Raw genomic sequence first — 87,902 nt, 5'->3', positions numbered from 1 at the left:
CGCCATGGCGATAATCCTTACGTTATGCCTTCATCATTGATGAAGGCATCAGTTAACAATTTTTAAACCGTAGCCTTATTTGCCACGAGCTTCAATAACGGCCTGAGCGACGTTGTTCGGCGCATCATCGTACTTCAGGAACTCCATGGAGTAAGAAGCACGGCCTTTTGTCAGTGAACGCAGCTGAGTTGCATAACCGAACATTTCGGAAAGCGGGACTTCAGCGTGAATCTGAACGCCGGTAGCGTTAGATTCCTGACCTTTAAGCATACCACGACGGCGGCTCAGGTCACCGATAACGTCACCGGTGTTCTCTTCTGGCGTTTCTACTTCAACCTTCATGATTGGCTCAAGCAGAACCGGGGTTGCTTTCTTAAAGCCGTCTTTAAACGCAAGAGAAGCAGCCAGTTTAAACGCCAGCTCTGAGGAGTCAACGTCATGGTAAGAACCGAAGTGCAGACGCACGCCCAGATCAACTACCGGGTAACCCGCCAGTGGACCAGACTTCAGCTGCTCCTGGATACCTTTATCAACGGCAGGGATGTATTCGCCAGGAATCACACCACCTTTAATGTCGTTAACAAATTCGTAGCCTTTCGGGTTTGAACCCGGCTCCAGTGGGTACATGTCGATAACAACATGACCATACTGACCACGACCACCAGACTGCTTGGCGTGTTTACCTTCAATACCGGTAACTTTAGAGCGGATCGCTTCGCGATACGCAACCTGAGGTTTACCGATGTTCGCTTCAACGTTGAATTCACGCTTCATGCGGTCAACGATGATGTCGAGGTGCAGCTCACCCATACCAGCGATGATGGTCTGGTTAGACTCTTCATCAGTCCATACGCGGAATGATGGGTCTTCTTTCGCCAGACGACCCAGAGCCAGACCCATTTTTTCCTGGTCAGCTTTGGTTTTCGGCTCAACGGCGATAGAGATTACCGGCTCCGGGAACTCCATGCGCTCAAGGATGATGACGTTATCCGGGTCACACAGGGTGTCACCGGTGGTCACATCTTTCAGGCCGATCGCAGCAGCGATGTCGCCCGCACGAACTTCTTTGATCTCTTCACGCTTGTTAGCGTGCATCTGAACGATACGGCCCAGACGCTCACGGTTTGACTTGACCGGGTTGAACACGGTATCACCGGTGTTAACCACGCCAGAGTAAACGCGGAAGAAGGTCAGGTTACCAACAAACGGGTCGGTTGCGATTTTGAACGCCAGCGCAGCAAACGGCTCGTTGTCGTCAGAGTGACGCTCAGCCGGTGTGTCTTTACCGTCGTCCAGCATACCGTTGATCGCGGTAACGTCAGTCGGTGCTGGCAGGTATTCAACTACCGCATCCAGCATCGCCTGAACACCTTTGTTCTTAAATGCAGAACCACAGGTTACCAGGATGATTTCGTTGTTCAGAACGCGCTTACGCAGAGACGTTTTGATCTCTTCTTCAGTCAGCTCTTCGCCGCCGAAGAATTTCTCCATCAGCTCGTCAGAACCTTCAGCTGCAGATTCAACCAGCTTCGCACGCCATTCATCAGCCAGATCCTGCATATCAGCCGGGATATCTTCGTAAACGAAGGTAACGCCCTGATCTTCATCGTTCCAGTTGATGGCTTTCATTTTCACCAGGTCAACAACACCGGTGAATTTCTCTTCTGCGCCGATTGCCAGCTGAAGTGGAACCGGGTTTGCACCCAGACGCACTTTCATCTGATCAACAACTTTCAGGAAGTTAGCACCCATGCGGTCCATTTTGTTAACGAACGCGATGCGTGGAACTTTATATTTGTTAGCCTGACGCCATACGGTTTCAGACTGTGGCTGAACACCACCAACCGCACAGTAAACCATAACTGCGCCATCAAGCACACGCATAGAGCGCTCTACTTCGATGGTGAAGTCAACGTGTCCCGGGGTGTCGATGATGTTGACGTGGTGTGGCTCAAACTGCTTAGCCATACCAGACCAGTAACAGGTGGTCGCAGCGGAAGTGATGGTAATACCACGTTCCTGTTCCTGCTCCATCCAGTCCATGGTTGCGGCGCCGTCATGTACTTCACCGATTTTATGGTTTACACCGGTGTAGAACAGAACACGTTCGGTAGTGGTAGTTTTACCGGCGTCGATGTGAGCACTGATACCGATGTTACGATAGCGCTCAATGGGTGTTTTACGAGCCATTTGATTCCTCTGATTCTGAGACGTTCATAGTTAAAAAAGCCCAGCAGGTAAGCCACTGGGACGCCCGCTGGGTTAATAACGACTACCTTGCTGTTACCAGCGGTAGTGTGCGAACGCCTTGTTGGCTTCAGCCATACGGTGAACGTCTTCACGTTTCTTAACTGCAGTACCTTTGTTCTCTGCAGCGTCAGAAAGTTCGTTCGCCAGGCGAAGAGCCATTGATTTATCACCGCGTTTACGAGCAGCTTCAACGATCCAACGCATTGCCAGAGCATTACGACGAACCGGACGGACTTCAACTGGAACCTGGTAAGTTGAACCACCAACGCGACGTGACTTCACTTCGACAGTCGGACGTACGTTTTCGAGTGCAACTTCGAAAGCTTCCAGACCGTCTTTACCAGCACGTTGAGCCAGGGTATCAAGTGCGGTATAGACGATTGATTCAGCAGTAGATTTTTTACCATCTACCATCAGGATATTTACAAATTTAGCCAGCAGCTCTGATCCGAACTTAGGATCCGGCAGAATTTTACGCTGACCAATGACGCGACGACGTGGCATGGAAATACTCCGTTGTTAATTCAGGATTGTCCAAAACTCTACGAGTTTATTTTGACATTAAAGTTAAAACGTTTGGCCTTACTTAACGGAGAACCATTAAGCCTTTGGCTTCTTCACGCCATACTTGGAGCGAGCCTGCTTACGGTCTTTAACACCTGAGCAGTCCAGCGCGCCACGAACGGTGTGGTAACGCACACCTGGCAGGTCTTTAACACGACCGCCACGGATCAGGATCACGGAGTGTTCCTGCAGGTTATGACCTTCACCACCGATGTAGGAGGTAACTTCAAAACCGTTAGTCAAACGCACACGGCAAACTTTACGCAGTGCTGAGTTTGGTTTTTTCGGGGTAGTGGTGTAGACACGAGTACAAACACCACGTTTTTGCGGGCAAGCTTCCAGCGCTGGCACGTTGCTTTTAGCAACCTGACGAACGCGTGGTTTGCGAACCAGCTGGTTAACTGTTGCCATTAAATAGCTCCTGGATTTAGCTTTTGCTTCGTAAACACGTAATAAATCACCTCGCATTTCTACGAGGAGGCAGAATTTTAGGGCTGTGCCTATAGGGTGTCAAGAAATAACCAGGTTTTCGCGTTTACCAGGCCACTTGCTGTTGATGCTTTATCGTCAGCGCAACGAATCCAGTATAGTCCAGACGGGCAACACTGGTTGAAATTTGAGCAGACAATCCGCGTGCGACAACATCCTCTTCCAGCACCCATAGCGTAGCCGGTGCCGCGCTGAGCCGGGCCAGCATTGTGCTGCCCTGCAGCGCGCCGGTGACCCCATCCTGCAGCAGCAGCAGGTCATCCTCCGGGCGCAGCAGCAGCAGCAGCGTTTCGATATCGCACTGCCAGGGGGAGTTCATCAGCGTATAAAGCATGGCAGTTTCTCAAAAACAGATAATGCGATCGAAGGAGGCAAGCGTCTGGCGTAATACGTCACTCTCCAGCACCTGGGCTGTTAACACGCGCTCTGCGCTCAGGCTCACTCCGCGCGCCAGTAGCGAATGCTGACAGATATAGCACTGCTCAATATCATAAAGCGCCAGCACACCAAAGGTGGCGATATAGTCGCGCGCCAGTATAGTTTTCGGCTGCTGCTGCTCAGTCAGCTGCAGCACACCGTCACCGATAAAAAAGAGGCCAACATCTTCGCTCAGGGCGCCGGTAGCCAGAACGGCATCCAGCCCTTCCCTGCCGGCACTGCTGCCGTGTGGCGCGCGGGTAAAGAGGAACGCAACGCGGTTCATCAGAATTGCACCAGACGATCGCAGCTGAGCGCCGCTTCAGCCAGTGCACCCAGACCGCTGAGTTCAAAACCCGGCTGCAGATTGCTGCCCGCCAGCTGCAAACGCGCGGCCTCCTGCCGATCGGTAATGCCACGCCGCAGCGCGGCAGCCACGCAGACATTAAGCGCGACACCGCAGGCGTCGTGCAGCTGCTGCCAGCCGCGCACAATGTCAGCTTCGTCACTGGCAGGTGCGCTCAGCTCACTGGCGTTCAGCACACCTTCACGGTAAAAAAATATGCTCTCCAGCACGTGGCCTGCAGCAATCAGCGCGCGGGCAAACAGCAGCGCACTGGTCGCGTTCTGGGTGCCGTAAGCCGGCCCGGTCACCAGCAGGGTATAGCGCATCAGCGATCCTGCCCCTGAAAATCGCCGTTCTTAAACTGACGTATGTAGAGATAGACCGTATGCCTCGAGATATTCAGACGGGCGGCAACCTGATTGATGGCATCCTTGATGTCAAAAATGCCTTTCTCATACAGATTAAGCACGATCTGCCGGTTCTTGGCGTTGTTAGAGACGTTGCGATCCGCGCTGACCTCTTCAATGGTGAACTCCAGCGTCTGCATCACCAGATCTTCTACCGAACTGGCAAAGTTTACGCTTGAGTCGACCTGCTGCATCTCTGGCGGCATAAAAGTCGACATGATTTGCGAGAACGGTACATCCAGATTCATATTGATGCAGAGCAAACCAATGACGCGCTGCTGGCGATTACGAATAGCAATGGTGACCGATTTCATCAGAACACCGCTTTTGGCGCGTGTAAAATAGGCGCGGGAGACATTGCTGTCAGCGCCATGCATATCATGCAGCATGCGCAGCGCCAGATCGGTAATCGGCGATCCGACTTTGCGCCCCGTATGTTCGCCGTTAGCGATACGCACAGCTGAACATTTCAGATCTTCCAGCGAGTGCAGCACGATTTCGCAGTGCGAGCCAATCAGCATCGCCAGACCGTCGACCACTGCCTCGTAAGATTTGAGAATATCGTAATCTGCTTGCTCAAAAGGGCGCTGCTCCAGTAAATCGAAGTCAGTCAGTTCACCGGGATTAAATGGATTAGACATCGAAGACATTACCCTACATGGCTGGAGCCTGTCGCGACAGCATTGGGGCAGACTCATCTTATGATCATTATGCAGGCGTTAGTCTGGCAAATGTCGTCCGCTTTAGCCAGAGCTTTGCACATATGCAGCAGGAATTGAACGTGCGGGGGAATGCAGAGGGAACTGCCGCCCGAAGGCGGCAGAACAGAGCGATTACTGTGCTTTTTTCTCAGCAGCGGCCGGCGCCTGTGCTTTTTCATCCGCTTTTGGTGCTGCTTTGATATCCAGCAGTTCAACATCAAACACCAGCGTGGAGTTAGCCGGAATACCCGGTACGCCATTTTTGCCGTAGGCGAGGTTCGGCGGGATCACCAGTTTGATCTTGCCACCTTTTTTCACGTGCTTCAGGCCTTCAGTCCAGCCCGGAATGACGCCATCCAGACGGAAAGAGAGCGGTTCGCCACGGGTGTAAGAGTTATCAAACTCGGTGCCGTCGATCAGCGTACCTTTGTAATTGACCACAACAGTGTCGCTATCTTTAGGTGCGGCACCGCTGCCCTCTTTCTCAACCTGATAGAGCAGACCAGATTCGGTCTTCTTCACGCCCTTCTCTTTCGCGAATTTTTCAGCAAAAGCGCTGCCTTTGTCAGCATTCTCTTTTGCATCTTTTTCCAGCTTCGCCTGAGCAGCACCCTTCACGCGACCTTCAAAGGCCTGCAGAGTCTGTTCGATCTCCTGGTCAGAGAGTTTGCTTTTACCGCCAAACGCGTCCTGAACACCAGCAATCAGCTGATCTTTGTCCAGTTTGATGCCCAGTTTCTCCTGTTCCTTCAGAGAGTTGTCCATGTAGCGACCCAGCGAAGCACCCAGTGCATAGGCAGATTGCTGATCTTCGTTTTTGAAAGCAGCATTTTTGTGCCTGTGGCGCAGCCTGCGCCGCGTCAGCCGGAGCTGCAGCGGTTTCTGCTGCCATCGCCAGCGGTGCATTAAGTGCGACAGCCATAGTGGTAGCTAACAATGTGACTTTAAACAGTGATTTCATCCTTTCTCCAAAACCGAAGCTTCAAACCTCGGGAATCATTGCGGACAGTGGTCCACACTATAACTTTACGCGGCAGTAACGAACACTCCCGCAGTGTAATTACCCGGTTAACCTCCGACCTTTTTTGCTTCAGGAAGTTTCATCTGAGATGTAGGCGCTGCGGGTAAATTCAATGGCAGGAGATAAACGCCGGGTAAATATCAGGTGATTCTGACCGTAAAGGCCGTAGAATCACGCCGGTTCATATCAATGCGCAGTACGATGACAGGAGGAGTAACGATGCAACAGACAGACTGGGATCGGCGCCTTGAAGCGCTGGAGAGCAAGCTGGCTTTTCAGGAAGACACCATTGAGCAGCTTAATCAGACGGTGGTCGAACATGAACTGGAGATGAGCAGGCTGCGGGAACATGTCCGCTTGCTGGTCGACAAAGTTAAAGCGGCAGCGCCCTCGATGGTTGCTTCGCCGTCGGAAGAGACACCTCCGCCGCATTATTAATACCTGCCGGCAGCAGAAAACAGAAAGGCCACCCGCAGGTGGCCTTTTTGTACCGGCAACGCTTAGTGGTTGCAGCCGCAACCGCCGCCGTGACCATGGTCGTGGTCGTGGTCGTGGCCGTGATCGTGATCGTGATGATGACCATCTGCGCCATGCACGTGACCGTGCGCCAGCTCTTCTTCCGTGGCTTCGCGGATAGCAACCACTTCCACGTTGAAGTTCAGGTTCTGACCAGCCAGCATATGGTTACCATCAACCACAACGTGCTCATCTTCTACTTCAGTGATTTCAACCGGCACCGGGCCCTGGTCGGTTTCTGCCAGGAAGCGCATGCCAACCTGCAGCTCATCCACACCCATGAAGACATCTTTAGGTACGCGCTGTACCAGATTGTCATCATACTGGCCATAAGCGTCGTTTGCCGGGATATGCACGTCAAACTTGTCGCCGACCGCGTGATTTTCCAGCGCTTTTTCCAGACCAGAAATCAGGGAACCATGACCGTGCAGATAGTCTAACGGTGCACTTACCGGTGACTCGTCAACCAACACGCCATCTTCGGTACGAACCTGATACGCCAGGCTCACCACCAGGTCTTTTGCTACTTTCATGATATCTCCTAACCGTTGAGAACTAAGGATCCCGTCTCATTGGTCTATTTTTGCGTGCAATAACCAACCAGAAAGGTTTAAAGCTGAACAGATTTTATCCTGCAGAATATGCAGACCATTCAGCATTAGTGGCGCCGATTGTAACGGAATTCAACACCACTGTAAGTCTAAGCGTAAAAAAAGCTGTGCCGGCACGTTACTCGGGATGAAAAATGCCGATCACCTGCTCATTACTGCGGATCTGATCGCGCGCCTGCTTATCGGCCTCGCGCATCTGATGTCCGCATTTTACGCATTCCACCACATCGACACTGTTTTCGCGCCACATGGCCAGGGTGTCTTTTTCCTGACAGTGCGGACAGACCGCACCGGCGATAAAACGTTTACGCATTTTTTCCTGCCCGCCTGTTGTTCACGGAAACCTTAAGTGTATACCCTGCACACCGCAAATTGCAGCGATGGCCCTGAATAGCCCAGGCTGCCGGCTTACTCATCATCCCAGCCATTTATCTGCCGCTTTTCATGCTGCATCTCGCGCTGGAAGATATCCTCCAGTTCGCGTCGCGCTTCACGCACGCGGGAGACCTGCACGCTGTCATCATGGCCTGGCATCAGCTCACGCAGCATGCGCATATCCAGCCGGCGGAAATGCTGCTGCGCACGCTGCGCCTGATGAGGATGCATGCCAAGAGAGATCAGCGCCTTGCGACCAAGCTCCAGCGCACTGGAGAACGTTTCACGGGAGAATAGCGTGACGCCTGCCTGCAGCAGTTCGTGCGCCTCGACGCGCCCGCGCGCGCGCGCCAGAATCTCCAGCTGCGGAAAATGGTGCTGGCAGAGGTGCACAATGGTCATGGCATCTTCGGGATCGCTGCAGGTAATAACAATAGATTGCGCATTCTCTGCGCCTGCGGCCCGCAACAGCTCCAGCTCGGTGGCGTCACCGTAGTAAACTTTATAGCCATACTTGCGCATCAGGCTGACCGCAGAGATATCCCGCTCCAGCACCGTGATGCGCTTGTTGTTAGCCATCAGCAGACGCCCTACCACCTGCCCAAAGCGGCCAAAACCCACCACAATAACCTGCGGCTGATCGTCCTCAACAAAGGGCTTCTCATCACTGTCGTCTTTGTCATTAAAGCGACGAGCCAGAATCTTATCCACGCCCTGCATCAGCAGCGGGGTTGTCATCATCGAGAGGGTCACCGTGACCAGCAGCAGCGGCAGCTGATCGCCGCTGAACAGATGGGCGGATGACGCGGCGGAGAACAGGACAAACGCAAATTCGCCGCCCTGGCTGAGCACACCGGCAAACTGCAGACGCTCTGAACTGCGCAGGCCGTAAATGCGCGCCAGCACGTAGAGCACCAGAGCTTTTATCGCCACCAGCGCCAGTACGCCGATCAAAATAGCCACGATATGCGTATAGAGCACGCCAAGGTTTAGCGCCATACCAACAGAGATAAAGAACAGGCCCAGCAGCAACCCTTTGAACGGCTCGATAGCCACTTCAAGTTCGTGCCGGTACTCGCTCTCCGCCAGCAGGATCCCGGCGATAAAGGTGCCCAGCGCCATCGACAGGCCCAGCGCATCCATAAATAGCGCCGAGCCCAGTACCAGCAGCAGCGAGGCGGCGGTAAACACTTCTCTGACGCCGGAAGCGGCAATAAAGCGCAAAATAGGGCGCAGTAAATAACGGCCGCCCACCAGCATGCCGGCGAAGGCCAGCACTTTCATCGCAACTTTAAGCCAGTCAACGTGCCCGCTGTCGCCGCCGGAGAGTAACGGCACCAGCGCCAGCGCCGGGATCACCGCCAGATCCTGAAACAGCAGCACCGAAAAGCCCAGCTGTCCTGATTCGCTGCGGTTCATTCCTTTATCGCGCATCAGCTGCAGCGCCATAGCCGTAGAGGACATAGCCAGACCGATACCGCCTATCACGGCCGCCTGCCAGCTGAAGTCACTTAGCCAGAGCAGCACACCGAGGATCGCCGCAGAAAATATCACCTGCGCCGCGCCGACGCCGAAAATTGAGCGTCGCAGTGACCAGAGTTTGGCTGGATTCAGCTCCAGGCCAATGATAAACATCAGAAACACGACGCCCAGCTCGGAGAAGTGCAGGATCTCATCCACATCGCTGATAAAGCCCAGCCCCCACGGGCCGATCGCAATACCTGCGAGCAGATAACCCAGCACGGCACCAATTCCCAGCCGGGCAGCAACAGGCACCACCAGCACCGCCGCCACCAGATAGATGACGCCCGCTGTCAGTAACGTTTCACCTTGCATTACACTCCTCCCTGCGGTAGTGGTGACGCGAGCCAGTCGCCGTAGGCGCGGGCAAAATGACGCAGCGTTTCAGGCGTCTGCCGCCGCGCCCAGTGAATCACCATCGGTGTCATCCAGTGCATACGGCACATCTGCGCCGTCAGCTCAAATGGCCGCATAATATCGCTCATCGGATAGCGGTTCAGGCCGTCGTGATGGTAGGCCGCTTCAGGCTCACCGGTAGTCACTACGCTGCGCCAGTATTTCCCCTCCAGCGCGTTCCCATCCACGCCGCTGGCAAAACCACGCGACAGTACGCGATCCAGCCACTCTTTCAGCAGGGCAGGACAGCTGTAGGTATAGAGCGGATGCTGAAACACAACGATCTCATGGTCGCGCAGCAGCTGCTGTTCATAGTGAATATCTATAAAAAAATCCGGATAGTGCGCATATAAATCGTGCACGGTGACGTGTTCAAGTTCCCTGGCCGACTGCAGCAAAACCCGATTGGCGATCGAATCCTGTGACTCCGGATGGGCGTAAAGCAGCAAAACTTTTGGTGGCTGCGACATCCTTCCCCTCCAAAGCGTCGTCACCGCAGCGGAATTCCGCTACCATGCTCAACGCAACTAAACATTATCGAATTATGTTGCCGATAAATTACCATATTCTGACGACACGGCGCCTATGATTGTCTTTTCCGCACTACAGATACGACGCGGCACCACTGTGCTGCTGGACAACGCAACCGCAACCATTAACCCCGGCCAGAAAGTGGGCCTGGTGGGTAAAAACGGCTGCGGCAAATCCACCCTGCTGTCGCTGCTTAAAGGTGAAATCAGCAGCGATGCCGGCAGCGTCACCTTCCCCGGCAGCTGGGCGCTGGCGTGGGTCAACCAGGAGACGCCAGCGCTGAGTAAAGCCGCGCTGGAATATGTTATCGACGGCGACCGCGAATATCGTCAGCTTGAATCTGAATTAGCGGATGCCAACGCGCGCGATGATGGCAACGCGATTGCGCTGCTGCACGGCAAGCTGGATGCGATTCAGGCGTGGAGTATACACGCGCGCGCGGCCAGTCTGCTGCACGGTCTGGGCTTTAGTCAGGAGCAGCTGATGCGGCCGGTCAGCGACTTCTCCGGCGGCTGGCGCATGCGTCTCAACCTGGCGCAGGCGCTGGTGTGCCGCTCCGATTTACTGCTGCTGGATGAGCCGACTAACCACCTCGATCTTGACGCCGTGATCTGGCTGGAGCGCTGGCTGAAAAGCTATGAGGGCACGCTGATTCTGATCTCACACGACCGCGACTTTCTCGATCCGGTCGTGGATAAAATTATTCATATTGAGCAGCAGATGCTGATTGAATATACCGGCAACTACAGCTCTTTCGAGCGACAGCGCGTCGCTAAACTGGCGCAGCAGCAGGCGCTCTATCAAAGCCAGCAGGAAAAAGTCGCGCACCTGCAGAAGTATATCGATCGCTTCCGTGCCCAGGCGACCAAAGCCAAACAGGCGCAGAGCCGCATCAAAATGCTGGAGCGCATGGAGCTGATTGCGCCAGCGCACGTGGATAACCCGTTCAGCTTCAGCTTCCGCGCGCCGGAAAGCCTGCCCAATCCGCTGCTGAAAATGGAGAAGGTCACGGCGGGTTATGGCGATCGCATTATTCTTGACGCGATCAAGCTCAATCTGGTGCCGGGCTCGCGTATTGGTCTGCTGGGCCGAAACGGTGCGGGTAAATCTACGCTGATCAAGCTGCTGGCGGGAGAGATCGATCCGCTGGAGGGCAAAGTGGGTCTGGCGAAAGGCATTAAGCTCGGCTACTTCGCGCAGCACCAGCTTGAGTATCTGCGCGCCGAGGAGTCACCGCTGCAGCATCTGGCGCGTATCGCGCCAGCCGTACTGGAGCAGCAGCTGCGCGATTACCTGGGCGGTTTTGGCTTTCAGGGCGATAAAGTCAGCGAAGCCACCGCGCGTTTTTCCGGCGGCGAAAAAGCGCGCCTGGTGCTGGCGCTCATCGTCTGGCAGCGTCCTAACCTGCTGCTGCTGGATGAGCCAACTAACCATCTCGATCTCGACATGCGTCAGGCGCTGACCGAAGCGCTTATCGACTTTGAAGGCGCGCTGGTGGTGGTGTCGCATGACCGGCATCTGCTGCGCTCCACCACTGACGATCTCTATCTGGTCCACGACCGCAAAGTGGACGTGTTTGCCGGCGATCTGGATGATTATCAGCAGTGGCTGAGCGACCTGCAAAAGCAGCAGGCGCAGCAGGATGCCGCACCAAAGCAGGATAATGCCAATAGCGCTCAGTCGCGCAAAGATCAGAAGCGTCGTGATGCTGAGCTGCGCGCGCAGACGCAGCCGCTGCGCAAAGAGATTGAGAAGCTGGAGAAGCAGATGGCTAAGTGGCAGAGTCAGCTGAGCGAGGCTGAAGCCCTGCTGGCCGACAGCGCGATTTACGATCAAAGCCGCAAAGCCGATTTAACCGCCGCCCTGCAGCGCCAGGCGGAGAGCAAATCGGCGCTGGAAGACGTCGAAATGGCGTGGCTGGATGCGCAGGAGCAGCTGGAGCAGATGCTGGCGAATTAGCGGCCAGCATCTATGCCGACCCTGCAGCTTTTCTCTCTTCTGCAGGGGCGGCATTTATGCCGACCTGGCTCACCACCGCAACGCGTTAAAACGGTATATCCCCTAACACCGTCGCACGATGCATAATCCTGCGCGCCGGATAGTAATCGGCATTGGCGTAATGCTGCGTCACGCGGTTATCCCAGATAGCGATATCGTTCTCCTGCCAGCGCCAGCGCACCTGAAACTCCGGCTTCGTGGCGTGCGCAAACAGATAATTCAGCAGCGCGTCGCTCTCTTTTTCACTGACGCCCAGCAGACGCGTGGTAAACCCCTCGTTCACAAACAGCGCCTTACGCCCGCTGACCGGATGGGTGCGGATCGCCGGATGCCGGACCGGGGGATGCTTAGCCACCGCCTGCTGCCAGCGCTGATGCTCCTCCGGCGTGCGGCGATATTTATACTCCTGAAACGACTTCTTAAAATCGTGCTCCGCCTGTAACCCGCTCAGCAGCTGCTTAACCGGCTCAGAAAGGGTTTCATAAGCGGCAATTCCGCTGCTCCAGAGCGTATCGCCCCCGCTTTCCGGCAGCAGTTTCGCGGCCAGCAGAGCAATGGCCGGCGGCGTTTCAATAAAGGTGACATCGGTATGCCAGTTGTCGTTATCCGGCGGATTATCCTGATGGGTATCCAGCTCGATGATCTCTTCCACGCCAGCCGCATGCGGATAGACCGGATGAATATGCAGATCGCCAAAACGCACCGCCAGCGCCCGCTGCTGCTGCGGCGTAATCACCTGGTTGCGTAAAAACAGCACCTGATGACGCAGCAGGCCGTGATAGAGCTGTTCAAACTGCGCATCGCTCAGCGGACGGCTGAGATCGACATCGCTGACCTGCGCGCCGATCCAGGGGCCCAGCGCAGTAAAAGTAAGACGTTCGTTCATTGCTGCTCTCCATACCAGGGCGTCAGGCGGCGTTGCAGCGCGCGCAGACTCACTTCTAAACTAAATGCGATAACGGCAATGACGCCGATACCCGCCAGAACCACATCCGTAGCAAGAAACTCTCCTGCCGACTGCACCATAAACCCCAGGCCCCGCGTGGCAGCGATAAGCTCTGCAGCCACCAGCGTTGACCAGCCGACGCCCAGCCCGATACGCAGACCGGTCAGGATCTCCGGCAGCGCGCCCGGCAGGATCACAAAGCGCAGCAATTGCCAGCGGGATGCGCCAAGCGCCTGTGCCGCGCGCACGCGGACCTGCCGGCAGTTTTTCACGCCAGCCAGCGTGGCCAGCGTCACCGGCGCAAAAATCGCCAGATAGATAAGTAAAATCTTTGAGGTTTCACCAATACCAAACCAGATCACCATCAGCGGCAGGTAGGCCAGCGGCGGCACCGGCCGGTAAAGCTCAATCAGCGGATCGAGCAGCCCGCGCAGCGCCGGGCTCAGTCCCATCGCAATGCCGGTCGGGATACCAATCAGCGCGGCAAAAAACAGCGCCACCAGCATGCGCGTCAGGCTTGCGGCCAGATGCTGCCACAGCGTGGCGTCCATAAAGCCCTGCGCACTGGCAATCAGCAGCAGTTTCTGCAGCACCTGCTGCGGCGCGGGCAGAAACAGCGGCGCAATCAGCCCCAGCGCCGTCACGCCCCACCACACCAGCAGTAGCAGCGTGATGCTCAGCAGGCTAAGCGACAGCTGGCGTGACAGCGGCCAGCGCAGGCCGCGGGTGCGCGCTGTACCGCGTTTCTCATCAATAACTGCACTCATACAAACGCCTCCCGCCGGGCAAACACCTGATTCAGCACATATTCACGACGTTCGATAAACGCCGGATCGGATTTGATGCTGCGGCACGGTTCGCCATCCGCGAAGCGCTGACCAAAATTGAGCTTTAGCCGCTCTACTATGCGTCCCGGTCCGGGCGACAGCAGCACCAGTTCGCTGGCCAGAAACACCGCTTCTTCAATGTCATGGGTAATCAGCAGGATCTGCTTGCCGGTGTCGCGCCACAGCGTCAGCAACAGGGTTTGCATCTGCTCGCGGGTAAATGCATCCAGCGCGCCAAAGGGCTCATCTAACAGCAGCAGCTGCGGATCGGCCGCCAGCGCACGCGCAATCCCTACGCGCTGACGTTGTCCCCCGGAGAGCTGCCAGATAAAACGCTTTTCTGCCCCCTCCAGCCCGACGTTGCGAATCAGCCGGCGGGCAACGGCGTGACGCTCCGCTTTTGCCATACCGGCCAGCTGCAGGCCAAATGCCACGTTATCGATCACGTTGCGCCACGGCAGCAGCCCTTCATGCTGAAACACCACGCCGCGGCTGGCGTCTGGCCCGGTCACCGCTTTGCCATCCAGCGTAATGCTGCCCGACTCCAGCGGCAGAAAACCGGCAATCAGGTTCAGCAGCGTGGTTTTGCCACAGCCGGATGGACCCAGCACCACCAGCAATTCACGGCTATCCAGCTGCAGGTTGATATCCTGCAGCGCGGGCTGACCGGCGTAACGTGCGTTGAGATGCGTGATGCTGAGCATACGGCCTCCGTTATTTCGCTAAAGGTGCAACAAAGCGGGTGGTCACAAAGCTGCTGTAGTCGCTGGCCGCTTCCGGCACCCGCCCCTGCTCTTTCAGGAAGTGCGCGGTATCAACAATGGCTTTATTCACCGGCTTGCCGAGTTGCTCAACCTGCTGTTGCGCCGTCAGATAGGTATTGCCTTTAACCAGACCCGGCACATCCCCTTCCGGTACGCCGCTCAGGCGCGACAGCTTGCTCAGGTTATCCGGCTGCTTCAGCCACTGTTCGGGCTGGGCGAGATAGGCCTGCTGTGCATCAATGGCGCTGCGGGCAAACGCAGTAACCACCTCCGGATGCTGCTGCGCAAAATCTTTACGCACCACCCAGACATCGAGCGTTGGTGAGCCCCACTGTCCCACCTGCGAGGAGTCGGTCAGCACGTGGCCCTCTTTTTCCAGCTCATTAACGGCCGGGGCCCAGACGTACGCGCCGTCAATATCGCCACGCTGCCAGGCGGCAACAATCGCAGGCGGTTGCAGGTTCACTAACTGCACCTGTGAGGGCTTAATGCCCCAGTGCTTCAGCGCCGCCAGCAGGCTGTAATGCGTGGTGGAGATGAAAGGTACGGCAATACGTTTGCCGATGAGCTGTTTCGGATCGCTGATCCCTTTTTTCACGACCAGCGCCTCGGAGTTACCCAGCTGTGATGCAAGCAGAAACGCTTCAATCGGCAGCTGCTGTGTGGCAGCGACCGCCAGCGGACTGGAGCCAATATTGCCAATCTGCACATCGCCGGACGCCAGCGCACGCAGCACGCTGGCGCCGCTGTCAAATTTGCGCCAGTCCACGGTTGCTCCGCTCTCACGGGCAAAGGTGTTATCCGCCTGAGCGACTTTGGCAGGCTCTGCGGAGGTCTGGTACGCCACGGTGACGTTGACTGCCTGTGCCTGAAACGCTATCAGTCCCAGTACTGCTGCCAGCGAGATTATTGTTTTTTGCATTGCCATCATCCTGTTCCCCGAAGTGAAGTTATGACGGCAGTGTCGCCAGCGGTGAAAGTTTCATAAAGGAATTAAAAATTATCCCTCATGCCAATCAGTTCTTAGATCAACATCAGGCAAGGCTATGCAAAAAAAGCAAATAGGCCGGACAGAAACGGTGACAAATTTGTCAGGCGCTCACATCGCTACTGTGTTATTGATCTCTACCTGATTTCATCACCTGAATAGCGGTTGTTATCTCCATGTCCATCGAAAAAGTCGCGCACCTGGCGGGCGTATCAAAAGCTACCGTTTCCCGGGTTCTGAACCAGCATCCCGGCGTGCGTCCCGATACGCGCAGTAAAGTGCTGGCAGCGATCAGCGCGTGCGACTACCAGCCTAATTTGCTGGCGCGCCAGCTGCGCACGGCGCAAAGCAACATGCTGCTGGTGCTGATTTCAGATATTACCAACCCCTTCTGTTCGCGCGTGGTGCAGGGGATTGAAGCGGAGGCGGAGGCGCAGGGCTATCACATTTTGCTCTGCAACAGTGCCTCTCAGCTGCGGCGTGAAACCGCCTATCTGGCGCTGCTGGCTGGCAAGGTCGTCGATGGCGTGATCACAATGGATGCCGCCGCCTGTCTGCAGGGGCTGAAAGATTTGATTGGTGATGCGCCGTGGGTGCAGTGTGCTGAATACGATCCCTCTATTAATGCATCCAGCGTGACTATTGATAACCGGCAGGCGGCCTTTGAGACGGTCCGCTACCTGGCCGGAAAGGGCCGAAAACAGATTGCGCTGGTCAACTGCGACATGCGCTATCTCTATTCGCATCAGCGTGAGAGCGGCTACCGCGAGGCGCTGAAGGCGCTGAATATGACGTGGGATCGCGTGGCGTATGCGGAGAATATCTCCTGCGAAGCGGGCAGCGCCGCGCTGCATGCGCTGCTGGCACAGCCCTCTCCGCCCGATGCCATTTTTACCGTGTCAGATGTGCTGGCCGTTGGCGTTATCCACGCCGCGCTGGAAGCGGGACTGCGCGTCCCGGAAGATCTGGCCGTGGTGGGTTTTGACGGTATTCCGTTTACCAGCAGCCTGAATCCGCCGCTGACCACCATTGCGCAGCCGATGAATCAGATGGGCGCCCGCAGCGTACAGCTGCTGCTGAACCGCATTCGCCAGCCGCATGCTGCCATTGTGCATGAAGTCCTGCCCTGGCAGCGTCTGGAGCGCGCATCCAGCTAATCTAGCGCCAGATCAGCAGCACACAGGCAGCGGTCAGTGCGCCCATCGCGAGGTTGAACAGCTTCCAGGCACGCGGGCTATGCAGCAGGCGGCCAATCAGTGAACCAAATCCCATCCAGATCAGGCCGGATACCAGATTCACCAGCGCCATGCCCATGCTGATCGCAACCACAGAGTGCTGATAGGCAGCTCCTGCCAGGCTGAAACTCGCTATCGCCCCCAGCGCCATCAGCCAGGCTTTGGGATTGATCAGTTGCAGCAGTCCGCCCTGCCAGAACGGCATCTGCTTTACCGAACGGTCTTCGGTTTCCAGCGTCTCATAGGCGGCCGTCGCGATTTTCCACGCCAGCCAGAGCAGATAGAGACTGCCGGCAATCTTCAGCACCAGATGCAGCGACGGATAGAGCAGGATCAGTCCGCCAATGCCAAATGCCACCATCAGCAACATCACCTGCATACCCAGCATGATACCAATAAGCAGCGGTAGCGTGCGCAGAAAGCCAAAATTAGCACCTGAGGCCGTAAGTAACATATTATTGGGCCCCGGCGTGATGGCCGCGACCCAGAGAAAACCTAACATCGACAAAAAAAGACTGAGTTCCATGAGTATCCGGATGCTCCTCATCCTTAAAAGCAGACAACCCATCGAAGCTATCAGCGAGTTATGCATCAGACAAGCACTATCCCTGGTTATTTAGATTGCCCCACCGGCAATCCCTTTATTCCGCTGCGCGGCTTCGGCAATGCGCATTTGCAGACCCTGCTGCCGCGCCTGCTACGGCGTCGCGTCACGCTTAAACCACACTGGCAGCGGCTGGAGCTGCCGGATGGCGACTTTGTCGATCTCGCCTGGAGCGAAGATCCGGCCGGCGCGCGACACAAACCGCGCATGGTGATGTTCCACGGGCTCGAAGGCCATTTTCGCAGCCCTTATGCACACGGCCTGATGCAGGCGTGCAAAGCGCGCGGCTGGCTTGGCGTGGTGATGCACTTTCGCGGCTGCAGCGGCGAACCTAACCGGCTGCAGCGCATCTATCACTCCGGTGAAACAGAAGACGCAACCTATTTCCTGCACTGGCTGCGGCGTGAATGGGGCAGCGTGCCGACGGCTGCAGTAGGAGTGTCGCTGGGCGGTAACATGCTCGCCTGTTTACTGGGGCTGCAGGGCAATGAGGCACCGCTGGAGGCGGCCGTGGCGATATCAGCGCCGCTGGCGCTCGCCCCCTGCAGTGAAAAGCTCGATATCGGCTTCTCCCGCTTCTACCAGCACTATCTGCTGACGCAGCTGAAAAAGAATGCGCTGCGCAAACTGCGCGCCTGGCCCGGCACGCTGCCGGTTGATGTACTGCAGCTGCGCGCGTTTCGCCGCCTGCGCGAATTTGACGATGCGATCACCGCCCGGGCGCACGGCTTTCTTGACGCCAGCGATTATTATCAGCGCGCCAGCGCCCTGCCGCTGTTAACCGGCGTGCGCAAGCCGATGCTGATCATCCACGCCAAAGACGATCCCTTTATGACAGATGCGGTGATCCCGCAGCCGCAGCAATTGTCTGCCACAATTGAGTATCAGCTGACGCAGCAGGGTGGACACGTTGGCTTTGTCGGCGGCAGCCTGCTTAAACCGCATATGTGGCTGGAGCAGCGCGTGCCGGAGTGGCTCTCAACTTATCTGGATGGGCAATTGTGATTATTCCGTGGCAGGAACTGGATGTAACAACGCTGGAAAACCTGATTGAAAGTTTTGTTCTGCGCGAAGGCACTGACTACGGTGAGCAGGAGCGTAGCCTGGCGCAGAAGGTAGCCGACGTGCGCCGCCAGCTGCAGCAGGGCGAGGTGGTGCTGGTCTGGTCTGAGCTGCATGAAACGGTCAATATTATGCCGCGACGCGAGTTTCGCGGCTGATGCACTGCCGGATAATTCATGGTAACAATGCTCATCGCCCGACCTCACAGGGAGCACACGTATGTCAGCCAGACACCCCGTTATCGCCGTTACCGGCTCCAGCGGCGCCGGTACCACGACAACCAGCCTTGCGTTCCGTAAAATTTTTCAGCAGCTGGGGCTGCATGCAGCCGAAGTAGAAGGCGACAGTTTTCATCGCTATACCCGGCCGGAAATGGATATGGCGATCCGCAAAGCACGCGATCTGGGCCGTCACATCAGCTATTTTGGTCCGGACGCCAATGACTTTGGCCTGCTGGAGCAGACGTTCCGGCGCTATGGCGAAAGCGGCATCGGAGAGTCGCGCAAATATCTGCACACCTATGATGAGGCCGTGCCGTGGAATCAGGTGCCGGGCACCTTTACTCCCTGGCAGCCGCTGCCGGAGAATACCGATGTGCTGTTTTACGAGGGTCTGCACGGCGGAGTGGTGACGCAGCAGCATAACGTGGCGGAGCATGTTGATCTGCTGGTGGGCGTGGTGCCGATCGTCAATCTTGAGTGGATACAGAAACTGGTACGCGATACCAGCGAACGGGGCCATTCGCGCGAAGCGGTGATGGACTCCGTGGTACGGTCGATGGAAGATTATATCAACTACATCACGCCGCAGTTTTCGCGCACGCACCTTAACTTTCAGCGTGTACCGACAGTTGATACCTCTAACCCGTTCGCGGCGCGCGAGATCCCCTCACTGGATGAGAGTTTTGTGGTGATCCATTTTCGCGGCCTGGAGGGGATCGCTTTCCCCTATCTGCTGGCGATGATTCAGGGATCGTTTATTTCGCATATGAATACGCTGGTGGTACCGGGCGGCAAAATGGGACTGGCGATGGAGCTGATCATGATGCCACTGGTGCAGCGGCTGATTGAAGGAAAACGGATAGAGTAGAGGCCATGTCTGCCACATGACGTGGCATCGGTCGCCATAAATGGCGACCCTGCAAAGCCTGTTTCACGGGTAGCGAGGTATGCGCACCGGCAGCTGTTACAGCTCAACTACCTCATGGCTGTGGGTGATCTCCACCCCTTTGCCGAGCATGATCGCCACCGAGCAATATTTTTCTGCCGACAGGTCAACCGCCCGCGCCACCGCTTTCTCGCTCAGCGCTTTGCCGCTGACGATAAAGTGCAGGTTAATCTGTGTAAAAATACGTGGCGCTTCTTCGCGCCGCTCTGAAGTCAGTTTGACCTCACAGTCAGCCACGTCATTACGCCCTTTTTGCAGAATCGAGACCACATCAATCGCGCTGCAGCCGCCGGCGGCCATCAGTACCATCTCCATCGGGCTTGGCGCTTTATCGCCTGAATTCCCGTCCATTAATAACTGATGTCCTGATGAGGATTCTCCGAGAAAGGTCAGCCCTTCCACCCATTTCACACGTGCCTGCATTATTCTTTCTCCTGAAGCGGCGTTTTGCGCCAGAGTACGCGTTCATCCGGCAAACAGCAATCGCCCGCCTGCTGAAGCGAGACAACACAAGACAGCCTGCAAAAGCTGTGCTACAAACAGAGCTGAAAATTTCTTCGTCGTGGCTGATGAGGACGGGCAGAATCAAAAGCAGAGCTTACACATCCGCCCGGATAATTTTTATTAACAGGACGCGCTGGACGATTTCATCGCCTGACAGGGAATGAATGCCCCTGTGTTTTGGGCACGATTACAATAGAGGATAATAGCGAATGGTTCTCGGCAAACCGCAAACAGACCCTACACTCGAATGGTTCCTGTCCCATTGCCATATTCACAAATATCCATCCAAAAGCACGCTGATCCATCAGGGTGAAAAAGCAGAAACGCTCTACTACATCGTTAAAGGTTCCGTTGCGGTACTGATTAAAGATGAAGAAGGCAAAGAGATGATCCTCTCCTATCTGAATCAGGGAGATTTCATCGGCGAACTCGGCCTGTTTGAAGAGGGCCAGGAGCGCAGTGCCTGGGTGCGTGCGAAAACAGCCTGCGAAGTTGCTGAAATTTCCTACAAAAAATTTCGTCAGCTGATTCAGGTTAACCCGGATATTTTGATGCGCCTGTCGGCGCAGATGGCACGTCGCCTGCAGGTGACATCAGAAAAGGTGGGTAACCTGGCTTTCCTGGATGTTACCGGCCGTATTGCGCAGACGCTGCTTAATCTGGCTAAACAGCCGGATGCCATGACCCACCCCGACGGTATGCAGATTAAAATTACCCGTCAGGAGATTGGTCAGATCGTGGGTTGCTCACGGGAAACCGTTGGTCGCATCCTGAAAATGCTGGAAGATCAGAACCTGATCTCCGCACACGGTAAAACCATCGTCGTTTACGGCACCCGCTAAGCTGTTTCACCCCCCACGGCGTGATGACACCATCACGCCGTTTCTGTTTGCGATAAGCTGATGTGGCGCCGAATCATCTATCATCCCGAAGTCAATTACGCTCTGCGTCAGACGCTGGTGCTGTGCCTGCCTGTCGCGCTGGGATGGCTGTGTGGCGATCTGCAAAAAGGCCTGCTGTTCTCGCTGGTACCCGCCTGCTGCAATATTGCCGGCCTTGATACGCCGCATAAACGCTTTTTCAAACGCCTGATCGTGGGCGGTACGCTTTTCGCCACCGGCAGTTTTCTGATCCAGTACCTCACCAACGCCGCGGTTCCGCTGCCGCTTATTATGCTGGTGCTGCCGCTGCTGATTGGCGTGACGGGCGAAATCAGTCCGCTGCACGGGCGTCTGCTGCCCGGCACGCTGATTGCAGCGATCTTTACGCTGAGCCTGGTGGGGCGTATGCCGATCTGGGTGCCGCCGCTGCTCTATATTGGCGGCACGTTCTGGTATGGCCTGTTTAACTGGTTCTGGTACTGGCTGTGGAAAGAGCAGCCGATGCGTGAAACGCTGAGCCTGCTCTATCGTGAGCTGGCTGACTACTGCGATGCCAAATATACCCTGCTGACACAGCTGACCGATCCGGAAAAAGCGCTGCCGCCGCTGCTGGCGCGCCAGCAGAAAGCGGTTGACCTGATCACCACCTGCTATCAGCAGATGCATATGCTTTCTGCCAGCCGCGATAACAGCCATAAGCGGCTGACGCGCGCTTTTCAGGTGGCGCTGGATCTGCAGGAGCATATCGCTGTCAGCCTGCACCAGCCGGAGAAAGTGCAAAAGCTGGTAGAACAGAGTCATGCGGAAGCGGTTATCCGCTGGAATGCAAAAACCATTTCGGCACAGCTCAGGCTGCTGGCCGATGCCATTCTCTATCACCAGCTGCCCGCCCGCTTTCAGATGGAAAAGCCGCTCGGCGCGCTGGAAAAAATTGCGCGGCAGCATCCGGATAATCCGGTTGGCCACTTCTGCCTTTATCATTTCAGCCGCATCGCCCGCGTGCTGCGCACCCAGAAACCGCTCTATACGCGCGATCTGATGGCCGATCGCCAGCGGCGCCTGCCGCTGCTGCCCGCCCTGCGCAGCTATCTATCGTTCAGGTCCGGCGCGCTGCGCAGCGCGGCCCGCTTTGCCGTTATGCTGATGTTTGGCAGCTCTGTTGCGCTGTTTTTTAATATTCCCAAGCCCTACTGGATCCTGATGACCATTATGTTTGTCAGCCAGAATGGCTACAGCGCCACGCGCGTGCGCATTCAGCACCGGGCGCTCGGCACCTTTGCCGGGCTGCTGATTGCCGCCGCATCGCTGCGTTTCGCCGTACCGGAATCGATCGCGCTGCTGTTTATGCTGGCAATCACGCTGGCCAGTTATCTGGTGACGCGCAAATATTATGGCTGGTCGATGATTGGCTTCACCGTGACGGCGGTCTACTCGCTGCAGCTGCTGTCGCTGAATGGTGCTCAGTTCCTGCTGCCGCGGATGATGGATACGCTGATGGGCTGTCTGATCGCCTTCGCCGGTATGATCTGGCTATGGCCGCAGTGGCAGAGTGGTCTGCTGCGCCAGAATGCGCACGATGCGCTGGAAGCGTATCAGGAGGCGCTGCGCATGCTGCTGGGGCCGGATCACGCGCCGGAAAAACTGGCTTACCAGCGGGTAAAGGTTAACCAGGCGCATAACGCGCTGTTTAATGCGCTGAATCAGGCGACCGGCGAGCCTGGTTTTAACGCGCAGTATCTGAAGGATATGCGGCTGTGGGTCACGCACAGTCAGTTTATCGTAGAGCATATTAACGCCATGACTATTCTGGCGCGTGAGCACACCATGCTGACCCCGGCTCTGGCAGAGCGCTATCTGCAGTCGTGCGAAATTGCCCTGCAGCGCTGTCAGCAGCGGCTGACCTACGACGGACCGGGCAGTGAGAGCAACGTTATGGAGGCGCCGGAAAACCTGCATGAGGGGCCGGTGACGATTGTCGAGCAGCATGTTAAACGCATTTTGCAGCATCTCAGCGTCATGCACACCATCTCCTCTCTGGCATGGAGCCAGCGACCGCATCATGGCCGCTGGCTGCGGGCTATTCGTCCGAAAGGATAGTCAGGCTGCAATAACCCTGCGCAGCGCGGCGGCAAAGCGCGTCATTCCGGCGTCGATCTCCTCCGGAGTGATAACCAGCGACGGCACAAAGCGGATCACATCGCTGCCGGCGGTCAGGATCATCACGCCTTCTGCCGCTGCTGCATTGAGAATATCGCGGGCTTTACTGGCATGTTCCGGTTTCAGTACCGCGCCCATCAGCAGACCCTTTCCGCGAATTTCGCTAAAGATATCCAGCTCACTATCCAGCGCCCTCAGCGCGTCGGTAAACTGCCGCCGCCGCGCCTCCACCCCAGCCAGCACCGCCGGCGTGTTGATGATATCCAGCGCGGTTTCTGCAATCGCGCAGGCGAGCGGATTGCCGCCGTAGGTGGTGCCATGTACGCCGGGCGCCATGACGGAAGCGATCTCATGCGTGGTCAGCATCGCGCTCACCGGGAAGCCGCCGCCCAGCGCTTTCGCCGTCGTAAGAATGTCAGGCTGAATACCGTAGTGTTCATAGCTGAACAGCTTGCCGCTGCGCCCCATGCCGCTCTGTACTTCATCCAGCACCAGCAGCGCGTTATGCTCATCGCACAGCGCACGCAGTCCCTGCATAAATTCCGGCGTTGCCGGCATCACGCCGCCCTCACCCTGAATCGGTTCAACAACGATCGCGCAGGTATGATCATCAATCACGGCTTTTACCGCCGCCAGATCGTTAAACGGAACGTGGACGATATCGGCCGGTTTGGGGCCGAAGCCGTCAGAGTATTTAGGCTGTCCGCCAACGGAGACGGTAAACAGCGTGCGGCCGTGGAAAGCGTTGTGAAACGCGATGATCTTACTTTTGAACGGCGAGTGCTTTTTACAGGCGTAGTAGCGCGCCAGCTTGAACGCCGCTTCGTTAGCTTCCGCACCGGAATTGCCAAAAAATACGCGGTCGGCGAAGGTAGCAGCAATCAGCTTCGTCGCCAGACGCAGCGCCGGCTCGTTGGTAAAAACATTACTGGTGTGCCACAGCGTTTCGCCCTGGCGCTTCAGCGTCTCAACCAGCGCCGGATGGCAGTGACCCAGCGCGGTGACCGCTATACCGCCGGAGAAGTCGATATACTCTTTACCCTGCTGATCCCAGACGCGGCTGCCTTTGCCCTTTACGGGCACAAACTGCGCAGGTGCATAAACAGGCAAAATGACGTTATCAAACGTCTCCCGGGTTACCGCTATGTTTTCCGCTGCCATTGCTAACCTCATCCGGCTATTGAGTGATCTTAAATGAAATTATAATCACGGAATATGCATAAAAAATCACGGAATGGCAAACGGAAGTTAGCGTTCAAGGAAATTTTTCAGCAGCTGATGGCCCTGCTCGCTGAGCACGCTTTCGGGGTGAAACTGCACGCCTTCCAGCGGTAGCGTGCGGTGACGAAAGCCCATGATTTCATCGGGCTGATTATCACGCAGGCTCCAGGCGGTGATCTCAAACGCGTCAGGCAGCGATCCATCCGCCACAATCAGTGAGTGATAGCGCGTTACGGTGAGTGGATTAGCGAGGTTGCGAAACACGCCTTCGCCAGTGTGGCGTACCGGCGAGGTTTTCCCGTGCATGACCTGACGCGCACGTACCACCTTTCCGCCAAAGGCTGAGCGATGGCCTGATGTCCGAGGCACACCCCCAGCACCGGCAGCCGCCCGGCAAAATAGCGAATGGCATCCAGAGAAATACCCGCCTGGTCGGGCGTGCAGGGCCCGGGGGAGATAACCAGATGGCTTAGCGGCAATGCCGCCATCTCAGCCAGCGAGATAGCGTCATTACGCACCACGCGCACCTGCGCGCCCAGCTCGCAAAAATACTGGTAAAGGTTCCAGGTAAAAGAGTCGTAGTTATCAAGCAGCAGCAGCATCATGACCTCAGGTCGATCAAACCGCCGCTATTCTACGCACTTTATCGCGCCGGGCTTACCACTTTTGTCAGCTGCGCGGTCAGCGCGGCGAGATCGCCCGCGACCGCTTCGCGAATTGCCTTCTGCCACGGCTCCGGCTCCAGCCGATCCCACTCCAGCAGATAGCCGGCGTGCAGCGCCAGCTGCTCAAAAAAGATGCGCTGAGCGCGTCCGTTGCCCGCCCGGAACGGATGCAGTACATAGAGTTCACAGTAGTAATGTGCCAGACGGGCCACAAAGGCGTCTGTATCAAGTTCGGTCAGCCCCTGCTCCTCCTCCAGCGCGCTCATCAGCGCATTGCCCTCTTTCTCAATGTATTCGCAGTGGCAGTAAGGGGTCTCGTCGCGCCAGATATCGATGGTGCGGAGTTCGCCCGCCCAGCTGTAGAGATCCTGAAACAGCGTGCGATGAATATGGCGTAAACGCGGCAGACCCGGTGTACGCGGACCTGGATCCAGCGTCGCCAGCCGCGCGGCACTGAACGCCAGCTCCGCCTTGCGCAGCTGCGCGGCATCATGAATTTCCAGCCGGTTTTTCAGCACATCATCGTTGTGCCACAGGTAGGGATCGCGTACCGCCAGTGAATTATCCGCCATACTGCCTCCTCAGCGAAGCAAGCCGATCTTCCGCCTGCTCAGCGGTGACCGCAGGCTCAGTCAGGGTATAACCAGACAGCCTGCAGCTGGCCTGATAGCTGGCAGCACGACGCTGCAGCCACAAAGTGGCTTTCTGTTTTTCAGTGAGTTTTTGCGGCATAGCGCCTCCGGCTGACAAGATTTGCCCTAAGTATAAGAGCAAATTCTGGCTTTGCCGGAGCGCGGTCAGCGACGTCACGCTACAGGTGACGCGGAAACAGATTAAGGCAGGATTTTCGCGGAGGTAATAACAACCGGTTTTGCCGGGACATTCTGGTACGGGCCCACATCTTTAGTCGGGACCTGGGCGATTTTGTCGATCACATCCATCCCTTTCACAACTTTACCAAATACCGCATAACCGAAGTCGCGCTGTCCGTGATCCAGGAAAGCGTTATCTGCCACATTCAGGAAGAACTGGCTGGTTGCGCTGTCTTTCTCAGCGGTACGCGCCATAGAGATGGTACCGCGCAGATTACGCAGTCCGTTGTCAGCTTCGTTTTTGACTGGCGCGCTGGTCTGCTTCTGCTGCATATCCGTGGTAAAACCGCCGCCCTGGATCATAAAACCCGGGATCACGCGATGAAAAATGGTGTTGTTGTAGAAGCCGTTATTAACGTAATCCACAAAGTTTTTTACTGAAACCGGCGCTTTCTGGTTATCCAGTTCAAGTTCAATGTTGCCCGCCGACGTGGTGAGCAGGACATGCGTATCCCCTTTTGCAGCCAGTGCAGAAGCAGATACGGAAGAGAGTGCTAACAGGGCGATCGCCGCTGTCAAAGTACGTTTAAGCATGAAAGAGTCCTTACCCTGGAGATCGGCTTAAAAAACAGAATTGATTGTAAAGAGCATGTAATACAAGAGCCAGCGTTTTACCTATATTTACCGGAATGTTGCAAACGTCATACTTTTGCCGCCGCGCAATCATTTGCGTGACTGAAATCACACATATCATGAAATTTGCGTAGCTTATTTCACTGCTTGTTTATTAAGATCACAGTTCCATTTACAATTCATGACACTTTTGCCTCATCGTCCCCCCACAGGTTATGAACATGACAAACCGTAATCGCATCGGCCTTACCTGGATCAGCTTTTTCTCTTATGCGCTCACTGGCGCACTGGTGATTGTGACCGGTATGGTGCTGGATAATATCGCGCAATATTTCCAGCTACCCATCTCAGAGATGAGTAACACTTTTACTTTCCTTAACGCCGGCATTCTGGTTGCCGTTTTCCTGAACGCCTGGCTGATGGTGATTGTGCCGCTGAAACGCCAGCTGATTTTCGGCTTTGTGCTGATGATTCTGGCGGTAGCGGGCCTGATGACCAGCCATAACCTGCAGGTCTTTTCACTCTGCATGTTTATTCTGGGCGTGGTCAGCGGCATTACCATGTCAATTGGTACCTTCCTGATCACCCATATCTATGACGGTCGCCAGCGCGGTTCACGCCTGCTGTTTACTGATTCATTTTTCAGCATGGCCGGCACGATTTTCCCGATTATTGCTGGCGTACTGCTGGCGCGTGCGCTGCCGTGGTACTGGGTATATGCCTGCATCGGTGTTATCTACCTGGCTATTTTTGTTCTGACGCTGATGGTGGAGTTTCCGGTTCTCAAAAGTGAAGCGGCCGTTCAGGGTGGGGAAAAAGAGAAATGGGGCGTGGGGGTGCTGTTCCTCTCCATCGCTGCGCTCTGTTATATCCTGGGTCAGCTGGGCTTTATCTCCTGGGTGCCGGAGTATGCAACCAAATCGATGGGCATGGATATCGCCTCTGCCGGGCAGCTGGTCGGCAACTTCTGGACCGCTTACATGGTCGGTATGTGGGCGTTTAGCTTCCTGCTGCGCTTCTTTGACCTGCAGCGCATCCTGATGGTGCTGGCTGCGCTGGCCACCGGCCTGATGTACTGGTTTGTCTCCTCTCAGGAGGCGGGCATGCTGCACTGGATCATTATCGCGCTGGGCTTCTTCTCCAGCGCGATTTATACCACCATCATTACGCTGGGCTCGCTGCAGACCAAAGCGGCCTCGCCTAAGCTGGTTAACTTTATCCTGACCTGCGGCACCGTGGGCACCATGCTGACCTTTGTGGTTACCGGACCGATAGTGGCTAAAGGTGGCGCGCATGCGGCACTCTCTACTGCCAACGGCCTTTATGCCGTGGTGTTTGTCATGTGCGTGCTGCTCGGCTTTGTCACAAAGCACCGTCAGCACGGTCATGTGACCCACTGATGATACCGGCACTGCCGCCTCGCGCGGCAGATGCGACCCAATAAAAAGGCGAGCCGGAAGCTCGCCTTTTTTTACGTCATCCGCGCCGGTTTACGGCTGTGCGACGAACCCGACGGCGTCGTACACTTTCTTCAGCGTTTCCTGCGCGTGTGCGCGCGCTTTAGCTGCGCCGTCACGCATTACCTGGTTGAGCAGCGCTTCATCATTGCGGAAGTGGTGATAGCGCGCCTGCAGCTCGGTCAGCATGCCGGATACCGCCTCGGCAACGTCGCCCTTGAGGTGCCCGTACATTTTGCCCTCAAACTGCTGTTCAAGCTCCGGAATCGATTTGCCGGTAACGCCTGAGAGAATATCCAGCAGGTTGGAGACGCCCGCCTTCTCTTTGACATCATAGCGCACCACCGGCGGCTCTTCGGAGTCAGTAACCGCACGCTTGATCTTCTTCACGACCGATTTGGTATCTTCCAGCAGGCCGATAACGTTGTTGCGGTTGTCATCCGACTTGGACATCTTTTTCGTCGGCTCCAGCAGCGACATTACGCGCGCGCCCGATTTCGGAATAAACGGCTCCGGAACCTTAAACACGTCACCATAAAGCGCGTTGAAACGGGCAGCGATATCGCGGCTCAGCTCCAGATGCTGCTTCTGATCTTCGCCTACCGGAACCTGATTGGTCTGATACAGCAGAATATCAGCCGCCATCAGCACCGGGTAGTCAAACAGACCGGCGTTGATATTCTCTTCATAGCGGGCAGATTTATCCTTGAATTGTGTCATACGGCTCAGCTCGCCAAAGTAGGCGTAGCAGTTCAGGATCCAGCTCAGCTGCGTATGCTCCGGCACGTGCGACTGAACAAAAATAGTGCTTTTTTCCGGGTCAATGCCGCAGGCCAGATAGAGCGCCAGCGTATCCAGCGTCGCTTTACGCAGCGTGGCCGGGTCCTGACGCACGGTGATCGCGTGCAGATCGACGATGCAGTAAATGCAGTGATAGTCATCCTGCATCTGCACCCACTGACGCAGCGCACCCATATAGTTGCCAATGGTCAGTTCACCTGAAGGCTGGGCGCCGCTGAAAACGATGGGTTTGCTCATGTTATATCCTGATAATCACAGCCCGAGTGCGGGCAGAAGTTCGCCAAAAGTGTCGAGAGTCAAATCGGGCCGGCTGGTGGTAATAGACTCACCGTAGTTGTAGCCAAACGTCATACCGACATTCGGTACACCGGCAGCCTGTGCCGCGAGGATATCATTGCGTGAGTCCCCGACAAACAGCAATTGTTCCGGCAGTACGCCGAAATGGCCCAGCACCAGGAAGATGCCGGCCGGATGCGGTTTTTTCACCGCTACGTCATCACCGCCGATAATCAGTGAAAAAGAGTCGCTGATGCCGAGAGAGGCCAGCAGCGGAGCGACAAACGGCGTTGGTTTATTGGTAACGATAGCGAGAGGTAATCCCTGGTCGCGCAGCGCGAGCAGCGTCTCTTTTACCTGCGGAAACAGCGTGCTGCCTGACTCAACCGTGTCAGCGTAGTGCCGGTCAAAACAGGCGCGTGCGTCACGCTGCTCTTCCGCATGCGGCTCGCGGCCCAGCGCCCAGGTCAGGGCGCGCGCCATCATAATATCGGCACCGTTACCTATCCAGGTTGATGCACGCTCAATGCCCGGCGCCGGCAGCTGCAGATCGCCCAGCGCCCGATCGATCGCCTGTGACAGGCCCGGTGCGCTATGCACCAGCGTTCCGTCAAGGTCAAAGGCCAGCGCGCGGATATCAGTGAAATGAGCCATTAACTTTCTCCAGTTCCGTGCGCATTTCATCGATAACTTTTTTGTAATCGGGATGACCGAAGATGGCCGAACCGGCGACAAACATATCTGCGCCAGCGGCAGCAATCTGTCCGATATTGTCGATTTTTACTCCGCCATCCACTTCGAGCCGGATGTCATAGCCGCTCTGATCGATCAGCCGGCGCGCCTCGCGCAGTTTATCCAGCGTGCCCGGTATGAATGACTGGCCGCCAAAGCCAGGATTGACCGACATTAGCAGAATGATATCCAGCTTATCCATCACGTAATCAAGGTAGCTCAGCGGCGTTGCCGGATTAAATACCAGGCCCGCCTTACAGCCATGCTCTTTGATGAGCTGCAGCGTACGATCAACGTGGTCACTGGCTTCCGGGTGGAATGTGATATAGCTGGCACCCGCTTTCGCAAACTCCGGGATAAGCGCATCCACTGGCTTGACCATCAGGTGCACATCAATCGGTGCCGTAATGCCGTAGTCACGCAGCGCTTTCAGCACCATAGGTCCCATCGTCAGATTGGGCACATAGTGATTATCCATCACATCGAAATGCACGACATCGCCGCCTGCCGCCAGTGCTTTGGCGGTATCTTCACCCAGACGGGCAAAGTCAGCGGCAAGAATTGAAGGGGCCAGTAAAAATTGTTTCATCCGATTCTCCCAATGTTGTGCGCCAGTCTCAGCTGACGTAATGCGTTGGTCGCGGACGAAACAGGCTAGCGGAAAAGCGCCAGCAGTTCGTCCACCTGCGTACGACCACTTATGCTTCGGCTGATAGAACGCCGGGCTTTTACTACATGTAAATCCGCGTTCTGATACCACTCCCGGGTCAGCAGCGTATCGTGATTGGAAATCAGGACCGGTATCTGGCTCTTAGCCAGCTTCCTGGCCAGCTCCGCGAGATGCTGCTGCTCGCGCAGGCTGAAACTGTTGGTGTGATAGGCCGTGAAGTTGGCCGTTGCCGACAGCGGCGCATAGGGCGGATCGCAATAGACCACCGAGCCTGCAGCAGCGCTGTTCAGGGTAACATCGTACGATTCGCAGACAAAGGTCGCTTTCTGCGCGCGCTCTGCAAACCAGAGTAGTTCAGCTTCCGGAAAGTAGGGTTTGCGGTAGCGGCCAAAAGGCACGTTAAATTCACCGCGCAGGTTGTAGCGACACAGGCCGTTATAGCCGTGACGATTCAGATAGAGGAACAGCACGGCGCGCTGGTAGGGATCGCGGCTGGCGTTAAATGCCAGCCGCTGCGCATAATAGTGCTCAGCGCTGTTTCCTTCCGGCGTAAACAGCTGACGCGCATCCGCAATAAATGTCTGCGTACGCGTTTTGACAATGTTGTAGAGGTTAATGAGATCGCCGTTGATGTCCGCCAGATGGTAGCGGTCATAATCGGTATTGAGAAATACGGAACCGGCGCCCACAAAAGGCTCAACTAAGCAGTCGCCTTGTGGCAGGTGACGACGAATATCGTCAAGCAGTGGGTATTTCCCACCGGCCCATTTCAGGAAAGCGCGATTTTTTTTCATGCTGTCGTGGTTATTACATCTTCATTGTAGCTGTGGTGAAACCGACAGCAGATCTGCGCTTAAACGGGGCCGCAGCAGCGGGCCCCACATCAATTTACTGACTCTCTTTCTTAACCTGGCTCAGCGGTTTTACCCACGGATTAACCGCACGTACTTCTGCAGGCAGCGCAGCCGCAGCCCGTTTCGCTTCGGCAGGCGTCGCGTAAGCGCCACTGACCAGCACGTACCAGGGCTGACCGTTACGTGTGGTTTTATACACGTGATAGCCGCTCAGATTCTGTTTTTTTGCCCACGCCGTCAGGCTCTCCTGCTTCGACGCTCCGCTCAGCTGCAGCGTATAGTTACCCCCTGAAGGCAGAGACTTGCTGGCGCTGCTGGCAGGCGGGTTGTGCGCTGCCGTGGTGTGGGTCTGGCTCTCGCGGGTCGCAGACGGTTTTGCCGCAGCCGCTGGTTTATGGCTGGTACCGGATGCGGTGGAACGTGAACTGCTGCTGGCGCGCGGCGCGTTATCCGCCCGCACAGCAGGCGGCGTAACCGCTTTTCCTGCTGTGCTGCCGGCATTGCCGCTTACGGTAGCGGGCGCGGTGGGCAGAGAAGAGCCGCCCTGCGCACCCTGGGCGGCAGCATCTACCGAGCCCTGCTGATTACTCAGCGCGCTGTTGAGATCGCCCGGCAGCGTGACGCGCTGCTGGTTCGCAGGCGCCTCTGTTACCTGCGCCTGCGTTGGCGTGGATGACACGGAAGGCATTGAGATCGCCTGCCCTTCACCGCCCGCTGCCGGCTGCGTCGTATTCTGTGGCGCGCTGCCTTCAGTCGTTGGGGCCGCTGCCTGCTGGCCGCTCATGGAGGTGGAGTCAGAGAGATCGATATGTTTTTCACTGCCGCCAGATGTCGACCCACTGCCGCTGCTGCGGTTAGCCGCGGGTTTATCATCCGGCCCGGTCAGCGCTGAACCGATGCCCAGCACCAGAACCAGTAACACCAGAATGCCAATTCCCATCATCATATGCTGACGGGAGACCGGCGTTTTGGCTTTTGGCGCAGAAGACGCTTTACGGGATCGCGCGGGACGGCGATCGCTGGCATCAGGTTTTAACTCATCTTCCGGTTTGAACTCATCCATCTCGCCTCCTCCGTAAAACGGTACGTGTCCGACGCACCGTATCACAACGTTCTTCTTCAGCCTGAACTTACCTGCCGCAGCGTTATATGACGGTCTGCTGTCAGAACGCTACATTCGCGCTCAGTTACTGCGACAATCGTTAATTGCAGCCAGCACCATATCATGTGCAACACCGGCACGCACTTCAGAGCGACCAATAGCGAGAGGCAGCACCAGACGCAGCTCGCCCCCGATCACTTTTTTGTCGCGCATCATATGCGGCAGATACGCTTCAGCTGTCATCTTAGCGGGACCGGTTACCGGCAAACCAGCACGCTGCAGCAGCGCAATCACGCGTTCGCTCTCTGCTGCGGTAAATTGCCCCAGCCGTTGCGCCGTACGCGCGGCCATCACCATACCGGCGGCCACGGCTTCGCCATGCAGCCAGTTGCCATAGCCCATATGCGCTTCAATCGCATGACCAAACGTATGGCCCAGGTTGAGCAGCGCACGCTGGCCGTTTTCACGCTCGTCGGCAGCCACCACTTCCGCTTTCAGCTCGCAGCAGCGGCGAATACACCAGGCGATTGCGCGCGCATCCAGCGCCAGCAGCGCATCAAGATTTTGCTCCAGCCAGTGGAAGAATTCACCGTCCAGAATGATGCCGTATTTGATCACCTCTGCCAGGCCAGACGCCAGCTCGCGCGGCGGTAGCGTGGAGAGACAATCCGTGTCGATGACCACCGAGGCGGGCTGATAAAACGCGCCAATCATGTTTTTACCGAGCGGATGATTGACGGCGGTTTTTCCGCCTACTGACGAGTCAACCTGCGCCAGCAGCGTGGTGGGCACCTGAATAAATCGGACGCCGCGCTGATAGCTGGCAGCGGCAAATCCGGTGAGATCGCCAATCACGCCGCCACCCAGCGCAATCAGCGTGGTGTCGCGGCCGTGCGGCTTCTGCAGCAGCGCGGTAAAGACCTCATCCATGACGGTCAGCGTTTTATACTGCTCACCGTCAGGCAAAATCACCTGATCAACATGGATGCCCGCCTGGGTCAGCAGCGTTGCGACTTTCCCGAGATAGAGCGGGGCCAGCGTCTGGTTGGTTACCAGCATGGCGCGATCGCCTGCCTTCAGCGGCCAAAAAGAAGCCGGATCCTTAAACAATCCGGCAGCAATGGTAATGGGGTAACTACGATCCCCCAGTGAGACAGTGATCTTCTCCATGATGACCGATACCTGTTGCTGAGCCCTCAGGATGCTGGATTAGTTTTTTTCCAGCATGTTGATGATCTGATTGGCGACCACTTTGGCACTTTGATCATCAGTGCGAATAGTGACGTCAGCGATCTCTTCATAAAGCGGATTGCGTTCATCTGCCAGTGCTTCGAGCACTTCACGAGGCGGTTCATCAACCTGCAGCAGCGGGCGCTTTTTATCGCGCTGCGTGCGGGCAAGCTGCTTTTCGATGGTGGTTTCCAGATAGACAACCACGCCGCGGGCGGAGAGACGATTGCGCGTTTCACGGGATTTGACGGAACCGCCGCCGGTCGCCAGTACGATGCCTTGTTTCTCGGTCAGCTCGTTAATGATTTTTTCTTCGCGATCGCGGAAACCAGCTTCGCCTTCCACATCAAATACCCAGCCTACATCCGCTCCGGTACGTCGCTCAATTTCCTGATCGGAATCGAAAAATTCCATATTGAGTTGCTGAGCTAACTGACGACCAATAGTGCTTTTGCCGGCACCCATCGGCCCAACCAGAAAGATATTGCGTTTCTCTGCCATTTTGTCGGTATTACTAAGAATTCGTTGATGATACCCCGCGTTCAGCGCGTTGCTGGCGGGACAGGAACTGAGACCTCATAAGCATTAGCAAGAGTCAGATAGAAAATTATCTCAACACTCATGGCCGTTTGGCAACCGAATAAATCGCCTCCGGCAACCTGCACACAGGTATGGTCTTTGGTTCGCGAGACGGTAACGCTCTTCCTTACGTGCCTTCATTAAACAGGCTACAGCTGCGCAGGCCGGGGGTTGCCGGTGCTTATCATCGGCTGATATTAGCGCTGAAAACGGCCCTTTATCTGCTTGCTGCTGCCCACTTTATGCTGGCATATTTCTTTTTTGACGCCAGTATCGCTTGTGACTGACGCCCGTCGGAAGATTATCCTGCCGCGTACCGCTACACCGTTTTAAAATCGCTAAACCTTGTAAGCTAATTCCTCTCTGGCGTCAACGCGCACGGCACTACAGAACGAATTTTCCGCTTTATCCGGCAGAAAGCGCTGCTTCCCTGACCAGTCTGGGGGTAATAAAGATAACCAGCTCACGTTTTTTCTGCTCCTGCAGCTGCTGCCGGAACAGCGCGCCCAGCAGCGGCACCTCTCCCAGCCACGGCACGCGCTTTTCACTCTGCGTGCGCTGCTGCTGAAAAATGCCGCCCAGCGCCAGCGTTTCGCCATCACGCAGCGTCACCTGCGTCTCAATTTCCTGCTTTTCAATGCTCAGCACCTGGTTCTCTCCCAGCGTCAGGCTGCGGCCAGGCATGTTCTGGCTCAGTCGCAGCCGCAGCTGAATGCGACCGTTGCCCAGAACCGTGGGAGTGACCTCCATACCCAGCACCGCCTCTTTGAACTCGATTGCCGTCGCACCGCTGTTGCCTGACTTCACCTCGTACGGAATTTCGGTGCCCTGTTTGATGGTGGCCGTCTGCTGATGCGCAGTAAAGAGCCGCGGGCTGGCGATGATATCGATCTGATTCTCCTGCTCCAGCGCGCTCAGCTCAAGATTCAGCAATTCACCGCTCATTTTACCCAGCGTCACCCCGGCGCGCAGTGCTGGCGTACTGACCGCCAGCGGCAGGCTAAGCTGCGGATTGCGCAGCGTCGCCGCTACCGCATCTGCCGGAGAGAGCTGCCAGCTGACGCCCAGTTCACGCAGATGCTCTTCGTTAAGCGTCACGATATGCGCCTGCAGCTCCACCTGCTCCAGCGGCCGGTCGAGGGCTTTGATCCAGCGCGTCGTGCTTTCCAGAGCCGGTGCCGTGTCGCGCAGCAGCAGTGAGTTAGTACGGCTATCGACCGTGACGCTGCCGCGTGCTGACATCAGTGAATGCTCTCCCTGCAGACTGCGGTGAATCTCGCTGGCGCTGGCATAATGAAGCGTAACGGTGCGCTGCTCCAGCGTCCGCTGCGCCTGTTTATCTTCCTGCTCCTGCCGGACCCGCTGCATCTGACGCTGCTGCCAGCTTTGCGGATAGACCAGCAGCACCCCCTCCTCTTCTATCAGAACAAGATCGGTCAGGCGTGAAATCAGCGACAGGGCATGCTCTGCGCTTACCTTCTCCAGGCGCAGCGACAGTCGTCCCTCAACTCCGGGCGCAATCAGCAGATTAGTCTGCTGATAATCCGCCAGCGCCTGCAGAATGCGCTCTACCGGCGCATCGTCAAATACCAGGCTCAGCGTGCTGGTCTGCGCCTGCAGCGGGGTGCTTAACATAAGCCCCAGCAGCATCACGATCCGTTTCATAAAAGCCTCCTTTAATTACCCAAACGATCTGTTGCTTCACACAGCGGCGCGGCGCGGTTAACGTCAGCGTGCGCGCGGTTATCCCCGCGACCTGCCAGGGATAAACCGGAAAAGGAATGGATGGCTCCAGCCGGTAGCTTTTCCCCTCGGGCGATATTACCCAGGCGACAAAGTGGGGTGCGCCACCTGCCACGCCCTGCAGACGCCAGTTCTGCGGCGTGGCGGCAGGCGGTTCGCAGGCGCGGTTGGTCAGAGGGACGAAAGGATTGCGTGCTGCGACGGCACCGACCCAGAGCAGCAGGCACAGCAGCGCGCTACTCCGCATCGGATTGCTCCAGCCACAGCTCTGCCGTCAGCAGACGCGCGCCGGACCGCAGTGAAAAACGCTGCGGTACCGGCTGAGCGGTTCCGGCCAGCTCACTGAACAGCGGCATAAATTCACGCCACTCCAGCTGCAGCACCAGTTCTGATGGCTGAGCCTGCGGCTGCCAGTTTTGCAGCTGCGCGCCACGCGTGTTCACCAGCTGCTCCAGCGATGCGCTGGCCGCGCTGCCGCGCTGCGGCATCTGTAACATAGCGATCTCCTGCGTAAGCGTGGCGACTGACGGCTGCAGCGCCTGCTGCAGCTGGCTTTGCTGCGCGGTAAGCGCTGTCAGCGCTGTCCGCTGCTGTGCCAGCGCCTGCTGCTGGGGTTGCAGCAGCAGCAGCCAGAGCAGCAGCAGCACGGCTGCGGCAACCAGCGTGCTGCAACCGGCACGCCAGGCAAAAGGCCACAGCGCATAGCGCCACATCAGCTCATTCATTGCGCGGCTCCCGCATCCGCGCCTGCAGCGTGAAGCGGTATCGGCCATCGGACTGCCGGGTTATCGCCCTCTGCCTGACGGCGGCAAACAGCGGCTGTGCCAGCAACCGATGGCGCAGCTCGCTCACCGCAGCCACGCTGTCACTCCACCCTTCGACGCGCAGCAGCTGCTGCTGACGATCGATACGCTCCAGCCACAATGCATCCGGCAGCAACCCCGGCAGCTGCTGCCAGAAACGTTGCCAGTGCTGATAGTGCAGCGCCACCTGCTGACGCTGCTGCTGTAAGTCCAGCAGCCTGTCGCGCGCCTGCAGCAGTGATTGCTGTTGCGTGCGCAGGTGCCGCAGCGCGAGCAGTCGCTGCCGGGCCTGTTCTGTCGCACTTTCAGCCTGAGTCAGCTGCTGTCTGCTATATCCTCCCAGCACCAGCGCAACGAGCAGCGGCAGCGTTAACGCGGTAATCAGCAGATATTTCGTCTGCCGGCAGCACTTCTGCCACTGCCGCTCACGCCACGGCAGCAGATTAACCCTTAGCATGAGCTGTCTCCGGGACGCAGCGCCAGTCCCAGCGCCAGCGTAAAGTCGCCCTGCTGTGCGGGCAGAGGCGGCTGCTGGTAGCGTAATAATGAGAGCGGCAGGCACAGCTTCGCCTGTAGTGTGGTCAGGGCTGACGAAGAGGTACAAAGCGAGTCCGATACCTGCGGAAAGAGCTGTGTAACAGTGTCTGCATCGAGCGCGCCTGTGACGCTCCCGCAGCGCAGCGCGCCATCATTAAACACCCAGAACCCGTTCTCGCCTGCCGGGTGGATCAGCAGCGTATGGGGGGCAAGCGGCAGCTGCTGTGCGACCTGCATCAGGGCCTGCGTGCTCAGTTCAAAGATGTCAGGCTCCAGACCCGCCTGCTGCAGCGGCTGCAGCCACTGCGCCATTACGTCCCGCCGTGCCGCCGTAACCTGCAGCCTGTTTTCAGCCGCGTCACACTGATAGTCAAACGCCAGCAGCGCGGTTTCCACCGGAAAGAGGGTACGGGCGGCGGCAGTGACATAACGATTTAAAGCGGGTTCGCGCAGCGAGGTGTCGGGCAGCGGCAAGGTCCGCTGCAGAACCAGCTGTGGCGGCAGGCCAACGCGCAGGGAAAACTGCGCCGGCAGCTGCCGCCGCCACGACGCTAACATCTCCTGTAACAGCGGCGAGCTTTGCAACACGCCGTTGCGTAACGTATCGTGCGGCAGCGCTTGCTGCCACCAGTGTCGCAGCTGCCAGCCATGACGACGGCGTTCAATACCCAGCGCACACAGGTGCCTGTTCTGAATATCCAGTCCAATTTGCCAGCGCTGAAAAGCCATACGCGCGATCTCCTTATCATCAAAGGTAAACGCTAAACCCGGCTATGCTGAATGACAGGCAAATGACGGGTATATCAAAGCGTCAGGCTTGCCTTTATACTACCGCGCGATTGTTTATAAACTGCCCAAACGCCAACAGATGGGAATTCTCAGGTGAAGTTCGTAAAGTATTTATTGATTCTTGCAGTGTGTTGCATTTTGCTGGGAGCCGGTACGGTTTATGGCTTGTACAAGTATATAGAGCCGCAGCTGCCCGATGTGAACACATTGAAAGATGTGCGTTTGCAGACGCCGATGCAGGTTTACAGCGCCGATGGCGAGCTGATCGCCCAGTATGGTGAAAAACGCCGCGTACCGCTGACGCTGAAGCAGATGCCGCCAGAGCTGATCAAAGCATTTATCGCGACCGAAGATAGCCGCTTTTATGAGCATCACGGCGTCGATCCGGTGGGGATTTTCCGTGCCGCCAGCATCGCGCTGATGTCAGGCCATGCGTCGCAGGGTGCCAGTACGATTACTCAGCAGCTGGCGCGTAACTTCTTTCTGAGCCCTGAACGTACGCTGATGCGTAAAATCAAGGAAGCGTTCCTGGCCATCCGCATTGAGCAGCTGCTGAGCAAAGATGAGATCCTTGAGCTTTACCTCAATAAAATCTATCTCGGCTATCGCGCGTATGGCGTTGGCGCGGCGGCGCAGGTCTATTTCGGTAAAACGGTCGATCAGCTGTCGCTGAGTGAAATGGCGATGATCGCTGGCCTGCCGAAAGCGCCCTCAACCTTCAACCCGCTCTATTCGCACAGCCGGGCGCTGGCGCGTCGTAATGTGGTGCTGGCGCGCATGCTGGATCAGAACGACATCACACAGCAGCAGTATGAAGAGGCCCGTAATACGCCGCTGACCGCCAGCTATCACGGTCCTGAGATCGCCTTTTCTGCCCCTTATCTCAGTGAAATGGTGCGTCAGGAGATGGTGAAACGTTACGGCGATCGCGCCTATGACGACGGCTACAAGGTGTATACCACCGTAACCCGTCGCCTGCAGGAGGCGGCGCAGCAGGCGGTGCGTAATAACGTTATGGCTTATGATATGCGCCACGGCTATCGCGGCCCGACCGCCGTGTTATGGAAAGTGGGCGAGACCAGCTGGGATCAGCCGCGTATTCTTAAAACGCTGAAAACACTGCCCGCCTACGGACCGCTGAATGCCGCAGTGGTGACCAGCGCCAGCGCTCAGGAGGCCACGGCCTTACTGAAAGATGGCAGCACGGTCGCGCTGAAACTCTCCGGCGTGCGCTGGGCGCGCCCTTATAAATCAGACACGCTGCAGGGCCCGACGCCGCGCAGTATCACGCAGGTGCTGCAGGCTGGTCAGCAGATCTGGGTACGTAAAGTGGGCGATGAGTGGTGGCTGGGTCAGGTACCGCTGGTGAACTCTGCGCTGGTGTCGCTGAATCCGGAAGATGGCGCAGTGCGCGCGCTGGTGGGCGGATTCGATTTCAATCAGAGCATGTTTAACCGTGCCACCCAGGCGCTGCGCCAGGTGGGATCGAACATCAAGCCTTTCCTCTATACCGCCGCTATGGATCGTGGTCTGACGCTGGCTTCTATCCTTAACGATGTGCCGATTTCCCGCTGGGACGCCGGCGCAGGCGCAGACTGGCGGCCTAAAAACTCGCCGCCAACCTATGCTGGTCCTATCCGTTTACGGCAGGGGCTGGGAGAGTCTAAAAACGTGGTGATGGTACGCGCCATGCGCGCGATGGGCGTCGATTATGCTGCAGAATATCTGCAGCGCTTTGGCTTCCCGGCGCAAAATATTATTCATACCGAGTCGCTGGCGCTGGGTGCGGCTTCATTCACCCCACTGCAAGTGGCGCGTGGCTATGCGGTCATGGCAAACGGCGGTTTCCTGGTTGACCCCTATTTCATCACCCGCATTGAGGATGAGCAGGGAGGCGTGATTTTTGAAACAAAGCCTAAGATTGCCTGTCCGCAGTGTAATCTGCCGGTGATCTATGGTGATACGAAGAAGTCAGTTGCCCTGAATGAAGAGAGCGTGGAGAACGTCGCCACCTCTGATGAGTCGAAGAATCAGACGGTGCCACAGCCAGCGCTGGAGCAGGTTCCGGCACAGCCGCAGCCAGCAGGCGATCAGCAGTATGCGCCGCACGTGATTAATACCCCGCTCTCTTTCCTGATCAAAAGCGCGCTTAACTCCAATGTCTTTGGCGAGCCGGGCTGGATGGGTACCGGCTGGCGTGCCGGACGCGATCTGAAGCGAAATGATATTGGCGGAAAAACCGGTACGACAAACAGCTCTAAAGATGCCTGGTTCTCCGGCTATGGCCCGGGTGTGGTGACGTCGGTCTGGATTGGCTTTGATGATTCACGCGCGCTGGGACGTTCAACCGTATCAGGTGCGATTCCGGATCAGATTTCCGGTTACGAGGGCGGAGCCAAGAGCGCGCAGCCGGCGTGGGATGACTATATGAAATCTGCGCTGGAGGGCGTACCGGTGCAGCCGCTGACGCCGCCGGAAGGCGTGATCACCGTGACTATTGACCGGGCAACCGGCAAACTGGCTAACGGTGGTGGCAATACGCGTCAGGAGTATTTCATTGACGGCACGCAGCCGGTGGAATATAGCGTGCACGACGTCGGCACAACCATTATGGACAATGGCGAAAGCCACGAACTGTTCTGATAAACAGGCGCCTGCGGGCGCCTTTTTTATTCAGTAATCAAGCCGGCCCTGTTTTACCAGCCATTCGCGCACCAGAAACAGCGCACTGACGTTACGCGCTTCGCTGAAGTCGGGTTCTTCCAGCAGCGCCAGCAAATTCTTCAGCGGCCAGCGCCGTACCACCAGCGGCTCCGGCTCATCCCCTTCCAGCTTCTCTTCATAGAGGCCTTCAGCCACCACGATATTCATTTTGCTGGAGAAGTAAGAGGGTGCCATGGTGAGCTTGCCGAGGGCTTCAAGACGGGTCGCGCCGTAGCCAGCCTCTTCTTTAAGTTCCCGGTCAGCCGCCTCAAAGGCGCTTTCGCCCGGATCGATTAGCCCTTTTGGAAAACCAAGCTCATAGCTTTCCAGCCCCACCCCATACTCCTGAATCAGGATAACGTCGTCGCCGAGAATCGGCACAATCATTACCGCTTCGCGTTCAGAAGGCTTCATGCGCTCATAAACGCGGCGTGCACCATTGCTGAAAGCGAGATCGACGGCTTCAATGGTAAACAGGCGGGAGCGGGCCACCGCTTCTACCTTGAGGATGTCAGGTTTTTTCAATGGAGTGGTCATATCAGCCTCAGACGTTGCACAACCTTGTGAAATGCGATAGCGCCAGCATACCGAAGGCCGCGCAAATGTGCGACAGGCAACGCAGGCTAAGCCGCTGCCGGATTGCGCGGCCCGCCGTATGGCGCGCTATGCGCTCGCTCGCTTTAAGCATAAGTCAACGCCTCAGCGCGAAATTCAGAAAATACCGATATTTAATTGAGTATTGCCTGGTTAACATCCTATAAGGGATTAATCTAATAATTTATAATCCGATGATTTAGCGCATTATTTTATCTGTGTTTCTTCTTGTCAGAACCTCTTCTGCTCGCCAGAATTGACACATCTTACGATTTTCGCCGGGAGTAGAACGTTAACGTGAAGGCATTTCGTTGGCTGGAATGAGCTGAGCATGAGCACTTTTATTGTCATCCTGACAGTGATGCTGATCGGCTCATCATTAGCAGGTATCACTTACTGGTACGCTATGCGGCATCGTCCGCCGTTAGCGCGACCTCTGCCGTTTATCAGTCCGCCCTGCCGCAAACTCTCTGATGATGAGCGCATCGCAGTAGAAAAGTATCTGGCTGCGCTGGCGAAACGTCAGCCGCCGCGCACCCGCGCCCGCTTTGCCACGGAAGCGGAAGCGCTGACGCTGACGGCTCAAAGCAATCATGTCTACCCGGTTACCCGTTCCATCACCCGCTACGGCCTCTCAACCGACGATCCGCACAAATGGCGCTACTATCTCGATGAAGTGGAAGTGCATCTGCCACCGCTCTGGGAACAGTATATTGCCGATGAAAATTACGTTGAGCTGATCCGCACGCAGACGCTGCCGCTGGTCATCTCGCTGAATGGTCACTCGCTGGTTAACTACGCCATTGAGCAACCCGCCCTGCCGCCGCTGATCCAGCCTGCCAGTACCAACGCCTCTATCCGTAAAGCAGAGAGTGAAAACGTTGAGTTACTGCGGGTGCGCAAAGAGTCGCACGAGGAGTACCAGCTTTCGCGGCCTGACGGTACGCGTGAAGCGATCGTTATCAGCTGCGCTTTTTTGCTGTTTTTTCTCGGTCTGGTGCTGCCGGGCAATCTCCTGCTCTGGCTGGTGGTGCCTGGCTGCGTAATGATCGCCGTCAGCCTCTGGTTCCTCTGTCGTTTTCCCGGTGAGAAAAGACTGCGTGATATTCACTGCCTGCGCGGTGCGCCGAAACGCTGGGGCCTGTTTGGTGAATCGAACCAGGAGCAGAGCAACATTTCGCTGGGCATTATCGATCTCATCTACCCGCCGCACTGGCAGCCTTATATCGCTCACGATCTGGGACAGATCACCGAAGTGGATATCTATCTGAACCGCCAGGTTGTGCGTCAGGGGCGTTTTTTGTCGTTGCAGGATGAGGTCAGGAATTTCCCGGTCCAGCGGTGGCGCAAGAATCTGGTACTGACCTGCGGTTCACTGCTGGTACTGGCAATGCTGCTGACCTGGATCCCGCTCAGTATGCCGCTCAAGCTGAGCCTGGCCTGGGTCAAAGGCACGGAAAGTCTTGAGGTCGACAGCGTGGATAAGCTCTCTGCCCTGCCGCTGCACGTCGGCGATGTGCTCAGGGTGACGGGAACCGGTATGTGCTCGGTGCCAGGCAATTACCAGAGCAATCGCACCTACGCTTACATGCCTTTTGACTGCTCTGCTATCTACTGGAACAAAGCTGCTCCGCTGCCTCAGCCGCAGTCTGACATTATTGACAAGGCCGCTGCGCTGCTGGATACCACCCTGCGCCAGCTGCATCCGGAAACCAGTACCGATCCCAAGCTTAATCCGCAGCTCGCCTCAGCGATTCAGAAGTCAGGCATGATTTTGCTGGATGATTTTTCCGAGCTGGTGCTAAGGACGCAGGATCTCTGCAGCCAGCAGCAGGATTGCGTCCGGCTGAAAAATGCGCTGGTTAACCTGGGCAATGCGAAAGACTGGGATTCGCTGATCCACCGCGCGGACACCGGCAAACTCAGCGGCATGAATGTGCTGTTAAGGCCTGTCAGTGCCGAGGCGCTGGAGAATCTGGTGAATACCGCGACGTCGACCTTCTTTTCCCGTGAAACCCGTCGTGCGGCGGAAACGCTTAACAGCCCGCCGCCGGGCGGCTTTCTTATCATCAGCGATGAAGGCCGGCAGCTGGTGACGCAGCCGCAGCCTGCCGTCTCCCTGTTTGATCTGGACGCGCCTTCACAGTGGCGCGAGCTGCAGCGTATCGCGGGCATGCTGCTGCATACGCCGTTCAGCGCCAGCGGCATCATTACCAGTATGAGTACCGACGCTAACGGGACACGCCATATCATGCTGCATAACGAACCGGATGCCATGGCGCAATGGCGCTACATCGGCAGCGTTGTGCTGATGCTGATACTGCTGATTTCCGCGCTGGTGAACGGGTTACTGACGCTGCGTCGCATCCATCGTAACCGGCTGCGCATGGCTGAAATTCAGCAATATTACGATAAATGCTTTAACCACAATCTCAGCACTATGCAGAGTGTGCGCTCGCTGTTCTGACCCTCCGCCCTTCTGTGCTACCCTGACGCGCATTTTTTTGCGACGGCTGTCGGGGCCGGCATTTACGCTAAACTGATAGGGTGCGGCATCGCGTCGCACCTTGATTTATCACTTTCTGCCCATATCTCCGGGTATCTGCAGCTTTCCCTCTGCGAAGTTCGCGTCAGAGCCGGTTGCATATAGCGCGACGCGGTGATGAGAGCCCGGCCAGCGTCTGGTGCAGAGACCCGGGCGTCAGCCGCTTCCGACGCCGACTGGCCGCCACCCTTTTTCAGCGCCGCCCTGCCGGACCCGTTTACCGGTAAAGGTGAAACGCTGCGTTAAAGCAGGAGCCACAATGAAAGAGAAAATCAGCGACGGCGTACGCCTTGATAAATGGCTGTGGGCCGCGCGCTTCTATAAAACCCGCGCGCTGGCACGTGAAATGATTGAAGGCGGCAAGGTTCACTATAACGGTCAGCGCAGCAAACCCAGCAAGCTGGTTGAATCTGGCGCGGAGTTAACGCTGCGACAGGGAAACGATGAGCGGACGGTGATCGTTAACGCCATCAGCGATCAGCGCCGCCCCGCCAGCGAAGCGCAACTGATGTATAGCGAAACCGCCGCCAGCGTGGAAAAACGGGAAAAAACGGCGCTGGCGCGCAAGCTGAACGCGCTGACTATGCCACATCCGGATCGCCGGCCTGATAAAAAAGAGCGCCGCGATCTGATGAAATTTAAACTGTCGGGTGATGAATAGTTTCCACCCCTGCGAGAGAAAACTTATGTCTGTTCAAGATCAATTACACCGTTACCTGTTCGAAAACGTTGCCGTGCGCGGCGAGCTGGTCAATGTCTCCCACACCTGGCAGGACATTATCCGCAACCATGACTACGCAGAGCCGGTAAAAACGCTGCTGGGCGAGCTGCTGGTTGCGACCAGTCTGCTGACCGCCACGCTGAAATTTGACGGTGATATCACGGTGCAGCTGCAGGGTGACGGCCCGCTGACACTGGCAGTGATCAACGGTAATAACCGTCAGGAGCTGCGTGGCGTGGCGCGCGTGAAAGAAGGTGCAGAGATTGCGCCCGGCAGCACGCTGAAAGAGATGACAGGTAACGGCTATCTGGTTATTACCATTACACCAGAAAAAGGCGAACGTTATCAGGGCGTGGTGGGTCTTGAGGCGGATACGCTGGCAGGCTGTCTGGAAGACTATTTCATGCGTTCTGAGCAGCTGCCTACCCGCCTGTTTATCCGTACTACTGAGCAGGGCGCAGCCGGTATTTTACTGCAGGTGCTGCCCGCGCAGGAGACCAGTCAGGATGATTTCAATCATCTGGCCATGCTGACGGAAACGGTGAAAGCGGAAGAGCTGATCACGCTGCCGGCAAACGATGTGCTGTGGCGTCTCTACCATCAGGAAGAAGCCACCGTTTACGATCCGCTGCCCGTTATGTTTAAGTGCACCTGCTCGCGCCAGCGCTGCGGTGAAGTGCTTAAAACGCTGCCAGAGAGCGAAGTGGATGAGATCCTCGAGGAAGATGGCAAAATCGATATGCACTGCGACTATTGCGGCACGCACTATGTTTATGACGCGGTTGATATTGCTGCCATCCGTAACGAATCTGTCAGCGACAGCGACCAGCTGCACTGATTCCACTGCGGGCGGCCACGCCGCCCGTTTCGCGTAAAACTATACCCCCATGTTTTTTCACGGAAATTAACTAATTTTCACTAACTTTACTTTTATAAGTAGCCGATTTCTCCGCTTGTCACGTTCCAGTTCGCATTTTTAACTATCTTCACTTTCCGCCTCTGCTCAGATGTGTACACTGCGCGCGATCTGTCCTGCGCAACCGAGTGCGCCACGCGGCAGACACCCCCTAAAAATGCAATGAAGTACCGATTTAAGGAGCAGTCACATGCGCGTTAACGGCCTGACATCGCAAGACCTCGCCGACCTGGGCATCAGCGGCACTACCGAAGTGGTGTATAACCCTGACTATGACACGCTGTTTCAGGAAGAAACCCGCCCGGAGCTGGAGGGTTATGCGCGAGGCACCCTGACGCAGAGCGGCGCAATCGCCGTGGATACCGGCATTTTTACCGGCCGCTCACCGAAAGATAAATATATTGTCCGCGATGACACGACGCGCGATACGCTGTGGTGGAATGGCACCGGCAACGGTAAAAACGATAATCAGCCGCTTTCGCAGGAGACCTGGCAGGCGCTGAAGGATCGCTGTACCCAGCAGCTTTCAGGCAAACGCCTGTTTGTGGTGGATGCCTTTTGCGGTGCCAATCCTGACTCCCGCCTGAGCGTACGCTTTGTGATGGAAGTGGCCTGGCAGGCGCACTTTGTGAAAAACATGTTTATCCGCCCGAGCGATGAAGAGCTGGCCAGCTTCACGCCTGATTTTGTGGTGATGAACGCGGCGCAGTGTACCAATCCGGACTGGCAGGCGCAGGGGCTGAACTCAGAAAATTTTGTTGCATTTAACCTGACAGAACGCATGCAGCTGATTGGCGGTACCTGGTACGGCGGCGAAATGAAGAAGGGCCTCTTCGCCATCATGAACTATCTGCTGCCGCTGAAAGGCATCGCCTCCATGCACTGCTCCGCGAACGTGGGTAAAGCGGGCGACGTGGCCGTGTTCTTTGGCCTCTCCGGCACCGGTAAGACCACGCTCTCCACCGATCCTGAGCGGCAGCTGATTGGCGATGATGAGCACGGCTGGGATGATGACGGCGTCTTCAATTTTGAAGGCGGCTGCTATGCAAAAACCATCAACCTGTCTGAACAGGCCGAGCCGGAAATCTATCGCGCTATCCGCCGCGATGCGCTGCTGGAAAACGTGGTGGTGCGTGCTGACGGCAGCGTGGATTACGCCGATGGCAGCAAAACAGAAAACACCCGCGTCTCCTATCCGATCAATCACATTGAAAACATTGTGCAGCCGGTTTCCAAAGCGGGTCATGCGAAAAAGGTCATTTTCCTTACGGCTGATGCGTTTGGCGTGCTGCCGCCGGTTTCGCGGCTGACGCCAGAGCAGACGCAGTATCACTTCCTTTCCGGCTTCACAGCCAAGCTGGCCGGCACTGAACGCGGCGTCACGCAGCCAACACCAACCTTCTCTGCCTGCTTTGGCGCCGCATTTCTGACCCTGCATCCGACGCAATATGCTGAAGTGCTGGTTAAGCGCATGGAAGCGGCGGGCGCGCAGGCTTATCTGGTTAACACCGGCTGGAACGGCAGCGGCAAGCGCAACTCACTGAAAGATACCCGGGCGATTATCAACGCGATTCTGGCTGGCGAGCTGGATAACGCCGCGACCGTGACCCTGCCGGTGTTCAATCTGCAGATCCCGACGCAGCTGGCCGGGGTGGACGCCGCCACGCTGGATCCGCGCCGCAGCTGGCAGAGCGAAGCGGAGTGGCAGCAGGCCGCGCAGGATCTGGCACAGCGTTTTATTACTAACTTTGAGAAGTATACCGACAACGACGCGGGTAAAGCGCTGGTACAGGCGGGTCCACAGCTGTAAGCACGGCTGAACCACTGCAGCGGGCGGCATCACTGCCGCCCTTTTTTCTGTCTGCTCAGGTGCTGTGCGCGACGCTGGCCAGCGCGGTGCTGTTTTCCGGCATCGGCAGCCAGGCGCGGATACGTAATCCGCCGCGCTCGCTGGCACCAATCTCCAGCGATCCTTCATGCGCATCGATTATGCGCTGCACAATCGCCAGCCCCAGCCCGGTGCCGCTGGTACTGCGGGCGCTGTCGCCGCGCACAAACGGCTGAAACAGATGCTGCAGCTGATCGGGTTTAATACCGGGACCATCATCATCAACCTGGAACCAGGCGCGGTTAAGCTCCTGGCCGCTGCTGACTTTGATCCAGCCGTTACCATAACGCGCAGCATTTACCACCAGATTTGCCACCGCGCGTTTAATCGAGAGCGGATTGATATTCAGCATCAGCTCATCGGTCATCACCGCATTCTCAATCTCGCGTTCATAGCCGCTCTCGGCCGCGACCACTTCTCCCAGCACGCTATTGAGATCGGCCCGCTCGGTCTGCATCTCCTGACCCGTACGCAGATAATCGATGAACTGCTCAATGATAGCGTTGCACTCTTCGATATCTTTATTAATTGACTCCGCCAGATAGCCATCCTGCTCACCCATCATCTCGGTCGCCAGACGGATGCGCGTCAGCGGCGTGCGCAGATCGTGACTGACGCCCGCCATCAGCAGGGTGCGATCGTCAGCCAGCTGCTTGACGCCAGCCGCCATCTGATTGAAGGCGCGCGTCACCGAACGCACTTCAGAGGCTCCGTATTCACGCAGCGGCGGCGGAATAATGCCTTTGCCCACCTGCAGTGCCGCGTGCTCCAGATCCACCAGCGGCCGGTTTTGCATCCGGATAAACAGCCAGGCTCCGCCAATCGCCAGCAGCATAATCGCCAGCGTGTAGCGGAACAGCGGCGAGAAGTCACCCTGATGAATTTCCGTCAGCGGCACCCGCACCCAGATATCGGGCGAAAGCCAGGTTTTCAGCCAGACAACCGGCGAGTTTTTATTGACCTCGACGCGCACATCGGTCGGGCCGCCCAGCTGCTGCGCCATCTGCTCACTCAGAAACTCATAGTGCTGCGCCCAGCGCAGCCCGCTCTCTTCTGCCGCCGCGTTGGTATAAAGCGAAATCCCCAGCTCGCGGTAAATTTCGCGCCGGAAGGCGGGTGGCACTTCCAGCTGTGTCCCATCTTCCAGCTGCAGCCGATCGGTCATCAGCATACGCACTTCGTAGGCCAGCACCTTATTAAACTGCTGCAGGCTGGGAAGAATAGCGAAGTTCAGCACCACCAGATACGTTGTTACCAGGCTGACAAACAGCAGGGTAACGATCAGCAGCAGGGTGCGGGCAAAGGAGCTGCGGGGCGAGAAGCGCAGTCGCCTCATGCTTTACTGCCGTCCGGCACAAAAACGTAGCCCAGACCCCAGACGGTCTGGATATAGCGCGGATGCGCGGGATCTTCTTCCACCATGCGGCGCAGGCGCGAAATCTGCACGTCGATTGAGCGTTCCATGGCGCTGTATTCGCGTCCGCGCGCCAGGTTCATCAGCTTGTCACGCGAAAGCGGCTCACGCGGATGACTCACCAGCGCTTTCAGCACGGCAAATTCACCGCTGGTGAGCGGCATAGGCTCATCTTCACGGAACATTTCACGCGTGCCGAGGTTCAGTTTGAATTTGCCGAAGGCGATAACCGCCTCTTCCTGTGAAGGCGCACCCGGCAGCTCGTTGGCCTGACGACGCAGCACCGCGCGGATCCGCGCCAGCAGTTCACGCGGGTTAAACGGTTTGGGAATATAGTCATCCGCCCCGATTTCCAGCCCGACAATGCGGTCAACCTCTTCACCCTTAGCTGTCACCATGATAATCGGCATCGGGTTACTCTGGCTGCGCAGACGGCGACAGATAGAGAGGCCATCTTCGCCTGGCAGCATTAAATCCAGCACCATCAGATGAAACGATTCACGCGTCAGCAGGCGATCCATCTGTTCAGCATTAGCGACACTGCGCACCTGAAAGCCCTGTTCGGTGAGATAGCGTTCCAGCAGCGCGCGCAGACGCATATCGTCATCAACGACCAGAATTTTGTAGTTCTCTTGCATGTTCAACTCCCAAAGGCGCCATTGCCTGAAGCAATATTGTGAGGATAAGGGACCTGTCTGTGACAGATATTTATGGTTTATATTCTAAGCGAAATTGTTACAAAGCATATTAAACAGGAGCTTATATTTAATTTCTTGCCTGAAATGCGGCTCCGCTCCCGCTTTTGCCACCCGATTTTACCCTGATTAGCGCTTGTCTGAAAAAACGGCACTTTTTCTCACTGCGCGTGGCTCGACCGCACTTTTCCCGCTCTGCCAGAGCCTGCCCTGCGCTTTCACATCAATTCAGCGGGATAGCAGACCGCCGGCAGCACAAAACTGCGCAGATTCTGGTTAGCGCCTCATAACGCTCTCGGAAGAGTGCCAGCGGCGGCACAATCCAAGACCATTTATAAATAAAGACAGTTAAATCAGCGAGTAAACACCACTTTCGCCCGGCCCGATGATCTCCGACACTTCTGCTGTATCGACCCGATCGGTGTCATGTGGAGAAGAAAAATGAAAAAAGTTGTTCTGCTGAGCGCGCTGGTTCTCTCCAGCCTTACCCAGGTTCAGGCGGCAACGTCAGTCGGTGAAGCCGCCGGTGCGCAGGCGTCAACGACAGCAAAAGGCAACTCGGATGCAATTGGCGTGGGCGCAGTAGCAGCACTGCTGGGCGTGGCGCTGGCTACCATGGGCGGTGGCGATGGCAATGGCAGCAGCACCTCAACCACTACCGCAACGGTGCCGGGCAAGTAAGCGCTATACCGGGACTGCGCTGCCTGTGGCTCACCACGCGCAGTGCAGTTCACTTACGCCTTGTCGTGATAGGTAATCTGATTCACAAACCAGATCTTTTGTCCTTCAGGCGTGTTAACGGTGACCTCATCATCGACCTCTTTTTTGATCAGCGCCCGCGCCATAGGTGAATCGATTGAGATGTACTCTTTCACATTATCGCCATAGATTTCATCTGGTCCGACGATGCGAAAACGCTTTTGTTCCCCCTGCTCATTCTCCACTTCTACCCACGCGCCGAAAAAGACTTTGCCCTCCTGCTGCGGGGCGTAATCAACAATTTTCAGCTCAGCGAGGCATTTGCGCAGGTAGCGTACCCGCCGGTCAATCTGCCGCAGCAGCCGTTTATTGTAGGTATAGTCCGCGTTTTCTGACCGATCGCCGAGGCTGGCGGCCCAGGAGACGATACGGGTGATCTCCGGACGCTTCTCATTCCACAGATGATCGTGCTCGGCGCGCAGCTTGTTGTAGCCTTCGCGGGTAATCAGTTGAGTTTTCATTACATCGGCTCATTTATGTCAGTTTTGCAGGTCGCCAGCTGCGTACAATAAGCGACGCTGCCGCAGGCAGCAAGATGCGGGCGCGATTCAGAAAAAGATGGATTGCCGCCCGGCTGGCTGGCAATTTACGCCCTCAGTCCGTATAACTGTCCCCTGTTTTTAACCCCGGATAAGCAAGATCGTTACTGATGATGAAAGATTCGCTGAGCCAGATTATCGCAGGTGAGCTGCAGGCACGCGCCGAACAGGTTGATGCCGCCGTACGCCTGCTGGATGAAGGGAATACCGTCCCCTTTATTGCACGTTACCGTAAGGAAGTCACCGGCGGGCTGGATGATACCCAGCTGCGCGCGCTGGAGAGCCGCCTGAGCTATCTGCGCGAGCTGGACGATCGCCGCCAGTCGATTCTGAAATCGATTGACGATCAGGGCAAACTCTCGCCGGAACTGGCGCAGGCTATCAACAGCACGCTGAGTAAAACCGAGCTGGAAGATCTCTATCTGCCTTACAAGCAGAAGCGCCGTACGCGTGGCCAGATCGCCATTGAAGCGGGCCTCGAACCGCTGGCTGACACATTGTGGAACGATCCCTCGCAGCAGCCGGAAGCGGTAGCTGCAGGCTTTGTGGATGCGGATAAAGGCGTGGCGGATACGCGCGCCGCGCTCGATGGCGCACGCTATATCCTGATGGAGCGGTTTGCCGAAGACGCCGCGCTGCTGGCAAAAGTGCGCGACTATCTGTGGAAAAACGCCCATCTGGTAGCACGTGTCGTTGAGGGCAAAGAAGAGGCGGGCGCTAAATTCCGCGACTATTTTGATCATCACGAAGCGCTGAGCAGCGTGCCTTCGCACCGCGCACTGGCGATGTTTCGCGGCCGCAACGAAGGCGTACTGCAGCTGTCGCTGAATGCCGATCCGCAGTCTGAAGAGGCGCCGCGTGAAAGCTATGGCGAAACGCTGATTGCCGATCACCTGGGTCTGCGCCTGAATAATGCGCCGGCTGACAGCTGGCGTAAAGCGGTGGTGAGCTGGACATGGCGCATCAAGGTGCTGCTGCATCTCGAAACCGAACTGATGGGCACCATCCGTGAACGGGCCGAAGATGAAGCGATTAACGTCTTTGCCCGCAATCTGCACGATCTGCTGATGGCCGCTCCGGCCGGTATGCGCGCCACAATGGGGCTTGACCCTGGCCTGCGCACCGGTGTGAAGGTTGCCGTAGTTGATGCGACCGGCAAACTGGTGGCCACTGATACGGTCTACCCGCACACCGGTCAGGCGGCGAAAGCGGCGGCGGCCGTCGCGGCGCTCTGTATAAAGCATCAGGTTGAGCTGGTGGCGATTGGTAACGGCACCGCTTCGCGCGAAACAGAGCGCTTTTTCCTCGATGTGCAGAAACAGTTTCCGCAGGTCAGCGCACAAAAAGTGATCGTCAGTGAAGCGGGCGCCTCCGTCTACTCCGCTTCGGAACTGGCGGCGCTGGAGTTTCCTGACCTCGACGTATCGTTGCGCGGTGCGGTCTCTATTGCCCGTCGCCTGCAGGATCCGCTGGCCGAGCTGGTCAAAATTGACCCTAAATCGATTGGTGTGGGCCAGTATCAGCATGATGTCAGTCAGAGTCAGCTGGCGAAAAAGCTGGATGCCGTGGTTGAAGATTGCGTTAACGCCGTTGGCGTCGATCTCAACACCGCCTCGGTCGCCCTGCTTACGCGCGTAGCGGGTCTGACGCGCATGATGGCGCAGAATATTGTGGGCTGGCGTGATGAAAACGGACGTTTTCAGAACCGTCAGCAGCTGCTGAAAGTGAGCCGCCTCGGACCAAAAGCGTTTGAACAGTGCGCCGGCTTTCTGCGCATCAATCACGGTGACAATCCGCTGGATGCCTCTACGGTGCATCCGGAAGCGTATCCGCTGGTGGAGCGTATTCTCTCTGCCACTGAGCAGGCGCTGGATGCGCTGATGGGAAATCCCGGCAGCCTGCGCAATCTGAACGCGCGCGACTTTACCGATGAACGCTTTGGTCTGCCTACCGTGACCGATATCATCAAAGAGCTGGAAAAGCCGGGCCGCGATCCGCGTCCTGAGTTCAAAACCGCGCAGTTTGCCGAAGGCGTGGAAACCATGAACGATCTGCTGCCCGGTATGATTCTGGAAGGCGCCGTGACCAACGTGACTAACTTTGGTGCCTTTGTGGATATCGGCGTGCATCAGGATGGGCTGGTGCATATCTCCTCTCTCTCCGATCGCTTCGTGGAAGATCCGCATCAGGTGGTGAAAGCAGGCGATATCGTGAAGGTCAAAGTCATGGAAGTGGATCTGCAGCGTAAACGTATTGCGCTCACTATGCGTCTGGATGAACAGCCGGGTGAGAGCAATGCACGCAGCGGTAGCCGACCTGCTGCCAGAGAACCGGCGCGCGCCGCAAATCCGGCCAAAGGGCGCGGCAAGCCTGCGCCTGCAGGCAACAGTGCCATGGGTGATGCGCTGGCTGCGGCTTTTGGTAAAAAGCGCTGATTTCAGCCTGCTAATCTGCCTGCAGCCGGCAAATGGCTGCAGGTAACAGGTTGCGAAATTGTCCCGTCAGGCTACGCTGAAAAAATCTGTGTGATCCACTGACCTTCCGCGTGGCCTGACAATCTGATGGATAAAATCAACGCCCTGCTCGATGAGATCTATGAAGGAGACCTGCCCGCCATCGCGCGCGAGCGTCTGCTGTCACATATCCGCGCCGCGCGCGACAGCGTGAAAATGCCACGTAAAGCGCACTGGGATGAGAAAGATGTGGTGCTCATCACCTACGCCGATCAGTTTCGTGAGCCGGAGCAGCCCACCCTCGCCAGCTTTACACGCTTTTATCAGCAGCACCTGCAGTCTGCTTTTAACCTGGTGCACCTGCTGCCATTCTTTCCCTACTCGTCCGATGATGGCTTTTCGGTTATCGACTACCACAAAGTCAATCCGATCTGCGGTGACTGGCAGCAGATTGCGGCGCTGCACAGCCAGACGCGGCTGATGTTCGACTTTGTCTGCAACCATATCTCGGCGCACAGCGCCTGGTTTCGTCACTATCTGGCGCAGGACCCGGGCTGGGATGATTTTTTTATCAGTATGCCGCCGGCCACCGATCTCAGCGCCGTGACCCGCCCGCGCACTTCGCCGCTGCTTACGCCTTTTACCCTGGCCGACGGCAGCACGCGCTATATCTGGACCACCTTCAGCGCCGATCAGATCGATCTTAACTTCGCCAGCCCGGATGTGCTGATCCGTATGATCGGCGTGCTGCTCGACTACCTGAAAAAAGGTGCGGATTATGTGCGGCTGGATGCGGTTGGCTATATGTGGAAAACGCCGGGCACGCGCTGCATTCACCTGCATAAAACCCATTTGCTGGTGAAGCTGTTCCGCGCCGTCGCCGATGTTGTTGCGCCGGGCACGGTGATCATCACGGAAACCAACGTGCCGCACCAGGATAACATCAGCTATTTTGGCCGCGGGGATGATGAAGCGCAGATGGTATATCAGTTTTCTCTGCCGCCGCTGGTGCTGCAGGCGATCCATGCCGGTTCAGCGCGCGCGCTGCGTCAGTGGGCCGCCTCGCTGACGCCCGGCAGCGGCAGCACCACCTTTTTTAACTTTCTCGCCTCGCATGACGGTATCGGCCTGAATCCGGCGCGTGGCATTCTGTCAGAGCCTGAAATTGTTGCCCTGGTGCGTGAGCTGGCGCTGGAAGGCGCGCTGGTGTCATATAAAAACAACCCCGACGGCACCACCAGCCCCTATGAAATCAACGTTACCTATCTCGATGCGCTTAACCATCAGACCGATGATGATGAGACGCGCCTGCGCCGTTTCCTGCTGGCGCACGCCATCCTGCTGGCGTTTCCGGGCGTGCCCGCGATTTATATTCAGAGCATCCTCGGCTCGCGTAACGATAACGAAGGGGTGCGCGCTGCCGGCCACAACCGCGCCATCAATCGCGAAAAATATAGCCTGCGTGAAATGGAGCAGTGGATCAGCGGCGGCGACTGGCTGCGTCAGCAGGTGTTTGAACGGCTGAGTGCGCTGATCCAGCTGCGCACCCGCCAGCCCGCTTTTCATCCCGATAACGCCATGACTCTGCTGGAGAGCGACAATGCAATCCTGCTGTTTCGCCGCCACGCGCCAGATGAAGAGGGGCTGCTGTGCCTGTTTAACCTGAGCAGCCGTGAAATTACCGCCACGCTGCCGCAGGCGCGCCACTACCAGGATATCGTCAGCGGGCAAAAGGTGGACGGCAGCGCGCCGGTGACGCTCGCTGCCTGGCAGTTTATGTGGCTGCGTGGATAAACTGCGTCACGTGCCCGCAGAACGCCTCAGGATGTGAGATAAACGGCGCATGCGCTGCCTTTTCCATGACCACTGACGGGGAGCCGGGCCAGCGCGCATCCAGCTCGGCGGCAATACGTCGCGGTACCAGCCCATCCAGCGCCCCATAGAGGCGCAGGAACGGCACGCTAAGAGTGTCCAGCGTCGGGCGCAAATCGCTCTGCCGCAGAATCTCCAGCCCGCTCTGCAGCGCCGCAACTGACGGCATCGGCTGCGACAGCACCACCTCTTTCAGCTGACGCGCATCCTGACGCGCATTTTCTGTCCCCATGGTCTGTAATGCCAGAAAGCGCTCAACGGTGCGCCGGAAATCGTCACTGAGCTGCTGCTGAAAACCGGTCAGGGTGTCGGGCTTAATCCCCGGCCACTCCGCCTGCGCGGTAAAACAGGGCGAGGAGGCTACGCTGATCAATGCAGAAACGCGCGCCGGCTGCAGCAGCGCCAGCTGGCTGGCCACCAGCCCGCCCAGTGACCAGCCCAGCAGCGTGGCGCGTTCAGGCAGCTGCGGCAGCAGCTGTTGCGCCATCTGTATCAGCGTCAGCGGACCGGCCGCTGCGCTGCGGCCAAATCCGGGCAGATCCACCAGATGCAGGCGAAAATGGGGACTGAGTCGCGGAACAATGTGTTGCCACACTTCGGCATTCAGTCCCCAGCCGTGCAGCAGCACAAGATCGCGATCGCCCGCGCCCGTGGTGTGCCAGTAAAGCGAACTCATCGGTTACACTCCCGAAAAGTGAAAAAGAGGTCGCTATGCTATCAACCCCGGCCCGCTGCTGGCTATGCCATCTTCCGCTGCAGATTGCACACCACGGCTTGTGCACTCTCTGTCTGCATCAGCTGCCGCTCCTGCCGGCGCTCTGCCCCTGCTGCGGCCTGCCAGCCACTGCAGCGCAGCGCTGCGGTCGCTGCCTGCGTCAGCCGCCGCCGTGGCATCGCTTAACCTGCGTCAGCGATTACACTCCGCCGCTGAGTGACTGGGTACAGCAGCTGAAATTTTCCGGCGCGATCGCACTCAGGGTGATGCTGGCGCGGCTGCTTTTGTTAAAATTGTTAACAACGCGCCGGAATGAACCCGCTACGGCGTTCGATCTGGTGCTGAGCGTGCCGCTGCATCATCAGCGCGCCTGGCAGCGCGGCTTTAATCAGTCAGCGCTGCTTGCGCAGCCGCTCGCACGCTGGCTGAGGTGTGAGTATCGTGAAGGTGTCAGCCGGATACGTCGCGGCAGCACCCAGCATCAGCTTAATGCCCGCGCGCGCCGTCATAATCTGCGCAGCGCGTTCCGCCTTGAAATGCCGGTGCAGGATCGCCATATCCTGCTGATTGATGATGTGGTCACCACCGGCAGCACCGTAGCGGAGATTAGCCGCCTGCTGCAGGCTGAGGGCGCCGCCAGCATCCATATTGGCTGCCTGTGCCGTACCTTGTAGAGCGTCGGTGTTGGGCGTATTATAACCAGGTAATTTAGTCAACTATTGAGCAATCGCCATGATCCGTATTACTGATACTGCGCAAGAGCATTTCGCAAAACTGCTGTCAAAACAGGAAGATGGCACCCAGATCCGCGTATTCGTTATTAACCCGGGTACGCCAACCGCCGAGTGCGGCGTCTCCTACTGCCCGCCTGACGCGGTAGAAGCAACGGATACCGAACTGAAGTTCGATAAACTCTCTGCCTATGTGGATGAGCTGAGCGCACCCTATCTTGAAGATGCAGAGATTGACTTCGTTACGGATAATCTCGGCTCTCAGCTGACCCTGAAAGCGCCAAACGCGAAAATGCGTAAAGTCTCTGACGATGCGCCGATGGCAGAGCGGGTCGAATATCTGCTGCAGGCGCAGATCAATCCGCAGCTGGCCAGCCACGGTGGCCGCGTGTCGCTGATGGAGATCACCGATGATGGCATCGCCGTGCTGCAGTTTGGCGGCGGCTGTAACGGCTGCTCGATGATTGATGTCACGCTGAAAGATGGCATTGAGAAAGAGCTGCTGGCTGCCTTCCCGGAGCTGAAAGGGGTTCGCGATCTCACTGAACACCAGCGCGGCGAACACTCCTACTACTGATAGTTTATGCGGCAGCGCCCTGCGCTGCCGCGGTTTTACTACGCTTTACGCGCCTCGCTTACCGTTTTCAGCAGTTTCTTCACGCCCTTATCCGCAAACGCCTCTTCCAGCGTAAAGCTCCACTTGCGTCGCCAGTTAGGATACTCATCTGTTGTGCCCGGCACGTTAACCGGCGTTGTCATGCCCATCCAGTCCTCCGGCTGCAGGCCCAGCAGCGTGCTGCGGGTAAGCGCCAGAAAGCGATGGATAGCCTGATTAAAGGCTGGCGTCAGCGCCTGTTTTTCCGCCTGCTTTGCACTGCGCGCCGGCATGGCCCCGGCCTGATGCAGCGCATCCAGCAGCGCCTGTTTCTGTTCCACGCGCTGCGCCTGCAGCGACTGCAGCGTACTGCCTTTATACATACCCAGCTTCTCGCCCAGTGCCAGATCCTCCGCCTGCCAGAAGCCGCTCAGCGTCGGCAGATCGTGCGTGCTGGCACTGGCGATGGACTGCGGCGGATAGCTGTCGGGCAGGCGATAGCGCCCCTCTTTTTCCTGTTCGAAGAACAGTACTTTCCAGGAGAAAACTCCGCTGTCGCGCAGCAGTTTGACAATTTCCTGCGGCACGGTGCCGAGATCTTCGCCAATCACCATGCAGCGCATCCGCTGGCTCTCCAGCGCCAGAACCGCCAGCAGATCCTCTACCGGATAGGAGACGTAGGCGCCTTTATCCGCACCTTCCCCATGCGGGATCCACCACAGTCGCAGCAGCGACATCACATGGTCGATGCGCAGCGCGCCGCAGTCGCGCATATTCGCGCGCAGCAGGTCGATAAACGGCTGATAGCCACGCGCGCGCAGCACGTGCGGATCGAGCGGCGGCAGCCCCCAGTTTTGTCCCAGCGGTCCCAGCGGATCGGGCGGCGCGCCGACCGAAGCGCCAAGTTTATATAGCTGCGGATCCTGCCAGGTTTCGGCACTATGTTCAGCCACACCTACCGCCAGGTCGCGGTAAAGCCCCACCGCCATACCCAGCTCCTGACTGCGCTGCCAGCAGTCACTGAACTGCTGATGCGCCAGCCACTGCAGCCAGCTCCAGAAGCCAATCTCCTCTTCATGCTGCGCGCACCAGGCCTGGACTTCCGGCTGCGCGGCACTGCGTAAACCCTCCGGCCAGGTTTCCCAGCCCCACCCCTGCTCATCCTGCCCGCTGCGCTCAGCCAGAATGCCATCAAACGCGGCCTGATAACGCAACGCGTCGCCGCCCGCCGTCAGAAACGCCTGGTAATCCGCTTCCTCTGCCGCCTGCGGCTGATACTGCTGCCAGGCCAGACGCAGCGCCTCCAGCTTGAGTGCCGCCACTGCCGCATAGTCAACTGCCTCCACCGCGCGCGCCTTCTCCAGCGCCTTGCGGGTTTTCGCACTCTTCCACCAGCGCTGTGCAGCGGCGCTCTGCTGAAATGCTGCCACCTGGCTGACGTCAATATAGAGAATATTCAGCCAGCGGCGCGACGCCGGGCTGTAGGGGCTGGCGAGATCGGGCTGAGCCGGATAGAGCGCATGCAGCGGGTTAAGGCCAATAAAGTCGCCGCCGTGCGCCGCTACCTGCTCCAGCATCCGTTTTAAATCGCCAAAGTCACCGATACCCCAGTTCTGCTCTGAGCGCAGCGTATAGAGCTGCACCAGCGCACCCCAGCGTTTTTCTCCCTGTGCCAGCGGTTCAGGCAGGTAGCAGCGACGCGGCGCAATAATCAGGCGCGACTGCCACTCCTGACGCCCTTTACGCAGGCTGAGCTGATGATAGCCCTGCGTCAGACGCGGCGGCAGCGTCAGCATCTCGCCACCCTGTACCGTGCCGCTGTGGCTTTTGCCCTGCTCAGTGGTCAGCTGCCAGGTAAATTCACCTTTGCCACCCACCGCAAGCTCGCGCCGGGCGCGTGCCACAAAGACCTGCACCGGCGGCACCGGCGGCGCTTTACCTGCCGGCGCCTCCATTACCGCCAGCAGCGCCTCTTTGGTCTCATCGCTGATGGTTTCCTTTTCCCCTCTGGCATTCACAAAACGCAAGGCAATTCCCGCCGCTTCTGCGGCCTGATCCAGTTTATTGAGAGACATCAACGCTCCTTTCGCGTCCGGGCTGGCGGATAGAGATCAAAAGGATAAGTAAAGTCGCGCCTGGTGAAAAAAGCGACCGGATCGGAAGGGAGAGGGAAAAAATAGCTGCCGGGCGCGTGGCCCGGCGCAGGATCAGCAGAGTTCGAGATGGACCTCATGCTGCTCAATCACTTTAAGCACGCTGGCGGGAGGCTTCTGATCGGTAAACATGTAATCAATCAGTCCCATATTGCCCAGATTGACCATAGCGTTACGCCCGAACTTTGAGTGATCCACAACCAGCATTACGCAGCGCGAATTGTCGATGATGGCTCGTTTGGTCCGGACTTCATGGTAGTCAAACTCCAGCAGCGAGCCATCCATATCGATGCCGCTGATACCGAGAATGCCGTAGTCGAGGCGGAACTGCGAGATAAAGTCGAGCGTGGCTTCGCCCATGATCCCGCCGTCACGCGTGCGCACTTCTCCGCCGGCGATGATCACCCGGAAATCGGGCTTGCCCATCAGGAGAATGGCAACGTTAAGGTTGTTCGTGACAATCCGCAGATCGTTATGGTTCAGCAGCGCATGGGCAACCGCTTCGGGTGTAGTACCGATATCAATAAACAGCGTTGCGCCATCCGGGATCTGACTGGCCACGCGCGCGGCGATGCGTGCCTTTTCTGCCGACCACATCATTTTACGATCCTGCCAGGCGGTATTTTCCGAACTGGAGGGCAGCGCCGCGCCGCCGTGATGGCGCTGAATTTTATTCTGATCGGCCAGATCGTTTAAATCCCGGCGGATGGTCTGCGGACTGACCGCAAAATGCTCAACCAGCTCTTCCGTACTGACATACCCCTGACGCCGGACCAGATCGATAATGGCGTCATGACGTTGCGTCTGCTTCACATCTCTCTCCTCGGCTTGCAGCCGTGTTCTTTTTATCTCTGATGACGGGCAGCGTGGCGCGTATCCACAAACGCCATAGCCAGCCCGACCAGCAGGCCGGTCACGTGCGCGGCATTAGCAATTGCCAGACCAAATGCGCCGTACCAGCCAATTACCAGCCATACAATAGCGAAACCAATCAGTCCGCGCTCCAGATAAATACCGCTTTCGGGATCGCGCTCGCCGCGCAGCCAGCAATAGCCCATCAGCGCATAGACCACACCCGAAAGACCGCCAAACAGCACGCCGCTGAATTTGGCCTGCATCCAGCCGCTGAGCAGCGCAGAGATCAGCATAATCACAAACAGCTTGCCGCTGCCGAGTCGCTTCTCGACCGCTCCGCCGAGATACCACCACCACATCAGGTTAAACAGGATATGCAGCAACGAAAAGTGCAGCAGCGCATGGCTGAACCAGCGCCAGACCTGAAAATATTGCGAGGCGTCAGCCGGCCAGCCCAGCCAGGCCAGCGCGACATCATCACCCGCAATCTGCATCAGAATAAACACTGCGACGCAGAGCGCCATCACCGAAAGCGTCAGCGGTCCGGCGCGTTCGCGAATCGTGGCCCAGACGTTGCTGCGCTCATAGTGCAGCCCGCTGCGGGTGCTGCCGCTGCGCCAGCTGGCCGCCTGATAGCGCGGGTGATTAGGGTCGCGAACGAATTGCGCAAGTTCGTTTTCGACCATCTGCAGCTGGCTCTCATCATCCAGCACGATCACAAAGTGACTTTCCTGCTCTATGCGCAGCGTCACACCGCGCGTCGCCATATAATCCACAAACGCCTGCGCGGTGCGGGCGTGGCTGAACCGGGTAATACGCATCATGCTGCGCTCTCCTTAAGATGGCGGGTCAGAGACTACCGGTCGCGGTCTGCGCAGGAAACGCTGCACGCCAGGCGTCAAACCCGCCATCAATGCTGTACACCTCACTGAAACCCTGCCCCAGCAGAAACTGCGCGGCGCCTTTGCTGCTGTTGCCGTGATAACACATCACCAGCACCGGCAGATCGCGGCGCGCCTGCGCGATAAAGTCCGCCAGGTTGTCATTGGAGAGATGCTGCGCGCCAGCGGCATGTCCCAGGGCGAAACTCTGTGGATCGCGAATATCGACTAACTGCGCGCCCTGCGCCAGCTGCGTGTTTGCCTGCTGAACGTTAATACACTCGAAGGTTTCCATCGTTATCTCTCATTTAGCTGTTCTGTTTGCGCCTAGTTTACCCTGAGAAACAGGTGCCATAACCTGATAAAGAAAAGGGTTATCTGTTTTTTTTCCTGCCGGAATGTTAGCTGCATCACGCAGGAATGTTTTTATTGCGTTAAAGACTGGCGAAAATGTTGGTTTCCGATTATTATTACGCTCGAAAACGAACATTTTAGAACTATTCCGAACATCGGAGGAGATGACGTGGAAACCAAAGACCTGATCGTGATCGGCGGCGGCATCAACGGAGCCGGCATTGCAGTGGACGCTGCAGGACGCGGACTGTCTGTGCTGATGCTGGAGGCGCGGGATCTGGCGTGTGCCACCTCCTCCGCCAGTTCCAAACTGATTCACGGCGGCCTGCGCTACCTTGAGCACTACGAATTTCGCCTGGTTGGTGAAGCGCTGGCCGAGCGCGAAGTGCTGTTAAAAATGGCACCGCATATCGCTTTCCCGATGCGCTTCCGCCTGCCGCACCGCCCGCACCTGCGTCCGGCGTGGATGATCCGTATGGGCCTGTTTATGTATGACCGCCTCGGCAAGCGCACTACGCTGCCGGGCAGTAAAGGTCTGCGCTTTGGCGCGGAGTCGGCGCTGAAGCCGGAAATTACGCGCGGTTTTGAATATTCCGACTGCTGGGTGGATGATGCCCGCATGGTGGTGCTGAACGCGCAGGAAGTTGAGCGTAAAGGTGGCGAAGTGCGCACCCGTACCCGCGTTAACCGCGCATGGCGTGAAGGCGGCATGTGGATGGTTGAGGCAGAAGAGGTCGATACCGGCAAAATTCTGACCTGGCGCGCTAAAGGCCTGGTTAATGCGGCCGGCCCGTGGGTTAAACAGCTGTTTGACGACGGCCTGAAGCTGAAATCCCCTTATGGCATTCGCCTTATTAAAGGCAGCCATATCGTGGTGCCGCGCGTGCACACCGAAAAGCAGGCTTATATTCTGCAGAACGAAGATAACCGTATCGTGTTTGTTATTCCGTGGATGGATGAGTTCTCTATCATCGGTACCACCGACGTTGAGTACAAAGGCGATCCGAAAAACGTTAAAATTGATGAGGAAGAGACGCGCTATCTGCTGAAGGTGTTTAACGCGCACTTCAAAAAGCAGCTGACCTCAGATGATATCGTCTGGAGCTACTCCGGCGTGCGTCCGCTGTGTGATGATGAGTCAGATTCACCGCAGGCGATCACCCGCGACTATACGCTGGACGTGCGTGATGATAACGGCGGGGCGCCGCTGCTGTCGGTGTTTGGCGGTAAGCTGACCACCTATCGCAAGCTGGCAGAGCATGCGATGGAGAAACTGGCGAAGTACTACCCGAACGCCGGCCCGGCCTGGACAAAAAATGCCGTGCTGCCGGGTGGTGATTTCTCCGGTACGCGTGAGGACTACGCTGCCGGTCTGCGTCGCCGCTATCCCTTTATCAGCGAAAACATGGCGCGGCACTATGCCCGCACCTACGGCAGTCGCACCGAAATGCTGCTTGAGGGTGTCACCAGCCTGACCGATCTGGGCGAGAATTTTGGTCATGAGTTCTATGAAGCTGAACTGCGTTATCTGGTCAAAAACGAGTGGGTACGTGAACTGGATGATGCTATCTGGCGCCGTACCAAGCAGGGTATGTGGCTGAACACGGCCCAGCAGGCGCGCATCAGCGAGTGGCTGGCGCGCAACAGTCAGAAGCCGGCGCTTTCGCTCGCATCGTAAGGTCTGTTATCCGCTTTACCGACCCCGCACCCGCTGCGGGGTTTTTTATGTCGCCGGATAACCGATTCAGGAAGAGCGTGCAGGGATAACAGAACAGCGCCGCTGCCCCACAGAAGCGGCAGCGGCGCTGGCACAGAGCAGCAATCAGAGTCCGGCGTGTTCGCGGATATATTTGCGCGCTTTTACCGCATATTCAAACGGGTTGGCGATAGCCGGATCCTGCTCCGCCTCTACCACCATCCAGCCTTTATAGCCTGCCTCGTCGAGAATTTTAAACACCGGCGCGAAATCGATCGCACCATCTCCCGGCACGGTGAAGGTGCCTTTCTTCACGCCATCAAGAAACGACAGGGATTTCCCGCGCACTTCAGCCACCACTTCGTCGCGCACATCTTTCAGATGCACGTGGAAAATACGCGGCAGATGCGTGGTCAGTACGTCCAGCATCGCCTGCTGCGATCCTTCAGAGTAGTAAATATGGCCGGTATCATAGAGCAGGCCTACGCTGTCGTGGGTCAGCGCCATAAAACGGTCAATCTCTTCCGGCGTCTGGATCCCGGTTCCCATATGGTGGTGCAGCGTCACGCGCATGCCCTTTTCTGCGGCAAGCTGCGCCAGTTCGTTATAGCCTTCCGCCGTCAGGCGCCACTCTTCGTCACTGAACACCGGTTTCTGCTCAAACACGGCCAGCGTGGTACCCTGAATACTTTTGCTCTGCTCTGAACAGCCGATAACGCGCGCGCCCATCGCATGCAGGAAGTTCATATGGTTGATGAACTCATCGATGGTCTTCGCCTTATCGCCGTTAGCAAAAAAGGTGCTGAACCACGCGTTGCAGATCTCAATGCCGCGGATATCGAGCATCGGTTTCAGAATCGCCGGATCGCGCGGGTATTTACTGCCGACTTCGCTGCCGGTAAAACCGGCCAGCGCCATTTCACTGACCGTCTGCTGGAATGTGTTCTCTTTGCCCAGATCGGGCATGTCGTCATTGGTCCAGCCGATCGGCGCTATCGCCAGCTTTACATTCTCTTTGTTCATCTTCAAATCCCGGAATCAGGGCAGCGGAGCAGTCGCGCCGCTGCAAAAAAAGTAGCAGGTTATTTGCTGTAAAATGCCGGACGCGGTGGCATTTCAACCGGCTCAATCGCGCCGCTGTTCTGTGCTTTCAGGCATGCGTCAGCTGCTACTGAAGCGGCAAAGCCATCCCATGCGGAAGGTCCGGTAAGCTCACCGGCTTTAACATCGTTAATAAACGCCTGCAGCTCGACGTCATAGGCGTCGATAAAGCGATCTTTCCAGTCGGTCAGCAGCGGCGTTCCGAGGCGCGCGTTTTTACGCGTCTGGATCGCCGACGGCTCTGGCAGACGGGCAATGCCCTCTTCCCCCACCACTTCACACTGGATATCGTAGCCATAGGCGCAGTTCACAAAGATCTCCACATCGATGCGGATCCCTTTCTGCGTTTCAAACAGCACAATCTGCGGATCCTTCAGCTGCGCATGCGATTTTGACGTGACGCGCGGAAAGACCACCTGTACCGATTTATAGTCATCCTCCGTCAGCCAGCGCAGCACATCCAGCTCGTGGATCAGCGTGTTGGTGATAGCCATGTCGGTGGTGTAGTTCTCACCCACGCTCTGATTACGGTGCGCGCAGTGCAGCATCAGCGGTTCGCCAATCTCACCTTCAGTAATCACTTTTTTCAGGGCGCGATAGCCCGCGTCATACGGGCGCATAAAGCCCACCTGCACCAGCCGTTTGCCGTGCTGAATTTCCGCATCCACAATACGGCGGCAGCCTTCCGCACTCATCGCCAGCGGCTTTTCACAGAATACCGGCTTGCCGGCAGCGATAGCCGCCAGGGTAAACTCTTCATGCGTCGGGTCCCAGGAGGTCACCAGAATGGCGTCAACCTCCGGCGAGGCGATCACCTGATGACCATCCTGATAAACCTCCGCGCTGATATTCAGCCGCTGCAGCGCCGCCCGGGCCCCCTCAACGTTGATGTCGGAAACCGCCACCACTTTTGCGCCCTGCAGTACGTTGTTACAGCGACGGATATGCTCCTGACCAATTGCACCGGTCCCGATTACCCCAAGTTTGAGCGTCATGATTACACCTGTAGAGTCAGATAAGAGATAAGACGGCCGATCTGCGCCGGCCAGAAGCGTTAATATTTACGTGCCTGCTGAATGTGCTGATTCAGCTTGTCAGCGACCTGCTGCGTACGCTCAGATTCAGAGGTTTGCGCCACGCCGACGTTCCACCAGCTGAAATATTTGTGCACCATGGTTTTTGGCAGCACTTTGATATCAATCAGGGTGGAGACGCTTTGCTGCTGTGCGTCGGCCAGCGCCGCCTTCAGCTGCTCAAGCGTGGTGACGCGGTAGGTTTTGCAGCCGTACCCGGCGGCAATGGCCGCAAAGTCCACCGGCACAAAGCCGCCATCGAGCCGCCCCCCTTCCGGATTACGGAAGCGGAATTCGGTCGTAAAGCTGTCCATACCGTGTTCCATCTGCAGGTTGTTAATGCAGCCGTTGGTCATGTTATCCAGCAGGATGACGTTGATCTTCGCGCCCTCCTGAATCGACGTCACCAGCTCTGAGTGCAGCATCATGAAAGAGCCATCACCGACCATGGCATAGACCTCACGCTGCGGCTGGGCCAGCTTTGCCCCCAGCGCGGCGTTGACTTCATAACCCATGCAGGAGTAGCCATACTCCACGTGATAGTCGTTGTAACTGCGGGTGCGCCAGACGCGCTGCAGGTCGCCCGGCAGGCTGCCCGCTGCGGCCACAATGACCGCGTCATCCGGCAGCTGCTCGTTCAGCGTGCCGAGCACGCTACTCTGCGTCAGCACGGATTGAGTAAGACGCTGAAATTCGGCAAACAGCGCGTCGCGATCGATATGGTCAGCAATTTCCGGAACGAAATCATTGCTGTTCCAGGTAGCAGCATAGACGCGCTGCGTCTCCTGCCGCAGCTGACGCTGCGCCTCTTCTATCTGATCGCCCCAGTGGCTTTCAAAGCCCTGCAGCTGCTGCGCCAGCGCGGTCAGCCCTTCGCGCGCATCGGCGAGCAGCTGCACGCCATCGAGCTTGTAGCTGTCGAAGTTGCTGACGTTAAGATTAAGGAAGCTGACCTCCGGATGGCGAAAAATCCATTTTGACGCGGTGGTGAAGTCGGTATAGCGGGTGCCGATACCGATAACCAGATCGGCCTCTTTCGCCAGCAGGTTAGCGGCCAGAGAGCCGGTTTCCCCCACGCCCCCCAGGTTCAGCGGATGTTCGGAACTCAGCGTGCCTTTGCCCGCCTGCGTTTCCGCAAACGGAATCGCGAAGCGCTCAGCAAACTTCAGCAGCGCCTCGCCCGCTCCGGAGTATTTGACGCCACCGCCCACGACAATCAGCGGCTTGTGCTTGCGCGCAATCAGCGCCAGCGCAGCCTCAAGCGGCGCAGGAGAAGGAAGGCGGCGATCGAGCCGATGCACGCGCTTCTGAAAGAAGTAGTCCGGGAAATCCCACGCTTCGCCCTGTACATCCTGCGGCAGGGCGAGCGTCACTGCACCGGTTTCGGCGGGATCGGTCAGCACGCGCATGGCGTTAATACAGGCGGACATCAGCTGCTCCGGGCGGCTGATGCGATCCCAGTATTTGCTGACGGCGCGGAAAGCATCATTGGTACTGATACTTAAATCGTGGCTCTGCTCAATCTGCTGCAGCACCGGATCGGGCTGGCGGGTCGCAAACACATCGCCGGGGAGCAGCAGCAGCGGAATACGGTTGGCCGTGGCGGTTGCCGCAGCGGTAATCATGTTGGCCGCGCCCGGGCCTACCGACGAGGTACAGGCGATAATCTGACGGCGCAGCGACTGTTTGGCAAAGCCGGTCGCAGCATGCGCCATACCCTGCTCGTTGCGTCCCTGATACACAATCAGATCGCCGCTATCCTGCTCCAGCGCCTGACCCATACCGAGTACGTTACCGTGGCCGAAAATGGCGAACACGCCTTTCACAAACTTGCTCTCTGCGCCATCGACATTCAGATATTGATTATCGAGAAACTTCACCAGCGCCTGTGCCGTTGTCAGTCTGATCGTGCCCATATCTCTTTTCCTTTACTTGCCGGCATCCGCAGAGGAGCCTCGCGACCCGGAGCAGGCTGTCTGGCTGCCCCGCGCATAAGTGAAACATGCGGCGATTATAAACAAATATTTTTTCCATAAAATACAATTACAGAAGAAACATTTCATTTTGCGATGGAGATCAAATTCAGCACAGTAAAGTGACTGAGCAGCCATTTCTGCGTGGATAAAGTGGAACGAAGCCAGAAAGCGTGGCGCGGTTGTGAACTTTTGTTTCACCCGGAGAGCTTCTGCTATTTACCTGATATTTCCTGCGATCGGCTTCACAGCCCGGAGATGCCGCGCCAGTTTACGACGTTATCCCTGCTCTGTTGCGCAGAGCGGTAATTTACCTGGCTCACAAAATAAAGATGTATGTTTCATTTTATGTTGTTTATGAAATATTCATTCCTCATACTGATTTTCCAGCCAGTCAGGCATTCTGAGAACCCGACAGCAGCGCACCCGACACGGGCGATGATGTTCGTGCCTGCTTATCACAGAAGGAAACTATAGGTATGAGTACACAACAGAAGCGGCTTGATGTGATTTGTATCGGACGCATCGCCGTTGATCTCTATGGTCAGCAAATCGGTTCGCGCTTAGAGGATATGACCAGCTTTAATAAATATCTGGGTGGATCCTCAGGCAACGTGGCGTATGGCACAGCCATTCAGGGGCTGAAATCTGCGATGCTGGCGCGCGTCGGCGATGAACATAACGGCCGTTTTTTACGTGAAGAGCTGCAGCGCGTCGGCTGTAACACTGACGGCCTGATCACCGATAAAACGCGTCTGACCGGACTGGTGATCCTCGGCATTAAAGATGAAGAGACCTTTCCGCTGATCTTCTATCGCGATAACTGCGCGGATATGGGGCTGGTGCCGGATGATATTCAGGAGGCGTTCATTACTTCTTCACGCGCGGTCGCGATTACCGGCACGCACCTTTCCCATCCGGATACCCGCGCCGCCGTGCTGAAAGCGCTGGATATTGCCCGTCGCAACGGGCTGCGTACCGCGCTGGATATCGACTATCGGCCGGTATTGTGGGGCCTGACCTCACTGGGCGACGGTGAGACGCGCTTTATTGAATCGGGCCAGGTGACCCGCCAGCTGCAGGAAGTGCTGCACTATTTTGACCTTATCGTCGGCACCGAAGAGGAGTTTCACATTGCCGGCGGCAGTACCGATACGCTGACGGCGCTGAAAAATGTGCGCCAGGCAAGCCAGGCCACGCTGGTGTGCAAGCGCGGTCCGCTGGGCTGCGTGGTGTTTGAGGGCGATATTCCGGACAGCTGGGAACAGACCCGGCTGCAGAGCGGCGTGCAGGTTGAAGTGCTGAACGTACTGGGTGCGGGCGATGCATTTATGTCCGGTCTGCTGCGCGGCTGGCTGAACGATGAGAGCTGGGAGCAGGCGTGTCGCTACGCGAATGCCTGTGGCGCGCTGGTGGTGTCGCGGCACGGCTGCGCGCCGGCAATGCCTACTAAAGCGGAGCTGGATGATTTCCTCAGCCGCGACCGTGAGGTTAAACGACCAGATCGCGATACGCGCCTTACTCACCTGCACCGGGTCACCACGCGCCGGCAGCAGTGGCCGGAGCTGAATGTGTTCGCCTTTGACCACCGTAAACAGCTGGCCGATATGGCGCAGGAAGCGGGCGTCAGCGAGACGCGCATTCCGCAGTTGAAACTGCTGCTGCTGCAGGCGGCGCAGGAGGCGGCGGCAGAAGCAGGCCTGAATGAAAAGAGCGGCATTCTGGCCGATACCACCTACGGGCAGAAAGCGCTGAACGCAATTACCGGCAAAAAGTGGTGGATTGGTCGGCCGATTGAGCAGCCCGGATCGCGGCCGCTGCGCCTGGAGCATGGCAATATCGGCTCGCAGCTGATCGACTGGCCGGCGGAGCACGTGGTGAAGTGCCTGGTGTTTTACCATCCGCACGACAGCGCTGAGCTGCGCGATGAGCAGGATGCGCTGCTGCTGGATGTCTGGCGCGGCTGTAACAAGAGCGGGCATGAGCTGCTGGTAGAGGTGATCCTGCCGGAGAGCAATCCGGATCACAACGAGTCTTACTATCATGAGATGCTGAGCCACTTCTACAGCCTCGGCATTCAGCCCGACTGGTGGAAACTGCCGCCGCTCTCTGCAGAGAGCTGGCAGGCGATAGGTGCGCTGATTGAACAGCAGGATCCGTACTGTCGCGGCATACTGCTGCTTGGCCTGGACGCGCCGGAAGATAAGCTCAAGGCGGGCTTTGCCGCGGCGGCGCAGGCGGAGTGGGTAAAAGGATTTGCCGTCGGGCGCACCATCTTTGGTCAGCCTTCACGTCAGTGGCTGAAAGGCGAGCTGGATGACCAGACGCTGATTAAGACGGTAAAAGGCAACTATCTGCGCCTGATTGGTTACTGGCGCGCGGCGCGCGGTTAGGTCCGGCGGGCATTGTTTCCGCACACCCTCTCCCCTGGCGGAGAGGGTGCAACCCTCTGCTTCAGCTCTTTCCCGTGCCTCTCTCTTTCCAGCCTCCGATTACTTCACCGCAAACCGTACTGCCGCCACGCGGTTTTGTGAGGTATTGCATAATCCAATGAAATAGATGCGCTGCTGATGACAATTGAATGAAATTTTCCATCCATCTGGTACTATAGCGCTCATTATCCAGCCATTTTTCTTTTGTTAACGGGCCGAAGCAATGACCAATAATCCAACCCAGCTCACTCTGCTACAGGACGATATCCGTCGTCGCTACGAGACGCTGAGCAAGCGTCTGAAGCAGGTGGCTCGTTATATTCTCGATAACAGCAACAGCATCGCTTTTGATACCGTCGCCTCTATCGCTCAGCAGGCTGATGTACCGCCCTCCACGCTGATCCGTTTTGCCAACGCTTTTGGCTTCAGCGGCTTCAATGAAATGAAACAGGTGTTTCGTCAGCATCTGATGGAAGAGACCGTTAATTATACCGAGCGCGCGCGCCTGTTTCGCCAGACGGCCACCGATGACAGCGCCAGCTCGCCGGAAAGCCCGATGGAGATCCTCAACGTCTTCACCATGGTTAACAGTCAGGCGCTGCAGCAGCTGGCGATGCAGATAAACCCTGAACAGCTCAACAAAGCGGTACAGATGCTGAATGAGGCGGAGAATATCTACATTATTGGCCTGCGCCGCTCCTTCAGTGTGGCTTCTTATCTGGTGTATGCGCTGCGTCACCTTGAGCGCCGCGCGTTCCTGATTGACGGTCTCGGCGGCATGTTTGCCGAGCAGCTGAGCATGGTGAATCCCAAAGATGTGGTGATCGCTATCAGCTACTCGCCCTACGCCCGCGAAGCCGTTGAGCTGGTCGAGCTGGGCGCCCGACGCGGCGCGCATCAGATCGCTATCACCGACAGTCAGGTCAGCCCGCTGGCCGCCTTCAGCGACGTCTGTTTTGTGGTTCGTGAAGCGCAGGTCGATGGATTCCGTTCTCAGGTTGCTTCACTCTGCCTGGCGCAGACGCTGGCCGTGTCGCTGGCGCTGACTAACAGCAGCGAGCCGGAATAACTGCACCCATAAAAAAGGGCAGCGCGCTGGCTGCCCTTTTACCCTCCATACCGCGACTCAGCGGCTGCGTGGATAGCTATCGCTGTTTACCCAGGCGTGATCTTTCTCCCAGGTAAATTTCCACTGCCGTACCGGTCCCGCCATTACGTTGAGATAGTAGTTGTCATAGCCCGCCAGCGTGGCGACCGGGTGGTAACCGCGTGGCACCATGACCACATCGCGATTGCCGGGCGCCATACAGACATCCAGCGAGCGATCGTCGGTATAGACCCGCTGCATAGCAAAACCGGGTTCCGGATCAAAGCGATGGTAGTAGGTCTCCTCCAGATAGGTCTCATCCGGGCTCGCTTTATCATCATGCTTATGGCTTGGCCAGGAGCTGGTCGCTCCTTCACCGGTATAAACCTCCACCACCAGCAGGCTGTCCGCCGCTTTGTTATCCGGCAGAATATTATGCACCAGACGCTGGTTACGCCCTTTGCCGCGATGCTCAATGCCTACCTCTTCCGGCGGGATGAGCCGGGCCGGCAGATCGCCATGTCCCGGCGCGCTGCATACGGCCAGCTCAAGATCGGTTTCTGCGGTGATCTCCACCTGATCGTGGTGCGGCACATAGACTGACCACGGGGGAGTCCGCTCAAACGGCGACATGCGCTTGCCAATACCGGCAAAGGCAGCGTGACGGGTTTTAACCGACGCCCGCCCGGCGACCAGCACCAGGCAGAGCTCTTTCTCACCACTCTGCAGCGTCAGCGTCTCGCCCTGCTTTAGCAGGTAAGCCGCAAAGCCAACGTATTCCCAGCCTGCGCTCTGCGGCGTGACGTGCTGAATACGACCGCTGCTGTCAGGCTGCTGTGCTTTTGAAATCAGGGACATGCTTTCCTCCTGTGACCGTCTCAACCCAGCGTAGGCATACTGAATTCCGATACGGTCTGCTGGCCGCTGGGCCAGCGTACGGTGGCAGTTTTCATCCGCGTATAGAAACGTACGCCATCCGGGCCGTGCACATTCAGCGCACCAAACACGGAACGTTTCCAGCCGCCAAAGCTGTGGAACGCCATAGGAACCGGCACCGGAACGTTTACGCCCACCATGCCCGCCTCGACGTTCTGAATAAACTCGCGCGCGGTGTGGCCATTGCTGGTAAAGATGGCGCTGCCGTTACCAAACTCATGGCTGTTAACCAGCTGCAGTGCGCTGCTATAGTCGCTGGCGCGCATAATGCTCAGCACCGGGCCAAAGATCTCCTCACGCCAGATCACCATATCGGAGGTGACATTATCGAACAGCGTGCCGCCTACATAGTAGCCCTCTTCATGGCCCGCGACCCGGATAGTGCGGCCATCGACCACCAGCTTCGCCCCCTCCTGCTCACCTTTATCGATGTAGCCGAGCACTTTTTTCTGATGAGCGGCAGAGACCACCGGACCCATCTCATTCTCTTCCGCGCCCTGCTGCATGCCGGGCCCCACGCGCAGCGCTTTGATCAGCGGCGTCAGGCGGGCGATCAGTTTGTCCGCGGTATCATCGCCGACGGCAACCACTACCGGCAGCGCCATGCAGCGCTCGCCCGCTGAGCCAAACGCACCACCCATGATGGCATTGACGGTGGCATCCAGATCGGCATCCGGCATGACGATAGCGTGGTTTTTCGCTGCGCCAAACGCCTGTACGCGTTTACCGTGCGCGCTGGCCGTTTTATAGATGTGCTCCGCAACCCCGGATGAGCCGACAAAGCTGACGGCCGCGATGCGCGGATCTTTATACAGCTGTTCTGCGTCATCATTAGATGAGTGCACAACGTTGAATACGCCATCCGGCAGGCCCGCTTCTTTCAGCAGCTCCGCCATACGCACCGATGCGGACGGATCCAGAGCCGGTGGTTTGAGAATAAAGGTATTTCCGCACGCCAGTGCGATCGGGAACATCCAGAGCGGCACCATCGCCGGGAAGTTAAATGGCGTAATGCCTGCCACCACGCCCACCGGTTGCATCAGTGAGTAGCTGTCAACGCCGGTGCCTACGCCCGGCGAGTTTTCGCCTTTCAGCAGGTGCGGAATGCCGCAGGCAAACTCAATCACCTCAATACCGCGCGTCAGCTCACCGAGCGCATCTGACCAGACCTTGCCATGTTCTGAGACGATCAGGGCTGCCAGCTCATCACGGTGCTTTTCCATCAGCGCTTTGAAATTAAACATGACGCGCGCACGACGCAGCGGCGCGGTTTTCGACCATTCCGGAAAGGCAGCGTGCGCTACCGCAATCGCCTGCTCTACTTCTGCAGCGGTGCTTTGCGTCAGCTCACGCACCACTTTGCCGGTTGCCGGATCGTAAACCGGAATGGTTTCATTACTGGCGCTGTGCGTGATGCTGCCACCGATAAAGTTTCCAATAATAGTCATGTCGATGCCTCATTGATGTAAAGGGCCCTGCAGGCAGCAAAGGGTCAGCGTCAGGCTACCCGGGCAGGTGAGATGAAAAGCGTGCTATGAAGCTATTACAATGAAATAAATTTTTCAAATAATCTTTTTTGGAAGATTTTCTTTTAGCGGGCTGGATCGCATTTTTTCTGGCTGGCGGGGCGCTGATTACTCTCATCAGCCAACGTTCTGGTTACTGCAGATAATGTTAACGACGCATTTTTGCGAAGCGGATCTACTGTTTTACATTTCATTATTTACTTATTTTGAAACAAATGTTCTCCTCTTTTCCATCAGTATCTCTGCCTGCATGAAGTGCTCAGCGATCCTTATCTGTGTCCCTCAGGGATACTTTTGCCGTTGCTGGCCCCGGTCGGGGCCTTTTTTTATGGCGTCTCCGCGCTGTCCGGCTGGCGGGATTTCAGCATATAGAGCGTGCAGCCCAGCGCGATGCAGACCAGCAGCGCCGTCAGCAGATAGACCCGGGACACGCCGGCATAGCTCATGATCAGGCCAGCAAGGGGTCCCGTGATGCCCAGCGCCAGATCCATAAAAGCGGTATAGGTTGCCAGCGCACTGCCCTGATTCTGCTGCGGCACCGCTTTGACCGCGACGACGCCGATAGCCGGAAATACCAGAGAAAAGCCGGCGCCGGTCAGAAAAGCCCCCAGCTTCGCCATCCACGGATCGGCCGCACCTGCGACCAGAAACAGGCCCGCTGCCTCAATGGCAAAGCAGACGCTGGCGACGCGCAGCCCGCCCCATTTGTTAATCGCATCCGGAAACAGCAGGCGCATACCCACGAACGCACTGCTGAACAGCGTCAGGGCAAACGCCGCCCCTTCCCAGCCACGTTCGCGGTAGAACAGGGTAATAAAGGTCGCAATCACGCCAAATCCGGCCGACCCCATCGCCAGCAGCACGCCATAGCCATATATTTTTCCCAGGACCGCACGGAACGGCAGCGGGCGCGCTTTACTGCCTTTAACCGCCGCACGTGGCAGCGCCAGCACCATCGCCAGCAGGCTGATGGCCACAATTACCCCTGAGAGCTGCAGCAGCCCGCCACTGCGAAACAGCGCAACGCCCAGCGGCGCACCCAGCGCCATGGCGCCATAGGTGACAATGCCGTTCCAGGAGATAACGCGCCCGATATGCAGAGAACCCGCTTTCGCCACGCCCCACAGCGATGTCCCGGTGCCGCAAAAGCTCTGGCCAACGCCGAGAATAATGCGCCCCAGGCAGAGCAGCGTCAGGCTAAGTAGCGCCTGCTCCTGTGCCAGGGCGGAGAAGAGCATACAGAGGCCGCTCAGCAGGCTGCCTGCCAGCCCCAGTACGACCACGCGCTTGGGTCCCCAGCTATCGGCAAAGCGTCCGGCATAGGGCCGGCTCAGCAGCGTGGCGATATACTGCAGGCTAATCACCACCCCGGCCCAGAACGCGCTATACCCCAGATTGTCATGAACGAACCCGGGCAGCACCGCCAGCGGCAGCCCGATAGTCAGATAGGTGGCGAAATTAAACTTCACAATAGAAAGAATCTGCAGATTCAGCCGGAGACGGCTCTGTTCCGCAGCAGCAGGCAGGTCAGGCATAGATAAACGCGCTCACGACAGGCATTTGATAACAGAAAATTAACTATACGCCTTTTCAGAGGGTATGCATCTGCTGAACGCCCTGGATCGCGCTCCTGTTTCTGGCGCTGTGCCCTGGCGTCTGCCCTGCCTGCACGTGTATAAACAATCTCTTACCCGCCTTCAGCTACACTTGGATCAGAAAAATTCCCCGCAGGAGCAGCAATGAACGAAAAGCCACAGGAGAGAATTGGCCAGAACATTCTGGTCAAGCTGGCGATGTTAGTCATTATTCTGGCAGGCATCCGCGCCGCGTCAGACATACTCGTCCCCTTTCTGCTCGCCAGTTTTCTGGCCATCGTGCTCAACCCGCTGGTCAGCACGCTGATGCGTCGCGGGCTACGCCGCGGCGTCGCTATCTCACTGGTGATTACCGTTATCTTTATTATGATGCTGCTGCTGGTCGCCGTGCTGGCAAGCTCAGTCGGTGAATTCAGCGATACCTATCCGCAGATCCGCACTATGCTGGAGCAGAAGCTGACGGTCATCCAGCATCTGGCGGCGGGTTTTCATATTAATATTTCAACCGAAACGCTGGTGCAGCACTTTGACCCGAATCTGATCATGAACATGGCAACCACGGTACTGGCGCAGTTTTCCGGCGCGATGACCAATATTGTGCTGCTGATCCTGACGGTGGTGTTTATGCTGTTTGAAGTGCACCACCTGCCTTATAAAATGCGCAACGCCCTGACAAACCCGCAGATCCGTATTGCGGGCCTGCATAAAGCGCTAAAAGGCGTCACCCACTATCTGGCTCTGAAAACGCTGGTAAGCCTGATAACCGGATTTTCTGTATGGCTGGTTCTGCTGCTGCTGGACGTGAAGTTTGCGCTCTTCTGGGGCGTGGTGGCTTTTATACTCAATTTTATTCCCAATATCGGCCCGATTATCGCCGGTATCCCGCCGTTTATTCAGGCGCTGGTGCTGAATGATATTTACGATGCGATGCTGGTCGCGTTTTTGTTCAGCGCAATCCATATGGTATTTGGCAATATGCTGGAACCGCGTCTTATGGGGCGCGGGCTGGGCCTCTCTACGCTGGTGGTTTTTCTGTCGCTGATTTTCTGGGGCTGGCTGCTGGGGCCGGTCGGCATGCTGCTGTCGGTGCCGCTGACCAGCGTCACAAAAATTCTGATGGAAACCACGCCGGGCGGCAGCCGGCTGGCGATCATGCTTGGCACCGGCAGGCCGCGCCTGAAACGACGCGAGCCGCAGCGGCAGATCAAATAGCATCCGGCCTCGTCACCGTTTTGCTTTTAGCGATTAATACCTCTTTATCGCTGCTTTTAACCGCAAAACCACGATTTATCCGCTGGATAAACGCAAATTGAGCGGGAAAAAGCGGGCGATAAGCGCAACGGGCAGCGATCGTTAACGCCAGCGGGTGGCATCGCAGACGATTCACAGCCCTGCAGAGCGTAAAGAAGATGCTATGCTGCTGGCGCGGCTGATGAATGCCTAACCCCACCGAGGAGAGTCTGGTGCCTCTGCGTAAAAAACGTCGTGATTTTGGCTGGCTCTATATTGTCTGCGCCGGACTGCTGCCGCTGGTGCTGGGCATCGTCTGTACGGCAATTGAAGCGCGCCATATGGTCAGGCAGCAGCAGGTGGCAACAGCTAATATTCTGCTGGCTCAGGCGGAGAAAATGAGCGACAACGCCTGGGGTATGATCGCCGAACTGCAGCAATACCAGCATCAGACCTGCAGCGATATCGAAAAGCATCTGCAGCGCATCGGCACGCTTAACGCCTACTTTCGTTCGGTGGGGATGCTGCAGGGCGATAACATCACCTGCTCCTCCGCTTACGGCGTTAATCACGGCGCGCTTGAATCGATGATAATGCGTCCGCTGCCGGTGACGGATAAAGCCGTCTGGAGCCTCTCACTGCCAGGCACCTCGGGCGTACCGCATCGTGCGGCGGTGATTTTCGTGCGTCAGCTACCGGACAGCAGCGGCTTCTGGGCCGTTATTGATGGCCAGTATCTGATGGACTTTATGCATGCCATGGGAGAGTCCCGCGGCTATCAGATGAGCCTGCAGTTCAGCGAAGGCGCAATTATCGCCAGCGGCAACTCTAAAACGCCAGCTGAACACTATATGCAGAGCACTCTGTTTCAGAGTGAATCGCCGCGTTACCCTATTCGCGTCAGCGTAACCGTGCCGCCGGCAGAGCTGATCGCCGCCTGGCGACAGGCGCTGTTTATCTTCCTGCCGATGGCCTCAATCTTCTCAATCATGCTGATGATACTGACGGCAAACTGGCTGCGCCGGCGTATCTCCTGGGCCGATGAAATCCGCCGCGCCATGCGTAATCGTCAGTTCTCGGTTCACTATCAGCCGGTGTACAGCAACACCCTGGCGCGCTGCTCAGGCGCCGAAGCGCTGCTGCGCTGGCAACTCCCCGATGGGGAGATGGTGCGACCCGATATTTTTATTACGCATGCGGAGTCGGAGGGGATGATTGTCGATCTCACCCGCCATCTGCTGGAACTGATGAGTGAAGATATCGCCCGCTGGCCGGTGATGCCAGGTTTTCACCTCGGGTTTAATCTGGCGGCAGATCATCTGCAACATGCGGAATTTACTGAGGATATCATGCAATTTGCGCACGCTATCCGCGACAAGCAGATGCTGCTCACGCTTGAACTTACCGAGCGCAGCCTGATTCAGGATGGCGAAGCGGTGGCGCGCAAGCTGCGCTTTCTGCAGGCGCAGGGCATGAAAGTCGCCATCGACGATTTCGGCACCGGCCACTGCTCCCTCTCCTATTTGATGACCTTCCCGCTCGACTACCTGAAGATCGATCGCGGCTTTATCAACGCTATTGAGGGGCTGGAGATCGAAACGCCGGTGCTGGATGCGATTATCACTCTCTGCCATAAGCTGAAGCTGGAGGTGCTGGGCGAAGGGGTGGAAACCGCGCTGCAGCTCGCCTATCTGCAGCAGCGTCAGGTCACGTTTATTCAGGGCTATTATTATGCCCGTCCTGTCGCCAGTCAGACCTTTCTGCGCTGGCTGGAAGAGCATGGCAGCCAGCCGCTGAGCGGTATTGTCTCTGCATCGCACTGACCTCATCACAGCCCGCATGACATGCGGGTTATGTCAAAAAAAGTAAAATATTTTTTACCCCTCTGACACCGCTTTACGACCATATAATTAGCTAAAAAGTAACCACTTACTGGCTAAAACATGACAAATATCACATAAAAACGGTATACTCTGTCGCGGTTCGCAATAATTACCCGGGTAATAATTGCTATGGCTGGCCAGGGAAAAACCCGTTTTCACGGCTATGCTTTAATTTTCTCAACGCTGCGGACTGAGTTGATAGCAGACAGCCGGCGGCGTTGAGGATTTTTCGAATTCCAATACAGGGTAACATCATGAAATTACGTAGGAAGCGTGTAAAACCTATCGGGCTGGATGACGTCACCATTATCGATGACGCCCGCTTACGCAAGGCTATTACTGCGGCATCGCTGGGTAATGCGATGGAGTGGTTCGACTTTGGTGTCTATGGCTTTGTTGCCTATGCGCTGGGTAAAGTCTTTTTCCCGGATGCATCTCCGGGCGTGCAGATGATCGCGGCGCTGGGTACCTTTTCGGTTCCGTTCCTGATCCGTCCGCTGGGTGGTCTGTTTTTCGGCATGCTGGGCGATAAGTATGGCCGCCAGAAAATTCTCTCTATCACCATTGTTATTATGTCGATCAGTACCTTCTGTATCGGCCTGATCCCCTCTTACGCCTCTATCGGCATCTGGGCACCGATTCTGCTGCTGCTGGCCAAAATGGCCCAGGGCTTCTCGGTCGGCGGCGAGTATACCGGCGCATCGATTTTTGTCGCAGAGTACTCTCCGGACCGTAAACGCGGCTTTATGGGCAGCTGGCTCGACTTTGGTTCTATTGCCGGCTTTGTGCTGGGTGCAGGCGTCGTGGTGCTGCTCTCGACCATCATCGGGGAAGATAATTTCCTTGAGTGGGGCTGGCGCGTACCGTTCTTCCTGGCGCTGCCGCTGGGCCTGATTGGCCTCTATCTGCGCCATGCGCTGGAAGAGACCCCGGCTTTCCAGCAGCACGTTGATGGTCTGGAGCAGGGCGACCGTGACGGCCTGCGCGATGGCCCGAAAGTGTCGTTTAAAGAAATCGCCACCAAACACTGGAAAAGCCTGCTGGCCTGTATCGGTCTGGTGCTTGCCACCAACGTGACCTACTACATGCTGCTGACTTACATGCCGAGCTACCTGTCACATAACCTGCACTACTCAGAAGATCATGGGGTGCTGATTATCATCGCCATCATGATGGGTATGCTGTTTGTACAGCCGATCATGGGCATGCTGAGCGACCGCTTCGGTCGTCGTCCATTTGTTATCCTCGGCAGTATTGCGCTGTTCTTCTGTGCGATCCCGGCGTTTACGCTGATTAACAGTAACGTACTCGGCCTGATTTTTGCCGGCCTGCTGCTGCTGGCGGTGATCCTCAACGCCTTTACCGGCGTGATGGCCTCGTCGCTGCCGGCGATGTTCCCGACGCATATTCGCTATAGCGCGCTGGCCAGCGCATTCAACATTTCGATTCTGGTTGCCGGTCTGACGCCGACCGTGACGGCCTGGGCAGTAGAAGCCAGCAACAACCTCTATATGCCTGCCTACTATCTGATGGTGGTTGCTGTCGTGGGTCTGATCACTGGTCTCTATATGAAAGAGACAGCGAACAAACCGCTGCGTGGCGCCACGCCTGCGGCATCTGACCTTGATGAAGCCCGTGAGATCCTGCAGGAGCATCACGACAATATCGAACAGAAGATTGAAGATATTGATGCCGAGATCGCACGCCTTGAGGCTAAACGCCGCAACCTGGTCGATCAGCATCCGGTTATTAAAGAGTAATATTCACCCGTCCCGCCGCCCGGCGGGACTTTTTTATCTCCCGTCTCCGCCTCTCAGCAGCACACATTCTTCATTACCCGACGTGAAAAAGAGTAAACTGTAGTCACTATTTTCATCCAAATAAGTTGTGTGAACATGTCTGAATTTAATCTGATCCAGCGCCCGAGAAGGCTGCGTAAAAGCGCCTCTATGCGCGCAATGTTCCAGGAATCCGGCCTTAGCATCAACGATCTGGCGCTGCCGATTTTTGTTGAAGAAGAGGTGGATGACTATGTGCCGATCAACGCTATGCCAGGCGTGATGCGTATTCCGGAAAAACGTCTTGCGTATGAAATTGAGCGTATTGCCAAAGCGGGTATCCGCTCGGTAATGACCTTCGGTATTTCGCATCACACCGACGCCACCGGCAGCGATGCGTGGCAGGAGAATGGCCTGGTCGCGCGTATGGCGCGCATCTGTAAAGATACCGTGCCGGAAATGATCGTGATGTCCGACACCTGCTTCTGTGAATACACCAGCCACGGCCACTGCGGTGTGCTGTGCGATCACGGCGTGGATAATGACCAGACGCTGATCAATCTGGGCAGGCAGGCGGTGGTGGCCGCGCAGGCAGGTGCTGACTTCATCGCCCCTTCAGCGGCAATGGATGGTCAGGTTAAGGCGATTCGTCAGGCGCTGGATGGGGCGGGCTTTACGGATACGGCGATTATGTCCTACTCCACTAAGTTTGCCTCTTCGTTCTACGGCCCGTTCCGTGAGGCCGCTGGCACAGCGCTGAAAGGCGATCGCAAGACCTATCAGATGAACCCGATGAACCGGCGTGAAGCGATCCGCGAATCCCTGCTGGATGAAGCCGAAGGGGCGGATTCGCTGATGGTTAAACCTGCCGGCGCCTATCTCGACATTCTGCGTGATATTCGCGAACGCACCACGCTGCCGCTGGCTGCCTACCAGGTGAGCGGTGAATATGCGATGATCAAGTTCGCCGCGCAGGCGGGTGCAATTGACGAGCGTAATGTCGTACTGGAAAGCCTGGGCGCCATTAAGCGTGCCGGTGCCGACCTGATATTCAGCTACTTTGCGCTGGATCTCGCCGAGCAGAAAGTGCTCTGATAAGCACTCTTCAGCCTGGCGGTCGCTATCGCCGGGCTGCTGATTTACACAATAATCGTGAGCACGTGAACCGCTTTTTCTGATCGAAATTTAAATAAATAACGCTGCTTTTATTCTGTTATTTCCAGAAATAACGGTAAAGCATTTATATAAAAACAAGACCATTCTTGATATGGGAATATATTAATCAAAAGCAGAAAAATAATTTAGCATGCCGCTATTTTATGCCGTTTAATTAACCTTCATAATAACGAGTGAAGGGAAAACATCGGCATGAAGCAGAAATATAATCAGCAAGTTATCGCCATAATAAAAGAGTGGATCACCGATAATCTGGAGCAGCGCCTGAGCATCGACGATATTGCACAGAAATCAGGATATTCGAAATGGTATCTGCAGAAATTATTTGCCCGCTATTATAGTGAAACGCTGGCGCGTTATATTCGCCGGAAAAAACTGACCCACTGTATTGCGGATCTTAAATACAGCGACACGCCGATTATTCGCCTGGCGCTGAAATACCATTTTGAAAGCCAGCAGTCGCTGACCCGTTCGTTTAAGCAGACGCTGGGTTGCACGCCGCTGCAGTGCCGCAGGCGCAGGTTGAGTCACGAAGCGGAAGCGCATATCCGCAACAGTGACGACCCCTGTGCGATTTGCCGGCGTATGGAGAGTAAACCGGGCTCTCCGGATGAAGACCCGCTGTGATCGGCCGGCAACACGCTTCGCGCCGGCCGCAGAGAAGCGCAATCGCTTTTATGCCACTGGCTTACCCGGCAGCATCACGGCTGACATGATCTGCCGGCAGCGCAGCGCCTCCTGACGCGCCTGCTGCTGCTGCGGCAAGGCCAGATCCTGCCACACCTGCTGCAGATGGGTTGCCAGGCCAGGCTGGAAGCGGATTTTCTGCAGCGCGTAATCGGAGTTACCGCCTTCAATAATCTGTTGCATCGCCTGCGGGCTGTTATCGCGCCCGTCGTGGGTCAGCGTACAGAATACAGCAATATAATAAGCTTTATCTTCATCATCATAATGTGGCATCAGCCACCATACGGCTGCGCTCAGCAAAATCAGCACCGGCAGCAGAAATTTCATTTTTAACATAGTGTCACAGGATCGGCGGAGTAAAAAACCTGGCGATAATAGCAGATTAGCGGCCCGGCTACCCGCCCGCGTGAGCCATCCGCGCCGGTTTCTGCGGATTCTCTTAAAGTTGTTGTTTTACGGTTTATTGATTGAGCAACTTCCCGCCCTTTGTTAATTTTAAAACTTCATTTCGCGCCGCTCAGGGTGCATTCAGGACGTTGCCACAGGGCCAGTTTTTTTGCCTGCATAAAAACTGCGATAGCTGACGGCCTGCGACAGGAAAAAGCATGAACAAAAATAACGTTAAAACGCATCTGGTCTCGCTGGGTCTGCGGGCAGAGAAGATGCTGACGCGGCGTAAACAGCTGGCAAGCTATAATCCGCGCGATGAGCAGGATATCGATATGTGCAGCCAGCCCGCCACCGGCACGCCGATCCCGCAGCAGATCTGGATGTACTGGGAGAGCGAAACGCTGCCCGCTGAAGTGCAGATTTTTGTGGATAAAATTGTCCGGGAAAACCCGGGTTACCAGATGACGGTGATTAACAATCGCAATCTCGCCCACTATCTGCCGGACCTGCAGTTTACGCATCCCGATATGCGTCCGTCGCACAAAAGCGATGTTATCCGCCTGGAGCTGCTTTACCGCTATGGCGGCATCTGGATGGATGCCACCATTATCCTCAACCGTACGCTGGATGCGCTGCTGGCCGTTAATGCCGATCCGCGTTACGACCTGATTGCGTTTTATCGTGCCGGTTCAACGCACGATATGGCTTATCCGGTGATTGAGTCGTGGTTTCTTGCGGCTCCGGCGAACAATGCCTTTATTGGCCGCTGGCTGCACTATTTCCGCCCGATTGTGACGCTGGGGGCGGAGGCTTTCTTCCGGCAGCTGCTGGCGCAGCCTGACTATGACACCCTGGTGCAGGGGATTACGCCACCCGACTATCTGGTGGTCTATCTGGCGCAGCAGCAGGCGCTGCGCGAAAGCAATCATTACAATCTTTATCTGCGCAAGTGCGAAGCCAGCGCGCTGCTTTATCAAAGCCTGAGCGAGTGGCGTCCGGTCCGGCTGAGCCGCATGCTGATGGTCGATCGTCTGCCTGAGGTGCTGCCGCCGTTAACCAAACTCACCGGCTTCGATCGCAAATATCTCGCCACCAACCTGAAATATGGCGTGGTCAACCGCGACAGCCTGCTGGGACAGCTGCTGCTGAGCCGCCGGTAATGCTCAGAGCGCCTGGGCGCAGGCCCAGGCGGAACTCCACGCCCACTGGAAATTGTAGCCCCCCAGCCAGCCGGTCACGTCCGCAACTTCACCAATGAAATAGAGGCCCGGCACATCGCGCGCCTCCATGGTTTTTGAAGAGAGCTGGGTGGTATCGACGCCTCCCAGCGTGACCTCTGCGGTGCGATAACCTTCGGTGCCGTTTGGCTGTACCCGCCACTGGTGCAGTAACTGCGCCAGTTCAGCCTGCTGTTTGCTGTTGAGCTGCTTCAGGGTGACATCCGGAATCGAATTCATCGCCTGCAGAACCTCCACCAGCCGCTTCGGCAGGATCTTCGCCAGGCTGTTTTTCAGGCTGAGATTGGGATGTGCGCTGCGCTGCTCATCAAGGTAGTCGTTCAGCGCCAGCGCCGGCAGCAGGTTGACGCTAATAAACTCGCCTGGCTGCCAGTAGCTGGAGATCTGCAGCACTGCCGGACCAGAGAGACCACGATGGGTAAACAGCATCGCCTCCTTAAACAGCGTGCCATCCTGCGCTTCGATGGTGGCCGGCAGCGCAACGCCCGACAGGGTGCTGAGCTGCTCCAGCAGCGGCTTATGCAGCGTAAACGGCACCAGTCCGGCGCGGGTCGGATAGACGCGCAGACCAAACTGCTCCGCCACTTTGTAACCAAACGGCGACGCGCCCAGTCCCGGCATCGACAGCCCGCCGCTGGCGATCACCAGCTTCTCTGCCCATACCTCTGCGCCATTAAGCTGCAGCCGGTATCCCCCGTTGTCACGCTCCGTGCTCAGCACTTCGCTGCGCAGCCGCAGCGTCACCGCACCCGCTTCACACTCTTTCAGCAGCATATCGACAATCTGCTGCGCGGAGTCATCACAGAACAGCTGACCCAGCGTTTTTTCATGCCACGCGATGCCGTACCGGCTGACCAGATCGATAAAATCCCACTGGGTGTAACGCGCCAGTGCAGATTTGCAGAAGTGCGGATTGTGCGACAGGTAGGCCGCCGGCTCGGTATACAGATTGGTAAAGTTGCAGCGGCCACCGCCTGACATCAGAATCTTACGGCCCGCTTTTTTGCCGTTATCCAGCAGCAGTACGCGGCGCCCGCGCTGTCCCGCCTGCGCTGCACAGAACATCCCGGCAGCACCTGCCCCTATTACGATAACGTCAAACTTTTCCACTGCGATGTCCACCTGATTACGAAAGGCGCTGATTGTAGTGATCTGCGGCTTTTTGCGCCACCTTCAAAAAAATGCCGTAAATATGTCATAATGTAACTGTTTCATTTTTCGGCTCTTTTACCTTGTTTTGTCCTCTGAGTTACCAATTTAAGACAAAAAAAGGCTATATTTCTCTTTCCCATACAGTGCGTTGTCGCAGATAATGCGCCGCGTTCATGTCCTCCAAAATGGCGTAACGTTTATGCTACATCTGTTTGCTGGTCTTGACCTGAGTACCGGCCTGTTATTGGTTCTTGCCCTGCTGTTTGTATTGTTTTATGAGGCAATCAACGGCTTCCACGACACCGCCAACGCGGTCGCTACCGTCATCTACACCCGTGCGATGCGGGCGCAGCTGGCAGTGGTGATGGCAGGTGTGTTCAACTTTTTTGGCGTGCTGCTCGGCGGTCTGAGCGTGGCCTACGCCATCGTACATATGCTTCCTACCGACCTGCTCCTGAATGTCGGTTCGGCGCACGGCCTCGCCATGGTCTTTTCCATGCTGCTGGCTGCCATTATCTGGAACCTCGGCACCTGGTATCTGGGCCTGCCGGCCTCCAGCTCCCATACGCTGATTGGCGCCATTATCGGTATTGGTCTCACCAATGCGCTGATGACCGGCACCTCTGTAGTGGATGCGCTTAATCTGCCAAAAGTGATCAATATCTTTCTGTCGCTGATCCTGTCACCGATTATCGGATTGATCATCGCCGGCGGCCTGATTTTCCTGCTGCGCCGCTACTGGAGCAGTACGAAGAAACGCGCGCGTATTCATATGACCCCCGCTGACCGTGAAAAGATCGATGGCAAGAAAAAGCCGCCGTTCTGGACGCGCATCGCGCTGATTGTTTCGGCCATCGGTGTCAGCTATTCACACGGCGCTAACGACGGACAGAAAGGCATTGGTCTGATCATGCTGGTGCTGATTGGCGTGGCGCCGGCAGGTTTTGTCGTGAATATGAACGCTTCCGGTTATGACATCACCCGCACGCGCGATGCGGTTAATCATCTGGAGCAGTATTACCGCCAGCACGGCGATTCGCTGACGCACATTGTGCAGATGGCACCGCCTGCGCTGCCGACGCCGGAAGAAGTTCCGAGCGGCCCGCAGGAGTTCCACTGTGACAGCGCCCGTGCGCTGGAGGCTATCGGCCGGGCCCAGGGCCTGCTGAACAATCTGCAGAGCTACGATCAGCTCTCTGTCGATCAGCGCAGCCAGATGCGTCGTCTGCTGCTGTGCATCTCTGACACGGCGGATAAGGCGGCCAAGCTGCCGGAAACCGGTGCGGATGATAAGCGCTTCCTCAGTAAGCTGAAGGGCGATTTGCTTGGCACCATCGAGTATGCTCCGGTCTGGATTATCGTGGCCGTGGCGCTGGCGCTGGGTATCGGCACCATGATTGGCTGGCGACGTGTGGCGACCACCATCGGTGAAAAAATCGGTAAGAAAGGCATGACCTATGCGCAGGGTATGTCAGCGCAGGTGACCGCCGCCGTATCGATTGGCGTGGCAAGCTATACCGGTATGCCGGTTTCAACCACGCATATCCTCTCCTCCTCTGTGGCCGGCACCATGCTGGTTGACGGTGGCGGACTGCAGAGTCGCACCATTAAAAATATCGCCATGGCGTGGATCTTCACGCTGCCGGTCTGTATTTTGCTCTCGGGCGGACTCTACTGGATTGCGCTGCATCTGATTTGATACCGCACTATTCCGGCAAAAGGGCGACAGCAGTGTCGCCCTTTTTATTGCCTGCGCGCGGAATAACGGTGTCGCTTTACTGCCAGATCGCCATCGCCACCAGGCTCACCACGACCAAAAAACAGAGCCCGCTGGTCAGTACAAACTGACTGCGCACCCGTTCACAGCGGCGGATAAACTCATCGTCATGATGGTCAAGATAGCGCTTTAACCAGATATAGCGCACCAGCCGCACCTGTTTACCCGGCTGGCCGTGAGACGTAAAAAAGCCGGCACCGTCAACATACTGGTACAACAGCGGATCGCAGCCGCGCAATACGTAGAGCAGCGCACGCAGGGAAGAGAAGTAGCGCGCCATATTCACCAGACAAACCACACAAAGAGCCCAAAAAAGCGCGATAGTGCTGATCATATTTCCCCCTTCTGGCTGGTACCGCAATGACGTGATATGCAGCGGGGAAGTGCTGCAGACGCCCTGTGGAAAATAAGCCAGCCATCGATAAGCAGATTGGCGTTGTTGTTTTACAGATCTGCGCCTCGCCACCAGAGAAAAGTGGCACGCAATTTCAGTGTAGAATATCTGCTCAAACTTTTTCCAGCGACGCGCTTCGTCAATATATGCATAACCCCCTGCTCAGTGGATCGTTATCACGCTCAGGCGCAGCGGTGCAGCATTTGCCGGTGACAGTGGCTATACTCAGCAGATAACAACAGATCCTGCAGTTTCATTGAGTCACCGGCGCATCATCGCCGCTTCGCGCTAAGGAAAACGCCCGCCGTGGTTTGCGGGAGGGTAGCCCCCCAGAATATTGAGAAAGGAGTTTTATTATGGCCTATAAACATATCCTGATTGCAGTCGATCTCTCTCCGGAAAGCCAGCTGCTGGTGGATAAAGCGGTATCGCTGGCGCGTCCTTATGATGCCAAAATCTCGCTGATCCACGTTGACGTTAACTATTCCGATCTCTATACCGGCCTGATTGACGTAAATCTCGGCGATATGCAGAAGCGCATTTCAGAGGAGACGCACAGCGCCCTGAAAGCCCTCTCCGTCAGCGCAGGCTATCCGGTTGGCGAAACGCTGAGCGGCAGCGGCGATCTGGGCCAGGTGCTGGTGGATGCTATCCGGAAATATGATGTGGATCTGGTGGTCTGCGGACATCACCAGGATTTCTGGAGCAAGCTGATGTCATCCGCGCGTCAGCTGATCAATACCGTGCATATCGATATGCTGATTGTGCCGCTGCGCGACGCAGAAGAAGAATAAAAAAACAGGCCGGGATAACCGGCCTGTTTTATATCTGACGCCCTGCTCTGCCGCTTCAGGTTAGCGGCGGATAGATATCAAAGCGGTGACTTTTTGTTACCACGGCAGACTGTGTCACCACGCCTGCCAGCGGCGGTGCGTAATCAGGACGCTTGACCACGATACGCTTTTTCGCCAGACGCCGCGCAGGCTCCAGCAGCGCATCGGCATCCTCATCAGCCCCCACCAGCGACTGAAATACGCGCATCTCTTTTTTTACCATCGCACTTTTCTGCCGGTGCGGATACATGGGGTCGAGATAGACCACATCCGGCGCGGGCGCGATATCGCTCAGCGCCTGCTGGCTCGCCACGTGCAGCAGCGTCAGCCGCTCGCGCAGCCAGCCGCCGATTTCGCTGTCGGCGTAGCCACGCTGCAGG

Annotated in this window: 83 protein-coding genes and 2 pseudogenes; 31 read left to right on the top strand and 54 right to left on the bottom strand. The window is 56.9% G+C overall.

Annotated features, from left to right (window positions below; translation table 11 throughout):
- Window positions 1–75: 75 nt before the first annotated feature.
- From fusA to fkpA, 8 genes and pseudogenes are all read right to left on the bottom strand, one after another.
- On the bottom strand, window positions 76–2,190 hold the full coding sequence (gene fusA / locus HA43_RS06075; protein WP_039380834.1) for an elongation factor G: 2,115 nt from the start codon (window positions 2,188–2,190) through the stop codon (window positions 76–78).
- A 93-nt stretch (window positions 2,191–2,283) separates the two neighbouring features.
- On the bottom strand, window positions 2,284–2,754 hold the full coding sequence (gene rpsG, locus HA43_RS06070) for a 30S ribosomal protein S7 (protein ID WP_007886246.1): 471 nt from the start codon (window positions 2,752–2,754) through the stop codon (window positions 2,284–2,286).
- 96 nt (window positions 2,755–2,850) lie between these two features.
- Window positions 2,851–3,225: a 30S ribosomal protein S12 gene (gene rpsL / locus HA43_RS06065; protein WP_010616440.1), complete on the bottom strand. Its 375-nt coding sequence runs from the start codon at window positions 3,223–3,225 to the stop codon at window positions 2,851–2,853.
- 124 nt (window positions 3,226–3,349) lie between these two features.
- Complete coding sequence (tusB, locus tag HA43_RS06060; RefSeq protein WP_039380837.1) at window positions 3,350–3,637, bottom strand: sulfurtransferase complex subunit TusB; 288 nt, start codon at window positions 3,635–3,637, stop codon at window positions 3,350–3,352.
- Window positions 3,638–3,646: 9 nt separating this feature from the next.
- The gene (gene tusC / locus HA43_RS06055; protein WP_094111213.1) at window positions 3,647–4,006 is read right to left on the bottom strand and encodes a sulfurtransferase complex subunit TusC; all 360 of its coding nucleotides are present in this window, start codon (window positions 4,004–4,006) and stop codon (window positions 3,647–3,649) included.
- Window positions 4,006–4,392, bottom strand: coding sequence for a sulfurtransferase complex subunit TusD (gene tusD / locus HA43_RS06050; protein WP_039380840.1), 387 nt, complete (start codon window positions 4,390–4,392; stop codon window positions 4,006–4,008). The genes tusC and tusD overlap by 1 nt, the downstream gene beginning before the upstream one ends.
- A complete protein-coding gene (locus tag HA43_RS06045) occupies window positions 4,392–5,114 on the bottom strand; it encodes a helix-turn-helix transcriptional regulator (protein WP_065648594.1) in 723 nt (240 codons plus the stop codon). Before HA43_RS06045 ends, tusD begins: the two co-directional genes overlap by 1 nt.
- 192 nt (window positions 5,115–5,306) lie before the next feature.
- Window positions 5,307–6,135, bottom strand: a pseudogene (gene fkpA / locus HA43_RS06040) (FKBP-type peptidyl-prolyl cis-trans isomerase).
- A 279-nt stretch (window positions 6,136–6,414) separates the two neighbouring features.
- On the opposite strand from fkpA, the gene HA43_RS06035 reads away from it, so the two are divergent.
- Complete coding sequence (locus HA43_RS06035) at window positions 6,415–6,633, top strand: protein SlyX (RefSeq protein ID WP_039380849.1); 219 nt, start codon at window positions 6,415–6,417, stop codon at window positions 6,631–6,633.
- A gap of 62 nt (window positions 6,634–6,695) precedes the next feature.
- Here the strand turns inward: HA43_RS06035 and slyD are convergent, their stop codons facing one another.
- The 4 genes from slyD to kefG form a co-directional block, all read right to left on the bottom strand.
- Window positions 6,696–7,244 (bottom strand): peptidylprolyl isomerase, encoded by a 549-nt coding sequence (gene slyD, locus HA43_RS06030; protein WP_094111212.1) that lies wholly within the window; start codon window positions 7,242–7,244, stop codon window positions 6,696–6,698.
- A gap of 196 nt (window positions 7,245–7,440) precedes the next feature.
- The gene (locus tag HA43_RS06025; protein WP_039380854.1) at window positions 7,441–7,635 is read right to left on the bottom strand and encodes a YheV family putative zinc ribbon protein; all 195 of its coding nucleotides are present in this window, start codon (window positions 7,633–7,635) and stop codon (window positions 7,441–7,443) included.
- Between the two features lie 95 nt (window positions 7,636–7,730).
- On the bottom strand, window positions 7,731–9,533 hold the full coding sequence (kefB, locus tag HA43_RS06020) for a glutathione-regulated potassium-efflux system protein KefB (RefSeq protein WP_094111211.1): 1,803 nt from the start codon (window positions 9,531–9,533) through the stop codon (window positions 7,731–7,733).
- The gene (kefG, locus tag HA43_RS06015) at window positions 9,533–10,084 is read right to left on the bottom strand and encodes a glutathione-regulated potassium-efflux system ancillary protein KefG (protein WP_039380859.1); all 552 of its coding nucleotides are present in this window, start codon (window positions 10,082–10,084) and stop codon (window positions 9,533–9,535) included. The genes kefB and kefG overlap by 1 nt, the downstream gene beginning before the upstream one ends.
- Window positions 10,085–10,199: 115 nt before the next feature.
- Between kefG and HA43_RS06010 the strand changes: the two genes are divergently transcribed.
- The gene (locus HA43_RS06010; protein ID WP_039380863.1) at window positions 10,200–12,104 is read left to right on the top strand and encodes an ABC transporter ATP-binding protein; all 1,905 of its coding nucleotides are present in this window, start codon (window positions 10,200–10,202) and stop codon (window positions 12,102–12,104) included.
- An 85-nt stretch (window positions 12,105–12,189) separates the two neighbouring features.
- Here the strand turns inward: HA43_RS06010 and tauD are convergent, their stop codons facing one another.
- Genes tauD through tauA form a run of 4 tightly spaced genes read right to left on the bottom strand, consistent with a single transcriptional unit; the run spans window position 12,190 to window position 15,611 of the window.
- Window positions 12,190–13,029 carry a taurine dioxygenase gene (tauD, locus tag HA43_RS06005; RefSeq protein WP_094111210.1) on the bottom strand — a complete coding sequence of 280 codons (840 nt, stop codon included), beginning with the start codon at window positions 13,027–13,029 and terminating at the stop codon, window positions 12,190–12,192.
- The gene (gene tauC / locus HA43_RS06000) at window positions 13,026–13,856 is read right to left on the bottom strand and encodes a taurine ABC transporter permease TauC (RefSeq protein WP_094111209.1); all 831 of its coding nucleotides are present in this window, start codon (window positions 13,854–13,856) and stop codon (window positions 13,026–13,028) included. The genes tauD and tauC overlap by 4 nt, the downstream gene beginning before the upstream one ends.
- Window positions 13,853–14,620, bottom strand: coding sequence for a taurine ABC transporter ATP-binding subunit (gene tauB / locus HA43_RS05995; RefSeq protein WP_094111208.1), 768 nt, complete (start codon window positions 14,618–14,620; stop codon window positions 13,853–13,855). Before tauB ends, tauC begins: the two co-directional genes overlap by 4 nt.
- Window positions 14,621–14,630: 10 nt before the next feature.
- A complete protein-coding gene (gene tauA / locus HA43_RS05990; RefSeq protein WP_039380875.1) occupies window positions 14,631–15,611 on the bottom strand; it encodes a taurine ABC transporter substrate-binding protein in 981 nt (326 codons plus the stop codon).
- A 233-nt stretch (window positions 15,612–15,844) separates the two neighbouring features.
- Between tauA and HA43_RS05985 the strand changes: the two genes are divergently transcribed.
- Window positions 15,845–16,825, top strand: coding sequence for a LacI family DNA-binding transcriptional regulator (locus HA43_RS05985; protein WP_094111207.1), 981 nt, complete (start codon window positions 15,845–15,847; stop codon window positions 16,823–16,825).
- A 1-nt stretch (window position 16,826) separates the two neighbouring features.
- Here the strand turns inward: HA43_RS05985 and HA43_RS05980 are convergent, their stop codons facing one another.
- Entirely contained in the window at window positions 16,827–17,429 is a 603-nt protein-coding gene (locus tag HA43_RS05980) for a LysE family translocator (RefSeq protein WP_039380881.1), read from the bottom strand.
- Between the two features lie 60 nt (window positions 17,430–17,489).
- Between HA43_RS05980 and HA43_RS05975 the strand changes: the two genes are divergently transcribed.
- The 3 genes from HA43_RS05975 to HA43_RS05965 all read left to right on the top strand — a co-directional run bounded on the left by HA43_RS05975 (window position 17,490) and on the right by HA43_RS05965 (window position 19,658).
- Window positions 17,490–18,512: a hydrolase gene (locus HA43_RS05975; RefSeq protein WP_094111206.1), complete on the top strand. Its 1,023-nt coding sequence runs from the start codon at window positions 17,490–17,492 to the stop codon at window positions 18,510–18,512.
- The gene (locus tag HA43_RS05970) at window positions 18,509–18,727 is read left to right on the top strand and encodes a YheU family protein (protein ID WP_039380886.1); all 219 of its coding nucleotides are present in this window, start codon (window positions 18,509–18,511) and stop codon (window positions 18,725–18,727) included. Before HA43_RS05975 ends, HA43_RS05970 begins: the two co-directional genes overlap by 4 nt.
- Before the next feature lie 61 nt (window positions 18,728–18,788).
- Window positions 18,789–19,658 (top strand): phosphoribulokinase, encoded by an 870-nt coding sequence (locus tag HA43_RS05965; RefSeq protein WP_039380889.1) that lies wholly within the window; start codon window positions 18,789–18,791, stop codon window positions 19,656–19,658.
- Window positions 19,659–19,754: 96 nt separating this feature from the next.
- Here the strand turns inward: HA43_RS05965 and HA43_RS05960 are convergent, their stop codons facing one another.
- Window positions 19,755–20,159 (bottom strand): OsmC family protein, encoded by a 405-nt coding sequence (locus HA43_RS05960; RefSeq protein WP_039380892.1) that lies wholly within the window; start codon window positions 20,157–20,159, stop codon window positions 19,755–19,757.
- Window positions 20,160–20,449: 290 nt separating this feature from the next.
- Between HA43_RS05960 and crp the strand changes: the two genes are divergently transcribed.
- The gene (gene crp / locus HA43_RS05955; RefSeq protein ID WP_000242755.1) at window positions 20,450–21,082 is read left to right on the top strand and encodes a cAMP-activated global transcriptional regulator CRP; all 633 of its coding nucleotides are present in this window, start codon (window positions 20,450–20,452) and stop codon (window positions 21,080–21,082) included.
- Between the two features lie 60 nt (window positions 21,083–21,142).
- Window positions 21,143–23,218 (top strand): YccS/YhfK family putative transporter, encoded by a 2,076-nt coding sequence (locus HA43_RS05950; RefSeq protein WP_094111205.1) that lies wholly within the window; start codon window positions 21,143–21,145, stop codon window positions 23,216–23,218.
- On the opposite strand, the gene argD is transcribed toward HA43_RS05950, so the two are convergent.
- The 5 genes and pseudogenes from argD to ppiA all read right to left on the bottom strand — a co-directional run bounded on the left by argD (window position 23,219) and on the right by ppiA (window position 26,570).
- Entirely contained in the window at window positions 23,219–24,439 is a 1,221-nt protein-coding gene (gene argD / locus HA43_RS05945; protein WP_094111204.1) for a bifunctional acetylornithine/succinyldiaminopimelate transaminase, read from the bottom strand.
- A gap of 87 nt (window positions 24,440–24,526) precedes the next feature.
- Window positions 24,527–25,101 (bottom strand): annotated as a pseudogene (locus HA43_RS05940) (anthranilate synthase component II).
- 41 nt (window positions 25,102–25,142) lie between these two features.
- Complete coding sequence (locus HA43_RS05935; protein ID WP_039380904.1) at window positions 25,143–25,736, bottom strand: putative adenosine monophosphate-protein transferase Fic; 594 nt, start codon at window positions 25,734–25,736, stop codon at window positions 25,143–25,145.
- Window positions 25,726–25,896, bottom strand: a complete 171-nt coding sequence (locus HA43_RS05930; protein ID WP_071669295.1) for a YhfG family protein — start codon at window positions 25,894–25,896, stop codon at window positions 25,726–25,728. Before HA43_RS05930 ends, HA43_RS05935 begins: the two co-directional genes overlap by 11 nt.
- 101 nt (window positions 25,897–25,997) lie before the next feature.
- Window positions 25,998–26,570 carry a peptidylprolyl isomerase A gene (ppiA, locus tag HA43_RS05925; protein WP_039380907.1) on the bottom strand — a complete coding sequence of 191 codons (573 nt, stop codon included), beginning with the start codon at window positions 26,568–26,570 and terminating at the stop codon, window positions 25,998–26,000.
- Window positions 26,571–26,830: 260 nt separating this feature from the next.
- Between ppiA and tsgA the strand changes: the two genes are divergently transcribed.
- Window positions 26,831–28,009, top strand: coding sequence for an MFS transporter TsgA (gene tsgA, locus HA43_RS05920; protein WP_094111203.1), 1,179 nt, complete (start codon window positions 26,831–26,833; stop codon window positions 28,007–28,009).
- Window positions 28,010–28,099: 90 nt separating this feature from the next.
- Here the strand turns inward: tsgA and trpS are convergent, their stop codons facing one another.
- From trpS to pilM, 12 genes are all read right to left on the bottom strand, one after another.
- Complete coding sequence (gene trpS / locus HA43_RS05915; RefSeq protein WP_094111202.1) at window positions 28,100–29,104, bottom strand: tryptophan--tRNA ligase; 1,005 nt, start codon at window positions 29,102–29,104, stop codon at window positions 28,100–28,102.
- A 15-nt stretch (window positions 29,105–29,119) separates the two neighbouring features.
- Complete coding sequence (locus HA43_RS05910) at window positions 29,120–29,797, bottom strand: phosphoglycolate phosphatase (RefSeq protein WP_094111201.1); 678 nt, start codon at window positions 29,795–29,797, stop codon at window positions 29,120–29,122.
- A complete protein-coding gene (rpe, locus tag HA43_RS05905; RefSeq protein ID WP_039380919.1) occupies window positions 29,781–30,464 on the bottom strand; it encodes a ribulose-phosphate 3-epimerase in 684 nt (227 codons plus the stop codon). Before rpe ends, HA43_RS05910 begins: the two co-directional genes overlap by 17 nt.
- 65 nt (window positions 30,465–30,529) lie before the next feature.
- A complete protein-coding gene (gene dam / locus HA43_RS05900; protein WP_094111200.1) occupies window positions 30,530–31,339 on the bottom strand; it encodes an adenine-specific DNA-methyltransferase in 810 nt (269 codons plus the stop codon).
- Window positions 31,340–31,433: 94 nt separating this feature from the next.
- A complete protein-coding gene (locus HA43_RS05895) occupies window positions 31,434–32,462 on the bottom strand; it encodes an SPOR domain-containing protein (RefSeq protein WP_094111199.1) in 1,029 nt (342 codons plus the stop codon).
- Window positions 32,463–32,582: 120 nt separating this feature from the next.
- On the bottom strand, window positions 32,583–33,671 hold the full coding sequence (gene aroB, locus HA43_RS05890; protein ID WP_094111198.1) for a 3-dehydroquinate synthase: 1,089 nt from the start codon (window positions 33,669–33,671) through the stop codon (window positions 32,583–32,585).
- A gap of 39 nt (window positions 33,672–33,710) precedes the next feature.
- Window positions 33,711–34,232 carry a shikimate kinase AroK gene (gene aroK, locus HA43_RS05885; protein ID WP_039380929.1) on the bottom strand — a complete coding sequence of 174 codons (522 nt, stop codon included), beginning with the start codon at window positions 34,230–34,232 and terminating at the stop codon, window positions 33,711–33,713.
- Between the two features lie 483 nt (window positions 34,233–34,715).
- Window positions 34,716–35,975: a DNA uptake porin HofQ gene (gene hofQ, locus HA43_RS05880; RefSeq protein WP_094111197.1), complete on the bottom strand. Its 1,260-nt coding sequence runs from the start codon at window positions 35,973–35,975 to the stop codon at window positions 34,716–34,718.
- Window positions 35,893–36,300: a DNA utilization family protein gene (locus tag HA43_RS05875; protein ID WP_094111196.1), complete on the bottom strand. Its 408-nt coding sequence runs from the start codon at window positions 36,298–36,300 to the stop codon at window positions 35,893–35,895. Before HA43_RS05875 ends, hofQ begins: the two co-directional genes overlap by 83 nt.
- Complete coding sequence (locus HA43_RS05870) at window positions 36,290–36,778, bottom strand: HofO family protein (protein ID WP_094111195.1); 489 nt, start codon at window positions 36,776–36,778, stop codon at window positions 36,290–36,292. Before HA43_RS05870 ends, HA43_RS05875 begins: the two co-directional genes overlap by 11 nt.
- Complete coding sequence (locus tag HA43_RS05865; RefSeq protein WP_094111194.1) at window positions 36,771–37,313, bottom strand: PilN domain-containing protein; 543 nt, start codon at window positions 37,311–37,313, stop codon at window positions 36,771–36,773. Before HA43_RS05865 ends, HA43_RS05870 begins: the two co-directional genes overlap by 8 nt.
- A complete protein-coding gene (gene pilM / locus HA43_RS05860; protein ID WP_094111193.1) occupies window positions 37,307–38,122 on the bottom strand; it encodes a type IV pilus biogenesis protein PilM in 816 nt (271 codons plus the stop codon). The genes HA43_RS05865 and pilM overlap by 7 nt, the downstream gene beginning before the upstream one ends.
- A 153-nt stretch (window positions 38,123–38,275) precedes the next feature.
- Here pilM and mrcA point away from each other — a divergent pair, with 153 nt between their 5' ends.
- Entirely contained in the window at window positions 38,276–40,825 is a 2,550-nt protein-coding gene (mrcA, locus tag HA43_RS05855; protein WP_094111192.1) for a peptidoglycan glycosyltransferase/peptidoglycan DD-transpeptidase MrcA, read from the top strand.
- A gap of 30 nt (window positions 40,826–40,855) precedes the next feature.
- Here mrcA and nudE read toward each other — a convergent pair whose 3' ends face one another.
- Entirely contained in the window at window positions 40,856–41,422 is a 567-nt protein-coding gene (gene nudE, locus HA43_RS05850; RefSeq protein ID WP_039380943.1) for an ADP compounds hydrolase NudE, read from the bottom strand.
- A gap of 388 nt (window positions 41,423–41,810) precedes the next feature.
- On the opposite strand from nudE, the gene HA43_RS05845 reads away from it, so the two are divergent.
- The 5 genes from HA43_RS05845 to pckA all read left to right on the top strand — a co-directional run bounded on the left by HA43_RS05845 (window position 41,811) and on the right by pckA (window position 47,471).
- Window positions 41,811–43,946 carry an intracellular growth attenuator family protein gene (locus HA43_RS05845; protein WP_094111191.1) on the top strand — a complete coding sequence of 712 codons (2,136 nt, stop codon included), beginning with the start codon at window positions 41,811–41,813 and terminating at the stop codon, window positions 43,944–43,946.
- A 195-nt stretch (window positions 43,947–44,141) separates the two neighbouring features.
- Window positions 44,142–44,270 (top strand): hypothetical protein, encoded by a 129-nt coding sequence (locus HA43_RS19300; RefSeq protein ID WP_255420281.1) that lies wholly within the window; start codon window positions 44,142–44,144, stop codon window positions 44,268–44,270.
- A gap of 13 nt (window positions 44,271–44,283) precedes the next feature.
- Entirely contained in the window at window positions 44,284–44,685 is a 402-nt protein-coding gene (hslR, locus tag HA43_RS05840) for a ribosome-associated heat shock protein Hsp15 (RefSeq protein ID WP_039380949.1), read from the top strand.
- A gap of 25 nt (window positions 44,686–44,710) precedes the next feature.
- Window positions 44,711–45,583 carry an Hsp33 family molecular chaperone HslO gene (gene hslO / locus HA43_RS05835; RefSeq protein ID WP_039380951.1) on the top strand — a complete coding sequence of 291 codons (873 nt, stop codon included), beginning with the start codon at window positions 44,711–44,713 and terminating at the stop codon, window positions 45,581–45,583.
- A 268-nt stretch (window positions 45,584–45,851) separates the two neighbouring features.
- Window positions 45,852–47,471, top strand: a complete 1,620-nt coding sequence (pckA, locus tag HA43_RS05830) for a phosphoenolpyruvate carboxykinase (ATP) (protein ID WP_039380954.1) — start codon at window positions 45,852–45,854, stop codon at window positions 47,469–47,471.
- 55 nt (window positions 47,472–47,526) lie between these two features.
- Here the strand turns inward: pckA and envZ are convergent, their stop codons facing one another.
- Together envZ and ompR are read right to left on the bottom strand one after the other, a co-directional pair.
- On the bottom strand, window positions 47,527–48,885 hold the full coding sequence (envZ, locus tag HA43_RS05825) for a two-component system sensor histidine kinase EnvZ (RefSeq protein WP_039380956.1): 1,359 nt from the start codon (window positions 48,883–48,885) through the stop codon (window positions 47,527–47,529).
- Window positions 48,882–49,601 carry an osmolarity response regulator transcription factor OmpR gene (gene ompR, locus HA43_RS05820; protein WP_001157751.1) on the bottom strand — a complete coding sequence of 240 codons (720 nt, stop codon included), beginning with the start codon at window positions 49,599–49,601 and terminating at the stop codon, window positions 48,882–48,884. Before ompR ends, envZ begins: the two co-directional genes overlap by 4 nt.
- 498 nt (window positions 49,602–50,099) lie before the next feature.
- Between ompR and yjbE the strand changes: the two genes are divergently transcribed.
- Complete coding sequence (gene yjbE / locus HA43_RS05815) at window positions 50,100–50,339, top strand: exopolysaccharide production protein YjbE (protein ID WP_094111190.1); 240 nt, start codon at window positions 50,100–50,102, stop codon at window positions 50,337–50,339.
- Window positions 50,340–50,392: 53 nt separating this feature from the next.
- Here yjbE and greB read toward each other — a convergent pair whose 3' ends face one another.
- Window positions 50,393–50,878: a transcription elongation factor GreB gene (gene greB, locus HA43_RS05810; protein ID WP_039380962.1), complete on the bottom strand. Its 486-nt coding sequence runs from the start codon at window positions 50,876–50,878 to the stop codon at window positions 50,393–50,395.
- Between the two features lie 191 nt (window positions 50,879–51,069).
- Here greB and HA43_RS05805 point away from each other — a divergent pair, with 191 nt between their 5' ends.
- Both HA43_RS05805 and HA43_RS05800 read left to right on the top strand, forming a co-directional pair.
- Window positions 51,070–53,391 carry a Tex family protein gene (locus tag HA43_RS05805; RefSeq protein WP_039385659.1) on the top strand — a complete coding sequence of 774 codons (2,322 nt, stop codon included), beginning with the start codon at window positions 51,070–51,072 and terminating at the stop codon, window positions 53,389–53,391.
- 126 nt (window positions 53,392–53,517) lie between these two features.
- The gene (locus tag HA43_RS05800; protein WP_094111189.1) at window positions 53,518–55,203 is read left to right on the top strand and encodes an alpha-amylase family glycosyl hydrolase; all 1,686 of its coding nucleotides are present in this window, start codon (window positions 53,518–53,520) and stop codon (window positions 55,201–55,203) included.
- Here HA43_RS05800 and bioH read toward each other — a convergent pair.
- Window positions 55,184–55,957, bottom strand: coding sequence for a pimeloyl-ACP methyl ester esterase BioH (gene bioH, locus HA43_RS05795; protein ID WP_039380968.1), 774 nt, complete (start codon window positions 55,955–55,957; stop codon window positions 55,184–55,186). The two genes, HA43_RS05800 and bioH, sit on opposite strands and share 20 nt — an antisense overlap.
- A 35-nt stretch (window positions 55,958–55,992) precedes the next feature.
- Here bioH and gntX point away from each other — a divergent pair, with 35 nt between their 5' ends.
- Together gntX and nfuA are read left to right on the top strand one after the other, a co-directional pair.
- The gene (gntX, locus tag HA43_RS05790; protein ID WP_039380970.1) at window positions 55,993–56,670 is read left to right on the top strand and encodes a DNA utilization protein GntX; all 678 of its coding nucleotides are present in this window, start codon (window positions 55,993–55,995) and stop codon (window positions 56,668–56,670) included.
- A 58-nt stretch (window positions 56,671–56,728) separates the two neighbouring features.
- A complete protein-coding gene (gene nfuA / locus HA43_RS05785) occupies window positions 56,729–57,304 on the top strand; it encodes a Fe-S biogenesis protein NfuA (RefSeq protein ID WP_039380973.1) in 576 nt (191 codons plus the stop codon).
- Between the two features lie 38 nt (window positions 57,305–57,342).
- On the opposite strand, the gene malQ is transcribed toward nfuA, so the two are convergent.
- From malQ to glpE, 4 genes are all read right to left on the bottom strand, one after another.
- Window positions 57,343–59,397, bottom strand: coding sequence for a 4-alpha-glucanotransferase (gene malQ / locus HA43_RS05780; protein WP_039380975.1), 2,055 nt, complete (start codon window positions 59,395–59,397; stop codon window positions 57,343–57,345).
- A 132-nt stretch (window positions 59,398–59,529) separates the two neighbouring features.
- Window positions 59,530–60,288 carry a DeoR/GlpR family transcriptional regulator gene (locus HA43_RS05775; RefSeq protein ID WP_039380978.1) on the bottom strand — a complete coding sequence of 253 codons (759 nt, stop codon included), beginning with the start codon at window positions 60,286–60,288 and terminating at the stop codon, window positions 59,530–59,532.
- A 32-nt stretch (window positions 60,289–60,320) separates the two neighbouring features.
- Entirely contained in the window at window positions 60,321–61,151 is an 831-nt protein-coding gene (gene glpG, locus HA43_RS05770; RefSeq protein ID WP_039385660.1) for a rhomboid family intramembrane serine protease GlpG, read from the bottom strand.
- Between the two features lie 28 nt (window positions 61,152–61,179).
- Window positions 61,180–61,506: a thiosulfate sulfurtransferase GlpE gene (gene glpE / locus HA43_RS05765; protein WP_039380980.1), complete on the bottom strand. Its 327-nt coding sequence runs from the start codon at window positions 61,504–61,506 to the stop codon at window positions 61,180–61,182.
- A 228-nt stretch (window positions 61,507–61,734) separates the two neighbouring features.
- On the opposite strand from glpE, the gene glpD reads away from it, so the two are divergent.
- On the top strand, window positions 61,735–63,243 hold the full coding sequence (gene glpD, locus HA43_RS05755; RefSeq protein ID WP_094111188.1) for a glycerol-3-phosphate dehydrogenase: 1,509 nt from the start codon (window positions 61,735–61,737) through the stop codon (window positions 63,241–63,243).
- Between the two features lie 144 nt (window positions 63,244–63,387).
- Here the strand turns inward: glpD and iolE are convergent, their stop codons facing one another.
- Genes iolE through iolD form a run of 3 tightly spaced genes read right to left on the bottom strand, consistent with a single transcriptional unit; the run spans window position 63,388 to window position 67,351 of the window.
- A complete protein-coding gene (gene iolE, locus HA43_RS05750) occupies window positions 63,388–64,284 on the bottom strand; it encodes a myo-inosose-2 dehydratase (RefSeq protein ID WP_094111187.1) in 897 nt (298 codons plus the stop codon).
- 59 nt (window positions 64,285–64,343) lie between these two features.
- Window positions 64,344–65,357, bottom strand: a complete 1,014-nt coding sequence (iolG, locus tag HA43_RS05745) for a bifunctional inositol 2-dehydrogenase/D-chiro-inositol 1-dehydrogenase (RefSeq protein ID WP_039380988.1) — start codon at window positions 65,355–65,357, stop codon at window positions 64,344–64,346.
- A 59-nt stretch (window positions 65,358–65,416) separates the two neighbouring features.
- On the bottom strand, window positions 65,417–67,351 hold the full coding sequence (gene iolD, locus HA43_RS05740; protein ID WP_094111186.1) for a 3D-(3,5/4)-trihydroxycyclohexane-1,2-dione acylhydrolase (decyclizing): 1,935 nt from the start codon (window positions 67,349–67,351) through the stop codon (window positions 65,417–65,419).
- A gap of 536 nt (window positions 67,352–67,887) precedes the next feature.
- Here iolD and HA43_RS05735 point away from each other — a divergent pair.
- Window positions 67,888–69,801: a bifunctional 5-dehydro-2-deoxygluconokinase/5-dehydro-2-deoxyphosphogluconate aldolase gene (locus HA43_RS05735; protein WP_094111185.1), complete on the top strand. Its 1,914-nt coding sequence runs from the start codon at window positions 67,888–67,890 to the stop codon at window positions 69,799–69,801.
- A 262-nt stretch (window positions 69,802–70,063) separates the two neighbouring features.
- On the top strand, window positions 70,064–70,909 hold the full coding sequence (locus HA43_RS05730) for a MurR/RpiR family transcriptional regulator (protein WP_039380996.1): 846 nt from the start codon (window positions 70,064–70,066) through the stop codon (window positions 70,907–70,909).
- A 57-nt stretch (window positions 70,910–70,966) separates the two neighbouring features.
- Here HA43_RS05730 and iolB read toward each other — a convergent pair whose 3' ends face one another.
- The 3 genes from iolB to HA43_RS05715 form a co-directional block, all read right to left on the bottom strand.
- Entirely contained in the window at window positions 70,967–71,785 is an 819-nt protein-coding gene (gene iolB / locus HA43_RS05725) for a 5-deoxy-glucuronate isomerase (protein ID WP_094111184.1), read from the bottom strand.
- A 20-nt stretch (window positions 71,786–71,805) separates the two neighbouring features.
- On the bottom strand, window positions 71,806–73,311 hold the full coding sequence (locus tag HA43_RS05720; protein WP_071669276.1) for a CoA-acylating methylmalonate-semialdehyde dehydrogenase: 1,506 nt from the start codon (window positions 73,309–73,311) through the stop codon (window positions 71,806–71,808).
- A 404-nt stretch (window positions 73,312–73,715) separates the two neighbouring features.
- Window positions 73,716–74,924, bottom strand: a complete 1,209-nt coding sequence (locus HA43_RS05715) for an MFS transporter (RefSeq protein ID WP_094111183.1) — start codon at window positions 74,922–74,924, stop codon at window positions 73,716–73,718.
- 204 nt (window positions 74,925–75,128) lie between these two features.
- On the opposite strand from HA43_RS05715, the gene HA43_RS05710 reads away from it, so the two are divergent.
- The 5 genes from HA43_RS05710 to HA43_RS05690 all read left to right on the top strand — a co-directional run bounded on the left by HA43_RS05710 (window position 75,129) and on the right by HA43_RS05690 (window position 81,678).
- Window positions 75,129–76,196 (top strand): AI-2E family transporter, encoded by a 1,068-nt coding sequence (locus tag HA43_RS05710; RefSeq protein ID WP_094111182.1) that lies wholly within the window; start codon window positions 75,129–75,131, stop codon window positions 76,194–76,196.
- A 251-nt stretch (window positions 76,197–76,447) separates the two neighbouring features.
- Window positions 76,448–78,037 carry an EAL domain-containing protein gene (locus HA43_RS05705; RefSeq protein WP_094111214.1) on the top strand — a complete coding sequence of 530 codons (1,590 nt, stop codon included), beginning with the start codon at window positions 76,448–76,450 and terminating at the stop codon, window positions 78,035–78,037.
- A gap of 314 nt (window positions 78,038–78,351) precedes the next feature.
- A complete protein-coding gene (gene proP, locus HA43_RS05700; protein WP_094111181.1) occupies window positions 78,352–79,857 on the top strand; it encodes a glycine betaine/L-proline transporter ProP in 1,506 nt (501 codons plus the stop codon).
- A gap of 135 nt (window positions 79,858–79,992) precedes the next feature.
- Window positions 79,993–80,970 carry a porphobilinogen synthase gene (gene hemB, locus HA43_RS05695; RefSeq protein WP_039381009.1) on the top strand — a complete coding sequence of 326 codons (978 nt, stop codon included), beginning with the start codon at window positions 79,993–79,995 and terminating at the stop codon, window positions 80,968–80,970.
- 273 nt (window positions 80,971–81,243) lie between these two features.
- Complete coding sequence (locus HA43_RS05690) at window positions 81,244–81,678, top strand: helix-turn-helix domain-containing protein (RefSeq protein WP_094111180.1); 435 nt, start codon at window positions 81,244–81,246, stop codon at window positions 81,676–81,678.
- A 48-nt stretch (window positions 81,679–81,726) separates the two neighbouring features.
- Here HA43_RS05690 and HA43_RS05685 read toward each other — a convergent pair whose 3' ends face one another.
- Complete coding sequence (locus HA43_RS05685) at window positions 81,727–82,074, bottom strand: hypothetical protein (protein ID WP_039381011.1); 348 nt, start codon at window positions 82,072–82,074, stop codon at window positions 81,727–81,729.
- Between the two features lie 269 nt (window positions 82,075–82,343).
- On the opposite strand from HA43_RS05685, the gene HA43_RS05680 reads away from it, so the two are divergent.
- The gene (locus tag HA43_RS05680; protein ID WP_094111179.1) at window positions 82,344–83,288 is read left to right on the top strand and encodes a glycosyltransferase family 32 protein; all 945 of its coding nucleotides are present in this window, start codon (window positions 82,344–82,346) and stop codon (window positions 83,286–83,288) included.
- A 3-nt stretch (window positions 83,289–83,291) separates the two neighbouring features.
- Here the strand turns inward: HA43_RS05680 and HA43_RS05675 are convergent, their stop codons facing one another.
- Window positions 83,292–84,476: a BaiN/RdsA family NAD(P)/FAD-dependent oxidoreductase gene (locus tag HA43_RS05675; RefSeq protein ID WP_071669272.1), complete on the bottom strand. Its 1,185-nt coding sequence runs from the start codon at window positions 84,474–84,476 to the stop codon at window positions 83,292–83,294.
- A gap of 241 nt (window positions 84,477–84,717) precedes the next feature.
- On the opposite strand from HA43_RS05675, the gene pitA reads away from it, so the two are divergent.
- Entirely contained in the window at window positions 84,718–86,217 is a 1,500-nt protein-coding gene (gene pitA, locus HA43_RS05670) for an inorganic phosphate transporter PitA (RefSeq protein WP_094111178.1), read from the top strand.
- Between the two features lie 76 nt (window positions 86,218–86,293).
- On the opposite strand, the gene uspB is transcribed toward pitA, so the two are convergent.
- Window positions 86,294–86,629, bottom strand: coding sequence for a universal stress protein UspB (gene uspB, locus HA43_RS05665; RefSeq protein ID WP_039381017.1), 336 nt, complete (start codon window positions 86,627–86,629; stop codon window positions 86,294–86,296).
- 416 nt (window positions 86,630–87,045) lie between these two features.
- Here uspB and uspA point away from each other — a divergent pair, with 416 nt between their 5' ends.
- Window positions 87,046–87,483 carry a universal stress protein UspA gene (gene uspA, locus HA43_RS05660; protein WP_039381019.1) on the top strand — a complete coding sequence of 146 codons (438 nt, stop codon included), beginning with the start codon at window positions 87,046–87,048 and terminating at the stop codon, window positions 87,481–87,483.
- Window positions 87,484–87,538: 55 nt separating this feature from the next.
- Here the strand turns inward: uspA and HA43_RS05655 are convergent.
- The coding region (locus tag HA43_RS05655; RefSeq protein WP_158086431.1) for a class I SAM-dependent methyltransferase at window positions 87,539–87,902 on the bottom strand (364 nt) is incomplete at its 5' end.

The organism is Pantoea eucrina, assembly GCF_002095385.1.
GTDB lineage: Bacteria > Pseudomonadota > Gammaproteobacteria > Enterobacterales > Enterobacteriaceae > Pantoea > Pantoea eucrina.
Note: the sequence above shows the minus strand (reverse complement) of the source record. Positions and strands in the feature narration are given on the sequence as shown.

Coding starts and splice junctions, on each gene's coding strand:
- HA43_RS05930 (WP_071669295.1), bottom strand. CDS start 25,896: ATGCCGCAAAAACTCACTGAAAAACAGAAAGCCACTTTGTGGCTGCAG.
- slyD (WP_094111212.1), bottom strand. CDS start 7,244: ATGAAAGTAGCAAAAGACCTGGTGGTGAGCCTGGCGTATCAGGTTCGT.
- greB (WP_039380962.1), bottom strand. CDS start 50,878: ATGAAAACTCAACTGATTACCCGCGAAGGCTACAACAAGCTGCGCGCC.
- HA43_RS05895 (WP_094111199.1), bottom strand. CDS start 32,462: ATGGATGAGTTCAAACCGGAAGATGAGTTAAAACCTGATGCCAGCGAT.
- HA43_RS05875 (WP_094111196.1), bottom strand. CDS start 36,300: ATGCGGAGTAGCGCGCTGCTGTGCCTGCTGCTCTGGGTCGGTGCCGTC.
- HA43_RS05975 (WP_094111206.1), top strand. CDS start 17,490: ATGCATCAGACAAGCACTATCCCTGGTTATTTAGATTGCCCCACCGGC.
- HA43_RS05950 (WP_094111205.1), top strand. CDS start 21,143: ATGTGGCGCCGAATCATCTATCATCCCGAAGTCAATTACGCTCTGCGT.
- aroB (WP_094111198.1), bottom strand. CDS start 33,671: ATGGAGAAGATCACTGTCTCACTGGGGGATCGTAGTTACCCCATTACC.
- tsgA (WP_094111203.1), top strand. CDS start 26,831: ATGACAAACCGTAATCGCATCGGCCTTACCTGGATCAGCTTTTTCTCT.
- HA43_RS05680 (WP_094111179.1), top strand. CDS start 82,344: ATGAACAAAAATAACGTTAAAACGCATCTGGTCTCGCTGGGTCTGCGG.
- ompR (WP_001157751.1), bottom strand. CDS start 49,601: ATGCAAGAGAACTACAAAATTCTGGTCGTTGATGACGATATGCGTCTG.
- malQ (WP_039380975.1), bottom strand. CDS start 59,397: ATGTCTCTCAATAAACTGGATCAGGCCGCAGAAGCGGCGGGAATTGCC.
- iolG (WP_039380988.1), bottom strand. CDS start 65,357: ATGACGCTCAAACTTGGGGTAATCGGGACCGGTGCAATTGGTCAGGAG.
- hslR (WP_039380949.1), top strand. CDS start 44,284: ATGAAAGAGAAAATCAGCGACGGCGTACGCCTTGATAAATGGCTGTGG.
- HA43_RS05730 (WP_039380996.1), top strand. CDS start 70,064: ATGACCAATAATCCAACCCAGCTCACTCTGCTACAGGACGATATCCGT.
- tusD (WP_039380840.1), bottom strand. CDS start 4,392: ATGCGCTATACCCTGCTGGTGACCGGGCCGGCTTACGGCACCCAGAAC.
- iolD (WP_094111186.1), bottom strand. CDS start 67,351: ATGGGCACGATCAGACTGACAACGGCACAGGCGCTGGTGAAGTTTCTC.
- bioH (WP_039380968.1), bottom strand. CDS start 55,957: ATGAGTTCGCTTTACTGGCACACCACGGGCGCGGGCGATCGCGATCTT.
- tusB (WP_039380837.1), bottom strand. CDS start 3,637: ATGCTTTATACGCTGATGAACTCCCCCTGGCAGTGCGATATCGAAACG.
- fusA (WP_039380834.1), bottom strand. CDS start 2,190: ATGGCTCGTAAAACACCCATTGAGCGCTATCGTAACATCGGTATCAGT.
- HA43_RS05685 (WP_039381011.1), bottom strand. CDS start 82,074: ATGTTAAAAATGAAATTTCTGCTGCCGGTGCTGATTTTGCTGAGCGCA.
- rpsG (WP_007886246.1), bottom strand. CDS start 2,754: ATGCCACGTCGTCGCGTCATTGGTCAGCGTAAAATTCTGCCGGATCCT.
- glpE (WP_039380980.1), bottom strand. CDS start 61,506: ATGGAAACCTTCGAGTGTATTAACGTTCAGCAGGCAAACACGCAGCTG.
- tauA (WP_039380875.1), bottom strand. CDS start 15,611: ATGATGGCAATGCAAAAAACAATAATCTCGCTGGCAGCAGTACTGGGA.
- hofQ (WP_094111197.1), bottom strand. CDS start 35,975: ATGAAACGGATCGTGATGCTGCTGGGGCTTATGTTAAGCACCCCGCTG.
- HA43_RS05870 (WP_094111195.1), bottom strand. CDS start 36,778: ATGAATGAGCTGATGTGGCGCTATGCGCTGTGGCCTTTTGCCTGGCGT.
- HA43_RS05980 (WP_039380881.1), bottom strand. CDS start 17,429: ATGGAACTCAGTCTTTTTTTGTCGATGTTAGGTTTTCTCTGGGTCGCG.
- kefG (WP_039380859.1), bottom strand. CDS start 10,084: ATGTCGCAGCCACCAAAAGTTTTGCTGCTTTACGCCCATCCGGAGTCA.
- HA43_RS06045 (WP_065648594.1), bottom strand. CDS start 5,114: ATGTCTAATCCATTTAATCCCGGTGAACTGACTGACTTCGATTTACTG.
- HA43_RS06035 (WP_039380849.1), top strand. CDS start 6,415: ATGCAACAGACAGACTGGGATCGGCGCCTTGAAGCGCTGGAGAGCAAG.
- HA43_RS05985 (WP_094111207.1), top strand. CDS start 15,845: ATGTCCATCGAAAAAGTCGCGCACCTGGCGGGCGTATCAAAAGCTACC.
- kefB (WP_094111211.1), bottom strand. CDS start 9,533: ATGCAAGGTGAAACGTTACTGACAGCGGGCGTCATCTATCTGGTGGCG.
- tauB (WP_094111208.1), bottom strand. CDS start 14,620: ATGCTCAGCATCACGCATCTCAACGCACGTTACGCCGGTCAGCCCGCG.
- pilM (WP_094111193.1), bottom strand. CDS start 38,122: ATGGCTTTTCAGCGCTGGCAAATTGGACTGGATATTCAGAACAGGCAC.
- HA43_RS05845 (WP_094111191.1), top strand. CDS start 41,811: ATGAGCACTTTTATTGTCATCCTGACAGTGATGCTGATCGGCTCATCA.
- hemB (WP_039381009.1), top strand. CDS start 79,993: ATGTCTGAATTTAATCTGATCCAGCGCCCGAGAAGGCTGCGTAAAAGC.
- aroK (WP_039380929.1), bottom strand. CDS start 34,232: ATGGCAGAGAAACGCAATATCTTTCTGGTTGGGCCGATGGGTGCCGGC.
- HA43_RS05690 (WP_094111180.1), top strand. CDS start 81,244: ATGAAGCAGAAATATAATCAGCAAGTTATCGCCATAATAAAAGAGTGG.
- HA43_RS05735 (WP_094111185.1), top strand. CDS start 67,888: ATGAGTACACAACAGAAGCGGCTTGATGTGATTTGTATCGGACGCATC.
- HA43_RS05720 (WP_071669276.1), bottom strand. CDS start 73,311: ATGACTATTATTGGAAACTTTATCGGTGGCAGCATCACGCACAGCGCC.
- iolE (WP_094111187.1), bottom strand. CDS start 64,284: ATGAACAAAGAGAATGTAAAGCTGGCGATAGCGCCGATCGGCTGGACC.
- dam (WP_094111200.1), bottom strand. CDS start 31,339: ATGAAAAAAAATCGCGCTTTCCTGAAATGGGCCGGTGGGAAATACCCA.
- HA43_RS05965 (WP_039380889.1), top strand. CDS start 18,789: ATGTCAGCCAGACACCCCGTTATCGCCGTTACCGGCTCCAGCGGCGCC.
- argD (WP_094111204.1), bottom strand. CDS start 24,439: ATGGCAGCGGAAAACATAGCGGTAACCCGGGAGACGTTTGATAACGTC.
- nfuA (WP_039380973.1), top strand. CDS start 56,729: ATGATCCGTATTACTGATACTGCGCAAGAGCATTTCGCAAAACTGCTG.
- gntX (WP_039380970.1), top strand. CDS start 55,993: ATGCTATCAACCCCGGCCCGCTGCTGGCTATGCCATCTTCCGCTGCAG.
- envZ (WP_039380956.1), bottom strand. CDS start 48,885: ATGAGGCGACTGCGCTTCTCGCCCCGCAGCTCCTTTGCCCGCACCCTG.
- glpG (WP_039385660.1), bottom strand. CDS start 61,151: ATGCGTATTACCCGGTTCAGCCACGCCCGCACCGCGCAGGCGTTTGTG.
- rpe (WP_039380919.1), bottom strand. CDS start 30,464: ATGAAACAATTTTTACTGGCCCCTTCAATTCTTGCCGCTGACTTTGCC.
- HA43_RS05710 (WP_094111182.1), top strand. CDS start 75,129: ATGAACGAAAAGCCACAGGAGAGAATTGGCCAGAACATTCTGGTCAAG.
- iolB (WP_094111184.1), bottom strand. CDS start 71,785: ATGTCCCTGATTTCAAAAGCACAGCAGCCTGACAGCAGCGGTCGTATT.
- HA43_RS05865 (WP_094111194.1), bottom strand. CDS start 37,313: ATGCTAAGGGTTAATCTGCTGCCGTGGCGTGAGCGGCAGTGGCAGAAG.
- crp (WP_000242755.1), top strand. CDS start 20,450: ATGGTTCTCGGCAAACCGCAAACAGACCCTACACTCGAATGGTTCCTG.
- nudE (WP_039380943.1), bottom strand. CDS start 41,422: ATGACCACTCCATTGAAAAAACCTGACATCCTCAAGGTAGAAGCGGTG.
- ppiA (WP_039380907.1), bottom strand. CDS start 26,570: ATGCTTAAACGTACTTTGACAGCGGCGATCGCCCTGTTAGCACTCTCT.
- tusC (WP_094111213.1), bottom strand. CDS start 4,006: ATGAACCGCGTTGCGTTCCTCTTTACCCGCGCGCCACACGGCAGCAGT.
- HA43_RS05960 (WP_039380892.1), bottom strand. CDS start 20,159: ATGCAGGCACGTGTGAAATGGGTGGAAGGGCTGACCTTTCTCGGAGAA.
- HA43_RS19300 (WP_255420281.1), top strand. CDS start 44,142: ATGAGAGCCCGGCCAGCGTCTGGTGCAGAGACCCGGGCGTCAGCCGCT.
- rpsL (WP_010616440.1), bottom strand. CDS start 3,225: ATGGCAACAGTTAACCAGCTGGTTCGCAAACCACGCGTTCGTCAGGTT.
- pckA (WP_039380954.1), top strand. CDS start 45,852: ATGCGCGTTAACGGCCTGACATCGCAAGACCTCGCCGACCTGGGCATC.
- HA43_RS05935 (WP_039380904.1), bottom strand. CDS start 25,736: ATGGCGGATAATTCACTGGCGGTACGCGATCCCTACCTGTGGCACAAC.
- hslO (WP_039380951.1), top strand. CDS start 44,711: ATGTCTGTTCAAGATCAATTACACCGTTACCTGTTCGAAAACGTTGCC.
- tauD (WP_094111210.1), bottom strand. CDS start 13,029: ATGAACGAACGTCTTACTTTTACTGCGCTGGGCCCCTGGATCGGCGCG.
- HA43_RS05715 (WP_094111183.1), bottom strand. CDS start 74,924: ATGCCTGACCTGCCTGCTGCTGCGGAACAGAGCCGTCTCCGGCTGAAT.
- HA43_RS05800 (WP_094111189.1), top strand. CDS start 53,518: ATGGATAAAATCAACGCCCTGCTCGATGAGATCTATGAAGGAGACCTG.
- HA43_RS06010 (WP_039380863.1), top strand. CDS start 10,200: ATGATTGTCTTTTCCGCACTACAGATACGACGCGGCACCACTGTGCTG.
- pitA (WP_094111178.1), top strand. CDS start 84,718: ATGCTACATCTGTTTGCTGGTCTTGACCTGAGTACCGGCCTGTTATTG.
- HA43_RS05910 (WP_094111201.1), bottom strand. CDS start 29,797: ATGGCTCATTTCACTGATATCCGCGCGCTGGCCTTTGACCTTGACGGA.
- HA43_RS05805 (WP_039385659.1), top strand. CDS start 51,070: ATGAAAGATTCGCTGAGCCAGATTATCGCAGGTGAGCTGCAGGCACGC.
- uspB (WP_039381017.1), bottom strand. CDS start 86,629: ATGATCAGCACTATCGCGCTTTTTTGGGCTCTTTGTGTGGTTTGTCTG.
- uspA (WP_039381019.1), top strand. CDS start 87,046: ATGGCCTATAAACATATCCTGATTGCAGTCGATCTCTCTCCGGAAAGC.
- trpS (WP_094111202.1), bottom strand. CDS start 29,104: ATGAGCAAACCCATCGTTTTCAGCGGCGCCCAGCCTTCAGGTGAACTG.
- yjbE (WP_094111190.1), top strand. CDS start 50,100: ATGAAAAAAGTTGTTCTGCTGAGCGCGCTGGTTCTCTCCAGCCTTACC.
- HA43_RS06025 (WP_039380854.1), bottom strand. CDS start 7,635: ATGCGTAAACGTTTTATCGCCGGTGCGGTCTGTCCGCACTGTCAGGAA.
- tauC (WP_094111209.1), bottom strand. CDS start 13,856: ATGAGTGCAGTTATTGATGAGAAACGCGGTACAGCGCGCACCCGCGGC.
- proP (WP_094111181.1), top strand. CDS start 78,352: ATGAAATTACGTAGGAAGCGTGTAAAACCTATCGGGCTGGATGACGTC.